This window comes from Vibrio penaeicida (assembly GCF_002933855.1).
Lineage (GTDB): Bacteria > Pseudomonadota > Gammaproteobacteria > Enterobacterales > Vibrionaceae > Vibrio > Vibrio penaeicida_A.
Genome location: NZ_BFAQ01000047.1, coordinates 1 through 115,343, shown reverse-complemented (window position 1 = coordinate 115,343; position 115,343 = coordinate 1). Strand labels below are relative to the sequence as shown.

105 protein-coding genes and 2 pseudogenes (1 of these 107 running past the window's edge) are annotated in these 115,343 nt (G+C 42.9%); 49 read left to right on the top strand and 58 right to left on the bottom strand.

The window, feature by feature from the left end; translation table 11 throughout:
* From VPNCDNU1_RS24105 to VPNCDNU1_RS24095, 3 genes are all read left to right on the top strand, one after another.
* Positions 1–473, top strand: partial view of a BPL-N domain-containing protein gene (locus tag VPNCDNU1_RS24105; protein ID WP_104402716.1) — the 3' portion only. It extends 265 nt beyond the left edge of the window; the window shows 473 of its 738 coding nt (coding positions 266–738); its start codon lies beyond the left edge, outside the window; the stop codon is at positions 471–473.
* Between the two features lie 247 nt (positions 474–720).
* A complete protein-coding gene (locus VPNCDNU1_RS24100; protein WP_104402715.1) occupies positions 721–1,857 on the top strand; it encodes an FIST signal transduction protein in 1,137 nt (378 codons plus the stop codon).
* A gap of 1 nt (position 1,858) precedes the next feature.
* Positions 1,859–3,325, top strand: a complete 1,467-nt coding sequence (locus VPNCDNU1_RS24095) for a sensor domain-containing diguanylate cyclase (RefSeq protein WP_104402714.1) — start codon at positions 1,859–1,861, stop codon at positions 3,323–3,325.
* 54 nt (positions 3,326–3,379) lie between these two features.
* Here the strand turns inward: VPNCDNU1_RS24095 and VPNCDNU1_RS24090 are convergent, their stop codons facing one another.
* Positions 3,380–3,853: a GNAT family N-acetyltransferase gene (locus tag VPNCDNU1_RS24090; protein ID WP_104402713.1), complete on the bottom strand. Its 474-nt coding sequence runs from the start codon at positions 3,851–3,853 to the stop codon at positions 3,380–3,382.
* Between the two features lie 146 nt (positions 3,854–3,999).
* Positions 4,000–6,363, bottom strand: a complete 2,364-nt coding sequence (locus VPNCDNU1_RS24085; protein ID WP_237324210.1) for a chitinase C-terminal domain-containing protein — start codon at positions 6,361–6,363, stop codon at positions 4,000–4,002.
* Between the two features lie 509 nt (positions 6,364–6,872).
* Between VPNCDNU1_RS24085 and VPNCDNU1_RS24080 the strand changes: the two genes are divergently transcribed.
* Positions 6,873–7,187 (top strand): hypothetical protein, encoded by a 315-nt coding sequence (locus tag VPNCDNU1_RS24080; protein ID WP_104402712.1) that lies wholly within the window; start codon positions 6,873–6,875, stop codon positions 7,185–7,187.
* Positions 7,188–7,249: 62 nt separating this feature from the next.
* Positions 7,250–7,936: a helix-turn-helix transcriptional regulator gene (locus tag VPNCDNU1_RS24075; protein ID WP_104402711.1), complete on the top strand. Its 687-nt coding sequence runs from the start codon at positions 7,250–7,252 to the stop codon at positions 7,934–7,936.
* 35 nt (positions 7,937–7,971) lie between these two features.
* On the opposite strand, the gene VPNCDNU1_RS24070 is transcribed toward VPNCDNU1_RS24075, so the two are convergent.
* Complete coding sequence (locus VPNCDNU1_RS24070; RefSeq protein WP_104402710.1) at positions 7,972–8,244, bottom strand: hypothetical protein; 273 nt, start codon at positions 8,242–8,244, stop codon at positions 7,972–7,974.
* Positions 8,245–8,382: 138 nt separating this feature from the next.
* Here VPNCDNU1_RS24070 and VPNCDNU1_RS24065 point away from each other — a divergent pair, with 138 nt between their 5' ends.
* A complete protein-coding gene (locus tag VPNCDNU1_RS24065; RefSeq protein WP_104402709.1) occupies positions 8,383–8,763 on the top strand; it encodes a nitrous oxide-stimulated promoter family protein in 381 nt (126 codons plus the stop codon).
* 178 nt (positions 8,764–8,941) lie between these two features.
* The gene (locus VPNCDNU1_RS24060; RefSeq protein WP_104402708.1) at positions 8,942–9,565 is read left to right on the top strand and encodes a hypothetical protein; all 624 of its coding nucleotides are present in this window, start codon (positions 8,942–8,944) and stop codon (positions 9,563–9,565) included.
* A 79-nt stretch (positions 9,566–9,644) separates the two neighbouring features.
* Here VPNCDNU1_RS24060 and VPNCDNU1_RS24055 read toward each other — a convergent pair whose 3' ends face one another.
* The 5 genes and pseudogenes from VPNCDNU1_RS24055 to cra all read right to left on the bottom strand — a co-directional run bounded on the left by VPNCDNU1_RS24055 (position 9,645) and on the right by cra (position 16,718).
* Positions 9,645–10,970 (bottom strand): FAD-dependent oxidoreductase, encoded by a 1,326-nt coding sequence (locus VPNCDNU1_RS24055; protein ID WP_371410813.1) that lies wholly within the window; start codon positions 10,968–10,970, stop codon positions 9,645–9,647.
* A gap of 263 nt (positions 10,971–11,233) precedes the next feature.
* Positions 11,234–11,858: pseudogene (locus VPNCDNU1_RS29420) on the bottom strand (methyl-accepting chemotaxis protein); the annotation flags it as partial.
* A gap of 105 nt (positions 11,859–11,963) precedes the next feature.
* Positions 11,964–13,412, bottom strand: a pseudogene (locus VPNCDNU1_RS29415) (PAS domain-containing protein); the annotation flags it as partial.
* A 1,442-nt stretch (positions 13,413–14,854) separates the two neighbouring features.
* Positions 14,855–15,622 carry a DUF7840 domain-containing protein gene (locus VPNCDNU1_RS24045; protein WP_104402705.1) on the bottom strand — a complete coding sequence of 256 codons (768 nt, stop codon included), beginning with the start codon at positions 15,620–15,622 and terminating at the stop codon, positions 14,855–14,857.
* Positions 15,623–15,737: 115 nt separating this feature from the next.
* A complete protein-coding gene (gene cra, locus VPNCDNU1_RS24040) occupies positions 15,738–16,718 on the bottom strand; it encodes a catabolite repressor/activator (protein WP_104402704.1) in 981 nt (326 codons plus the stop codon).
* 296 nt (positions 16,719–17,014) lie between these two features.
* On the opposite strand from cra, the gene fruB reads away from it, so the two are divergent.
* From fruB to VPNCDNU1_RS24020, 4 genes are all read left to right on the top strand, one after another.
* A complete protein-coding gene (gene fruB, locus VPNCDNU1_RS24035) occupies positions 17,015–18,160 on the top strand; it encodes a fused PTS fructose transporter subunit IIA/HPr protein (RefSeq protein WP_104402703.1) in 1,146 nt (381 codons plus the stop codon).
* A gap of 4 nt (positions 18,161–18,164) precedes the next feature.
* Positions 18,165–19,139, top strand: a complete 975-nt coding sequence (gene pfkB / locus VPNCDNU1_RS24030) for a 1-phosphofructokinase (protein WP_104402702.1) — start codon at positions 18,165–18,167, stop codon at positions 19,137–19,139.
* An 11-nt stretch (positions 19,140–19,150) separates the two neighbouring features.
* Positions 19,151–20,920 (top strand): PTS fructose transporter subunit IIBC, encoded by a 1,770-nt coding sequence (fruA, locus tag VPNCDNU1_RS24025; protein ID WP_104402701.1) that lies wholly within the window; start codon positions 19,151–19,153, stop codon positions 20,918–20,920.
* A gap of 408 nt (positions 20,921–21,328) precedes the next feature.
* The gene (locus VPNCDNU1_RS24020) at positions 21,329–21,853 is read left to right on the top strand and encodes a phenolic acid decarboxylase (RefSeq protein ID WP_104402700.1); all 525 of its coding nucleotides are present in this window, start codon (positions 21,329–21,331) and stop codon (positions 21,851–21,853) included.
* On the opposite strand, the gene VPNCDNU1_RS24015 is transcribed toward VPNCDNU1_RS24020, so the two are convergent.
* The 7 genes from VPNCDNU1_RS24015 to VPNCDNU1_RS23985 form a co-directional block, all read right to left on the bottom strand.
* The gene (locus VPNCDNU1_RS24015; protein ID WP_167404879.1) at positions 21,777–22,838 is read right to left on the bottom strand and encodes a S1 family peptidase; all 1,062 of its coding nucleotides are present in this window, start codon (positions 22,836–22,838) and stop codon (positions 21,777–21,779) included. The genes VPNCDNU1_RS24020 and VPNCDNU1_RS24015 overlap by 77 nt on opposite strands.
* Positions 22,839–23,147: 309 nt before the next feature.
* Positions 23,148–25,595 carry a molybdopterin guanine dinucleotide-containing S/N-oxide reductase gene (locus VPNCDNU1_RS24010; RefSeq protein WP_104402698.1) on the bottom strand — a complete coding sequence of 816 codons (2,448 nt, stop codon included), beginning with the start codon at positions 25,593–25,595 and terminating at the stop codon, positions 23,148–23,150.
* A gap of 17 nt (positions 25,596–25,612) precedes the next feature.
* Positions 25,613–26,707, bottom strand: coding sequence for a NapC/NirT family cytochrome c (locus VPNCDNU1_RS24005; RefSeq protein ID WP_104402697.1), 1,095 nt, complete (start codon positions 26,705–26,707; stop codon positions 25,613–25,615).
* Positions 26,708–27,047: 340 nt separating this feature from the next.
* On the bottom strand, positions 27,048–27,209 hold the full coding sequence (locus VPNCDNU1_RS28920; RefSeq protein WP_167404878.1) for a hypothetical protein: 162 nt from the start codon (positions 27,207–27,209) through the stop codon (positions 27,048–27,050).
* A gap of 35 nt (positions 27,210–27,244) precedes the next feature.
* Positions 27,245–28,237 (bottom strand): S1 family peptidase, encoded by a 993-nt coding sequence (locus tag VPNCDNU1_RS23995; RefSeq protein ID WP_104402695.1) that lies wholly within the window; start codon positions 28,235–28,237, stop codon positions 27,245–27,247.
* A gap of 196 nt (positions 28,238–28,433) precedes the next feature.
* The gene (gcvT, locus tag VPNCDNU1_RS23990) at positions 28,434–29,561 is read right to left on the bottom strand and encodes a glycine cleavage system aminomethyltransferase GcvT (protein ID WP_167404877.1); all 1,128 of its coding nucleotides are present in this window, start codon (positions 29,559–29,561) and stop codon (positions 28,434–28,436) included.
* A gap of 367 nt (positions 29,562–29,928) precedes the next feature.
* Positions 29,929–30,552, bottom strand: a complete 624-nt coding sequence (locus tag VPNCDNU1_RS23985; protein WP_101115159.1) for a helix-turn-helix domain-containing protein — start codon at positions 30,550–30,552, stop codon at positions 29,929–29,931.
* A 493-nt stretch (positions 30,553–31,045) separates the two neighbouring features.
* Here VPNCDNU1_RS23985 and VPNCDNU1_RS23980 point away from each other — a divergent pair, with 493 nt between their 5' ends.
* From VPNCDNU1_RS23980 to VPNCDNU1_RS23935, 10 genes are all read left to right on the top strand, one after another.
* Positions 31,046–32,344, top strand: a complete 1,299-nt coding sequence (locus tag VPNCDNU1_RS23980) for a serine hydroxymethyltransferase (RefSeq protein WP_104402693.1) — start codon at positions 31,046–31,048, stop codon at positions 32,342–32,344.
* A gap of 39 nt (positions 32,345–32,383) precedes the next feature.
* The gene (gene gcvH / locus VPNCDNU1_RS23975; RefSeq protein ID WP_104402692.1) at positions 32,384–32,764 is read left to right on the top strand and encodes a glycine cleavage system protein GcvH; all 381 of its coding nucleotides are present in this window, start codon (positions 32,384–32,386) and stop codon (positions 32,762–32,764) included.
* Between the two features lie 30 nt (positions 32,765–32,794).
* Positions 32,795–35,659: an aminomethyl-transferring glycine dehydrogenase gene (gene gcvP / locus VPNCDNU1_RS23970; RefSeq protein ID WP_104402691.1), complete on the top strand. Its 2,865-nt coding sequence runs from the start codon at positions 32,795–32,797 to the stop codon at positions 35,657–35,659.
* A 267-nt stretch (positions 35,660–35,926) separates the two neighbouring features.
* The gene (locus tag VPNCDNU1_RS29175) at positions 35,927–36,427 is read left to right on the top strand and encodes a hypothetical protein (protein ID WP_237324209.1); all 501 of its coding nucleotides are present in this window, start codon (positions 35,927–35,929) and stop codon (positions 36,425–36,427) included.
* A 187-nt stretch (positions 36,428–36,614) separates the two neighbouring features.
* Positions 36,615–37,973 (top strand): DUF4041 domain-containing protein, encoded by a 1,359-nt coding sequence (locus VPNCDNU1_RS29170; protein ID WP_237324208.1) that lies wholly within the window; start codon positions 36,615–36,617, stop codon positions 37,971–37,973.
* A 9-nt stretch (positions 37,974–37,982) separates the two neighbouring features.
* Positions 37,983–39,218 carry a GIY-YIG nuclease family protein gene (locus VPNCDNU1_RS23955; RefSeq protein WP_104402689.1) on the top strand — a complete coding sequence of 412 codons (1,236 nt, stop codon included), beginning with the start codon at positions 37,983–37,985 and terminating at the stop codon, positions 39,216–39,218.
* Between the two features lie 319 nt (positions 39,219–39,537).
* The gene (locus tag VPNCDNU1_RS23950) at positions 39,538–40,806 is read left to right on the top strand and encodes an SMODS domain-containing nucleotidyltransferase (protein WP_104402688.1); all 1,269 of its coding nucleotides are present in this window, start codon (positions 39,538–39,540) and stop codon (positions 40,804–40,806) included.
* A 65-nt stretch (positions 40,807–40,871) separates the two neighbouring features.
* Positions 40,872–41,465, top strand: a complete 594-nt coding sequence (locus VPNCDNU1_RS23945) for an SLATT domain-containing protein (RefSeq protein ID WP_009696743.1) — start codon at positions 40,872–40,874, stop codon at positions 41,463–41,465.
* Positions 41,462–42,991: an RNA-directed DNA polymerase gene (locus VPNCDNU1_RS23940; RefSeq protein WP_104402687.1), complete on the top strand. Its 1,530-nt coding sequence runs from the start codon at positions 41,462–41,464 to the stop codon at positions 42,989–42,991. The genes VPNCDNU1_RS23945 and VPNCDNU1_RS23940 overlap by 4 nt, the downstream gene beginning before the upstream one ends.
* A gap of 71 nt (positions 42,992–43,062) precedes the next feature.
* Entirely contained in the window at positions 43,063–43,746 is a 684-nt protein-coding gene (locus tag VPNCDNU1_RS23935; RefSeq protein ID WP_104402686.1) for an SLATT domain-containing protein, read from the top strand.
* A 462-nt stretch (positions 43,747–44,208) separates the two neighbouring features.
* Here the strand turns inward: VPNCDNU1_RS23935 and VPNCDNU1_RS23930 are convergent, their stop codons facing one another.
* The 5 genes from VPNCDNU1_RS23930 to VPNCDNU1_RS23910 form a co-directional block, all read right to left on the bottom strand.
* Positions 44,209–45,153 (bottom strand): hypothetical protein, encoded by a 945-nt coding sequence (locus VPNCDNU1_RS23930; RefSeq protein WP_145959486.1) that lies wholly within the window; start codon positions 45,151–45,153, stop codon positions 44,209–44,211.
* Between the two features lie 5 nt (positions 45,154–45,158).
* Positions 45,159–45,584: a hypothetical protein gene (locus VPNCDNU1_RS23925; protein ID WP_104402684.1), complete on the bottom strand. Its 426-nt coding sequence runs from the start codon at positions 45,582–45,584 to the stop codon at positions 45,159–45,161.
* A gap of 371 nt (positions 45,585–45,955) precedes the next feature.
* Positions 45,956–48,124 (bottom strand): D-arabinono-1,4-lactone oxidase, encoded by a 2,169-nt coding sequence (locus VPNCDNU1_RS23920; protein WP_145959485.1) that lies wholly within the window; start codon positions 48,122–48,124, stop codon positions 45,956–45,958.
* A 383-nt stretch (positions 48,125–48,507) separates the two neighbouring features.
* On the bottom strand, positions 48,508–48,768 hold the full coding sequence (locus tag VPNCDNU1_RS23915) for a DUF5062 family protein (protein ID WP_101115454.1): 261 nt from the start codon (positions 48,766–48,768) through the stop codon (positions 48,508–48,510).
* A 435-nt stretch (positions 48,769–49,203) separates the two neighbouring features.
* Positions 49,204–51,057 carry a 5'-nucleotidase C-terminal domain-containing protein gene (locus tag VPNCDNU1_RS23910; protein WP_104402682.1) on the bottom strand — a complete coding sequence of 618 codons (1,854 nt, stop codon included), beginning with the start codon at positions 51,055–51,057 and terminating at the stop codon, positions 49,204–49,206.
* Positions 51,058–51,608: 551 nt separating this feature from the next.
* On the opposite strand from VPNCDNU1_RS23910, the gene VPNCDNU1_RS23905 reads away from it, so the two are divergent.
* Positions 51,609–52,160, top strand: a complete 552-nt coding sequence (locus tag VPNCDNU1_RS23905; protein ID WP_104402681.1) for a hypothetical protein — start codon at positions 51,609–51,611, stop codon at positions 52,158–52,160.
* 143 nt (positions 52,161–52,303) lie between these two features.
* On the opposite strand, the gene VPNCDNU1_RS23900 is transcribed toward VPNCDNU1_RS23905, so the two are convergent.
* Both VPNCDNU1_RS23900 and VPNCDNU1_RS23895 read right to left on the bottom strand, forming a co-directional pair.
* Positions 52,304–52,672, bottom strand: coding sequence for a VOC family protein (locus VPNCDNU1_RS23900; RefSeq protein WP_104402755.1), 369 nt, complete (start codon positions 52,670–52,672; stop codon positions 52,304–52,306).
* A gap of 219 nt (positions 52,673–52,891) precedes the next feature.
* Positions 52,892–53,707: an AraC family transcriptional regulator gene (locus tag VPNCDNU1_RS23895; protein WP_104402680.1), complete on the bottom strand. Its 816-nt coding sequence runs from the start codon at positions 53,705–53,707 to the stop codon at positions 52,892–52,894.
* 259 nt (positions 53,708–53,966) lie between these two features.
* On the opposite strand from VPNCDNU1_RS23895, the gene VPNCDNU1_RS23890 reads away from it, so the two are divergent.
* Entirely contained in the window at positions 53,967–54,491 is a 525-nt protein-coding gene (locus tag VPNCDNU1_RS23890; protein ID WP_104402679.1) for a DUF6795 domain-containing protein, read from the top strand.
* Between the two features lie 284 nt (positions 54,492–54,775).
* Here VPNCDNU1_RS23890 and VPNCDNU1_RS23885 read toward each other — a convergent pair whose 3' ends face one another.
* A complete protein-coding gene (locus VPNCDNU1_RS23885) occupies positions 54,776–55,240 on the bottom strand; it encodes an anthrone oxygenase family protein (RefSeq protein WP_104402678.1) in 465 nt (154 codons plus the stop codon).
* A gap of 121 nt (positions 55,241–55,361) precedes the next feature.
* On the opposite strand from VPNCDNU1_RS23885, the gene VPNCDNU1_RS23880 reads away from it, so the two are divergent.
* From VPNCDNU1_RS23880 to VPNCDNU1_RS23855, 6 genes are all read left to right on the top strand, one after another.
* On the top strand, positions 55,362–56,327 hold the full coding sequence (locus VPNCDNU1_RS23880) for an AraC family transcriptional regulator (RefSeq protein ID WP_104402677.1): 966 nt from the start codon (positions 55,362–55,364) through the stop codon (positions 56,325–56,327).
* Between the two features lie 277 nt (positions 56,328–56,604).
* Positions 56,605–57,555 carry a hypothetical protein gene (locus VPNCDNU1_RS23875; protein WP_104402676.1) on the top strand — a complete coding sequence of 317 codons (951 nt, stop codon included), beginning with the start codon at positions 56,605–56,607 and terminating at the stop codon, positions 57,553–57,555.
* Positions 57,556–57,758: 203 nt separating this feature from the next.
* Positions 57,759–61,211 (top strand): S41 family peptidase, encoded by a 3,453-nt coding sequence (locus VPNCDNU1_RS23870; RefSeq protein ID WP_104402675.1) that lies wholly within the window; start codon positions 57,759–57,761, stop codon positions 61,209–61,211.
* A gap of 762 nt (positions 61,212–61,973) precedes the next feature.
* On the top strand, positions 61,974–63,488 hold the full coding sequence (locus VPNCDNU1_RS23865) for an NAD(P)-binding protein (RefSeq protein WP_104402754.1): 1,515 nt from the start codon (positions 61,974–61,976) through the stop codon (positions 63,486–63,488).
* Entirely contained in the window at positions 63,485–64,279 is a 795-nt protein-coding gene (locus VPNCDNU1_RS23860) for a hypothetical protein (protein ID WP_104402674.1), read from the top strand. The genes VPNCDNU1_RS23865 and VPNCDNU1_RS23860 overlap by 4 nt, the downstream gene beginning before the upstream one ends.
* A 165-nt stretch (positions 64,280–64,444) precedes the next feature.
* Positions 64,445–64,861: a GFA family protein gene (locus tag VPNCDNU1_RS23855; protein WP_237324207.1), complete on the top strand. Its 417-nt coding sequence runs from the start codon at positions 64,445–64,447 to the stop codon at positions 64,859–64,861.
* Between the two features lie 24 nt (positions 64,862–64,885).
* Here VPNCDNU1_RS23855 and VPNCDNU1_RS23850 read toward each other — a convergent pair whose 3' ends face one another.
* The 4 genes from VPNCDNU1_RS23850 to VPNCDNU1_RS23835 form a co-directional block, all read right to left on the bottom strand.
* Positions 64,886–65,452: an MAPEG family protein gene (locus VPNCDNU1_RS23850; RefSeq protein ID WP_104402673.1), complete on the bottom strand. Its 567-nt coding sequence runs from the start codon at positions 65,450–65,452 to the stop codon at positions 64,886–64,888.
* 175 nt (positions 65,453–65,627) lie between these two features.
* Entirely contained in the window at positions 65,628–67,538 is a 1,911-nt protein-coding gene (locus VPNCDNU1_RS23845) for a TonB-dependent receptor domain-containing protein (protein ID WP_104402672.1), read from the bottom strand.
* 20 nt (positions 67,539–67,558) lie between these two features.
* Positions 67,559–69,259, bottom strand: coding sequence for an alpha/beta hydrolase-fold protein (locus VPNCDNU1_RS23840; RefSeq protein WP_104402671.1), 1,701 nt, complete (start codon positions 69,257–69,259; stop codon positions 67,559–67,561).
* 248 nt (positions 69,260–69,507) lie between these two features.
* A complete protein-coding gene (locus tag VPNCDNU1_RS23835; RefSeq protein WP_104402670.1) occupies positions 69,508–70,506 on the bottom strand; it encodes an NADP-dependent oxidoreductase in 999 nt (332 codons plus the stop codon).
* 95 nt (positions 70,507–70,601) lie between these two features.
* Between VPNCDNU1_RS23835 and VPNCDNU1_RS23830 the strand changes: the two genes are divergently transcribed.
* The 3 genes from VPNCDNU1_RS23830 to VPNCDNU1_RS23820 all read left to right on the top strand — a co-directional run bounded on the left by VPNCDNU1_RS23830 (position 70,602) and on the right by VPNCDNU1_RS23820 (position 73,481).
* Entirely contained in the window at positions 70,602–71,510 is a 909-nt protein-coding gene (locus VPNCDNU1_RS23830) for a LysR family transcriptional regulator (protein ID WP_104402669.1), read from the top strand.
* Between the two features lie 301 nt (positions 71,511–71,811).
* Positions 71,812–73,059 (top strand): hypothetical protein, encoded by a 1,248-nt coding sequence (locus VPNCDNU1_RS23825; protein WP_104402668.1) that lies wholly within the window; start codon positions 71,812–71,814, stop codon positions 73,057–73,059.
* Positions 73,056–73,481: a hypothetical protein gene (locus VPNCDNU1_RS23820; protein WP_104402667.1), complete on the top strand. Its 426-nt coding sequence runs from the start codon at positions 73,056–73,058 to the stop codon at positions 73,479–73,481. The genes VPNCDNU1_RS23825 and VPNCDNU1_RS23820 overlap by 4 nt, the downstream gene beginning before the upstream one ends.
* Before the next feature lie 163 nt (positions 73,482–73,644).
* On the opposite strand, the gene VPNCDNU1_RS23815 is transcribed toward VPNCDNU1_RS23820, so the two are convergent.
* A complete protein-coding gene (locus VPNCDNU1_RS23815) occupies positions 73,645–74,679 on the bottom strand; it encodes a S66 family peptidase (RefSeq protein ID WP_104402666.1) in 1,035 nt (344 codons plus the stop codon).
* 607 nt (positions 74,680–75,286) lie between these two features.
* On the opposite strand from VPNCDNU1_RS23815, the gene VPNCDNU1_RS23810 reads away from it, so the two are divergent.
* The 3 genes from VPNCDNU1_RS23810 (at position 75,287) to VPNCDNU1_RS23800 (ending at position 78,849) form a co-directional block, all read left to right on the top strand.
* The gene (locus tag VPNCDNU1_RS23810; RefSeq protein ID WP_104402665.1) at positions 75,287–76,978 is read left to right on the top strand and encodes an L-lactate permease; all 1,692 of its coding nucleotides are present in this window, start codon (positions 75,287–75,289) and stop codon (positions 76,976–76,978) included.
* 135 nt (positions 76,979–77,113) lie between these two features.
* Positions 77,114–78,265, top strand: a complete 1,152-nt coding sequence (lldD, locus tag VPNCDNU1_RS23805; RefSeq protein ID WP_104402664.1) for an FMN-dependent L-lactate dehydrogenase LldD — start codon at positions 77,114–77,116, stop codon at positions 78,263–78,265.
* A gap of 107 nt (positions 78,266–78,372) precedes the next feature.
* The gene (locus tag VPNCDNU1_RS23800) at positions 78,373–78,849 is read left to right on the top strand and encodes an outer membrane beta-barrel protein (protein ID WP_104402663.1); all 477 of its coding nucleotides are present in this window, start codon (positions 78,373–78,375) and stop codon (positions 78,847–78,849) included.
* A 119-nt stretch (positions 78,850–78,968) separates the two neighbouring features.
* Here the strand turns inward: VPNCDNU1_RS23800 and VPNCDNU1_RS23795 are convergent, their stop codons facing one another.
* From VPNCDNU1_RS23795 to VPNCDNU1_RS23765, 7 genes are read right to left on the bottom strand one after another with little or no spacing between them, the layout of a single operon-like run.
* Positions 78,969–79,325, bottom strand: a complete 357-nt coding sequence (locus tag VPNCDNU1_RS23795) for a hypothetical protein (RefSeq protein WP_104402662.1) — start codon at positions 79,323–79,325, stop codon at positions 78,969–78,971.
* 3 nt (positions 79,326–79,328) lie between these two features.
* Positions 79,329–79,823, bottom strand: coding sequence for a DUF805 domain-containing protein (locus VPNCDNU1_RS23790; RefSeq protein WP_104402661.1), 495 nt, complete (start codon positions 79,821–79,823; stop codon positions 79,329–79,331).
* A 50-nt stretch (positions 79,824–79,873) separates the two neighbouring features.
* Complete coding sequence (locus VPNCDNU1_RS23785) at positions 79,874–80,266, bottom strand: MAPEG family protein (protein ID WP_104402660.1); 393 nt, start codon at positions 80,264–80,266, stop codon at positions 79,874–79,876.
* Positions 80,267–80,860, bottom strand: coding sequence for a DJ-1/PfpI family protein (locus VPNCDNU1_RS23780; RefSeq protein WP_104402659.1), 594 nt, complete (start codon positions 80,858–80,860; stop codon positions 80,267–80,269).
* A gap of 17 nt (positions 80,861–80,877) precedes the next feature.
* A complete protein-coding gene (locus VPNCDNU1_RS23775) occupies positions 80,878–81,186 on the bottom strand; it encodes a DUF1330 domain-containing protein (RefSeq protein WP_104402658.1) in 309 nt (102 codons plus the stop codon).
* Between the two features lie 46 nt (positions 81,187–81,232).
* Positions 81,233–81,685, bottom strand: a complete 453-nt coding sequence (locus VPNCDNU1_RS23770) for an NUDIX hydrolase (RefSeq protein ID WP_237324206.1) — start codon at positions 81,683–81,685, stop codon at positions 81,233–81,235.
* On the bottom strand, positions 81,682–82,176 hold the full coding sequence (locus VPNCDNU1_RS23765) for a GNAT family N-acetyltransferase (protein WP_104402657.1): 495 nt from the start codon (positions 82,174–82,176) through the stop codon (positions 81,682–81,684). Before VPNCDNU1_RS23765 ends, VPNCDNU1_RS23770 begins: the two co-directional genes overlap by 4 nt.
* Positions 82,177–82,401: 225 nt before the next feature.
* On the opposite strand from VPNCDNU1_RS23765, the gene VPNCDNU1_RS23760 reads away from it, so the two are divergent.
* Complete coding sequence (locus VPNCDNU1_RS23760) at positions 82,402–82,845, top strand: DoxX family protein (RefSeq protein ID WP_104402656.1); 444 nt, start codon at positions 82,402–82,404, stop codon at positions 82,843–82,845.
* A 45-nt stretch (positions 82,846–82,890) separates the two neighbouring features.
* On the opposite strand, the gene VPNCDNU1_RS23755 is transcribed toward VPNCDNU1_RS23760, so the two are convergent.
* The 3 genes from VPNCDNU1_RS23755 to VPNCDNU1_RS23745 form a co-directional block, all read right to left on the bottom strand.
* Positions 82,891–83,499, bottom strand: a complete 609-nt coding sequence (locus tag VPNCDNU1_RS23755; RefSeq protein WP_104402655.1) for a LysE family translocator — start codon at positions 83,497–83,499, stop codon at positions 82,891–82,893.
* Between the two features lie 76 nt (positions 83,500–83,575).
* Positions 83,576–84,376, bottom strand: a complete 801-nt coding sequence (locus VPNCDNU1_RS23750) for an AraC family transcriptional regulator (RefSeq protein WP_104402654.1) — start codon at positions 84,374–84,376, stop codon at positions 83,576–83,578.
* A gap of 26 nt (positions 84,377–84,402) precedes the next feature.
* The gene (locus VPNCDNU1_RS23745) at positions 84,403–84,882 is read right to left on the bottom strand and encodes an NUDIX domain-containing protein (protein WP_104402653.1); all 480 of its coding nucleotides are present in this window, start codon (positions 84,880–84,882) and stop codon (positions 84,403–84,405) included.
* A 62-nt stretch (positions 84,883–84,944) separates the two neighbouring features.
* Between VPNCDNU1_RS23745 and VPNCDNU1_RS23740 the strand changes: the two genes are divergently transcribed.
* Positions 84,945–85,430 carry a GNAT family N-acetyltransferase gene (locus tag VPNCDNU1_RS23740; protein WP_101111028.1) on the top strand — a complete coding sequence of 162 codons (486 nt, stop codon included), beginning with the start codon at positions 84,945–84,947 and terminating at the stop codon, positions 85,428–85,430.
* Here the strand turns inward: VPNCDNU1_RS23740 and VPNCDNU1_RS23735 are convergent.
* The 4 genes from VPNCDNU1_RS23735 to VPNCDNU1_RS23720 form a co-directional block, all read right to left on the bottom strand.
* Positions 85,417–86,070, bottom strand: a complete 654-nt coding sequence (locus tag VPNCDNU1_RS23735) for a glutathione S-transferase family protein (protein ID WP_104402652.1) — start codon at positions 86,068–86,070, stop codon at positions 85,417–85,419. The genes VPNCDNU1_RS23740 and VPNCDNU1_RS23735 overlap by 14 nt on opposite strands.
* Before the next feature lie 20 nt (positions 86,071–86,090).
* Positions 86,091–86,462: a chromosome partitioning protein ParB gene (locus tag VPNCDNU1_RS23730; protein WP_104402651.1), complete on the bottom strand. Its 372-nt coding sequence runs from the start codon at positions 86,460–86,462 to the stop codon at positions 86,091–86,093.
* A 141-nt stretch (positions 86,463–86,603) separates the two neighbouring features.
* Positions 86,604–87,062: a GNAT family N-acetyltransferase gene (locus VPNCDNU1_RS23725; RefSeq protein WP_104402650.1), complete on the bottom strand. Its 459-nt coding sequence runs from the start codon at positions 87,060–87,062 to the stop codon at positions 86,604–86,606.
* Between the two features lie 75 nt (positions 87,063–87,137).
* Entirely contained in the window at positions 87,138–88,025 is an 888-nt protein-coding gene (locus VPNCDNU1_RS23720) for a LysR family transcriptional regulator (RefSeq protein WP_104402649.1), read from the bottom strand.
* Positions 88,026–88,120: 95 nt separating this feature from the next.
* Between VPNCDNU1_RS23720 and VPNCDNU1_RS23715 the strand changes: the two genes are divergently transcribed.
* A complete protein-coding gene (locus VPNCDNU1_RS23715) occupies positions 88,121–88,786 on the top strand; it encodes an NAD(P)-dependent oxidoreductase (RefSeq protein ID WP_104402648.1) in 666 nt (221 codons plus the stop codon).
* Between the two features lie 60 nt (positions 88,787–88,846).
* Here the strand turns inward: VPNCDNU1_RS23715 and VPNCDNU1_RS23710 are convergent, their stop codons facing one another.
* The 5 genes from VPNCDNU1_RS23710 to VPNCDNU1_RS23690 all read right to left on the bottom strand — a co-directional run bounded on the left by VPNCDNU1_RS23710 (position 88,847) and on the right by VPNCDNU1_RS23690 (position 91,598).
* Entirely contained in the window at positions 88,847–89,239 is a 393-nt protein-coding gene (locus tag VPNCDNU1_RS23710) for a hypothetical protein (RefSeq protein ID WP_104402647.1), read from the bottom strand.
* A gap of 166 nt (positions 89,240–89,405) precedes the next feature.
* Positions 89,406–90,020, bottom strand: coding sequence for a DNA-3-methyladenine glycosylase I (locus VPNCDNU1_RS23705; protein ID WP_104402646.1), 615 nt, complete (start codon positions 90,018–90,020; stop codon positions 89,406–89,408).
* Position 90,021: 1 nt separating this feature from the next.
* Positions 90,022–90,318, bottom strand: coding sequence for a YciI family protein (locus VPNCDNU1_RS23700; RefSeq protein WP_104402645.1), 297 nt, complete (start codon positions 90,316–90,318; stop codon positions 90,022–90,024).
* 32 nt (positions 90,319–90,350) lie between these two features.
* Positions 90,351–90,923, bottom strand: a complete 573-nt coding sequence (locus VPNCDNU1_RS23695; protein ID WP_104402644.1) for a TetR/AcrR family transcriptional regulator — start codon at positions 90,921–90,923, stop codon at positions 90,351–90,353.
* Between the two features lie 114 nt (positions 90,924–91,037).
* A complete protein-coding gene (locus VPNCDNU1_RS23690) occupies positions 91,038–91,598 on the bottom strand; it encodes a hypothetical protein (protein ID WP_104402643.1) in 561 nt (186 codons plus the stop codon).
* Between the two features lie 210 nt (positions 91,599–91,808).
* On the opposite strand from VPNCDNU1_RS23690, the gene VPNCDNU1_RS23685 reads away from it, so the two are divergent.
* Both VPNCDNU1_RS23685 and VPNCDNU1_RS23680 read left to right on the top strand, forming a co-directional pair.
* A complete protein-coding gene (locus tag VPNCDNU1_RS23685; RefSeq protein WP_104402642.1) occupies positions 91,809–92,972 on the top strand; it encodes a DUF3541 domain-containing protein in 1,164 nt (387 codons plus the stop codon).
* Between the two features lie 92 nt (positions 92,973–93,064).
* Positions 93,065–93,604, top strand: coding sequence for an ATP:cob(I)alamin adenosyltransferase (locus VPNCDNU1_RS23680; RefSeq protein WP_104402641.1), 540 nt, complete (start codon positions 93,065–93,067; stop codon positions 93,602–93,604).
* Here VPNCDNU1_RS23680 and VPNCDNU1_RS23675 read toward each other — a convergent pair.
* Both VPNCDNU1_RS23675 and VPNCDNU1_RS23670 read right to left on the bottom strand, forming a co-directional pair.
* Positions 93,597–94,034, bottom strand: a complete 438-nt coding sequence (locus tag VPNCDNU1_RS23675) for a GNAT family acetyltransferase (protein ID WP_104402640.1) — start codon at positions 94,032–94,034, stop codon at positions 93,597–93,599. The genes VPNCDNU1_RS23680 and VPNCDNU1_RS23675 overlap by 8 nt on opposite strands.
* A gap of 201 nt (positions 94,035–94,235) precedes the next feature.
* A complete protein-coding gene (locus VPNCDNU1_RS23670) occupies positions 94,236–95,444 on the bottom strand; it encodes a NupC/NupG family nucleoside CNT transporter (protein ID WP_104402639.1) in 1,209 nt (402 codons plus the stop codon).
* A gap of 399 nt (positions 95,445–95,843) precedes the next feature.
* On the opposite strand from VPNCDNU1_RS23670, the gene VPNCDNU1_RS28915 reads away from it, so the two are divergent.
* The 7 genes from VPNCDNU1_RS28915 (at position 95,844) to VPNCDNU1_RS23640 (ending at position 101,711) form a co-directional block, all read left to right on the top strand.
* Complete coding sequence (locus VPNCDNU1_RS28915) at positions 95,844–95,999, top strand: hypothetical protein (RefSeq protein WP_167404876.1); 156 nt, start codon at positions 95,844–95,846, stop codon at positions 95,997–95,999.
* 12 nt (positions 96,000–96,011) lie between these two features.
* Positions 96,012–96,521, top strand: coding sequence for an SRPBCC family protein (locus tag VPNCDNU1_RS23665; RefSeq protein ID WP_104402638.1), 510 nt, complete (start codon positions 96,012–96,014; stop codon positions 96,519–96,521).
* A 46-nt stretch (positions 96,522–96,567) separates the two neighbouring features.
* Complete coding sequence (locus tag VPNCDNU1_RS23660) at positions 96,568–96,921, top strand: YciI family protein (RefSeq protein WP_104402637.1); 354 nt, start codon at positions 96,568–96,570, stop codon at positions 96,919–96,921.
* A 28-nt stretch (positions 96,922–96,949) separates the two neighbouring features.
* On the top strand, positions 96,950–98,143 hold the full coding sequence (locus VPNCDNU1_RS23655) for an RNA polymerase sigma factor (protein WP_104402636.1): 1,194 nt from the start codon (positions 96,950–96,952) through the stop codon (positions 98,141–98,143).
* Positions 98,144–98,286: 143 nt separating this feature from the next.
* A complete protein-coding gene (locus VPNCDNU1_RS23650) occupies positions 98,287–98,994 on the top strand; it encodes a response regulator transcription factor (RefSeq protein ID WP_101111015.1) in 708 nt (235 codons plus the stop codon).
* Positions 98,984–100,420: an ATP-binding protein gene (locus VPNCDNU1_RS23645; protein WP_104402635.1), complete on the top strand. Its 1,437-nt coding sequence runs from the start codon at positions 98,984–98,986 to the stop codon at positions 100,418–100,420. The genes VPNCDNU1_RS23650 and VPNCDNU1_RS23645 overlap by 11 nt, the downstream gene beginning before the upstream one ends.
* Before the next feature lie 4 nt (positions 100,421–100,424).
* The gene (locus VPNCDNU1_RS23640) at positions 100,425–101,711 is read left to right on the top strand and encodes an ABC transporter substrate-binding protein (RefSeq protein ID WP_237324205.1); all 1,287 of its coding nucleotides are present in this window, start codon (positions 100,425–100,427) and stop codon (positions 101,709–101,711) included.
* 115 nt (positions 101,712–101,826) lie between these two features.
* Here VPNCDNU1_RS23640 and VPNCDNU1_RS23635 read toward each other — a convergent pair whose 3' ends face one another.
* From VPNCDNU1_RS23635 to VPNCDNU1_RS23595, 9 genes are all read right to left on the bottom strand, one after another.
* Complete coding sequence (locus VPNCDNU1_RS23635) at positions 101,827–104,979, bottom strand: efflux RND transporter permease subunit (protein ID WP_104402634.1); 3,153 nt, start codon at positions 104,977–104,979, stop codon at positions 101,827–101,829.
* Between the two features lie 2 nt (positions 104,980–104,981).
* Complete coding sequence (locus VPNCDNU1_RS23630; RefSeq protein ID WP_104402633.1) at positions 104,982–106,115, bottom strand: efflux RND transporter periplasmic adaptor subunit; 1,134 nt, start codon at positions 106,113–106,115, stop codon at positions 104,982–104,984.
* Positions 106,116–106,543: 428 nt separating this feature from the next.
* The gene (locus VPNCDNU1_RS23625; RefSeq protein WP_104402632.1) at positions 106,544–107,326 is read right to left on the bottom strand and encodes a LytR/AlgR family response regulator transcription factor; all 783 of its coding nucleotides are present in this window, start codon (positions 107,324–107,326) and stop codon (positions 106,544–106,546) included.
* A gap of 19 nt (positions 107,327–107,345) precedes the next feature.
* Entirely contained in the window at positions 107,346–108,398 is a 1,053-nt protein-coding gene (locus VPNCDNU1_RS23620; RefSeq protein WP_104402631.1) for a sensor histidine kinase, read from the bottom strand.
* Positions 108,398–109,669 (bottom strand): hypothetical protein, encoded by a 1,272-nt coding sequence (locus VPNCDNU1_RS23615; protein WP_104402630.1) that lies wholly within the window; start codon positions 109,667–109,669, stop codon positions 108,398–108,400. The genes VPNCDNU1_RS23620 and VPNCDNU1_RS23615 overlap by 1 nt, the downstream gene beginning before the upstream one ends.
* A gap of 1 nt (position 109,670) precedes the next feature.
* A complete protein-coding gene (locus tag VPNCDNU1_RS23610) occupies positions 109,671–110,465 on the bottom strand; it encodes an outer membrane lipoprotein-sorting protein (RefSeq protein ID WP_104402629.1) in 795 nt (264 codons plus the stop codon).
* Positions 110,458–111,741: an ABC transporter permease gene (locus VPNCDNU1_RS23605; protein WP_104402628.1), complete on the bottom strand. Its 1,284-nt coding sequence runs from the start codon at positions 111,739–111,741 to the stop codon at positions 110,458–110,460. The genes VPNCDNU1_RS23610 and VPNCDNU1_RS23605 overlap by 8 nt, the downstream gene beginning before the upstream one ends.
* Positions 111,729–112,412 (bottom strand): ABC transporter ATP-binding protein, encoded by a 684-nt coding sequence (locus VPNCDNU1_RS23600; protein WP_104402750.1) that lies wholly within the window; start codon positions 112,410–112,412, stop codon positions 111,729–111,731. Before VPNCDNU1_RS23600 ends, VPNCDNU1_RS23605 begins: the two co-directional genes overlap by 13 nt.
* Before the next feature lie 9 nt (positions 112,413–112,421).
* A complete protein-coding gene (locus VPNCDNU1_RS23595) occupies positions 112,422–113,066 on the bottom strand; it encodes a hypothetical protein (protein WP_104402627.1) in 645 nt (214 codons plus the stop codon).
* A 338-nt stretch (positions 113,067–113,404) separates the two neighbouring features.
* Between VPNCDNU1_RS23595 and VPNCDNU1_RS23590 the strand changes: the two genes are divergently transcribed.
* Complete coding sequence (locus VPNCDNU1_RS23590; protein WP_371410812.1) at positions 113,405–114,076, top strand: MipA/OmpV family protein; 672 nt, start codon at positions 113,405–113,407, stop codon at positions 114,074–114,076.
* Positions 114,077–114,222: 146 nt separating this feature from the next.
* A complete protein-coding gene (locus VPNCDNU1_RS23585; RefSeq protein WP_104402625.1) occupies positions 114,223–114,987 on the top strand; it encodes a GIN domain-containing protein in 765 nt (254 codons plus the stop codon).
* Positions 114,988–115,343: the final 356 nt, after the last annotated feature.

The window sequence follows — 115,343 nt, the reverse complement described above, 5'->3', positions numbered from 1 at the left end:
ATATGGCATGTGCTCGAACTCTTTGGGCAAAAGGTTCACAATTTGAAATTGAAACCTCAAACGAACTCGCATTTTTTAAAGGCACGGCTGAAGGACCTATTGATTCTTTTGGCGCGGGGGATAATTTTAACAGCACGAAACCTAACGTTGTTTCTTTGGGTATTCTCCAAGGTTCAAGCACCCTACTCCAATCTTCTCTTTATATGGGTGGTAGCCTATTCAAAGCTGAACCAGACGAAAATGTTGAAGTCTTGGCAACATTCACCGACTTACCAAACACTCCGCCTGCCGTTATTAAAGGAAAATTTGGTAAAGGTCAGTATGTTCTAAGTTCTACACATCCCGAATACGATACAGAAGCTGTCGAACTCATGCGTTTTGATGTTGTAGGAAATGAATATATCGATTTCACCGAATTAGAAAATGCCTCATCCCTAAACCTAGCCTTATTAGCTCAACTGCTTGCAGAATAAGCCAACCCCAAAGTAGAGTTGTTTTCACTGCCGTTTCTTTCCAATTAAGCTTGAACATGACTTCAGCTAGCTATATCAATAATTGATTTCATTATTCATGTTTGAAAACAATTAGATAGCGGCTCCACTTGAATACCTAAGTTCGATTAACTAGTTGAATTTTAATCAAATCATCCACTCTAATAACTTGAAATAACAGTAAAACACACTAAATTTAAAGAGGGTTTAAAGAAACTTAGGTATTGGAATGAAAACACTTCAGTCTGTATGGGACGGAAAGCATTGGCAAAGCTCAGAAGATATAAAGCGACTCAACAGTGATAACACTTTAGCTTTATTATTCGGCTCAATTAATAATGGAAAAGATGCCATTAAGCAACTACGCAATCACTTGCCAAATGCCTCACTGACAGGCTGCTCGACTGCAGGTGAAGTTTCTGGCGTTCAAGTACATGATAGCGCACTGGTAGTTACCATTGTTTGTTTTGAAAAAACTCCTATTCGTATGCTACGTCTCAAAATACCAAGTGAAGATACTAACCAAAAAGACATCGGCATCCAAATGGCCAAACAGCTAATGGAAACGCCTAATTTACAGCATATTTTGGTGCTCAGTGATGGGCTACATGTGAACGGCTGCATGCTCACAGAGGGTTTTGATTGTGCCGTACCAGAACACGTTAAAGTGACAGGAGGGCTTGCTGGCGATAGCGAAGCCTTTGACCAGACGCATGTACTCTACCAAGATGAAGTTGCAGAAAAGCAGGTTGTTGCGGTCGGCTTTTATGGCGATTCAATTTCCGTGAGTTATGGTTCACGAGGTGGTTGGAGCCCATTTGGTTTACAAAGAAAAATCACGCATTCGGAAGAAAACACGCTTTATGAATTAGATGACGAAAACGCTTTGGAAATCTACAAAAGCTACTTAGGCGAACTGGCCTCTAACTTACCTGCAAGTGGGCTCAGATTCCCGTTAGAGATAACCGATCCAAGTAAATCAACCAAACTTGTTCGCACACTGCTCAGCATTGATGAAACTTCAGGTTCTATTACGTTTGCTGGTAACGTACCCGCTGGTGCAACCGCAATGTTAATGCGTGCAAACGTAGAAACACTTATCGAGGGTGCACAAAGCGCTGCCGAAGTGTGCCGCAAGAATATGGAAGACTCCCCTCAGTTTGCCATTTTGATCAGTTGTGTTGGGCGAAAAATACTCTTGAAACAACTAGTAGAAGACGAAGTTGAAGCTGTAAAAGATGAGCTGGGTTCTTCTACCCTACTTTGTGGGTTTTATTCCTATGGCGAAATCGCTCCGTATGACAGGCATTACCCTTCAGAGTTACACAATCAAACAATGACCATTACTGCTTTTTCGGAAACTTGATATGCACCGACTTCTCAAACGTCAACTGCGCAAAGCTTTTCCAAATGGTGTGCCAAAAGAAGGTGAAACCTTCAATGCTGACCAAATCAATACTTTTATAGAAATGGTTGATCAAGGCTATCAATCGATGGCAGAGCAGCTAACAATGACCGAACGAACGCTCGATCTTAGCTGTACAGAATTAACCAATAGGAACCAAACTCTTAGTCTTATATTAGATGCACTTCCAGACATGAGCTTTTGGATAGATAAAGAGGGACTTGTTCGGGATATTCGCTCTGGTAATTTCTCTCCACCATTTATAGATTCTGAAGAAAATTTTAAAGCCATAGAAGATTTAGATATCGTCATTAATTCACCGGAACTTAAAAACTTCCTAAGAAACTACGAATCCAAAAGTGGGAGAGCGGCTGAATTAAATCTTTATGCTCATGAAACACACTATCAAGTAAAAGCACGAATCACTCCGATTACCCAGACTCGCTGGTTACTGGTGTTACGTGATATATCATTAACCAAACAACTTGAAACGCTTCAAAAGCAGCGAATGGAGCAAATTCAAAAAGCTCAAAAGCAACTTCAAGGGCTGGTAAACGCGGCACCAACAGGTATTGTGATATGCAACCCTAAACAAGAAATCATCATGGTAAATCAGTATATAAGTACTGTGTTTCAAAAACCTAAGAAAGAGTTTCTTGGTAAAAATCCAGCAGAGCTTGTTGCGATAAAACATCGGACTTCTTTGCGTGCGCAGGTTATTGATGTTCTAAAATGCGAAGAAGAGGAATGCAGCCGAAGGTTAGATATAGCCATTACGTTACCTTCTGGTGATCTAATGCAAGCAGAAATAGCACTGAGTACACTCATGTTTGATGATCAGCTTTTGATTATTATGTCTATTTCTGACATTAGCGATCGAAAACAACTGGAAAAGAAATTGCGTGTTCTTGCATCTACCGATCCATTAACAGGCGCACTCAATCGACGCAGTTTCAATGATTATACAGAGCGAGCCATTTCTACCTGCATCCGTATCAATCGTCCTCTTTCGCTCATCATTTTGGATATCGACTTCTTCAAAAAAATCAATGATACATATGGTCATGCCGCGGGCGATGACGTTCTTGTTGCTGTTGTATCGAAAATTGGTGAAGTAACGAGAGATGTAGATATTCTTGGTCGACTTGGAGGAGAAGAGTTTGCTGTCGCTCTTCCTAGTGCTTCAATGGAGCTAGCCAAAGAAATCGCTGAACGTATCAGACAAGAAATAGAGAGAATGATTGTAAGTAATGGTGATCAAAACATTAGGCTGACTGTCAGCCTTGGCGTCATTACGCTTTCAGGCACCTTACTCGAAAAACCTTTAGAGCATGCAATAAACTCAGCAGACGAATATCTTTACTTTGCAAAAGAACATGGTAGAAACCAAGTTGTCGACTCCGAAGGCTATAAAAAGCGCACAAGCTGACGTCTTTGATTGAAATGTCTTACGTCATCTCTTCTATTTACCATTGACTGCCTTTTATTCATCTTCGTCTGACAGGTAATGTGATCTAAGGTTTTTTGCAAAACAGACGTTCCTAGCCATCTCTTTAAACCCTACCGCGTTGTGGCAAGCGATACTTGCAAGGTTATTGATATCTGAATCGCTTGCTAACCAATCAAAACCTTGTCGTCGAGCCCAGCTTTCCGCTTGCCTCAACAACTTTTTGCCAAAACCTTGACCACGATAATCCCGCTCAATAAACCACCCCTCTATATAAGGGACGCCTCTGACGTCAACTCCTTCAGCATGGCTTCGGATGTTTAATTCAATAAATCCGACGATCTTATCTTCTTCATTATCTAAAACGAACACCTCAACAATTTGAACACTAGTAAGATCAAAAAAGGACTCTATATCCAATTTGTGCACTGATAATTCATCGGGCCACAATTCATTTCTTAATATCGCCCATTCTTCTTTGTCTTTGCGCTCTGCTCTTCTAACAATCACGATGTTTCCTTGAAGTGAATTTTTGGGTTGCCAACCTCTACTGAGTATTTTTTAATCATAGTCTCTATTTTGGTCATTGGAATGCATGTAAAAAAAATGCGAGTGTAAAAACACTCGCATTTATATAATTGTGGATCAGTATCAAATTACTTTACTGCACACACTTTAGTCCAGCTGCCATCACTTCCTGGTACAGATGATGTGTACCAGTTTGCTTTGTAAACAACGTTGTTGTGAACCATTTGGTCACCACCTGTTGCATGGCTTGGGTTACCCGCCCAGTCAGTTTGAGGCCAGTTAGGGTAAACGTTGATACCTGTAGTGCTACAAGTACCGTCACCAGGGCCACCAGGACCACCGCCACCATTTAGGTCACCAATTGGTAGGTTAGGCTGCTCAAACTTGAACGCGTACTCTTTACCATTTACTTTCACACTGTAGTTAGCAGGCCCAGAGATTGGTAGGTAGTAAACCATATCAAGCTCATAAGTACCGCCAGCTGGTAGTGCTTTCCAGTTAGGTAGAGAGAAAGAAACGCGGTGCATTGGTCCGTCTAGACCACCAATGTTGTTCGCACGAGTGTGGCCAGAAGCGATAACTTTCAGACCACCACCAGATTGATCTTTCGCGTTATCAGGAGCAGATACTGGGATATCGAACTGGAATTCAGTTCCGCCCGGTAGTTCAGTTCCAGTGTTGTTCGTAAATGTTACTTTCGGGTTAATTGGGTAGTTTTGGTCACCCACTTTAAAGCCACCAACACTTACTGCAATATCGACCGCTTCTGTAGGAGTTGGTAGAACCGCTACTTTGTTACCGTAAGGCGTTGTCGCTTGGAACTTGTCGTACATCGCTTTCGTCATGGTGTTACCCATGTGGTACTCACCGTTACCGGTAGCACAAGCTTGCTCTGTTGCGTCAACCGTTGTGCGGTTTCCTTGACCATCTAGTACGTAGCAGTTGTAGTCACCCGCCAGTTCCCAGAACATGATGCCGCCGATTTCTTTATCGATGACATAGTCCGCTTTCACATTGATAGAGTCTTTATCTTCGATAGAAAGGAATACACTCTTCTGCGCGTTCCATAGCCATGGTGCTACTGCCACGCTGTCGTAATGGCGAACGTAGTTACCTACCAATTTGTGGTCTGGGTTGTTAACTGGGTCTAGCTTGTAAGCGTCTGCGTATGAACCGTAGATACCTTTCTCAAGGTTTTTCGCATGCCAGATTGGGTTAGAACCCGCACCCATTTCTTTTTTGGTCTTCGGATCGGTATCGTGCCACATGTTGTCTACACCAGTCGCACCGTAACCACAGTTGTTTTTCTCACCTTCACCAGTACCTGGAAGACACTCGTTTTGGTTAGGAAGCGGAGCACGTCCCCAAAGACCGTTTTCTCCACCAGTAACACCCTGCCAACCACGTGAGTAGTATGGAACACCGATGTTAATACGACCAGCAGGCATAGAACCACGGAAGTAATGGTAAGCCCAGTCAGTGTTTAGGTAGCCGATACCACCGTATGCAGCTGTGCCATATACATTCCACTGAGCTAGCTCAGAATCTTTACCTGTGTCGTACAACGCTGCGTTATGACCAACGTGGTCGTTCCAAGCACCGTGTAAATCGTAAGACATGATGTTTACGTAATCGAGGTACTTAGTAACGTCAAACGTTTCCATACCACGAAGCAAGTAACCTGAAGAAGGCGCTGCAATTGTCAGCATGTAGTGGTTGCCGTCTTGTGCAGAAGCTGCATCCACTTTCTGACGAAGTACTTTCATCAACTCTTGATAAGATGCCCATAGGTATTGACGACGAGGTTCCATGAACGCTTTATCGTCTGGGTTACCAGCACCTGCCATTGATGTTGGGTATTCGTAATCGATATCCAGGCCATCAAACTTGTATTTACGCATCATTTCCACAGCAGACGCTGCGAACTTTTCAATGCCTGCATGGTTGATAGAACCATCGGCATTGGTTGTCATTGTGTAGAAACCACCGTCCGCTACACGCGTACCATCAGCACCAAAGTGACCACCCGTTTCGGCCCAACCGCCGATGGAGATCAACGTTTTTACGCCGTGTTTCTGTTTTGCAGTAGCAAGTGCACCGAAGTGACCTTTGAAGCCCAATGCAGGATCAACTTCAACACCTGGCCATGTTTTACCTACTGCTGCGTTGTTTGGATCGTTAACATCACCAACATTGACTTTACCGTCGGATCCGATGCTCACAAATGCATAGTTAATATGGGTCAACTGCTCCCATGGAATATCTTTAACTAGGTATTGTGCTTGAGGGTCATCACCAGCACGCCAGCTAGTGAAGTAACCGATAAGTCGTCTTGGGTGATCCATACCCATTTTTTCACGACCTTCTTGGTCGTAAATCGTACAATAAGGGACGGTTACGCCAGGAGTTTGATAAAGGCCGTCTGGTCGACAAGCTTCATGATCAACTGGTGTTGCAGCCGCCGCTGGGGCAGAAAATGCGCTTAGTGCCAACATGCACGAAGCAGCGATAGTGCTTAACGAGAAAAGACCCTTTTTCTCATTAATTTGGTGCGAATGATTCATCTCTTTATCCTTAAAATCTATTAGAAAGATCAAACTGCTCAACGCATCAAAACTTAGAATGCGTTGCAAAATAACCATAGATTGGACAATCGAATTCGGCACCTACAAAAGATCTAAATTGAACAATGACTCGCAAACACATGTTAGTTTTATGCAACAAGGTGAATCATATTTTGTAGCAGCAACTAAATTTTTCCACAGAAGAAAGTCGCTATTGATTTATATCAATATCCGCATTATCTCGGGAAACTGACTTTATTGCAGACTAATTCCCTAAATACTCCAACCTAAACAAAGGTTTAGTTTGCACAACTCTGACATAGAATTAACGATAAAATCGCAACATTCTATTTTCATTTGTTTTTTTGTTGTACTGACAGATTCTGTCAACCCACTTTTTTAAGATGATCCTGAATTCAACAACAAGGAATAAAATCATGGAACAAGTTCTCGAAATAGTGAATTACAAAGTATTGGATGGCGTTACCGAATCGCAACTACTTGAAGCATCAGATCAAATCACTGGCTTTTTAAAGCGCTCGGAAGGTTTTTTGTATCGCTCGTTGAGCTACAATCAGCAAAAAGAAACATGGACAGACACGGTATATTGGCAAGACATGGAAAAAGCGAAAGCTGCATCAAAAGAATTTATGACCGCACCTGAAACGCAGGATTACGCCTCCAAAATCGAAATGGAGTCCGTGGATATGCAGCATCAAATCATCAAGTCAGACACTGGCTGTACGATGTAATGTAATAAAACTGATAGTAATCACACTTAATATTTTCCTACTTGTAAGGATACGATAGACACATGAGTAAATCTGAAAGGCTGTTCGAGTTACTGACTTTGTTACGCTCAAAGCGTTACGCCGTCACAGCGAAATATCTCGCTGAGACAATGGAGGTCAGTGAACGGACCATCTATCGAGATATTCAATCACTCATTTTGTCTGGCGTCCCAATTGAAGGAGAGGCGGGAGTCGGGTATCTGCTTAAGTCCGGCTCTCACCTTCCACCGCTTATGTTTAGTGAACAAGAAATGATGGCACTTGAACTAGGAATGAGAATGGTAAGAGCATGGTCCGACAAAGAGCTTGCTGATGCTAGCCGATCTGCATCTCGTAAAATCATGTCGGTCCTTCCAGATAGCCTTAAACGACAAGTTGAAGAGTTTTCCCTTATCGTGCCTGACTACCATATCCAGTCTGATACCGCTGCGAGAAGCCAAATGCTGCGTAATGCGACGAAAAACCAACAGGTAGTAAAAATGAAGTATCAAGCGGAAAGCGGCGATGTTTCAGAGAGGCTAATCCAACCATTAGGGCAGATATTTTGGGGTAAAGTGTGGACACTGATTGCTTGGTGTGAATTGCGAAGTGCTTATCGTAATTTCCGTGTAGACAGAGTAATTGCACTGGAGGTTCTAGAGACTCAATTTGCTACAAGTGATACAAAATCACTCAAACATTACATTGCCCAATACGCGCCACCGGACTAGTCACGCGTATCGGGTTTACCGAGATTAAACGATCTTTAATCTTCGTCTAGCCAACTCATTTCTGGCAGTTCATCTAAGTGTTCTTTGTATCTTTTCAAATTAAAAGGTTCTTCATTTTTGACAACGCCAAATACTTCTAACATTAACGCACACGCAATCATATCGATGGCGTCTTCACGGGAATTGCCTGTCATCATAAGACGCATTAACGTCTCTTTTACTTTGATCGGGTCACCATCGGCTATTTGATTTTCTACTACTTCGCGAAGGTGTTCGTCCGTCATTATTGCTTCTTGTTCGTTGCTCATTCTTGATCCAGCCAATTAAAAACAGGCAGAGTATACCGCCTGAACCAACAATAATCACTGGGACAATTGAAGAATATCAAGGGCGTCTTTGTTTTAAAGTAATATTCTATAGGCGTTAAAGTCTATGTGAGAAAAAAGATGAAACGTAGCAGCGACATTTTGCGTGGAAAACTGAACACCGAATTCAAAACGGTATCTGCAATGATCGAGATTTATTGTAAGGCATACCACTCTCCTTCCTGCACAGACTGTCAGTCGCTAGGAAATTACGCCGAAACACGATTGGATCGCTGCCCTTATGGTGAAAACAAACCAACATGTAATCGCTGCCTAATCCATTGCTACAAACCTGAACCCAAGGAAAAGATGAGAGTCATTATGCGATATTCTGGTCCCAGAATGCTGCTCCATCACCCTATATTAGCTATTCGGCATCTAATCCATGAAAAGCGTGAAGTACCCGATTTACCGAAATCCAATTTGTCTAATCGTCATTTGAGATTGAAATCAAATAAATAACAGCTCTATCACCTTAAGCCTCATAATTACGTGCTCTAACCCATTAATTTTTGGTAATAATTCGTCGCACTTAGCATTTTTAGCCCATAACACCTTTGTTTCATATGACACAATAAATTCATCTACAGCGCTCGTAGTTAAATGGCTGTTTTTGGCATTGAATTTAAATGAGAAAAAGATGGGTAAGATAAATAAAATCAGGTTAAACAAAGTAAAAGTCAGGCTCGCAGATACCAATGATCCTATTGCCTCTAAAATTAGTTGGGATCCTTTAGTCCCTGGAGGCACTCGATACAAGTCTCAGGCTCTTTTCGACAAGCCTGATAAAATCATCATATCTCGTTCACTCACGGCAACACTCCGTGCTCTAGTTTTTGCGATTCCCGGTGTGTTTGCTACTGTTTGCGGTTTAGCCTTAATGGGCTCAAGTGACACTATGGTAAGTACATTCTTTCTCGGTTGGGGGGTAATGTTTAGCGCATTTGGTATCAGAACACTTACAAGGAATCGAAAGGTTATTTTCGACAGAAGCTGTGGTTTGTATTATTTCGGGTTCAAGCAGGACGTTTACGACCAAGTCGCATTGACAGAGCAAGGTAACCTTAAAGATATCCATGCGATTCAACTCATTAGAGAAGTATTGGGCGGAGAAAGTCGGTATACCAGCTTTGAGCTCAACCTAGTTTTTCGCAACGGCGAACGAGTTAATGTTATGGACCACGCAAACAACAAAGTCATTGACGAATCAGCAATGCGTTTGGGTGAGTTCTTAGATGTGCCAATTTGGAAGGCAGATTATTAGGAGAGCCTCTTAGAACATGCTGATTTTTTACTGTTTTTACGGCGTCAGATGACGCCGATTTTAAATTAGAGTTGAACCGTCATTTGCGCTTAAAAGCGGAATGCTCCTGACAAGAAGTGCCACCATACTGCTGCCAAAGCGTACCCTCGGATATTCGATCGGCAAGTAAACACGCGGAACCTGCTGCAAGCGTCCATCCATACATTCCGTGCCCCGTATTCGCGAACAGATTACTTGCTCCAACTCTATCAATAATAGGCATACTCGATGGTGTGCACGGTCGGCTTCCTTCCCATTTTTCCAATATCGTGTCGTAATTGGCAGCATCGGGGAATCTTGTTCTGCAAACCTCTAACAGCTCTTCTACTCGATCAATGGTATTTTTTGGTGAGCTCTGAACAAAATCGGCAAACCCCGCCACTCGCACTTTATTACCAATTCGACCCAGTACAAACTTGTTACTGATGTCGGTAATACTGACATCTGGCGACGTCTCGATCGCCGGAAAGGTTAAGCTGTAACCTTTTACCGGATATATAGATAATGAAACGCCTAAAGGCTTTAACAGCGCATCCGATGCATGACCTGCCGCCATCACCACTTTGTCGACACTCATGTCACCTAAAGTTGTGTTTACTGTAGTGATAGTGTTCTGTTCAACATCTAATCCTGTGACTTCACAGCCAAGGTTAATCGAAAAATTTTCATGTTCGTTTAAGTAATTAAGCATTGAGTAACAGAAACGTTCTGCGTCTCCAATATCATCAATATCGGAGTAAAGCCCCCCAGCTAAGTTAGCGCTGATGGCTTTTAAAGCTGGTTCTTTGGTCACACACTCTGAAGCGCTTAAAATGTGTTGTTGGTAACCCCAATTTGCTTTTCTTTCGACGCTTTCATTAGCGCTATCTAATGCCGCTTGGCTTTCATACACAACCAATTTCCCACAAGGTCTGAAATCAAACTCAACGCCTGTCTCACTCTGAATACGATCCATCGCTTTTTTTGAATATAAGGATAAACGAAATAGGTTTTCGCTATTCTTTTCCTCATTAAATGGCAAGCCGTTGTAGAGGAATCTCGCTCCCCACACGTTGAGTTTAATCGACAACTGCCATTGAAATTTAAGTGCGGGATCTTGTCCTGCAAGTACGGAAGGGATTTTCTTAATCAGGTTAAGAGAAGCCATCGCATCCACAAAGGTGTAGCTTAGTTGAGCGCCGTTTGCATGGCTTGTTCCCATTGCAACAGTGCTCTCTTTTTCCAACACCGTGACTTTATACCCACGCTTCAGAAGCTCATACGCAGATGTAAGACCAATCACGCCTGCACCAATGATAACGATGTGCTCTGTACCTTTCTCTGGCATCGAATTCCTTCCCTGAGATACTGTCTTCTTATGTCTTATTGAGTAAATCTACACTTAAATTCAGGGAGCCTCAATGAGCAAAATTTCAGCATTTTTCCAGACGACTCACCTTAATAAAAAAACCTCCAACATAGTTGGAGGTTTTAGTTTCATATTTTCTTGAATGAACAATTACAATTCGATTTATCCGAGCTTTAGAATTTTCGCCTGACTGTCTCTACCTTGAGTAAGTTGAGAGTTTTGACTACTGCTAAGCCTAAAGAAATCCATCGTTTTATTCATATTACTCGCTTGTTGCGCCATCGATTCCCCAGCGGCAGAAGCCTCTTCTACCAGTGCTGCATTTTGCTGAGTCATCTGATCCATCTGAACAATCGCTGTATTCACCTGCCCAATCCCTTCACTTTGCTCTCGCGCAGAGTCGGTGATTTCTTGCATCATCGCGCTCACTTTAGACACAGAATCCACGATTTCTTGTAGCGTTTCACCTGATTGATTCACGAGTTCGGTGCCTTCTTCCACCTTGGTTTGGCTATCGCGTATCAGATCTTTGATTTCTTTCGCGGCTTGCGAAGAACGTTGCGCAAGATTTCTAACCTCACCCGCCACCACAGCAAAGCCTCTTCCTTGTTCGCCGGCCCTTGCGGCTTCGACTGCTGCATTCAAAGCTAATAGATTGGTTTGGAAGGCAATTTCATCGATGACGCCTATGATCTCTGAAATCTCTTTACTGGAGCTATTGATCTCTTTCATCGCTGCGACGGCTTGGTCGACAACCTTGCCACCTTTCTCAGCTTGCAGCTCCGCTTCTTTCGAGAGCTCATTAGCATTTTCCGCACGTTCCGAGCTTTGTTTCACAGTGCCCGTCATTTGCTCCATACTGGCTGATGTTTCTTCAAGATTAGATGCTTGAGCCTCTGTGCGCTGGCTTAAATCGGTATTGCCTTGAGCGATTTCGTTCGCGCCTTGAGAAACCGAATTTGCCGATGTACGAATGCTGCTGATCACTTCTGTTAGCTTTTCTGCAGTCGCATTCGTGTCTTCTTTCAATTTACCAAAGCTGCCTTGATAGTCGTTGGTAATACGCGACGTCAGATCCCCTTTCGCCATAGCACCTAAGGTATTCATTACATCGTTCATTGCGACTTCGACTGTACTCACCAAGTCGTTAAGCCCCATGCTCAAGTTACCGAAGAACCCTTCTTTGCCATCTATGTTAATTTTTTTGCTCAAATCGCCATTGGATGCCGCCATCACAATTTCATCGATTTCTTTTTCAATGTTAACTTCTGCAGTCCTATCAACCCACTCCACAACCGTTCCAATCCGTTTGCCGTCTACTTCAATCGGATTCGAAGTAAGGGCAAACACGCGGTTACCGATATCTTCCACGGATCGATCGGTGTTTTTAAGTTGGCTCAACGTGCCACGTTGTTGAATTGGATTTTTGAAGAATTTCGCTACATCAATACCATGCAAACCATCCAGTTTAAACTCGGGTATTTGTTGTCTTATGTCCGGCTCCGCCATACGCATCATTTCTTCGAGCGCTTTGTTGGCATAGATAACTTTGAGTTCAGGATCCGCAATCATCACGTTGCCAGATACACTATCAAGAGCATATTTAACACGAGCATTTTCTGATGCAACTCGCGCTTTTTCACGCTCTTCCGCCAACCAATCTGTACGATCATCCCACTCTACAACGGTACCTACCCGTGTTCCATTCACCGAAACAGGGTTAGCCACAATTGCAAACGTATGACCGCCAACAATGATTTCGTGTTCAAATGTATTAGTGAGCTTATCTAAACGTGGCAGATGCTCAGTGAAAGCACGGAAGTACCTATCGATTTTATGGCCGCTTATGCCCTTCACATCGAAATCTCTTACATCGTTACGGATATCTCTCGAAGCCCTCTCCATCATCGACTTAACCGCATCATTGAGATAAATGACATCGTAATTTGTGTCTACGATCATCACTTTGCCTGACGAACCATCTAGGGCGTATTTCACGCGAGCATTTTCTGAAGCGACGCGTGCTTTCTCGTGCTCCTGCGCGAGATATTCTGTTCGGTCATCCCACTCAACAACCGTTCCGACTCTTTGATTATCGACAATGACCGGGCTTGCAACCAATGCAAACGTTCGCCCTCCGATTTCCAATTCATCTTTGAAGGTTTGAGTTAAATGATCGAAGGTTGTTTTTTTCTCAGCAAAATATTTGAGGTGTTTATCGATGGGATTCCCCATCAGCGATTGATGATCAAACCCTGAAACATCTTTCTGGATATCCGATTCCGCCTCTTTCATCATGCTCAAGATAGAGTCATTCATGTAGATAACGTTATAATTACGATCAGCAATCATTACGTTGGAACTGGCGTTGTCTAAAGCGTTTTTAATGCGCGCATTCGTGCCCGCTATTCTGCGTTCTTCTTTCTCTTTTTCTCTACCTATGCGCAAGTTATCACGCATTTTTAGCATGGATAAAAAGACACCTTCAGGTTCGCGCTCATCGTATTTCTCGTCCAATTCGCCGCGAGAAATGGCGTTTGCTATTTGGGCGAGTTCACTCGGGTCTTTACCCAATTGACGCATAACGACTTTCGTTAGAAGGAAGACAATACCAACACTAACCAGAAGCGCGACAACAAACACAATCACAATAGTGTTGACTGCATTTTCATTTTTAGCTTTGAGCTCCGGTCCAAGCTGATCCTGATCGTTCTTAACCGACAGTTTTAAGTCTTCAACCAATGCAGCAAACTGCGGGCCAATCACATCCAGCGTATTACTCACTTTGCTATTTCGATCAACAATAATACCGACAACGCTTTCAAAAGCGTCCATGTATTCTTTTTCCATTGCCGACGTTTCAGACACCAAAGTGAGATCGGAAGACGAATCAATAAGGGTACGGAGTTCTTGAATTTCTTTGTCAAAGTTGTTGAATTCAAATCTTACCCTTTCAGCAGCCGACGTTTCGTTACTTTCGAGATACTTGATCACATACAAACGTGCGAGCAATAAGTTACGCATCGCTAAGCCAGTGCGATACGCAAGTTCCGAGTTGGCATTCTCTGATGCACTCAGCATCAGTGCAGTAAGATTTTTCTCCATTTTTGGTCCACGAACATTCAATACCTCATTGACTAGCTCATTGCGCTCAACACGATAACGCTTTATGACGTCAAACGTTTCGTTGTAGCTGTGGATTTCTTTGTTTAGCTCTTTGACCATTGTTGCCCTTTCAGGCTTGTTGATCTCCTTGTCGGCAACGTTTAAAAGGCTTTCAACCTCTTGAAAGTAATCGTTGTATTGGTCTATATCCTTCTGGCTGCCGGTGAGTAAGAAGTCTTTTACGTTCATTCTTACCATCAACATGTTCGATTGAAGAATGCCGGCAAGGTTACTGTCTCTTGCCAACTCGCGGTAATTCTTAAAGCCATCTGACGCTGTTGTTAAAGCCAAGTACGAAGTAAGCCCAATGATAGCCAGAGTCAGCAAAACTGCGGTAAATGCCGCAATAAGCTTGGCTTTGAGCGTCTTCAACAACTGCAAAGATCTCGTTGTATTTTCCATTATTATTCTTCCCTAGTTTGTTTGGGGATAAGAAACCTTGCGATAAGAAAAAAGTATAGAACTCAAAGTTCGGCGAAAATCACACTTTTAATTTGTATGTTTTATTGAGGTTTTATTTGGAAATAGCTGAATAAGAAGGAAAAAAATAGGAAGGGAATAATCACACACCTAAAATGCAATCGATTTAATATGGAATACCAAACAAAATTTTTATTTTATAAACAGCTCATAAGTGAGAAGCAGATCACTTTACATGAAAATGATTCTCACTTTTGGTCATGAGATTTCTGTTTTGGTTCAAATCACTGCCATCAATCAAACACATCAAATAAGCATCAGAAATACCAGTTGCTCGATACCATTACTTCAGTTTGATTATCGTGATCGATTTTTACTCGTATGTCCCAATTTGCGTTGTCACCAAACCTGTTTTCCCAACTAAGCTTAAAGGCTGTTGGTGGGCGACGATTAACACTCACATAAGGAGTGAGTTTCAAATGCGACTTCCAGATACTGTTTGCCGTATAGAGGAGCCCCAAGTCTATGCCGATGTAAGAATCGCTAGCTTGGGTCGCATCAGCTCTTACTGTCGGCATAGCATATATTGCCGCTTCCCCAAAAATCCGTGTTGCAAAACCGAAGCCCGAATACAGTCTAAATCTCTCATCATTTTGAGTATTCAGATCCGCTTGTTCAATCGTAACGCGCGTACTCCATGCCCAGCGTGACTCTTCAAACAAATCGACGTCCAAAATATTCAACGCCGCGATGTTCAAAAAATCAAACGAGTGCAGCCAAGCCTTTTGGCCATCTGTCCGAATTCTTGTATCTAAAAACGTGGCGTTGGAATCCTTAAACCGAGAAGCTTCTATGGATAGAAAGTCGTAATAGCCAATTATTGTTCTTAACTCCATAGAATCGCCATTTTGAAAATTATGAACCCAAGCGATACTACCTAAGATTGGATTTTGGGCTTGATGTGGTGGTAAGCCCTCTTGCCTGATTTTGGTAAGCTCGGCTGGTGCTAATTCCAAATTTGCCAACATGAGGTTTCTCTTTTTCGCTTTGTAAGCTTCGATTTCGACCTCGCTTGCTCGCGACATTTCCAACTCGACGTAATCATAGAGAGTGCTTAAAATTTTGGATTTTGACGTGCTATTCCGTTAATAAATAGAGTTATTTAAGACGTTTTAGAATCGACGCTAAAAAAAGCATAGGCTACTTCCTAATTACCAATCGTCGATTAATAAACTCCAACCCAGATTGATAACGCTTTGCAGATGCATTTAAGGCAAGTTCCATTGCACTATCTGCAATTAATTCAAATTGTTGTGGTAAGGAATTAACTTTGATGGGTAAAAAATCCAGCAGCCTATTATCACCAAAAGTGCCGAGTTTTATCGTGTTCAGCAATACAGGTTTATCGAGCAAAGCATCAAGAATGCCTTCCAACAGAGTATAAGAAGTCACTACAATGGCATCTGGAACGGTACCCATTTTTATCCAGTCTGAAAAAAGGGCGCGCCCGTTCTCGCGATTAAAATGGTCACCATAGGCTTTGTACACCTTACAATTATGATTGCCCACCGCTTTTAAAAAGCCCATTTCACGTTCTTTGGAAACATTCAGTTCTGACATTGCGCCCAGCAACCCTACCGATTTTACAGAGCGACTCATAATTGATTCTGTTAGTGACTTAGCTCCTTCAAAGTCCTCACTGATTACGCAGGCGAAATGCTCATCGTCTAATGCTCGGTCAATGGCAATAACTGGGGTTCCACTTTTCTGAACCTGACAATAAAAATCTGAACCCTCTGCAATAGCACTGGCGACAAAGAGTGCATCTATTCTCCGGCTAATGAGCGCATTTACGACTTTTTTTTCAGTCTCTGGGTCATCATCAGAACACCCTATTAAAATCTGAAAACCGGCATTTCTCGATTGCGCTTCTAGCAATTTCGCTAACCTAGCGTAACTGGTGTTTTCTAGATCAGGAATCACTAACCCAAAAGAACGGCTACTGCCTGCTCGCAATGCTGATGCCGCATGATCGGGACGAAACTGGTGCTCTTCTACTACTGCCATCACTTTTATCTGGGTTTTTTCACTGATACGGTATTTCTGAGCTTTCCCGTTTATCACGTAACTTGCTGTTGTTTTTGAAACGCCAGCCAGTTTTGCTATTTCATCGAGTGTCATATTGAACCCTGTTGTTGTGTGCGATGGATCATAATTCGCGATCCTGATGATATTTTAGGTTTGAATTATAAGCTGAATCGTTTCAGTATAAAAGCTGAAAGGATTCAGCAAAACAGCAAAATGTGAACGAGAGCCGCTCCTGTAAGCACCCACTTGATGCGCATAAACATGTTCGGTTACACAAGGACAGCGTTTGCTGAATTTTTTTGACCAAAAAGCTGAACCGATTCAGCTAACTTACAACACAGTGAGTCGTGATCAGCCATCGATTCATGAAACTACTTTACGAGGTCTCCATGCTGACATTGAAAGAAAGCGACATTACTTTAGATTGCCAAGCCAATTCTAAACCGCAAGCCGTTCAATTGGTTGCGACCGCTTTGAACGTAAAAGGGTTGGTGTCACCAAGCTATGTAGAAGGGATGTTGGAGCGCGAATCTCAGTCTTCCACCTACCTTGGAAACGGCATTGCCATCCCCCATGGAACTACCCAAACACGCGACTTAGTCAAGAAAACGGGCGTCAGCATCCACCATTTTCCTAAAGGTATCGATTGGGGAAATGGCAACATCGCTTATCTTGTCATTGGCATTGCCGCTCAGTCTGACGAACATTTGGGCATCCTAAAGCAACTTACCAATGTGCTTTCAGAAGATGAAGTACAAGAAAAGTTAAAAGGCGCTACAAAGGCGATTGAAATTCTTGATATTTTGAATGGAAAAAACTCGGCTAAACCTGTACTGGAAAAAACATCTATTCTTATGGATTTTCCCGCATCCGATATGGTGCAACTTACTGCAGTTGCCGCTGGAATCTTAAAGAATCAAGAAAAATGCGACCACAACACCATTGGTGATCTTCTATCATCAGAACCTAATCATTTAGGGCAAGGTTTGTGGATAGCGAGCTCTAACAAAAGCGTGCTAAATACGGGGATCTCGCTTGTATCAGTAACCGATTCCTTCACCTTCCAAGGTAAAGAGGTAAAGGCACTCATCGCTGTCGTAGCCATCGATGAATCCCACATTCCTTGCCTATCAGCTCTGCAAGGCATCATTGAACGAGGTGAGCAATCTACTCTTTTCTCTTCCTCGCCTTCACAGGTGCTTGCGATGCTTTCTTCTAAAGAAAACGATAGTGAAACTTCAATAATAGCCAGCGCAAATGAACTAGAAGCCGTTTTCAAGATAAGAAACGAACATGGGCTGCACGCACGACCAGGTGCCATGTTGGTTGCAGAAGCCAAGAAATTTGAATCGACAATAAAAGTTGAAAACCTTAATAGTGAAGGAAAACCCGCTAATGCCAAAAGCCTAATGAAAGTGATTGCCTTAGGTGTAAAACGGGGCAACGAATTGAAATTTACGGCTTCGGGATCCGACGCCCAGCAAGCACTTGATGCCATTGGTGTCGCGATTGAATCCGGCTTAGGTGAAGGATAATCGGATGAAAAATATAGTCACCATCACCCTAAATCCGGCTCTCGATTTAACTGGAACGCTGGATACACTCAATCAAGGCAGTGTCAGCTTGGTCAATGAAAGTGCATTTCATGCCGCTGGCAAAGGGGTTAATGTCGCGCGAGTCCTCAGAGAACTTGGTGCAAAAGTAACAGTGACAGGCTTTTTGGGCAAAGATAACCAAGAAATGTTTTGTCAGCTTTTCGATCATATTAATGTGAATGACCAGTTCATCAGAGTAGAAGGCGCAACTCGCATAAACGTAAAGTTAGTAGAGCATGACAAATCCGTTAGTGACATCAACTTCCCGGGTGTCAATGTTTCAGAAGAAGATAAGCACCGGTTCGAAAACACGCTTTTAGAACTCGCGAAAAGCCACGATTTATTTGTACTCGCTGGCAGTTTGCCACGTGGCGTCGATCCGCTTGAATGCGCAAACTGGATAGGAATGCTCACCAAGCTTGGTAAGAAAGTCGTGTTCGATAGTAGCCGAGAAGCACTGGCACATGGCATTCAGTCCAGCCCCTGGCTCATCAAGCCCAATGAGGAAGAGTTGGGATACTTAGTTAACCAATCCCTTTCAAGCATAGAGGCATGCATAAATGCCTCAGCCGCTCTCGATAACTTAATTGCAGAATCACAGTCTGCTAAAAACTCTTTACCTATAGAAAACCTTGTTATTTCTTTAGGTGCTGAAGGTGTTCTTTGGCGCAGAGCTGATTATTGGCTGCACTCTACTCCGCCCAAAGTCGACATCGTTAGCACCGTCGGTGCGGGCGATACTCTCGTTGCAGGAATGTGTTGGGGGCATCTTAACCAATGGAACGACGAACAAACCTTGTCATTCGCTACCGCCTTATCGGCTTTAGCCGTATCGCAGGTGGGTGTTGGGGTATCCGATCTCAACACTGTCAGCTCGTTACAACACAAAATAACAATTAAAAAAATATCTAAACTTTAAAGGTCGAAACTATGAACATCTCTATTGTTACTGCTTGCCCAAGTGGTGTGGCTAACACCATTATTGCTTCCGGATTGTTAAAGAATGCCGCAAAAACGTTGGGGCTTAACGCCAACGTAGAGTGCCATTCAACCATTCGCCAAGTTGATTTATTGTCTCAAGATATCATTAACGGGTCCGATGTCATTATCATAGCTGGCTATGATGGCTTCGATAACCAACGATTTATTGGGAAAAAAGTGTATCAACAGCCCATCAATTCCGTAATGGAGAACCCACAAGCGTGGCTTAAAAATGCGGTAGAAAAAGCGGAAGTACTCACCGAAGAAAAAGCCACAAAGCCCGATGTTGTTGCAAATAAATCATCCCATAACGGCACAGGCTCCCACAGTTCAGAAAAACGAGCTAAAAACATTGTTGCCATCACTGCTTGCCCTACTGGCGTTGCCCACACATTTATGGCAGCAGAAGCGTTAGAGGAAGAAGGCAAGCGCTTAGGGCACAACATTAAAGTGGAAACTCGTGGTTCAGTTGGCGCAAAGAATCAATTAACAGACGAAGACATCGCAAACGCGGATCTCGTGATCATCGCTGCTGATATAGAAGTACCACTGGAACGCTTTAACGGTAAACTTCTGTATCGCACGAGTACAGGGTTAGCTCTGAAAAAGACCAAGCAAGAAGTGGCGTTGGCTTTTAAAGAAGCTTCGATCTATACCCACTCTGGCAATGCATCTTCAGCAAACTTTAAAAAAGAAAAAACAGGCGCTTACAAACACCTAATGACTGGTGTATCGCATATGCTGCCTTTAGTCGTCGCAGGCGGTTTAGCCATTGCCCTTTCATTTGTATTTGGCATAGAAGCGTTCAAAGAAGAAGGGACTCTCGCTGCAGCACTAATGACGATTGGAGGAGGCTCAGCCTTCGCATTAATGGTGCCAATCTTAGCTGGATTCATCGCCTTCTCCATTGCAGACAGACCTGGACTGGCGCCCGGTTTGATAGGGGGCATGCTCGCAAGTTCAACTGGCGCGGGGTTCTTGGGTGGTATCGCTGCAGGTTTCATTGCCGGTTATTCGGCAAAATGGTTAGCTGACAAAGTGTCGCTGCCACAGTCGATGGAAGCATTAAAACTCATTTTGATCATCCCGCTAGTTGCAAGCTTGTTTACCGGTTTGATTATGATATACGTTGTCGGCACCCCTGTTTCCAGTGCAATGAACGCGTTAACAGAGTTCCTTAACACCATGGGTTCAACCAACGCTGTTTTACTCGGAATTATATTGGGCGCAATGATGTGCTTCGACTTGGGCGGCCCTGTTAATAAAGCGGCGTATACCTTTGGCGTGGGTTTACTTGCAACAGAAACATACGCACCAATGGCGGCAGTTATGGCGGCAGGCATGGTTCCGGCACTAGGTATGGGGCTGGCGACGTTCCTCGCTAAAGATAAGTTCGACGCGAGTGAAAGAGAAGCCGGAAAAGCATCCTTTGTGCTCGGGCTGTGCTTTATTTCTGAAGGTGCCATTCCGTTTGCGGCTAAAGACCCAATGCGCGTAATTCCTGCTTGCATGGCGGGTGGGGCTTTAACCGGAGCACTATCTATGCTGTTTGGTGCCGAACTGCTTGCGCCGCACGGTGGGCTTTTCGTCTTGTTAATTCCAAACGCCATCAGCCAAGTTTTTATGTATTTAGCCGCTATCGCTGCAGGAACAGCATTAACTGGGTTTGGATATGTTGCGCTAAAAAAACACGCCGAACTTAAAGCAGTAACAGCGTAGTCGTTTAGTTCGATACCCCATTTTTAGGGTAATAGCCTCAAATACTTTCGAAGTATTTGAGGCTTTTTAAAAGCTTATTTTAAAGCCTTGCTACAAACCCAGCTCTGCGCATTCAGTTTATTCTTAAATCAATGAACGGATTACTCTCTCGCTCTTCCTCTTCTTTTTCGCCCTTTCGACCTCTCTTTTACCCCTAATATCCCGCCTTCACGAGAAAGATAATGAGCACTCTAAAAAATCGGGCAGAACATCATAAATTGATGCTTATCCCATTTACTTTCTTATTTTATAAAATCTATGATGCAGAATTCAGAACCCCATAAGCTGTCTCGGTTCAAGGAGAAGAAAGCAGTCTAACAATTCATTCATTCCAAATTACTGAGACCAACAAAACAACAAGGAAAATCCATGAGTTTCAACAAAAAAGACCTTAGCGGTATCGTTGGGAAAAGTGTTATCTACGATTACGACCAAGGCTGGCGATACGAATGCTACGTAAAGAATGACCACACCATCGACTATCGTGTCCACAGTGGCATTGTTGGTGGACGTTGGGTAAAAGATCAAGAAGTTGTCATGGTACAGATTGCAAAAGATGTATTTCGAATTTCTTGGGTAGAACCCACAGGAACAGACGTTTCACTGTCTTTTAATCTAGTAGACTACATAGTGCATGGAACCATTTACTTTCCACGCTGGATCGTTGACGATCCGAAGAAAATTGCTTGCTATCAAAATGAGCATCTTGAAGAAATGGAAGCGCTACGCGATGCTGGTCCAACCTACCCCACTGAATTAATCAGCAGCTTTGCAACGCTCATCTACTTAAGAGAATGTGGTGAGAACAATGAACAAGTCATTGCTTGCCCGCCACATGAATTACCAAGCAATTACCCTGAATGCTTACCCGATAAAAACCTTTTGGTAACGTAAGTTGCTGCTTAAAAAAGGCAGCAATCAATAACAACATCATGGATAACAAACCAACGCTTCCAGCTTTAGAACTTGTGTCGGTTGTTGCTTCTGGTTCGGATTTGGGTACGACGCCTCCTGTGGTTGAACCGTCAACAGAGTATTTCGGTGCTTCGTTCCCAGCTAATACGCTGTTTATCCAAGGAACGTAATCTAATACCTCAGTAAATACCCCATGAACGGAGACCGAAGGGTTACCACATACGCTAGGTCCGAAACTCGCAATGCCTATTTGTCTGTATTTAGAGCCATCGAACCAGAGTAGCGGTCCACCTGAGTCTCCCTGACAAATGGCACCATGAAGACCTGATGTGGCATTGTAATCTCCCCTGGTACAAATGTGCCCTTCTTTCACCGATGCGAAAGCGGTACAAGTTACTTGGTCAACGTAATCCAAAGTGACTTGTAGTAAGTGATCGGAACTGTCGTAGTTGGATTTGGTGTTCCCATGCCCTACCGCCTGGAATTTTGCACCGTTTACTCGATAGTTTGCGGCATCACCACTAACAGGTAGTGGTACAAATTGAGAAGAAGGGACGCCTTGCATCGCGTATTCCAACTCAATGATCGCGATGTCGTTCTCCCATAGGTAATAAGAACCATCTCGGTAGTCATCTCGATAATAAAAGGATTTCGCTGGTATTTTCTGAGCGCTGTTAAAATCTCCCTCGCGCTCCAACTGCAATACGACGGTGGTATATTTGTTGTAATAATTATCTTGGACACAATGTGCCGCTGTCATTACGTGTTTCGCGTCTAGTATGGTTGCCCCACAGTAATTGCCGTAGTAACCGTAATCTTCACGTCTATCGTAGTAAAGGCTTGCCATGTACGGGTAAGATGAAATGTAAGCGTTGTTTCCGTTAACAATTGTTGGTGAAACTTGTTCAGCACTCACTGCGTACTGAGCTGAAAAAACAAGCATAAATAGCATCACATTGCGCATAGAACTCTCCCCAATAAACATCCAAAAGATATTTAAGCTCTATAAAAAGAGTAGGAGAGATTTAGATCACACGGCGTAAATTAATTGAACATCACACTTCAATAGTGAGCTGATTTATAAAAAACCATTATTTATACTTCATTTACTTTATCAATTTCAGCAAGTTATCTGTTGGCTGAAGAAATAAAAAAAGAGCCTCATGCTAAAAAGAGGCTCATGTATTTCTATATCTAAAGTTCTAACCTAATACATCGCTAACGTTTACGAACTATTCCATTGGAAACAGAGCAAACGGTTTAGGCTATAATCTTAGGCATTTTTGGGTGGTGTGAATGCCGTTAACTCAAGCGCAGGACCTTCGTATTTTTCAATTCTAACTAAAGATGAATTCGCAGCGCAGCCATTGGCTAAACGAGAGGTGGGAATGTCTAACGTAAGCACATTCGCACAACCGTTTTTGCACAAGCCCGATTTGTGATCGAGATCTAGCCACCCTCCTTCGTGGATGCATACGGAACCTTGTTTAATTCCATCTGTAACCATCGCACCGACCAACACCTGACCGCGGTCATTGAAAGCACGCACCAAATCGCCCTGTTTTATCCCTCTAGCTTTCGCATCCTTAACATGGATAGAAATAGGCTCACGATTGGCAATGGCGTAGTCTCCACGAATGGCTGCGTAATTAAACTGGCTGTGCAAGCGATGGGCGGCATGAGCGGTAACAAGTTGCAGCTCACCTTCTTTCGCGTTCCCACTGTATTCTGATGGTTCTAACCAAGTTGGGTGCGCTGGGCAATCCGCCAAGCCATAGCTTTCAATGGTTTTGGAGAAAATCTCTATTCTTCCACTAGGCGTGCCCAATGGGTTCAGCACTGGATCCTGACGAAAATCTGCATGACGCACAAACTTCGCGGCTTTCTTGTTGAATTTCATTTCAATCAGCTCATTCTTACTCCAGAACTGACCAAACTTTGGCATGCGGATGCGCGCTTTGCGCCCGGCTTTTTGGGCTGTCTCGTAGAAAGATTTAAGCCAACCCATTTCGTCTTTGCCTTCAGTAAACACCGCTTTTCCGCCCGATTTTAGCTTTTCAGCCAAATCTGCAAATACATCAAAATCGCTTCGGGCTTCACCCTGAGGTTCCACCACCTGCTTCATCGGCACAAGATGTTGATTACTGTAATCTCCAGTCATCGTCATATCGTTGCGTTCGAATGAAGTCGTAATGGGCAGCACAATATCGGCATGCTTTGCTGCGGCGGTCCAATAAGGCTCGGATATGATGATCAACTCAGGTTTTTGCCATGCCTTGATCAGCCGATTGCTGTCTTGATGATGCGTGAAGTTTGCGCCACCCGCCCACCAAATCATTTTGATATCTGGGAACGTGAGATCGTGCCCGTTGTGTTGAAAGGACTTACCCGGATTTTCCAGAGCTTCAACAATTCGTGCTACTGGAAACGCATTAACCGCGCCAGACACTGCCCAGTCATTCCCCGCTGATGAGCCACCGCCAACAGAAGCGGATATGGCAGGTAGCACCGCGGCATCTCTCGTTGGGTTTCCTCCGTTGGAATAGTGATAAGATAGCCCGAACCCACCACCTGGCAGACCTATCTGACCGAGCATCGAAGCTAAGGTTGCCAGCATCCAGTGACGCTGTTCCCCATATTGCTGACGTTGAATACCCCATCCAGACATTAACAATGTACGATGATTACTGAAGATGTCTGCCAACAATTCTAACTGCTTCACGGGTACGCCGCAGATGCTGGAAGCCCATGTCGCTGATTTTTCAACACCGTCGTCTTTACCGAGAAGATAGCTTTCAAAACGGTCATACCCAGTGGTGTACTTCTTAAGAAATGCTTTGTCGTGTTTGTTATTTTTAACCAGAGTATGGGCAATCCCCATCATCATTGCGACGTCTGTCATTGGGTGAGGCGCAATCCATTGGACGCTTTCACCTAAAAAGTCGATGGTCTCAGAACGCATTGGATCGATCGCGATCAGAGTTTTGCCCGATTTCTTCAATTGGTGGAAGAATTCTAGCCCCTGACAGTCTGTTGAAGTCCAAGCTATCTTGAGCGTATTTAATGGGTTCATTCCCCAAAGCACCACCACATCACTGTGTTCGAGTACAACAGGGTAAGTGGTTTGTTGTTCGTAAACTTCGATGGAACCCATTACATGCGGCATAATAACTTGTGCCGCACCTGTAGAATAATCCCCAAGATGCCCTGAATACCCACCAGCCATGCTCATATAGCGCTGTAAAAGTGTCTGGGCTTTGTGCAATACGCCGCTAGAGCGCCAGCCGTAAGAACCCGCAAAAACGGATTCAGCACCGTAAGTTTTTCGAATGCGCATATGCTGATCATGAATCAATGCGTAGGCTTCATCCCAAGAGACGCGGACAAATTCGTCTTTTCCTCGTTCTCCAGTTGGTGCCGATGGGTTGGCAAGATACCCCCTGCGAACCATCGGGAACTTAACGCGAGCTTTAGTGTGTACTTGATCTGGTCCCGTAGCTTGTAAGCTATTCGCTACGGTTTGAGCAAGCGCATTCTTAGTTGAGACCAGTTTGCCATCTTTCACTTCACACAGGATGGGACCCATGCGACCAGCCGTCAGTACTCCCGAGCCTCGCTTTGTTTTCGCCAATGCTGACAAAGGCGTAAACGAAGTGAACGCCAAAGCTCCTGCCGTCATACTGGTTCCTTTGAGAAAACCTCGACGAGTTAATTCAGTCATAATGCTATCCCTTCTATTTAGTGCCCAGCCACGTCTTTGGCGTGATGCTGGAAGAACTTAGTAAGTATTTCCAAATCAGGTTCTGAAATGTCAGTTCGTTCGCCCATGCTCTTGGCCACTGGTCCCCATGCGTTGACCGTAAAGTGATTAGCAGGGATCTTGGAATGACATGTCGCGCAATACACGTTGTCGAGCTCTGTGGCGTAAGCCCAAATGGCTTCTAGAGAATCCAACACTGGTGCACTGGTGGTCGCGGTGAGAGAGGCCGTTCGCCACTCGTTTCCGTATTCATCGGGTTCGTAGTCGCCATATTTAACTGCTGCTTGCCCTTGCTCGGAGAGCATGGCGACTATCGCTCGCTGCCCTCTTCCGAGGTAAAGCACCTGTTCGGCCCCTTTCATCTGATACGCCTCCAGACGAACCTCTCGATAGGTTGGAGTTTGAGCGATTACTTCGAGTTTGGTGGTGGGTCGAATTAAGCCGTACTCTCCAATTTCGGCATCAGAAACGGGGTACACAAATTTTGCGGTATCTGGCGTCTGGTCGGTCAATGCCATTAACCGTTCAAACGCCTCACTGTCCATTTCGGGCTCTGGAGCAAAATGAGCAACACCTTTGTGGCAATCAATACAGGTTTGTGAGTTATCTATTCCATATTGATGCATTTTGGCAGCGTCTTCGGTCTGCTCGTACAGATCCATTGCACCGAACTCATGACACGAACGACAGGTAGCTGAGTTATTGGCTCGCATTTGTTCCCAAACGGTTTCGGCCATGCCGACTCGATGGGTTTCATACAACTCTTCATTGGCTATTTTCCCGGTTACAAACTCGTGGTAAATGTCTTTCGTTGCCCGAATTTTGGTAATGATGTAATCGATAGGTTGATTCGGGATATGGCAATCGGAACATTCAGCACGAATGCCCTTTCCATTGGTGAAATGCACCGATCCTTGATATTCCTCATAGGGAATTTGCATCGAGTGGCAAGACAGACAAAACGAAGTGCTGGACGTGTAGTGCATAACGGCTGCAGAGCCACCGAGAAGAGCCCACCCAATCAGAACGCCCATTGCGATTAGTACCGTGATAAAACGCTTTTTGTTTTTCATAATTTGAAACACTTATTCACACAATCACACGATTCACTTTAGGTGTACTCCTAAAGTGGTAGTTTCATTTTGATCCACATCATATCCATTTACTTATTGTGGTTTTTATTAATAGAACTGATAGATTCGTCAATATGAAGAGCCAAGGCTGAGTGAATCGGCTTGGGCTTGGGCTTGGGCTTGGGCTTGGGCTTGGGCAAGAGTGTGAATCGCCTTAGGGAAGAAGTGTGCTTAGTTCAGGGGGAATAAATTGGCTTTCGGGCAAAATGCCAAATTGAAGATCTGATGGTTCTAAAAAATATTCACCTTATTAGAAGTCGGTTTTGCTATATATCGTCAACTATGGTCTCGCTTCCGAGCATGCAGCATCACAATAGTCGCCGCTAGAGTAACGCCCATCGTATTCAAGCGTATCGATGAAAAGTGTGGCAATTGAAGGGTAATTCGCAATGCTCGCCACACTCTCGTTGACTATTGGAGGGTTGACTGCATTGTCAGCCAATGCGCTTCCAGAATCCAACCCTTGGTTTTGGGGTACTATTTGACTCCCTGTATTCTACGGCGAAAGCAACCCAGCATGAAAATTGCGACTAACGAAAACACCCCAAATGAAGACCCTGAAGACGACGCTGAATTGTTGGTGGAGCCACCAAAGTAGGCAAGACGCTTAGCATGTGTAGATGTATATTTGGGACTTACTGAGCCAGATAATACGCTGTCTATCCAACCTGCATGTTCGTACAAATCGGTATATACAGTTGTAACTTGTGAATTAGAACCACACGTTGTTGTTCCGAAACTTGTTACCCCAACCTGAATATTGTTGTTACCGTCTTTAATGTACACAGGACCACCAGAGTCCCCACTACAAGCACTATTATGTAGCCCAGTATTAGGGTTTCGTACGCCCGTCATACAAAGAAATGAACTATCAATATCGTCCCTAAATACGTTGTCACAAGTAGCAGTATCTACAAAACTTAGGTCTGTTTTCTGAAGAGAGTTGCTGGTTGATTTGCTCGAACTGTCTGTAAGACCGTGACCAACCGTTACAAATAAGTTAGATGATGTCACTGCATAATTTTTATTCGTTGGGCGCTTTATTCCCACGTTGCTTACGTCAATATTTCGCGGCGACTCTAGCTTTAGAATCGCGATATCGTGCTTAAAAGTCGTGCTATCCCAACTAGGGTGAACATAAATTTGACTAACCTGATACCGAGAGACGTTAGAGGGGTAATCTGTTCGGTACTGAAGCTGAGGAACAACTTTAGTAAACAGCTGAATATCTGTACGATCATCAATACAGTGTGCTGCTGTTAATACATAGTTTGCGTTCAGTGTTGTTCCGCCACAATACAAACTTCCATACTGTTGATTGTACTCAAACGCATCAAGGTACAAGTTAACAATTGAGGGGAAATTCTGAGTAGACGCATGTGTACCGTTAATGATTAAAGGATTAACAGCATTTGACGCTAAACTCGCGACAGGTAACATAGTTAGCAGTGTAATCAATGGCTTGATCATATTGTTCCTCTCGTTTCTTCTTTTCCGAACGCGTTTTCAGCGTCACTCGACAATAATATTAACGGTCAGTATATCAACTATTCCTCCATATTCGATGTCTCAAACGTAATCACGCGTAAGTACCACTTTACGTCAGATCAAAAAAAAGCGGCTATTCCAAAAAGAATAGCCGCTCAGAATTTCGAAAAACTTGAATTTAGCCGCGATAGTAGCGCTGAGGTACAAACGGCATTTTCTCAACAGTCATTGCCAGTTTTTTACCACGTACTTCAGCAAATACCTCGGTACCAATGGCAGCAAATTCTGTTTTTACATAACCCATAGAAACTGGCTTACCCGCTGTCGGGCCCGCAGTACCACTGGTTACGATGCCGATTTCATTGTCATCTGCATCAAACAACTTTGCGCCTTCACGCACTGGGGCTTTCGTTTGACCAATCAAGCCAATACGCTTGCGAGACACATTCTTCGTCGCGATTTGCTCAAGAATGACGTCTGCACCAGGGAAACCACCTGCACGCTCGCCATCGGTGCGGCGAACTTTCTGAATGCCCCACAATAGGCTTGCTTCAACAGGTGTCGTTGTTGTGTCTAGGTCGTGACCGTAAAGGCAAAGACCACACTCCAAACGCAATGAATCACGCGCTCCAAGACCAATCCACTCCACTTCCGCGAATTCAGTTAGTGCGCGTGCTAACTCTTGAGCTTTACCAGCCGAAACAGAGATCTCGTAACCATCTTCACCGGTGTAGCCAGAACGGCTTACCAAGCAAGGCTCACCAAGAATCTCAATTGAACGAGCATCCATAAACACCATCTCAGATACTTCAGGTGCAATGCGCGCGAGTACTTCTGCGGCTTTTGGACCTTGCAATGCAAGCAAAGCGCGATCTTCGATTAACTCTAGTTCTACCGACTCAGGCAGGTTAGCGCGAAGATGGGCAATGTCTTGCTCTTTACACGCTGCGTTAACGACAACGAATAGATGATCGCCAAAATTTGCCACCATCAAGTCATCCATAATACCGCCTTCTTCATTTGTGAAGAACGCGTAACGCTGGCTCCCTACTGGAAGATCAACAATATCAACCGGAACAAGCGCTTCTAACGCTTTCGCTGCATCAGGACCATGAAGCTTAAGCTGCCCCATGTGCGATACATCGAACAAGCCAGCCGCATCACGTGTATGCAAATGCTCTTTCTTCACACCCAATGGGTACTGAACAGGCATATCGTATCCTGCAAACGGTACCATTTTCGCTCCAACTTCTACGTGAAGCGCGTGCAGTGGGGTTTTCAGTAATTCAGTCATTGTATTCTCCATATCGCCAAGCCCTGGCTGACTTCGTCGACGTTTAAAACTGGCTTAAAAGGTAACGGTTCGTTTCCCTTTTATAAAAAACAAAGACAGTCGATGGTGTTTTATCATCAAATACTGTCTTTTCCCTTTGCAAATACACATGGATGTTTCTACAAAGTTAAGATTTGTTTCCAATAGTAGATAAAGTTGACTCTCTTTTAAACCGATCGGACGTATAAGATCAGTAAAATTGTGATATTTCACAACTTTGTTACATCATACATTGGGGTGTTTTTTTGAGTGTTTACTGTGAAATATCTTATTAAATGAAGCAGTTATGAAAGTAAAGCAAACGTTTGCCTTCACTATAAGAAACTTAAGGAATTTAACGTTATTTAGCCGTCACCCACAAAATTTGGGCATCTTCATCACTGGTCGAGACCAACATATGCCCCATATTGGCGTCATAATAAACGCTATCGCCAACGGTCATCGGAACGGGCTCATAAAATTCTGAAAAGAACAAAACATCCCCTTCCAAGATCAGAAGAAACTCCTCTCCGTCGTGGCGAACCCAATCGTTGTAATCTTCAAAATTCCTTGCCCGTATACGGCTTTTAAACGGCATCATTTTTTTATTAGAAAGTTGAGTGGCCAGTAGCTCGTGTTCATAGGTGGGGGTTGGGTGGGGTTTACCTTCTCCAGAGCGCGTAAGATCTCTCCTACCCGTTGCCACCTTTTTTCTTGGTGGTTCAAAGAGTTGAGGCATATCTATTCGCAAACCGTTCGCCAATTTTTGCATGGCTTGGAACGTAGGCGAAATTTGTTCATTTTCTATCTTAGAAAGCGTGGATCGAGCAAGCCCAGTACGCTTGCTTGCATCTTCCAAAGTTAAGCCAAGCTTCATTCGGATTTCTTTTAAGCGCTTCCCAAGCTTTAACGGTTCGATATTCTCGTCTTGAGGCTCTTTTGCAAGCGTTACTGATGGGTACTCATCGTAGATGTCTTCAGACATGCATCCCTCTTATTTTCGTACTTCCTAATGCTGTTCTTTTATTGTGCACAGAGACGCGTGAACATGAAAGTAGTCGGATGAAATTAAACAGTGCGCCATGTAGCAAAATAGGAAAACATGTTTCCAATAGGAAATTTTTGATTGATTGTCTACTCAACTAACGTTATGTTACGACCTTGTTAGATGGGGAACTTTCTCGCACATTTCTAACGTATTACGTAATAGGTCATTTACATACAAAAAACACTGCCATTCGAGTGCAACTTACCCTACAATCCGCACCGAAAAAGCAAACGTTTGGCTAAAACATCGTTTTAGATTGAATTTGCTAAACCCTTTACGTAGTAAACGGCAGAAATGAGAAGTTCACAGACTCGCGCTGGAATGGCTTCAAAACGTAAGTCATTTCAGAGAAACAAAGGAAGCCTGGCTTAATTAAAGAACACGGCCAATTTAGAGCCATACTAGCCAGACAAATGGAAGGTTATCTGCCATGAACAACAAATCTTACCAAAATCACAGCCTTGAGAACTTCTTCTCTACTAACCTCGCTGCCACAGACGACGCCGTTTTCGCTGGAATCCAAGCAGAAAGCGCACGTCAGAACGAACAAATTGAGCTTATCGCTTCTGAAAACATCGTATCGAAAGCGGTAATGCAAGCCCAAGGCACATGCCTAACAAACAAATACGCAGAAGGTTACCCAGGTCGCCGTTACTACGGTGGTTGTGAACACGTAGACACCGTTGAAGCCATTGCCATTGAACGTGCAAAGAAATTATTCGACTGTGAATACGTGAATGTTCAACCTCACTCTGGTGCGCAAGCAAATGGCGCGGTTAAGCTGGCATTACTTCAGCCTGGAGACACCATTATGGGGATGTCTCTTGATGCCGGTGGTCACCTAACACATGGTGCTCGCCCTGCGCTTTCAGGTAAATGGTTTAACGCAGTTCAATATGGCGTAGACAAAGAAACCCTAGAAATTAACTACGATGATGTTCGCGCTCTAGCAAAAGAGCACCAACCTAAAATGATCATCGCGGGTGGCAGTGCTATCCCACGTGTTATCGATTTCGCTAAATTTCGCGAGATTGCAGACGAAGTTGGCGCTATCCTGATGGTCGATATGGCGCACATTGCCGGCCTTATCGCAACAGGCGCTCATCCTAGCCCGCTACCTCACGCACACGTTGTAACGACAACAACGCACAAAACACTTCGTGGACCACGTGGTGGCATGATTCTTACCAATCACGAAGACATCATCAAAAAAATTAACTCCGCAGTATTTCCTGGATTACAAGGCGGTCCTTTAATGCATGTGATCGCCGCCAAAGCCGTCGCGTTCGGCGAAGCATTGGGTCCAGAATTCAAGACTTACATTGATACTGTGGTAAGTAACGCAAAAGTTTTAGCCGAAGTATTGCAAAATCGTGGCTGTGACATCGTGACCAACGGTACCGACACGCACCTGATGTTGGTTGACCTTCGCCCGAAAGGATTGAAAGGAAACCAAACAGAAGAAGCGCTGGAACGTGCCGGCATCACATGTAACAAAAACGGCATACCATTTGATTCAGAGAAGCCTATGATTACATCAGGCATTCGCTTAGGTACGCCTGCCGGAACAAGCCGCGGTTTCGGAAATGAAGAATTTAAACTGATTGGAGAGTGGATTGGCGATGTGCTGGATGGCTTAGTAGAAAGCCCAGAAGGCAACGCAGAAGTCGAGCAACGCGTTAAAAAGCAAGTGAAAGACCTCTGCAGTCGCTTCCCACTTTACCTATAAAAAACTAAACATCACCTGGGAATTTTTGGAGACAAATCAATGGACAATACACTGAAGTTTGCTGATAGCCACGAATGGGTTAAAGACAATGGTGACGGCACCGTTACTATCGGTATCTCAGAGCACGCTCAGCAGATGCTTGGCGATGTCGTATTCGTAGACCTGCCAGACGCGGGCGACAGCATTGAAGCGGGCGAAAGCTTCTCATTAGTTGAATCAGTAAAAGCAGCGTCAGACATTTACGCGCCTATTACTGGTGAAATTGTTGAAATCAATGAAGAGCTAGAAGACAGCCCAGAACTGATTAACGAAGAATCGTACGAAGGTGGTTGGATCGTTAAAGTGAAGCTAGAAGATGCTTCAGAACTGGACAACCTGAAAGATTCGGAAGAGTACCATAACGGTCTTGAAGACGAATAAATAATCGACGAGTCGCGGTAGATAGAGATTATGACAGAGTTACTTCACAACCTAAGCACGGACAACGAGTTTATTGCGCGCCACAACGGCCCAAATAAATCAGAACAAAAACACATGCTAGGTGCGGTTAACGCATCTAGCTTGGATGCTCTGATTCAAGAAACCGTACCTGCACAAATTCGCCTAGAGTCACCAATGAGTGATGAAGCTCCTTTGAGCGAAGCAGACATGCTTCTGGCGATGAAAAAATTTGCTAACCAAAACCAAATCAAGCGTACTTTCATTGGCCAAGGTTATTACAACACCTTCACGCCAAACGTGATTTTACGTAACGTGCTGGAAAACCCTGGTTGGTACACAGCTTATACACCATACCAACCTGAGATTTCTCAGGGTCGTCTTGAAGCATTGCTGAATTACCAGCAAATGGTGATGGATTTGACGGGTTTGGAAATTGCCAACGCATCCCTACTGGACGAAGCAACAGCAGCCGCTGAAGCCATGACCTTGTGTAAGCGTGCAGGTAAAAGCAAAAGCAACGTGTTCTTCGTCGCGGACGACGTGCACCCTCAAACTCTTGCGGTAGTGAAAACTCGCGCCGAGTTTATTGGTTTTGAAGTGATCACTGGCACAGCAGAATCTCTGCCAGAGCACGATGTATTTGGTGCTCTGATTCAATATCCGGGTACAACGGGTGAAGTTCGTGACCTAAGCGATATCATCGCTAAAGCACAAGCAAACAAAACGCTTGTTACGGTTGCAACGGATCTACTCGCTTGTGCCCTATTGAAACCAGCTGGAGAAATGGGCGCTGATGTGGCTATCGGTAGTGCACAACGCTTTGGTGTTCCAATGGGATACGGCGGTCCTCACGCGGCATTTATGGCCACTCGTGACAAGCACAAACGTACCATGCCTGGCCGTGTTATCGGTGTTTCCATCGATACAAAAGGCAACCAAGCGCTTCGTATGGCGATGCAAACTCGTGAGCAGCACATCCGCCGCGAGAAAGCGACATCGAACATCTGTACCGCTCAAGCACTGCTTGCGAACATGGCGTCTTTCTTTGCTGTGTATCACGGTGCAGAAGGCTTACGCACCATCGCTCGCCGAACGCATCACCTAACGGCTATTTTGGCGGCGGGTTTAACGAAAGCAGGTTACGAGCTAGCTCATAACAGCTTCTTCGATACCATCACGCTAAACACAGGCGACAAAACGGCAGCATTGCTTGAAAAAGCACAGCAAGCCGACATTAACCTGCGTCAACTTGATGGCCAAATCGGTATCAGCCTTGATGAAACCACCACAACTCAAGACCTAGAAGCGCTATTTGGCGTATTCGGTGCAGAGCAAAACGTGGAAACGCTGTCTGCTGAAATTGAAGGCAATGAATTTGCTGCAATTCCAGAAGCGTGCCGTCGCGAATCTGAGTACCTGACTCACCCTGTATTCAATACGCACCACAGCGAAACGCAAATGATGCGTTACCTGAAGCAGCTTGAGAACAAAGATTTCTCGCTGACTCACGGTATGATCCCACTAGGCAGCTGCACAATGAAATTGAACGCAGCCGCAGAAATGATCCCTGTTACTTGGCCAGAATTTGGCGCGATTCACCCATTCGCACCACTAGACCAAGCGGCTGGTTACACAGCACTTGCTCAAGACCTAAAACAGAAGCTATGTGAAATCACTGGCTACGATGACTTCTCTCTGCAACCGAACTCGGGTGCATCAGGTGAATACGCGGGTCTTATCGCGATTCAGCGCTACCACGCAAGCCGTGGTGAAGGTCACCGTAACATCTGTTTGATCCCAAGCTCAGCACACGGTACTAACCCAGCCACTGCTTCAATGATGTCGATGAAAGTCGTGATCGTTAAGTGTGATGACGATGGCAACATCGCAATGGACGACCTAGCTGCTAAGATCGAGAAACACAGAGACAACCTTTCAAGCATTATGATCACCTACCCTTCTACGCACGGCGTATACGAAGAGCAAGTGAAAGAAGTGTGCGAAATGGTTCACGAGGCTGGCGGCCAAGTTTACCTAGATGGCGCAAACATGAATGCGCAGGTAGGCTTAACCTCTCCTGGCTTTATTGGTTCAGACGTTTCTCACTTGAACCTACACAAAACGTTCTGTATTCCACACGGTGGTGGCGGTCCGGGTATGGGTCCTATCGGTGTGAAATCGCACCTAGCGCCTTTCTTGCCGGGTCACATCGAAAACGGTGTACAAGGCGAAGATTACGCAGTAGCCGCAGCCGATTTAGGCAGTGCTTCGATTCTTCCAATTTCTTGGGCTTACATCGCGATGATGGGCACACAAGGTTTAACGGAAGCAACGAAACTGGCGATTCTAAACGCAAACTACATCATGGAACGCCTGCGTTCTCACTACCCTGTTCTTTACCGTGGCACCAACGGCCGCGTAGCGCACGAATGTATTATTGATATTCGTCCGCTGAAAGAAGAAACCGGCATCAGTGAAGAAGACATCGCAAAACGTTTGATGGATTACGGCTTCCACGCGCCAACCATGTCGTTCCCAGTTGCGGGTACGCTGATGGTTGAACCAACTGAATCTGAAGATTTGGCTGAGCTAGACCGTTTCTGTAACGCGATGATCGCCATCCGTGAAGAAATGGCAAAAGTGAAAGACGGCGAATGGCCACTGGACAACAACCCATTGGTTAATGCCCCTCACACTCAAGCTGACTTGTCTGAAGACGAGTGGAACCGCCCTTACTCACGTGAGCTGGCGTGCTTCCCATCTGCGCAAGCAAAAGCATCGAAATACTGGCCAACGGTTAACCGCGTAGACAACGTTTACGGCGACCGTAACCTAATTTGCTCTTGCCCAAGCATTGAGAATTACGAAGACTAGTTTTTAGCTTCAGTAAGAACTTTAAAGGCGAACCGGATGGTTCGCCTTACTTTTAGCGGGTATTTAGTTAAAAAGCGCATACTCAGGTCGTCTCTAAACCAAATTTTTGCTCTGCCTTTCCTACAACTTAGCTGCCTTAGTGAAGTATCTACCTACCGGGCTGAAAGACTCGATTTAGGGCTAAGCTGTTTAGATTGCAAGACTAATATCCTCCACAGATACATCATCTACATCTATCAACTTTTCTTGAAGAAGCTTAAATGTTTGATGGATACACCCATTTCATGGCCCGCAACTAAGCGATCACGAGCTATTGTCTCGCTTCTCAACGACCTAGAACTAATTTCTCATGAGGAGTTACCCAAAGAGCAGCACGACGCCCTTTGTATCAATGTGAACGGCTGGAGGTACTACCCGTCCTTTCAGTTCGATGAGCATTTTAACCTTATAGATAACCTCAGAAACAATCTTAGTCTCATGCGAGAAGGCCGAGACGACACTGATATTCTACTTTGGATGGTCTCCGAGAAATCGGTATTGGTGGAGCGAGCAGTTGCTCCACCAGCATTAGTTTCCAAGTACCTAGATAACGGCGACTTAGAGGGCTACGAGAGATTGGTCTCAGCAGAAGCGGGAAGTCATAAATACGTAACCGCCAAACCCTGTGACTTGATTGATGACCCTTTGTTTGAGGTGTTCCTTGGGGACTGGTTGAACTCAGATGAAAGAATGATCAAAGCCAAGCTAGTGCAACTTCCTAGAGAATAAACAACTTTTACGCTTTGCTAGGCTTCCAAATGCAAACGTAAGCACAATTCCCTTCCGACCTAAACCTGTACAATGAGCCACATACAGGTTCCTTAGATCCTTCTCATAATATAAAGTATGATTAACCATAATCATGCAATGGGTATCATTGCATCTGCACGCTTTAACATTTACAAAAGGAATATCAATGCCTGAAACTGCTGAATCCTACCAGTTAGTATGGATCGTACTAGCATTGCTGACGCTTACCTTCTTGTTATCCACTCGCTCTACAAAGAAAAAGCATAAAAGTCTTCTGGAAGATATTGATAAAAAGCAGAAAGCTCTAACTGAAAAGTCCGTCGAGGAATTGGTTCAAGATTTGAATAATCAAATTAGCGACGTTGAAACAAAAATTGAGTATGGAAGGCCTATCTACTCAAGGCTTAAAGACGAAGCAACTAAAAACAAAGAGCAAATGAAATACATTAACGTCGGCCTCTTTCCACCCGCTTACAAGTTTGATGACAGCCAGTCACTAAAAGATAAAATTGCCACTTGCATTGAACATCAGTATCAGGTCATTGAATCGGGTCGAGCTACAAGTGCCTATTCAGACTGGGATTGGTTTGGTAGTAAAGCAAAAGGAGCGCAGATGGTCACTTCATACCGACGCCTTCTTCTCAAAGCATTTAATGCTGAGTTCGATATGATTCGAAAGAAAATGCGCCATTCGAGCTTCAACACCGCCTTAAATAAACTAGACAGATTAGAACAACAATTGGAGAAGCTCGGTGAAACAGCAAACGTCGCCATTTCAGAAGAATACTTCAATTTAAAGGTAGAAGAACTCTCCATCTGGCATAAGGAGATGCTTCACAAAGAGAAAATTAAACAAGAAAAGAAGAAACAACAAGCACTCCTGCGAGAGCAAGCTAAACAGGCTAAGCAATCTGGAGGTGATACGGACGAGCTGGAAGACGAGATTTACTATAAAAAATCAGATCTTGTGAAAGCACAAAAACTCGCGAAAGAACTTCACGGTACCGATGCTCTAGGTATGGAAGAAAAGATCGCCAAAATGCAAAAAGAGATCGAAAAGCTAGAAAGTAAGTTTGAACGCGCAACCTCTCAAGCTCAAATTACGAAAGCTGGTTATATATATGTAATCTCTAACATCGGTAGCTTTGGGGAAGGTGTCTTGAAAATCGGAATGACGCGCCGATTAGAGCCTATGGATCGAGTCAACGAGCTAGGTGATGCCAGTGTACCATTCAAATTTGATGTGCATGCCTTAACCTTTGTAGAGAATGCGCCGAAAATAGAGAAAGAGCTTCACCGCAAGTTTAATAAGGCACGGGTGAACATTGAAAATCATCGCAAAGAGTTCTTCAGAGTGACTCCTCAAGAAGTTGCAACAGCAATGGAAGAACTTGGTGTTGAATGCGATTGGTACTTCGACGTAGAAGCCAAAGAATATCGTGAGAGCCACCTAATCAGAGAAGCTCGCAAACGAGAAACAGTGGAAACAGCTTCCGCTTCTAACCAGTTACCACAGTCAATTTAAGGAGTGTCTATGTTCGTTACTATCGCCTTAGCTGCGTTTACTGTGCTCTCACTGATTTTATTAATAAGGTCTCGTTCTTCACTGAAAGAACTGCAACTGCAAGATGAAGATATTGAGAAAGTTTATGCCCCAGTAACTGAGAAAGAACAACTACTCTCAGATATTGCAAAGAACTACCAAGCTCTACAAGAGAGTTATAAAAAAGAGCTGTTCCTACTGAGAGAAGGTGAAAAACAACTCTCTCATTACTACCTTGGTGTCGGCACGACTGACTCAATATCTTACACCAACCTATCCCAGTCACGTGACCTAGTAAGTCTTGAGAGCAGATACTCTGAGACTAAGTTGGCAATAAAACAACTCGTTAGCGATAAACGGGCATGTATCTGCTCTATGGGCAAAAACGTCGCTGTTAATGGTAAAAAGTCAGAGGCTAAAAAGCTGTTTAACAGAGAAATCAAATTAAGATTACGATGCCTAGATAACGAGTTTAAAGCGGCTTCAGCCTTGGTCGATTGGAACAATATCAACCGACTTATAGAGCGCACTCAAAAAACCTTTGAGGAGATTAATTCTTCAGCAGACTTAGTTAAAACACACCTAAAAAATGAATATTTGCAGCTGAAAATTAAGGAACTAAGGTTGGGTTACGAGATCGCCCAGCTCAAGCAAGAACTCAAGGATGAAGAACGCCAAGAGCTTCAGATTCAAAGAGAAGCTGAACGTGAGGAAAAACGAATAAAAGCTGCTGCGGAGAAAGCAGAGAAAGAACGACAAGTTATGGAGCGCTTGGTTGCTGAAGAACTTAGTAAACTTGAGTCGAGCAGTTCAGAGCAAAAGGCTTTGTATGAATTGCATAAGCAAGAACTGGAAAAGCTTCGTGAAAAAGAGAAAAGAGCAGTTTCTCTAGCTCAGCAAACAAGAGCTGGGTATGTGTATGTGATATCAAATAAATTGTCGTTTGGCGATAGCATCGTCAAGATAGGAATGACACGACGTGCAGACCCAAATGACCGCGTAAAAGAGCTAGGTGATGCTTCAGTACCTGAACTATTTGATGTCCACGCATTCGCATTTACTGAAGATGCACCAACATTTGAGCGATTCTTGCACACAAGGTTTGCCGAACAAAGAGTAAACCTTGTTAATGGTAGGAAAGAGTTCTTCTTTGTTTCCGCAGATGAAGTCCTGGAAGAAATGAAAAACTACGAAGGTAACTACGAGCTAAATGAGATAGCAGCATAACTTAGTGACACAATGTACTTACTGGCAAAGGCGAACCAATTGGTTCGCTTTTTTAGTGGAAACTCTTTTGTAGTTTAGTTGGCGCTGACAGTTAACAAACACAACTTAGAGGCTCTCTGGAGGTCAACTATAAACAAGTTCTAAAGACATGAGCATATTAAAAAATGAAAAAAGAGGTTTAGTGTGGTTATGTTCCCAGTCTTGTTATATTGATGCTCACAACATATCTATACATCCCTCTTTGACTTGAACCAACCTATTTCATTAATATGAATCAATTCACCTATTCAATAGGTAGCTATCAAACAGTAAGGGATATATGACCGTTTCATCAAACTTTGAAGCTTTACTAAGTAACCTTCAGATAAAAAACAAAGGGCAAATTGGAAAGCGATATAGGAGCATTACTCGCGCTCTAAACCGTGAGTTTCGAGATAATGAGTCTAAAACCGCCAACTCGAAGCAAGTCGGGTCATATGGTCGAAAGAGTGGCATCAACGGCATATCAGACTTGGATATGTTATACGTACTTCCTGACAGTGAGCGACAACGTTTCAAAAACAATCCCTCTTATCTTCTACAAGTTGTTCGAAACACGATTCGTGAAGTATATAAAAACACGGATATCCGTGGTGATGGCCAAGTTGTAGTCGTAAAGTTTAAAGATTATGCCGAGTTTGAAGTCTGCCCTGTATTTCTAGAAAGTGATGGTCGTTATAAATACCCTGACTCTAACGACGGCGGCACTTGGCGAAAGTGTAACCCTAACGCTGAATTGAATGCATTTAAAGAGCTAAACGAAACTAGAAAGGGACACCTCCGATATCTATCTAAGATGGTACGAGCGTGGAAAAACAGGAACGATGTTTCAATGAGTGGCTTCCTGATTGACACACTATGCTATCGTTTTCTTCAAAACAATTCTGATTATGATATGTGCAGTTTTGGTAGTTTTGACCAACTGTCTTTAGATTTCTTTACCTATCTTGAAAATGAAGGGGAGCCTAATTCCTATCGTGCATTTGGTAGCCTCTCTAAAATCCCCGTAAAACAGTCCTTTCATAGAGCGGCTAAACTTGCACGTGAGACCTGCGAAGCTGCCATTAGTGCGACTACGGAATCAGAAGAAAGGAAGGAATGGAAGAAGCTTTATGGTCGTCCATTTCCTAGGCAGTCAACTGTCCAGAAAGCTACATCGCACCCAAGTGGAGAACAGTTTATTGAGGATATGTACAATAACAACCCGTTGTACGAGATAACTATCGAGTGTGACGTTAAAAAAGAAACTATCACACACAAATTATCACAACTGCTTGGTTCTACTTCTTCACTAAACAAAGGTTATGATTTGAGTTTTCGCGTTGAATACCATGATATTCCAGTGGATTTCGATTTAAAATGGAAGGTGAAAAATGAGGGAGCTCAGGCGATAAAGAAGAATTGTTTAAGAGGGCAAATCTTAGATGATGATGGAACTCTAAGCCGTAAGGAATCTACTACGTTTGAGGGAGAACACTATGTTGAATGTTACGCAATTGTAAACAACACCGTCATAGCTCGAGATCGGATCACAGTTCCAATTAGTTAAAGACATAGACTTTCAAATCGCTTAAAGAACCATCCTTACATCAAAGGTATATCGAGAAGATAATTGTGACAGAACATAGCAATCAACCAAATATTGTACTACTTGACCAAATTCGCGAGTGTTACGGTCGCGTTGTTTGGACACATAAGACGCATGAAAAGTGTGCGGATATTCTGGACAATAAACATAACCAAATCAAGCTATTACAGATTATTCTATCTGCTGTAACAACAACAGGTGTCTTTGTCGCTGTTTTCGGAAATAGCCCCCCTATTGGTTATATTTCAGCTTTGGTATCACTACTACTAACAATCATAAATGCGTATGTTAAAAAGTATGATCTTGGCGGTCTTTCGCAAAAACACTCTGATGCTGCAAGCACGCTCTGGAATATTCGAGAATCTTATCTTTCACTGATAACAGATATACACTCTAACGCTATCAAAGATGATGAGATAAGGAAGAAACGAGACGTCTTACAAGCAAGCTTACACGACCTCTATAAAGGTTCCCCAAGTACTAATGTAGGGAAAGCTTATGAAAAGGCATCCAAGGCACTGAAGAAGAACGAAGAGCTCACTTTTAGTGATGAAGAAATAGATATGTTTTTGCCAACATCATTAAGAAAAACAATCAGTAAGAAGAAACATACGTTATGACATACCTTGATAACGAATCATTAGAATTCGCTCGTACGCATATTCAGTCATATTATGACTCAGATTTTTTCCCAAAAGCTGACGAGTTTGTCGCCATATGGCATTCCTGGGACAGCATTAAGACAGCCCTTATTGAAACTCCACTGTCAAGTTACCAGTCAACGGCTCCAAGAACAGCTGTATCTTATAAGCCCAAAGGAGGTTTTAGAGTTGTACAACAACTAGATCCTTTAGATACTCTTGTCTATGTAGCCCTAACTCATTTGATTGCAGAAAAGATTGAATCCGTAAGAGTTCCGATTGAAGAAAATATAGCTTGCGCCTACCGCATATCGCTAAGTGAAGGAAGTTTTTTCTTCAAAGGCGGCGGCTACAAGACTTTTATTGAGCAAACTGAAAAGTTAGCAGAAGAGCATGATTATCTGCTTTCAACAGATGTTACTGATTGCTATAACCAGCTCTATCTTCAAAAGCTCATCCATGCGATCACGTTTGCTGATCCTAGCCTAGATTCAATAGCCAACAACATACATCGCTTTCTTTCTGGATTGAACAATAACACATCTCAAGGCGTACCCGTTGGGCCAGCACCTAGCATTATAATGGCTGAAGCTGTTTTGTCTGACATTGATTTGTTTCTGCAAAACAAAGGCATTGAACACACTAGATATGTCGATGACTTTAGAATTTTCTCTGACTCAAAAGAGGAACTCTTAAATGTACTAGAATCTTTGACTCTGTACTTATACGAAACCCATCGACTCACATTATCGTCTGAAAAAACAACGATAGGAAAATCCTCAGATTTTGTTGTAGAGAAATTAAATAGTTACTACGAGTTACAACGAAACCAAGTACTCGATTCTCTAGACGAACTAGAACCCTATTCGGGGCAAGTTGGTGAGGTCGCAATCCATGTAGAAGATCAAGCTGAGATTGCGGTCTCCGATGAAGAACAATTGCTAGAGCTCGCCCAAACAATCATAGAGAGGAAAACTCTTGATCTTGGTATGGCGAGAGCATTATTACGAAAAGCACGAACATTCAAAACTAAGGTTCTAGCTCCAATCCTATTCGAAAAATTTGAATTCTTTGCACCAGCAATCAATGATGTTTGCCTATACCTAAGCTCTATAACAGACGACGACTTTGTTGCTGAATCCAAAAATGCTCTAACTGCTCTATTGAAATCAGAAGTCATTCGTACAGGTGTCGTTAAGTACTGGTTTGAATGGTATATAGCAAACAATATCGCAACTTTAAAAGTAAAACCCTTAAAAAGGTTTTTGATGGAAAAAGGTAGTATTAATGCACAGTCCACTGCTGCAATAACCTCCAAAGATGTATCTTGGGTTAGAGGGATGAAAGCAAAATACAGTACAGTTGGTGGATGGGATAAAAGAGCTATATTGAGAGCCGTAGAAATCCTCCCAAAGTCAGAAGTCGAACTTTGGCAATCACTTGTGGGTGAGGAGTCTTCTATGCTAGAAAAGGCAACGATGGATTGGGTCAGAGCTTACAATTAACAAAGTGAGTTAGCCTTTACCAAAACATAACCAAATAATTTTATTAGCTTTAAAGGAAGAACCTAATCCTGATGACTGAGCAAAGCATAAAAAAGCAGATAGCTAGAGAATATTACAATGTGATCTATGGAGCAAAGCTTAACTTTTCTTCCTTTGATTTCTGCGAAAAAATACCAAGCCTTATAAGCTTTTTCTCGCTCTCCCTTGGTATACTTGGGTTAGCATTTGCCGAGTTCAACTCTAAAACGCTAGCAGCGTCACTCCTTATTGTTGGGCTTGTTGGCTTATTGCTAAAGCCAAGGGAAGCTATAAAGGAACAATATTACACCGCTGGGGTAGAACTCACACAATTGAGTAAAAAGTTAGAAATCATCCACTCAGAGGTTGATGAAAACGATCTTACTTCCGTCGAAAGCGCCAGAAAGTCCCTAATTCAAACACAAGAATTGCATAAAGAAGTAAAACAACCATCACCAGTCTTACTCGCAACTTGGTTTGCCCATTACAAATTGTTTTCTGAACACAATAGCAAATGGCTTTGTAATGAACTTGACCTAACATGGAGGGACAAATTTCCACTTAGCTTAAGAGTAGCTATCGTTATCGCTATATCCTCAATGCTAATCTACTTAGCAACACCCAGCCATCTCAGTAAAGTAACTACATATATGGAAAACTATTGTTCATCAGGTCAAGCAGAAGGCTCCCAGAGTGATGGTGACATAGATGAAAGTAAGCAAAACAACGCACTATGACAAATTTATGCATTGTTCGTTAAGTTTGCTTTTACTAGTACGAGACAAAACAACATTATCATTCACTCGACAATCTCCAGTTCGCAAAGTACGGTTCGGGTTTTACGAACTGAGCAATCACTCTAAATGAGAGAGTTCTATCGAGGAGAGAGTTTTCAACTTAGTTAACCAAACCTGATGGCTTCATTTGCCATTGAGCGGTGGAGTTTGCAACTTGGTTATTTTTGAGGAGTATTCCAGATGGCTGATTTAGAAAGCTAGCGAGTTTCCATCTTAATTATCTGTGATCATGGCTTCAGTAAGAACTTTAAAGGCGAACCGGATGGTTCGCCTTTTTGTTTTGTGGTGATGAAAGCTTACTAGCTTGTTGTTGGAAGCGGCAAGAAGACACTTCAAGATTTTTCTAAAAGTGTCTGTCCCAATTATTTCAGCATAGAATTCTAGACACTCTCCACAACAATCTTAAGCAGCTTCATCATCACTTTTAATAGAGACTACGTTTTTTGGTTCATTTTCAATATCAGTTGGTTTGCTCCCTAAATCTCTTTCCATATGTTTGCGAAGCATAGCTAGTTTGAGCTTGGTTCGGAGTTTAACAAGATCTTCTTTACTAACCTCAGTTTCGTGTGTTGATGTGTCAACTATTTCCCTAGCTAAAATTGATAGTCTTAAAAAGGTCAATCTTTGGTCATGTATTTGAACGATTTGGTTAATACACCTTCTCATTCCTTCAGCTATAAGTGTTAAGATTCCTAACACAGTTAAGGTAAAAGGTATTCGACTTATAAGTACATCCCAAACATTTTTTATACTTCCTTTATCGAAGGACACAATCAAATCACCGGCTCTAACAAATACGTGCTGTGTTATAAAAAATAGCAAGCTAAACAGAAGTACGAAAAACACCCCATAAAACCATTGCTGTTTCCTTGTTTCGCTGGTAAATGACTTTAGGTCTTCACTAAATACGTCAACATCATTTTGTAACTGCTGAAGCTTGCTGTTCTCAATTCGTACTAGTGCACGTTTATCTTCTAGCTCTTCTTTATATGCTTCATTCGCAGAAGCTAAGCTTTCAGTTTCTGTTCTAGTGAAATCAAGCGTTGCTTCTGCTTTAGCTAGTTTTGATTGTCGATCGCTTAAACTTTCGGCTGTAATCGAGAGCTCTTGAGTAGCATCATCTAGCTCTTGCTGTATTTCTTCAAGCTCTTCTCGAATGCTGATCTGGTGCTTGTCAAAAGCTTTTTCTTGGCGAGTGAGTTCATTGAGCTTCTGTTCAACCTTATCATTTCCTTCGTAAAGTTCTTCATAAAGTGAACATGCTATTTTTTGAATATTGTGTAAACGCTCTATGTGATTACTTAATGCTACTGCGCTAGATTGTGGCGTTGTTGTCTCGTTGAACAAAAAGCCTACCATTTTTTTAATGATACTTCACCAGTTACAGTGGAGATGGCGACTTCCTTTATAGGAGCACTGATGTTGAAGACCATGGCATAAATGCCTTCAGCTTCTGTTGTGTAAAATTTTCTAGATACTTTCTCATGTTTTTTTCCAAAAGTATCGATATAGCTTAGCTTAATTGGCTTCCTATCAAATAAAGTAATTTCTAATTTAGCAACAAATCTCTGTTCCTTTAACTGAATAGTGACGGGCTTTGATCTAAGCAAGTATGAATGTGTATCTTCTCGGGATAGATCGTCATAAAACAAATCGTTAATCTTCGATTTTGAAGAAATATGAGTAGGTCGAAGCTTAGTTGCATAAGATAGTAACGTATTAGCTTTTGTGATGCTTTTATTGAGCTTACTTAGCTCAGATGACAGATCATTCAGCACAATTCATACTCCTTTAATGACTATTTTCGAATGAATTTATGAGTTCGATGGTGGAAATATTATCACACATTTATATGCAACAATATTGTATGAATGCATAAGATTAAAGTTCAAAGGAAACAAGAGAACTAAGAGAACTAGAAGGGACAGGCGTGCTTCCCATCTGCGTGAATCTAAAGGGACAGACAATAATACCCTCCTGCCTGTCCCTGTTATATCTCTTACCTCTGAATCGAAATCTGGCGTTGGAAGTCATGGTTTCTTGTTCATGTCTCCAGATTGCTGCTTCAGAAAGATCAATCAGCTCTAATACGGGCTCAAGTTAACCTTATCTAATAAGTTTTCAGCCAGATTTCGACCGTGAAGACCGGCTACCAGTCTTTCGGGTAGGTGAAGTTCGGGTACTTTATACCAATGGACTTCGCGAATTTATTGGCAAACATACCGTTAGGATCAACTTGACCAATTTTTTCACTGTATCGGTTTAGGTAATCACCATAAGACTTGTTGTCACGCTGAAGTTCAAATATCCACGAATTATTCGAATGAGTATTTTTACCCCAATGCGCTCTTGCACCATACTTCGTAACCAGCATATTCATGGCTTCTTCATACGGTGACATATACTGGTTGAAATCTTCTGGTGGTAATCCTGCTGGGACAAAAATGGGGAATTCAATGTGCATCGCAGTTGTACCGTTAGTAAACCCATTACCGGCACCGGTGTAAGCCATAAGCGCAGCGTCTTCAATTTTAGAGAAACGAAGGAAGATACCAATCAAAGGAACAGGCATACTGCGATTGGCACTGTTAAGGCCGTTCGCCCACTTACGAATATCCTCGATCGCGGCTTGAGCATTCTCTTCTGGGACGGCCACTTCCCAATCCATTTGGCGCATTTCACGACCAACATTATCAATCAATTTGCTGGATGTAATACGGTGTGTTGGACCCACTGCATTGGTGGTGTATCGGAGTTCGCCATTAACCGTTTTTACTAGTGGTGGGGTGATGTGCCAACCCGTTTTACGCAAGTATGCCATGCTTTGGTGGGTATCAATGGAAGGCTCTGCTCCACCAATTTGGAACGCCTGCATGGTTTCCTCAATACTAAGGGCCGATGTGTCAACATAAGGGAAAATAAGGCGGTTGTTCGCGTTTTTTTCTGCTTCTAATGCCGTTGTTTTACCACAAGTTCTCAAGTACTGCTTTAGGCTTGGGAACCAATTATATTGCCCATAATCGCACTCTTTTATGTCTGCAATCACACTGCCTTTTTTATTCTCTTCAAACAGCTCTTTTTCATCGTGGAATGTGATTTTCACATGAGTATTGGTCGCTGGTTGAACTTCTAATTTTAAGCGAGTGATGATGCCGAAATACCCCATATGGGTTAACAGAGATTTCCAAAGGTCAGGATCGGTTTCTCCTGTTGTTCCTCGGCTATATGTTTTGAGCTTGCCATCTGCGCCTACAATGTCCATTGATACAACAGAATGACTAAGAATATTTCGATTAATTGGAGAGCTACCATGCGCTGAGGTTCCAATCGCACCAGCGACTGAAGCATGACGCCAGCCTAGGTGTACGTACCCCAGCCCCTTACCTCGTTCGTATAACCACTCACCTAGCTCATGCAGATTGGTTCCAGAAGCAACATTAACCACCTCTATCCCTTCGAACATTTCCAGTGCCATACCAAGTTCAGCTTGGGAGTGATCAAATTTATTCATGATCATTGTTATGCCATCAGTGCAAATAATTCCCGATGCAGAACCCGCAGTATTATTTTTGGTTTGCCCACTGGAGACTTTGATTCTAATGCCATTACGTTTCGCGAGAGCCACAATGGATTGAATTTCTTCTACGCTGGTTGGGTGATAGACAGATTGTAATGATGATTCGTCACATAACACCATAAAGTTAAACGAAGCCTGAGCATACTCGCCGCAGTCTGAAGGGCAGCTTTCTGCGGTTTCGTTTCCATTACAAATCAAATCTGAGCAGGTTGCCATCAAAGAAACACCAGGAAGGTGCTGATTCTTTTTCACTGTTTTTTTTACGTGACTAAGTTTTGAGGCAATGCTAAGTAAAGGGTCGGTAATTTTTTCAAAATTGTTTTCTTTGCCACAAAATTCACCAAATTGATTCGCGGTACACACTAAAATATAAATGGCTCCTACTTCCATTTTAAAGTCTGAAGGGAACTCATGAACCAATACAGCGCCATCTTTCTTAGCCTCTATTTTTGCTAAAGTTGGGGCAAGTGCTAAACCTAATTTATTTTTCAGAACATCTCCCCAATATACATTGTAATGGGTGACATTCGATTCATCAGGTGCTGGCCAAATTTCTATTCCTTCTAATAACCGTACAGGCATGATAGAAGAAGGGTTTTTATCTGCTGTGAATGTTACTCGCACCTTTTGAGCCGATTCTGTTGGTGTTTTAGGTGGGCTCGTAAAAGCATAAGAACTGGGTATGAAATAAACTGCTGCTAGCAGGAAAATGATCATTTTAAATTTGTCTAAAAACTTCATAGAAACACTCGCTATATAGATGTAATAACCCACAAGACACACCTTAAAAAGGTATAAATCGCATACAGTTTTTATCAAGCTATACACTGATACAATCTTTTAGATATTGAATTCAATTATCTAATGTCAGATTTAGAATCAATGTCTAATAGTATTCATGTCAATATATCCATTAATCGATAAAGAAAGTCATAGACAGGATCTTAATATCCTAAAGTCCAGATTATAAATGTAAAACTGAACGTGTAATCACCTCCTAGATAATCCAATATAAAAAAGGAAATAGACTATAAGAAACCAGAAACAGAACACTTCTAAACAACACATGCCAAGATCAAAAAGGCGAACCACTTGGTTCGCCTTGTTACTTCTTCATCATGATTTTATTTTAGAGGGTCGTTGTCTGGCAATGCGCTGTGAATCCAAAGTGCCAGCCTGTGTTTGATGTTTGCGCCGTCGAGCTTGCTTTCTGGTAGTGGCGTGATTTGCTTGGCATCGACCAAGAATAGGTAAATCGCTTTAACTCTTATGGGCTGTGGTGACTGAGGAAGATCAAAGCCTTGCATTTTTGCCATCTTCCCAGCAATCTCAAGTGCCTTTTTAACCAGTTTATCTTCATTATGAAGCTTGGAGCTTTTTGCCATTGATAAAATCCTCTTCTTCGCTTGGGCTTAGGATACATTAAGTGTCACATGCGGCGTGTTAGTAAGTTCTCATATTGATAAAATTACGCCACATTCCCAAGTAACTGCGTGAAAAACGACCATAGCTGGTCACCTTCCTATCTTGAATCGTCAGTCTCGCACATTTCACACGAAGAGTTAAAGGGGCTCTATCCCTGAAGTAATACAAAGTTCACCAATTACAGTAAGTTGCACGTAAAGACACAAAGACTATGTCTGCCTTGTTCGAGCAGTGTCTATTTCGGGTTTTAAGGCTTTCGTATAACGCGGGGGATCATTGTATTTGGGTAGGCTTCAAAACAAAAAGAATGAAGGGAAAATCACTGAGGCTGGATTGAAAAGAGGTGGCTAATTAAAGCCGACCAAGCTATTTAACTTGGCCGGCTTTGCTAGCAATTATTTTGCTTTTGGAGTGAATGTCTGAGTACTGCGATCTTCGTCAGCAACAGGTTTGATTTTCTCTCCGTTCGCCGTTAGACCACGAACATAATCGATGAAGGTTTCAGTGTAGAGCTTCAACGTATCTTCGTACTTAGACTTATCTGCCGAGATTTCACCAAAGGCTAGGTATCCATCTTTACCACCAGCGATGTAGTTGTTCGTTACGACTACAAGCTCTCTGTCATCACTTAGCGTAGACCAAGTGCCATCACCCTTCGCTTTCACCTCGAAGTTGTGAACACGCTGACCAGCAGGTCGGTTGAAGTCCACGTCGTATCGAATACCAGCAGAGTATGGGTATGCACCGTCAGAACCGTCTGCGCTGTTGTCTACAAACTCTAGGTACGCTTTGTCTACCGCTTGGTTAAGGACTTTCTTAACCTGAGCACCCGTCATCGTTAGGTTAACCATGGTGTTGTTGAAAGGAAGTACTTTCGTTGCACCAGCAACGGTGAACTTACCTTGAGTGATGTTTGCACGAGCACCACCACCGTTCTGGATAGCGACATCTGCACGCTTCGTTTCTGCAAGGAACGCTTGTGCGACTAAGTCAGCCACTTGAGAACCGTGTTTAATAGTGTGAGTGTCACAGCCGTCTGCTCCGTTGTGCTTTTGTTGGCCAGGAACGCGCTCGTAACATAGAAGCTCTGTTGACTGAGCGATTTCTTTGTCTTTCAACTCATCCAATTTTTTGGAGTAAGAAGACAGCGTTTTTTGTGTTGCCGCATCTGGCGTAACCTGAACTAGGTTTGGTTGAGCGTTGATGTCTGCAACGATTGCTTCAAGCTCTGCACCCGTCACTGGCTGACGTTTACCGTTTGAGTCTTTACGCTTAAAGTCTTTACCCATTAGTAGGTGAGGTGTACCAGAACAAGACGCGACTTTGTTGCCATCAAACGAAACAGTTAGTTCACCCAAAATTTGGCTGTATTGCCAAGCTTGAGCGACACAAACTTGATCGCCGTCTTTGTTGGTTCTCAGTGTCGGGTAAGGACCGTCACTCTTAAGACCTACTGCGTCAAAGTCACCAAGCAACGTGTGTGAGTCACCACCGATGATAACGTCGACGTCTGTCAACGCTTCTGCAAGTTGTAGATCGTTTGAGTATTGGTAGTGCGTTAGAAGAACGATCTTAGAGACATCTTTTGAAACCAACTCATCAATGTATTTCTGGGCGGTTTCCACTTCGTTCAAGAACTGTGTTGTTTCATCAGGGTTTGATGAGTTCATTGTTTTGTTAGCGATATCAATGCCAACAATACCGATTTTGTGGTCGCCGTATTGCTTGATCGTGTATGGCTTGAAGTAATCATTAGCCGAATTTTGAGCAAGTGGAGATACGCCTTGCTTAGGAATAACGTTTGCAGCAAGTACTTCAGGAGGACAGTTGCCCGCATTTAACCAGTCGAGGAAGCGCGCAAGACCTGCATCACCGTCATCAAATTCGTGGTTACCAAGAGCGAAAGCATCGAAACACGCGTGGTTCATTAGAGCTGCATCAGCTTCACCTTTGAACAGCGCGTAATAAAGCGTTCCAGAAATAGCATCACCTGCGTGAAGTTTTAGCACGTTCTCGTTTGCTTCAGCACGTTCGTTCAGCGCTGTAACCAGTGCCGGGAAACCACCAACTTGAGCATACGTCGATTGACCTGCTAACTTGAGCTTTTGACGTGAAGGCTCTAAATGCGAGTGGTGATCGTTAACGTGTAAGATGGTCAGATCGAATGGAGAAGGATCTGGCTTGGTTGTTGCACACCCTGAAGCTACCACTGCCGACAGGATGGCTAATGCCAATGGTTTAGTTTTCATTTGTCGTCCCTACAATTTGATTATTAAAAGACTGGCTTTTTCACAGCCCCTAATTATAGGTTTGCAACGAATGTTTTTTTGAACTTATGCGAAAATATTGAGAATAGCGTCAAAGAATATTATTTTATTACAATATTATTGTGAGATTTATCAACAATAACGGGTTAAAATGTTAACCAGAGGTTAATCAAACCACTTAGAAATGAGAGTTGCCTCTAAGAAATAGGATTTCTAAGTCTCGCCATAAAAAGTATACACTCAGAAAGAATTACCGCTCGTGATCACTTAGTCAACTGGAGGGCGATACTCTCAAAATTACCTCTCTTCATTATTCTTCAATTAAAAAGATCGTCAATTCAAACACACTTCACTCAAGTATTTATTGACTCGTCAATAAGTTACGAAGCTTTGCGAGTCATTTATAAAATACAGATCATCGATATTGTTGCGTTAATGTTAGGTTGATAGGTTGCAGATAGAACAATCAATTAAGAATATTGCTTTGTTTTTTAATGAAATTTTTTAGTTTTAACTTAAAAGGAATTTTTGAGATGAGTAAACTTGTAACGCCAATCTCTATTGCCGCTTTGTCTCTGTTTGCGATTTCAGCCCAAGCGAACTTTGAGGTTCCAGGCTCTGCTTTTTTCCCAACAGAAGTGAATTGCCAGTTCACAAAAGATATTACCATTGGCCAAGATGCGTACCAAAAAGCTATCGATACTTCGATATTTTACGTCGGTGGAACCTGGGAAGTATTAGCGCCTTTATATAGACGAAACGATGGTTTGTACAAAGGCGACACGGTATGCAACGCGAATGAAACAACTGGCGTGTTGCTCGATACCTTCAAGATAGACTTCGTAGCAGACCAAAACATGTCTGCGTTTGCTGAGCAATACAACCTAAGTTATGTAAGCGCTCAGAGCAAAACCGAAGCGGTCTTTAAATTCAACCCTGAGCCGATTCCAGAGCAACCTTCTTGGCTTCCAGACGATCATGGCTTAGCACAAGCGCATGCCGAGGATTTGGCGGTAAAAGCCAATACTATTTTAAGTAACAATAACGTTGAAAAAGTCGCCATTGACATCAAGTGGAACTTTTAATTTTTCGGTCCTGTTAGGTCTAACTCCAAGTATCGTCCAGATATTTGGTTCAATGGGAATCAGTAAGGCTATTTCAGCTTAAGTAAAACGTTAAAAGCGAACCGATTGGTTCGCCTTTTGCTGTTTTAACCATTCTTCAAAACTCAATTTGGGGAGTGCAGCCCTAACCTATTTCCTTCTGAATCATGGAAGATTGCAAAGTATCCACTGTCGTCGGCATGAGGTGATTTAGGAATAACGACTTTTCCACCACTCACCTTTACTCTATCAAGAATACCTTGAAGGTCGTCTCCACCATTCAGGTAGATAGTGACACCACTTGCCGAAGGTACGGAACCTTCCCCTTTTACGATAACACCAATAACTGCCTGCTCCTCATAAGGAAGTACGCCCATTTCCATGCCTGGCATTTCTACTTTTTCAATTTTAACGTCCAGAATAGCTTCATAAAATTCGATGGCGCGTGAAATATCGGTCGCTGGAATTTCAAATATTGAAACGTAACTGTTCATACTTTCTCCCTTTTGATTCGTTACAGGTTCGCTTTTGTGTTTATTCAATTCGACTCTATCTTCGCTATAACAAACAGTGTTACCAAAAATGAGCACTGCAATGGTAAGAATAAATCGAAAAGTAGCTTTCTTCATACTGCCCACATCTAAGAGTAGAAACGATGAGGCAACATTAAACGGATGACGGGAGGCAAAATTGTAAAAATACGACAAAGTGATTCATTTGTAGAGTTTGGAAGATAGCACCATGTTTTCATGACCTAAAAACTCTTTTGGAGTAACACCAGTAAACTCTTTGAAATCTTTGATAAAGTGCGCTTGGTCGTAGTAGTCGTTTTTATAGGCGATATTTGTAAAGCTTTCGCCTTCTTCAGTGAGCAACATTTTTAAAGCGCTCTGCAATCGAATTAATTTGCTTAGCTGCTTTGGACTAACACCGATTTGCTTAACAAACGCTCTCTCTAGTTGCCTTCTTTTTGATGGCTCTTCTTTCATAATCTCACTAATCGATGTACTTCCGTTTGTTGATAAAAGCGTATCTATTGTTGACGTAACAATGTTGTCGACCACCAGCTGATCACTGAGTTTATTCAGAAGAAAGGATTCGACTATCTCTATTCTATGTTTTGTATCCGTTGCTAGGATGATCTGCTCTTCCAACTTTTTTGCAGATTCTTTGTCAAACAGCGTATCTAAAGGCGTTTCTTTGTTTGCCAATGTGCTGATCGATGTACTCACAAAATTAGCGAAACCATAAGGATAAAAGCTAATTGCAAATGAGTTTACATATCCTGTAGGTTCGACAAAAAAAGGCGTTGTGATCTGCCCTAGCACCATAGAGCGAGGTTGTATAATAAAATCCTCTTCAGACGTATATCGCTTGATATCGTCTCCAAGTATGAACACCATTTCTATTGCGCCATCAGGAACGATTCGCTGTCTTTGCTGCTCCGCGGTTGCAGGAACTTCCAAAGTCCAATAACGACTAATGAGCGATTCCAAATCTTGATGGGGCTGAAAAGTTTGATAGTCCATGTTGAGTTATTCCTTTTATCAGCTTCGGAGGTGTTTGTTGGGGTTGCATTAAGAATATAGGCATTCATTTGATCACTAACCGATACAATGCCACAAAGCTACGATTCAAATTGAGCTTTTTCCATTTACATACGTGAAAATCACATACTTATCAATTACGTATTTTCCGAGTAGGTTCTAGCTAATTATAAGTGGAGTTTAATAAAGAGTACCCGTTACTGTAAATTACAGACCCTCACTATTCAAAGGTAAGGACAAAATGGCAAAGTTTTTGTTGAAAGGCTTGTTGCTTGTTTTAACCACATTACCCATTTTAGCTATTGCGGAGTCTGTTGATTTGTTTAAGAAAAGAGTCGTGCACTTATGCCCAGAAATCAATGGTCGATTGATGGATGGAGATAAACCTCTTAGCGGTATCACTATCGAAAGAGGAGTTGCCTATGGTGAGCTTTATGAAGATGAAGTCATCACAGATGAAGATGGGTATTTTTCATTTCCTTTGCATGAATACGAGACAAGAAAGCCGCTCATTCCAATTGCAGAAACCAGAGTGGTCAGGTACTTATCAGCCAGAATCAATGACAAAGACGTAAAGATACTTTATTCGCCAATAAGTACTTTGAATCCAGTTGAAAGTATCACCCGTTCGCTATCAAACATGGTATGCAACATAAAAACCGAGCTGGGCGTTTTTTCATTTAGTTATGATAATGGTGGGAAGATACCTCAGGATTTATACAGTATTTGTCATCTTGAATACCTTGAATATAAGGGGAAACATTAATGACGCCTCTATCACCTAAGTGCAGATTAGACTTCGCAAGTAATGTATATGATATTGAAAGTGGTGAAAGAAGTAACCGTTGCTAGGTTGTATCGAGCAGTAAGACAAGCAATAGCCTAGGCTAAAGCGGCTTGAGGCCTATAGTTAAACAATTGAAAACTTACTCTAGAATATAAAACTCCAAACAGTACGCACCAAAAAGAGCCTGCAGTTAAACCGCAGGCTCTTTGCGTTGGCCTGTAATATTCTGAATAGGATTTGCACACTGATTTCATAAATACGGTTTATTGAATGACAAAATGGCAAGCCATAAGCGTTATCGAAACAAGACTTAAATACCCTCTTATCGCGTTCCAGCGCCCCCATTTTTGAAGATAATGTTGCCATGTTTGATTCAGTTGGGTGCCTGAATCTTTTAACCGATTATTGAGTGGAACATTAAAGAATAACGTTATAAGAAAACCGGATATGGCGAGCCCTGAGCCTAGTAGAAAGAATGGCATTGTTGGTGCTTGTGCTTGGTACAAGAAGATCAAAATGCAAAGAAAGCTACTAACTGGCGAGCAGAAAAATACCGTCAAAAATGCCTTATTCAAAATGACCTCATTAATTCTCACCATAACTTCTGGTGTTTTTAGCTCTTTCAATACTGGCATTACTGTGTTGTTGAAAATGAAATAAAGCCCAGCAAGTAGCGATGTTGTAACAAAGGCGACAATTTCCAGCACCATCAAAAATGAATCAAACACACTATTCTCCTTTCACTTGGTTAGATAACCAAGCTGTTGAATCGGTAATTGTGTATTTAATAGAAATGGGCAATCATTTGATTTGCATAAAGTTCGTAATTCTTTGCAGGAAGTACAAAAAATGCCTAACAGCAACCTAAGCGCTCAAGATCGTCTACGGGACAAAATCACCCATCAAACAGAAAATATTTCCCCACTGGCGTATTTAACAATGAGAAGCGTCTTTTACACGCACTCTCTGTTAGAAGAACCTTGGGGAATATTGATGCCTAGTATCCCCTCATGCTGTATGTTTCATCTTATTACGAGCGGAAGCGCTACCTTAAATATTGGGGAGAAAAGCATAGAGCTCCAAGAAGGTGATTTTATCCTCCTACCCAAAGGAATGGGGCACAGTTTTGTGGATAGCAAAGGGTCTGAGGCGGTCAATCTTTTAGATTTGGAAATAGAGAAAATTGGGGATCATCACGAGCAGCTTGTTATTCAAGGTTCTGGTCCCAAAACTCAAGCATTATGCGGTACGGTTGTGTTCGACAGCGAGCTTGCTCATTCCATTACCAATTCGATGCCTGATTTCGTTTTCATTGGTTCTGATTCGCACCTCTACTCCACCCTTTCCCAAACCGTATCTTTGATTCAGAAAGAGCTCGCCCACGAAGAGTTTGCATCCAGTATCGTCATCACCAAATTAGCTGACATCTTGATTCTCCAGAGTATCCGATCTTGGATTTCAGAACTTCCTGCAAATGACCAATCTTGGATTAACGCTCACACAGATAAACGCTTAGCAAAGGTAATGGCGACCATTCACCACTCCCCTGATTCAAATCTTGATGTCAATACACTTGCCAAGATTGCCGGAATGTCTCGGACGGCGTTTATTGATCATTTCAAACAAGTAGTAGGTTCAACACCCAAAAAGTACGTCACCGATTGGAGATTGAATCTCGCCAAAGATAAGCTCACCAAAGGGAACGAATCCATTATAAGTATTGCGATGAGCGTTGGTTATCAATCTGAAGCCGCTTTTAGTCGGGCGTATAAAGCAGCCTTTGGTTTTCCCCCTTCCCAAACCAAGAAAGCTTGATCTTGTGAGGCGCTTTGTCGCTTCTTACATCAAGAACCGAACAGGCTAATTTTAAAATCCACAAATATCCATTTATTTAGATTATTAATCTGAATAAATATCACAAACATAGTAATTAACTCTAAAATAATGCACCAAGCTGCTTACTTTACAAATATTGCCTGATAAGTTCGCATTGCTCTCAGAAATGATACAGAGAGCCCTATCTTCATACACATCTGTTCAATAACCGAGTGTATGGAGAAGGTAATAAATCAATAAAAACAGGTAATTAAATATGATTTTAAAAAGAAGCTTCGCTGCCCTCGCCATTTTAACGGCTTTTAACGTCTCCGCTTACGAACACTACTCCGTATTTGAAGATTATGTGGACTCCAATAGCGTACAAGCAACCACAGCTCGCTTGACTCAAGTCGCGAAAGAAGCCAGTGGCGAAACGACAGTAGCGGGGGCGTATTCTTACGACCATCTAGGTAGAGTGACTCAACGAAATTACGCAGACAGCACTTTTGATTATGCATACAACGAACAAGGCTTATTGCAGTCTGCTCGCGCATTGATGAAGCACGGATCAATCAATAGCTACGTACGACACACAAAAGAGAATTTCGTTTCCGACTACAGCTACAACGCTCTAGGGCAAGTTACGTTCGAAAACAAAAAAGTGTTTCATGACGAAGCAACGAATTTAGACGGCACACCTATCGCGTCATATCGAATTCAATACACGTACGGGGCAGATGGTAAGTTGCTTCAACGTAGACAAGCCCCAATTACTGGGGAAGATACCGCCGTTAGAGAGTTTCACTATTACTACCATGAAGACGGAAAGCTAAGAAAAATTCGAGAAACTCGATTCTCTACACCAAAAGAAAAGAACACGTTGCTCCTTCAGTACCACCCGAATGGAGAGATTAAAAAAGCGACTCAAAAGCTATTTGGTAAGCCAACAAAAACCGTTGAAATGGAATACGTCGATGATGGCTCTCTCGTTTATGGTGTGTATTACGCCGATCCAGTCAAAGAATGGAAAGTGGACGTAGACTTCTTTGGGTTGGCATTTCACCCAATTCGCAATCTTAAACAAACTGTAGAAGGGAGCGTGACGAACTACAGTTACCAATACCATAACCATGATGGCGACGTTCTGCCAGACAGTTTGGAGCTATTGCTCACTTTCCCTACAGGAGCGAGCACAACGTTGAACTATAATATGAGCAACAAGTAAAGAGTATCCAGAAACTAAGGCGAGCAACGTAGCTCGCCTTTTTCTTTACAAAAAGCGAACCTTATTAATAAACTGACTTCTAATCTTGACCAAACAAATGATATAGATAATAACAATCAGATGCTTAAATAATTAGTGAACATTTTCGCTTGAGTTTTGTTCAAATTATCTGCAGTTCATAATAAAAAATAAGGAAAATGGACATGAGCCATACCATGCGCTTTTCGCTACTTGCTGCTTTAATTTCAGGTGTACTTTCCCCAGCCCATGCAACGCAAATCACCAAACCTAACGATACAGCAGTACAAAAAGCCGTACTAGATTCGGCGGATGAAACGGTTCCAGAAACAGGTGCTTCAAATGCACCACTCTGGCTGCGAAATACCGCTTTGTCTCCAGATGGCAAAACCTTAGCTTTTACCTATCAAAGTAAGATATTTCTGGTTTCAAGTAAGGGGGGCGATGCTAGGGCTATCACCAATGGAGACTTTTACCCGCATAATTTGATGTGGTCACCCGACAGTCAAACACTCGCATTCGCAGCAAACCCTTATGGTAACGATGATGTATTCACTATAAACCTTGAAACTGGCCAGATGGCTAGGCATACGTATCATTCTGGCTCAGATATTCCCACTGGGTTCAGCGAAAATGGTGATGCTTTGTTGTTTAGTACTTCAAGGCTAACCAATAAAACGCAAGATTTTTACAGCTTGCCAGAAGGATCCTTGTACCCTCTCGGGAATCAGCTCTATCGAGTCGCACTTCATTCTAATCAATCCTCCGCGGTTCTGAGCGTACCGGCGAAACATGCGGTTTGGAATTCCGATGAAACGAAGTTGTTGTACAACTCTCCACACAAAGACCAAGAATATCGCAAGCATCAACGTTCTTTTGCGGTTCCAAACATCTGGCTTTATGACGCCGTCACAGGTAAACACAACCAGCTCACTGAAGATCGTATTTCGGCACAACAACCTATTTGGAACAAAGATGAATCCGGTTTTTATTACCTCAGTGAACGCGATGGGAATTTCAATGTGTGGTTTTACGAATTAGCAACCGCAGAAAAAACTCAAATTACGCGTTTGTCTAGCCACCCTGTTCGACACCTGTCTCTTGATGAAAATGACAACCTCGCGTTCTCATATAATGGTGAGTTATACACTAAGAAGCAAAACGATAAAGCGGCAAAAAAAGTAAATATTACTATTCAAAATTTCACTCCAAAACCTAGCCAATACCACTTCACCAATAATGCCACCAGCTTTGTCCCATCAGAACTCGACGTAGGTGAAATGTTACTGAGTTCGTACGGTGATGTTTATGCTTTCAATGCAGAAAAAACAACGGTAAAAAATATAACCAATACGATTGGTGCGGAAAAACACGTCGACTTCACCACAGACGGCTATGGTGCCATTTATAGTGCACTGCGGGATGGAAAATGGGGGTTATACGCGGCATATTCCGTTAAAGAAGAAGAACTCCTGTCGAAAGCAATCATTACTGAAGAAACCCCCTTCCTTGTTTCTGAAGAACATAATGTCACTCAACCAAAATACTCTCCGGATGGGAGCAAGCTCGCGTTCGTTGTGGATGGAAGAGCACTTCACGTACTTGATCTCAGTGACAGCAATGAAAGCTCTGTATTAGACAAAATCGAAGACGCACTTACTTCCAAAAATGAAGAAGCCACAAATTTGGGCGTGGAGCTTATTTCTGCGGAAACAGTCAGTGAATCAAACCAATTGGAATTTTCTTGGTCTCCCGATTCTTCACAACTTGCTGTGCACTTATCGCCTAGCCCTTATGTAGAGCAGGTTCATGTTGTTCAAGCCGATGGAAGCCAGTCTTCAATTAATGTATCTCAAAGTGGCTTTTACAATGGCATGCCACAGTGGAGCGCAAACGGCAGAATTCTATTTTGGAAAACCTCAAAGTACGGTACAAAATCGGCGGATGGTGAAGACACCGGATATACCCTTAACGGCGTATTTGTGAATAATCGCGCTAAGAAAGATTTTAGAGACGACGTCGAACTGCCCGAGGAAAATGAAAGCGCACCGAGTTATGCTTTCAACGCTAACAATATTGAATATCGCGAGGCATTCCATCTCCCCTTCTCTACCACAGTAATTGGTGCGCACTTAATGGGTGATCACTTGCTTGTCATCGATATGTATTCAGACCCATCGGGCGATTACAGTACTCGCGGGTTTAGTTACAACATCAGAACCAATGAGTCTTCATTACTGTTTTCTGGTCTGCCAGAAGCCAAGAGCGTTTACATATCATCGACCCAAGAATTCGCTTACTTGCTCACCGAGTATGATGTGATTGAAGTAGAGACGAATTCAGGTGAACCGATATATCACGCCATTGATCTTCCAGTCGATTTTGATGTGGCACCGAGAAGAAAAGCCGCATTTGACCAAATCGTTACCCAAACAAAAGAACAATACTACCGCCGTGATATGGACAATGTGGATTGGGACTTCTATAGCAACAACTACCGAAAGTTTCTACCACACATTAACAATGACCTCGACTTTGCCACCATTTTAAGTGAGCTCAGTGGCGAACTGAATTCTTCTCACACTGGGGGATATGGCTATCCGAAAGCGCCTATGCGTTACGACGAGACGGCATCGCTTGGGTTAGTATTTGCCGAAAACATTGCCCCCTCGTTTGCGCGCACAGAATCTTCGAATACGGATGCAAAATCCGATGCCGAAGAAACTGCCGGCGAAAATGCAGACGAAACTGCCGAAAAAACGACTGAAGAAAAGACATTGTCCAACCTCATCATTGAAGAAGTGTTGCCCGGCGGCCCTGCCGACATTGAAGACGTCGTGCTTAAAACAGGCGATCGCGTTACTGCTATAAATGGAAAACCCGTTTCTAACCTCGCTGAACTTTCTCAGGCATTAAACAACAAAGTAGACACGCCTGTCTCCGTTACTTTAATGAGAGGAGAAAAGAACACTTGGCAGCAAGAAATCACCCCAATGAGCGATGGAGAGCAATATGGGCTGGTTAGCAAACGTTGGGAACTGGCAAGGCGTGACCACGTTCTTAAAACAAGTGAAGGCAAAGTCGGTTATGTTTACTTGCCAGACATGTCAGCTAACAGTTTTGAGCACCTTCGAGCAGAAGCGCTTGGCCGCTTAAGAAACACAGAATCACTGATCATTGATGTACGCTTTAACCGCGGTGGCTTCTTAGCTGATACCTTGATTGAGTTCCTAACAGCCCAAAAAGCGGCGGTTATCGTTCCGCAAAAAGGCAAACCCGCATCGGATGCTAGCCGACGTAGCTGGTTGAAACCTTCGGTGGTGATAGCGAACTCCGCGTCCTATTCAGAAGGCTCTGCGTTTAGCCAATATTATCAAGATCTAAACGTCGGACCTATTGTTGGTGAGCCTGTTCCAGGGACAGGAACGGCGGTAATGGGCGCGTTCTCTTCAGTTTATCCTGATATTTTCTTTAGCTTCCCTTACCTTCCATTAAAAACATCCGATGGTCGTTACTACGAGAACCTTGAACTCATCCCTGATATTCAAGCCTTTAACCGACCTTCTGAAATTGTTGTTGGTAAAGACACGCAACTGGATACCGCCATTGAAGCGGCATTGAGCCAGATTCAACCGTAAAGGCGAGTTGGAAGCGTTTTTTAACCAAAGCCTTTATTGAACCAAGGCTAATATTGATTAATTTTAAGGCGAGTATTGCGGCTCGCCTTTTTATTTGAAGCAGTAGAATAGTAATCACGATGGCGGATATTTGACGTTATTGCCCAAAATTGACGATACCAATCCAATAAGTATCAAAGCTCTTATTACTTTGTAAGATATCAACCATTTTAGCTGGCTTTAGTAGTGGTATACCTCCTTTTCGAATTTGATTGTTCTCGCTGTCTATAAAATCGCCCAAATACCCTTAATTCATTGATATTAATTACTTAAATATACATAAGTTAATTCACCCTTTCCGTAAAACAAATTTTTCTATTTTGTTAATCTGGAATTAAGTGCATGTTTTCACATAAAAACAACATGAATAGCAACTTTAGTCATATTAAAATTCTTTATACTCAACCTGTTGATTAAAAAGAGTTTTAGTCACCCATCTGTATAGCCCACTGGCTCTAGCTAGCTGATTTCTCACAAAATTGTAGGAATTCAGCGGATTGAGGCAATCAGGCCCAATGAGTTAAATTCTTTTGGGAACATTCCCGTTCTTGAAGCGATTGAGATTCCAATATTTTTGCTGCCTAAACGAAAAAATCATGCGTTAACCGCACGTGTCTTATGCGGTAGTTGTTATTGATTTAACAGTTAATGGAAGCCCAATCAAAGCACACCGACAACGCTCATACCCTATTTGAACGTACCTACATAAGAAGAAAACAACAAATGACAAGCTCTCACAAAAATAGCTTAAATCGCCCTCATGTCGCCATATTAGGTGCAGGGATTTCAGGCTTAGCCATGGCCCATGAATGCCGTAAGCGTGGATACAATGTGTCCATTTACGATAAGGAACAGCAAACTGGGGGGAAGTGCCTTGGTACGGTTGTTCATGGGTGTGTACACGAACTCACTCACAGACAACTGTTTGCAAAAAACCATAATTTACTTAATTTTTTAAAGGAAATACCAACGGAGACAGGAAGCTGCTTTGATTCTCTATACCCCCAAGAGCAAGTGCAGTTTGTGTGGGGCAAAAAAGGCAAAACCATGCAATTTCAACGTCGCTACTTTCGTCATGTCGAAAAGCTCATGGATGATGCCAAATCTGCCTACGCGATGCTCTACTCAAAGGTCCCTGTTCAAGACGTGCTTTGGTTTAAAAAACGGTTAGAGCAAACCTTATCTGCGGAAAAATTGCTGAAAACACCCGTCAGCGAATATTTTGAATATCAGCAAAGACCTAGGCTATCTCAATTCCTAAAACCCGTACTACTAGGTTGGATTGGTGCAACAGACAGTACACCAGCGCTATCCGTGTTAGATCTGCTTAACAATAAAACGGGCACGTTTCACCCTGACTCTCCAAACGCTTACAGCCTAGGAATTCGAGAACCTATAGGCGATGCCTTTATTACTCCTCTTACCGAGCATCTTATACAAAGTGGTGTTCATTTTTATCTCGGATGCGAAGTCACGTCGTTGAAACAGAATGAATCTGCCACATCGATTTCTAGTGCTCTCACAAAAGAGGGGGAAACTATCGAAGCCGATTTCTTTGTGCTGGCTTTGCCTGCTCATGTTACTGAAGCACTGCTCGGTAATCACAGTAAAGCACTGGACTACAATTATGTATTTAGTCACGGCTTCCAATTTCATTTTTCTCAAATGCCCGCCAGTTTAAAGAGGAAAACCGTGGGTATAGCGGTCGACTCGCCGTGGGGGCTGAGTTACCACATTACCAGTAGAAAAGTGGGCCAAGTTGAACGAATTTGCCTGTCCGTTACTGCGACGGATTTAAACCATGCCTTGGGGGATGTATACCAGCGCCCTATGCTGGAATGTAACGAGCACGAAGTGCGAACTGAATTGCTAACGCAACTCTTCGGAAATACCTCTTTAGCCGAAGAAGAGGCTTTTATGAGTTTTCATGTTGGGCTAGGAGCGAAACTGGTTCCAGAGGAAGAGTTAGAAACAAGCTACAAAACATGGTTTAAGGGCGGCACTGTAAGAGACGAGCAGGGAAACAAGCAACGCTGGGTTATTCAACACGCTCTGACCCACCCGACAGCAAAAAGCATGCAATCCTTATCGGTTGATGCCTTTCACAATTTATTTTTGGTTGGAGAGTACCTTTCAGACTCTAAGCAAACTTGGCATGTCCCCGTAACTCTAGAGCGCTGTATTGAAACGGTGCGTTTAAGTGCTGAACAGCTGAGTGCAAAAGAGGACGTCGCATGAACAACCGCGTTTATGCACCACTTTCCTCAGTACTATTCTTAGCGATTTGTTTTATTTATGGCAGTGGTTTCTATCAGCTTGTACAAAGCTCGGTATTCATAACATTATTGTTAACCTTGATATTTCCTATCGTTTTTTGGCCGCTAATAAAAAAAGTCGGTAACGACGAAGAAATCAAACGTATCCTGTTTCTAGAAACAGGGTTTAACTTGCTGTGTTTTTTAGCGATAAGCCATTGGATCCAAGTTGGTTTCATCGATAAAGGGTTAGTTGTATTTTTTCTTTTTCAAGCTGGCGGTTTTATATTCGTTCAGTTAAAGAAACAGGCAACCATGTCGGCATTAATTTCATTATGTTTAGCCGCTGCTATTGCTTATTGGACCGTTGAAAGTGCTCAAACTCAGCTAAAAGGTGACGGCGCAATGCTTCTGTTTGGTCATGCTGTACCATGGCAAGTTAAAGTGATATATGGCGCATGGTTAGTTCAGTTGTTGTTTGTGGAGTATAAGCACGTACTTCCTAAACTCACGCTTATGTCTTGCCACATTGCTTCCTACATTATTGCCATTCATGCAGATGATTTTTTTCACGCTCGCATAATTACGGCTAGCCACTTACTGTTCTTAGCGCTTTGCTTTGATTTTAAGTCAATGGATTGGGGAGGTCGCCAGTTTGCGACTTCAACGGTGGTGCAACAATTCGTCTCTAAGTCCTCGGTGCAGCATGGATTGTCGGCGAGTTTATTAGCCATCGCTTTATCCAGTTTGGGGACATTGCTACTGTTTCATTAATAACGATGTGAATAGATGAATATAGGGGGGATGTCTGTCTCCCTCTATATTCCGGTGGTATTCACAAAAACAGTCTCACTGGCTGTTTAAATGACCCGTGTCCTGACACGTTTTGTCAGCAAAACGGAGTATTTTAATGGTTCGGTCAACTTTATGGATCCCATTATGTCCTCCTCAACCCAATGCCTGTGTGGCAAAGTATCGCTCACCGTGACCTCTCCTAGCCCCAAATTTAATGTGTGCCATTGCCATTCATGTCAAACATGGAATGGTGGACCTTCGCTCATGGTACCGTGTGGGGAAGACGTCGATATTACTGGGAGAGAATACGTTAAGGAGTACGACTCTTCAGAGTGGGCGGTACGCGCATTTTGCTTGAATTGTGGTACGCATTTGTACAGCCGATTCAAACAAACAAATCAATTCAATGTTCCTGCTGGGCTGTTTTCCCAATTGGAAACGTTGGATATGGCAATGCAGTATTTCATCGACCTTAAGCCAAGCTACTATTGCTTTTCAAACAGTACGCCCACAATGACGGCATCAGAGGTTTTGAGTCATTTTTCATCTATACCCAAGTAACCCCGAAATGCTTGGTTACAAAGGCTAAAGCAGCACAGACATGAAAAAGTAACTCGCGATTCCAAACGAAGACAAAAGCCCTAGCGTCATAAACAAGCCACGTAAGTTATCTTGCCCACTCAAATAACTGTATGTATACCCTAACCGAGCTAACGCATAAGCAACAATCCAAAGATAAGCGGTAACCGAAGGTGGGTCCAAAAGCGCAAAGGGCAATGCTAAAGCAAGGAAATAAATGGTATTCTCATTGGTATTACGATGAGCATTTTGAACGCGCTCAAGCTCTTGCCAACCAACGTCCGAAACATCTTCGATATTTGAATCGCTCGCTTTCCACTCTTCCGGAGTGGCGTAGATTCTATACTTCACTCTCACCAGCTCTGTCGCTGTCATCAGCCAAACGTGATTAATCAACATAATCACACCAGAGACAGCCATTGAACCGATGATGGATTTATCAGGGATGCTCGCGTTAAAAGCGTTAACATCTAGGACTAGCCAATTAATTAGCAGCGAAGCGATGAATACACCAAGCGGATAGAAGATGACTATTTTGCTGAATTTACGCTGCTTTTCGTCTAATTTGTCCATTTCGAGCTCCTTTTAACCCCAAAGTGGCAATAAATCGGGTGGGTATACCACCCTATTAATCCTGCCATATCGTGACAAATTATTATCTTAGTTAGGAATGAAATGGGGTATTAAAGTAAAAAGCCCCGAATATTGAACATTCAGGGCTTAACAGAACTAAAACAAAGTTTAAGGATTAAAACTCAAAATCGACAGCAGCGTAGAAAGTACGACCTGTATCTACGTAGCCGTAATCAACATCTTGCTCGTCGAAACGGTAATCCGTTAGATTGGTAATACCTGCTTTAACAGCGAAATTACCACTCACTTGGTAACGACCACCCAAATCAACGGTAGTAAAACCGGCCAAATCTTCGCGATCCCAGTTAAGCTGTTTACCCGTGTATTTCACGTCTGTAAACAATGATAATTCATCAGACGTTGCCCAATTCAAGCCCGCATTCGCTGCCCACTTTGGTGTAAATGGTAGCTCTTTATCAGCTTTGGTATCTTTGCTGTCTGTGTACGTTGCGTTGGTTGTTAGGTATACCGTATCGGAAAGATCGATCTCCCCTTCAATTTCAAAGCCTTTGGTTTCCACTTCATTACGGTTGATGTTGGTAATGATCTTCTTACCGTCTGGCGAGGTTCCTTTGTTTGAATCCATGTCACGATCAATCATGTCTTTCAGCTTGGTTTGATACACCGTACCTTGCACAAACCATGTTGGCTGAGTGTATACCGCTGTCAATTCTAGAGACTTAGAGGTTTCTGGCTTGAGATCTGGATTACCTGTTAGGTAACAACCACCACGACAGCTGATCATGAAGAACTTATCTGAAGAACGCCAGATGGCAGGCGCTTTAAAGCCCTCACCGTAACCACCTTTGATCGTCAGGTTTTCTGTCGCTGAATACACAAGGTACGCTCGTGGGCTAAAGTGACTACCAAACTCGTTATGCTTGGTGTAACGACCACTCGCCGTTAACGTTAGTTCGTCGTTTATTGCAAATTCATCTTGCAAATATACCGCCGCCTGATGGTTTTTCTCGCTGTCGGTGTAAAACTTGGTGTGGGTAATTTCAGTGTGGCTGAAATCAAACCCAGCGGTTAGTGTGTGGCTACCCAAAGCTAAAACGGTTTTGCCATCAACGTTATGGTTGGTTTGCGTGCCCGTCATAACATCTGGAAGCGCTGGGTGAGCGTTATCTTCAATGATTTCTGCTTTTTCGAAATAGTAGTTCAGGTTGGAAACACCCCAATCCGATACGCGCTCGTAACCTGCCCCCAGATCTGACCGCTGACTTTCGTAGTAACTGGTCCCAGAGCCTGGCCATGGAGCAACACGGTCGTCTTTCACGTAACCGAGATCAAACAAAACGGTATCTTTTTCAGTCGCGAGCCACGTTAGCGTGGTATCAAAACTTGTTCTTTCTTGCCCTTCTTGAACCGCTGAAGTTGCAGTGCGTTCGTCACTGGCTTGCCATACCTTGCGATCACTCACGTCTATCGATGTATTGAAAAGTAACTTATCAGGAATCACAGAACCGCTAGCAAACAAGTTATAGCTCGCTAATTCGCCACCATCTTTTTGAGGTTTTGAAAACGCTAAGCTACCAGCAACAAACGTTTCGTCCGTTGGCTGTTTCAGAATAATGTTTACTACCCCACCAATGGCTTCACTTCCGTATAGCGTAGACATAGGGCCACGAACCACTTCAACACGATCAATCGCGCTCATTGGAATACTCGACATGTCAAACGCGCCACGCACAATGGCATCTTTTGAGTTTACTTTCCTTCCATTCACTAAGATCAACGTATAGTCCGAATCTAAACCGCGGATTTTAATAGAAGGCTCATCTCCGCCAAGCGAATCGAGCTGCAGACCGGCGATTTTACCTAGCGCTTTAGTAATGTCCGTTGCAGGAATTTTGCTGATTTCTTCTGAAGTGATCACACTGACTGACGCAGGTGCTTGCTCAATGGATACCTGATTTGTCGTTGCTGTAACAACCATAACCTCATCTTGAGCATTTTCTTGAGCGATGGCAGGTACAACTGATAGCGCTGCCGCGACCGCGCAGCTTAACTTCAACAGTTTCATTATTCGTCCTTTATGATTTACTACTTTACTGGCATTGGAAACAAGCGTTTAAGCCCATCCACCAACGTAATACGCCAACTGAAATAATCGTGTCCGCTGGCAAATTCTTTGAACATCACCTGATAGCCTTTATCTATAAGCACTTGATGCATGTTTCGATTGGTCCCCAAAATATTGGCGAAGTCTGGTTTGACTTCGAAAAGACCAGCGTTCAGATAAACTTGAATAGGTTTTTGAGGGCTTTCCGAGATTTGCTTTGTTAACCATTCAGCGTCTTCGTGAGACCACCAGAACGATCCTGATTGGCTAAGTACCTTACCGAAAACATGCGGATACTGATGCGCAATATAAAGCGATGCTAACCCGCCATAACTCGCGCCAGAAAGGACGGTCTGATCTGAGTTTGGTGATATTTCGTGATGTTTCGCCAACCAAGGCATAAGCTCGGTTGCCATCATTTTTGCAAACACAGGGTTAGGTGGCAGCTCGATCCCTCGAAGCTTTCGTGAAGGGTTGTTAACAAACACGGCTCTCATTGGCGCAAGCTCGCCCGCTTCTATCAGGGCGTCTAATACGGATGGGGTTAGCCCTTTATCTAAAAAGGCATCACCATCAAAAAGGATGAGAAGTGGCGTATCCGCATTCAATTCTTGATCGTTAAAAGGACGGTAAATCGATATCTTTCTAGAGTTACCTAACAGCTCGCTAGAAAAGGTATGATGAGTCAATTTGCCTTTTTGGGAGATGGCACCCTCTAACCAATGTGCACTCGGCGGATTTCCACTTTCAATTGTAGAGTACACTCGCCCTTCTTCAGGAATAGACCAAGGGTTAAGGTTACTTGGGTCGGGCTGTAGAGTTGCCAAGATTGCCCTACGTTGCTCCCACCCTTGTGGGCTTTCTAACCGAGGCATGTTTGGCGCAACTTGGTAAGATAATCGAAAATCTTTAGGCACTCGGTAAGATTTGTACCAAGTGTTGCTGTTTTCCATACGTGACAAATGCGCGTGCCCATCGTACGGCGCACCCAATAAACGGACATTGTTTACGTCACCTTCCCATAGAAAAGTAAGAAGATCTTCATGGTCGGATATGGGTTCTATAAGTGGTGTGCCCTGCGCTTTTAACTCTGTCCAGAATCTTTCTTCTGCCGAGATTTCATTGTCATTAATTGCACTTTGCAACCTCTTTAACCTTGGGCTTAGAATTGGTTCTGATGGGTTAACAACTCTATCTTCTTTTAGTGGAACATCACGAAGCGTAAACTGAACGTTGGCTGCATTATTCCCTGCCTGAACCTCAATCGAATACGTATCTGCGTGTTGAAGGTAAAGATAGATTTCTTCTTCGAATCTCTGCTGATAAGAATGGGTCGTTAAATCTTGTGTATCTCCTACTTGCGGCTCACTAGTTTGTATATCTCTTGTCTGTGTATCTCTAGCTTGTGCACGATTAAACAACGACTTAGATAATGACTGGTCGCTGCGATAAACTTTGATACTGGCGAGATCACCATCGTAGGAAAATGTTCCTCGTATATACTGAGGACGGTTTGAAGTAAGAGAAATACGAGTTGTCTTACGTGCTTCAATACTCAATTCAATGTGCTTAGAGACACCAAGTTTGAGAACTAAGTCTTCTGGTTTTTCTTCTGCGAGTAGATTTCCCGAGGTCATCAAACCTAACGAGAATAAAGACGCAGAAGCGGTAAACATTTTCATGAGCGCCGCCAATAGTAATAATTATCATTATCGTTAATTCGGCGCGATTATACTTGGGGGGATGAGCAGGTAAAGAAATGTTACATTCATGAGACAATGATTACTATGTTAATCTAACTATCTAATAAATATTAACTTTTGAAATGATATACCTTAAAGAAAGATATACCTTTAAGAGTGAGTTTCATGTCGAGCTCAGTATTCGCCTATTTCAACCGGTCGACATGAAAAGTGAATCTCTTAATAAATTAAAGCTTGATCAGAAGCTTGCCTTTATTCTCGCCCGTAAAGAAAAGATTCATTGCAGACATGGCACTTTCAAGCCCGTTCAATACATGTGTTCTGTACTGAACTTGTCCATTCATGACATAAGGTGTGAGCTTTTCTAACAACTGAGGAATCTGATTAAGGTGATCCGGCATAGCAAAACCTTGTACCGTGATTCGCTTTTTGATTAATGGTATCCAGTTAGGTCCTGCTGAAGGTTCCGAGGCTGTATAGTCGGCGATCATACCGCACACAACAATTCTTCCGTGAGCATTCATTCGGTCAAATATATGGTGCTGAATAGGACCGCCTGTGTTTTCAAAAAACAGATCCACACCATCTGGAGTTAGTGATTCTAGTTGAGATTTCAAGTCATCTTTTTTGTAATTGATTGCCCCATCAAAGCCTAGTTCATTGACTATCCAATCTGCTTTTTCGTCGCTTCCAACCACACCAATAACACGTAAACCTTCTGCTTTTGCAAGCTGGCCAACGATGGAACCTACCGAACCCGCAGCACCCGTTACCACAAGCGTTTCGCCCAACTTGGGTTTACCTATATTAAGTAGCCCTTGAGTGGCGGTTAAACCTGGCAAGGCGAAAACGGAAAGTGCCGTTTCTGCATCAACATTATTCGACACCTTGTTGATACCCTGACCATTTGTTATTGCGTATTCAGTCCAGCCCATCATCCCCATCACTTTGTCGCCGACGGCAAACTCAGAGTTTTCAGACGCTACAACTTCACCAAAACCGCTAGATCGCATACGAGAATTCAATGCCACTGGCGGAATGTAGCTTTCCTCATCGGCCATCATCCAACCAATCATGGCAGGGTCCATCGACATATGAGTTTGTTTAATAAGAAACTGACCTTCGGAAAGTACTGGGATTTCATTCTCAACAACCTTAAACATGTGAGGTCCGATAGGGTTGCCATCTGGACGTGCGGTAAGCAAAATTTCTTTATTTAGCGTCATTGTTTTCTCCTTAGATCGTGTAAGCAGTATTGCACAATGATTCATTTACAAATAGGCTGCATAAAGCGAATCACCTTTGCTTTAAAGGCAATAATATGGACAAACTAAAAGCACTATCCTACTTCGTAGAAACAGTAGAAAAAGGGAGTTTCTCAGCGGCAGCAAGCCATTGCCACGTTCCTGCCTCTTCCATTTCAAGGCGAATTGCCGATCTCGAAGCCGAGCTTGGTGCACAGTTACTTGTCCGAAGCACTCGATCTATCTCGCTGACGGAGGTGGGCAAGCAATATTACCAACAGGCTCAGCACATTATCGAGCAAGTAAACTTTTCTGATCAGCTTGTTAAGCATTATCAAAGTGAACCGACAGGTGTATTGAAAATCAGTGCTATGGTTGGTTTCGGTGAAAGCATTCTTTTGCCTATTCTCGACGACTTTTCTAAGCATTACCCCGAAGTTATTCTTGATGTCGTGTTAAGTGATGAGCTTTCAAAGCTGGAAAAGGATGACGTGGATATCGCCATACGAGGTGGCTACGCGCCAGACGAACGCGTCGTCGCCAAAAAGTTAATGAATAATGATTTCGTTGCCGCTGCTGCTCCAACCTATATCCAGCAAAATGGTAAGCCTACTTGCACTTCCGATCTCGTTCATCATCAAGGTTTATTTTTTAAAACGCCTGTCGGTCCAACACCTTGGTTAAGTGAAATTGACGGGCAATGGCAAGACGTATCTGGAAAGGTGAAACTGGTAAGTAATAACGGACACTGGTTACTAAACAAAGCCATACAAGGTGAAGGCATATTAATGCTGCCTAAATGGGTACTTCAGCCCAGTTTTGAATCCGGCGTATTGCAAGAGTTAACCTTCGATCAACCCTTGCAAATAAGCCACGGTAGAGATTTTGCCATTTTCCTACTTTATCAAAAACTCGAATACTCAATTCCTAAAATCAAAGCTGCTGTCGATTTCATTTGTGAGCAAGTTAAGTCGCAATATCCATAACAATACGTTTAGCTAGACACTCTAGATGTATCTGGTTTCCACTTAATCTAATAAGAGCTGAAAAATAAAAAACACTTCATTTTATCAAATTTAAGAATTCTTTATATTACAATAGGCTAACAACAATCTTATATGAATTTGAATGAACGCTGTTACATGCATACTGTTAAACACACACTACAATTACTACAATATAAAGCCTTAAAGTTTAGATGTTAAAAATCAATTTAAGGTAAGTCGTAATAGCTAAAGGAATAGGACGCATAAGTTGAGAATGCATTGCTTATAGGGAGATAAGTTCATGAAGTATTTGAAACATATTTTTTGGTTGGTCATTGCCTTAAACTCTCCATTTTTATACGCGACTGATACTTATGAATTCAAGGTAAAAGTAACTGGATATACGAATAAAGTATTTTTAAATGCTATTATTCATACACAAACCGATAAACTTCCTCATGCTTCCAGTAGAATTATTCCACACTCAGATAGAAACAAATATGGGCACTTTTTAGACGAAGTAGAAACGGAATATACAAAAGAACAAGCAAATACTATTTTTATTTTTGGTCAACTAGAGCGAACGGGCAACCTTGACGAAAGTGAAGAAGATGGTGAGCCATTTGCTTATATACCCCTTCGGGTAATTGATACGTCTAAAGACATTAAAAGACTTCGAATTGGTCACACACAAGAGGTAAGAGCCTACTCTGACCCCCAGAAAGCATTTAATAACAGCTATCCTTTTAGTGAAGGTTTTTCAAAAGGATACATAAACTCTAAAAATATAGAGAAGGTTTTTGCCGCAACTCGTATTTTAATAGAGAATGGCTACGTTACTGAAAGCAAATGGCAAGAATTGTTCACGGCATTTCAGCAGAATATTCATTTCCTTAAAAAAGATAAGAACCATATTCGACGAATTTTAGAGTTTATGAGCACATATGCAAAATTAAAGAATTCCCATAAACTATATGAGTACTACGTTGAACTATTAAGAAAATTGGAAAAGCTTAATATTGATCATACCGAAATATACCCTAACCAAACGTTAAGCCAGCATATTTTTGAACAACTGAACACTTTATTAACAACACAAACATCTAGCGTCATTCCATATATGGGCTCTATTCTTCGCACTCTAAGAGATGAAAAAAGATATCATGACTGTATTTTACTCGGAAATAGTATGTCAAAGAATATCGTATCTAATGAGAAATTTACGAAGATAATACTAGACGACAAAAAGACAAGAAACGATGTATTGTCAGCAATGCAGGCTTTTACAGAATGTATACAAAAAGACTTTAGGGAAAAGTCTGACAATGGCTCAAATGGTAAGATTGACGCGGCCAAGTTTCAGGAAAACACGGAGTTGGGAAAACTTGCAATTTCTGCGTATATATCTCTCTACGAAAGTATCGAATCAGTACTACCAAGAAGAGCAACCCGAATATACGGTCCCGACCAGGCGTCACGGGTGACAGAGTTGAACGGGTATTACGATGCTTTTTCCACTGTTAGATACAGTCGGGATATTGTTAAATGACTCTGAATAAACAAAATTTTTCAATGTGGCTTGGATTATTTATAGTTTTAGGTCATATATTGGTAACAATAGGGCTATGGTTCGCATTCGACTATGACATCTCTGATGGCGTTGTAATTAAGGAGGTGTCTTTGCCTATTACACTTGCTTATGCCACAGGTGTTGTTAAGTGGTTTACATCGCATGACGGATTGATAAAAAGCCAAGAAATGATTGGACTGCCTTTCGCATTACTCATTGTTTTGATTTTTGTTTCCTTTATTGGAGGATTGGTTATCTCCCCTATACTCTACGCTGAAAGTAAACAGATTTCGTCTAACGAGCTGAATACAATTTATCTGACCATCGAGTCTGCATTTGGCGCTTTATTCGCTTTGATTTCGGCACACTTATATCCACAAACCAGCGCGGACAAAAGCTAAATCATCGCAATTGGAAACGAGTAAGTGCGCAATATCTCAAGTAGGGAGCAGGTCCTTATCAATATATGCTCCTGCACCCACACTAGTCTCCACTGTGGCGATTCATTCTTATAGCTTACACCGCACCATGGGATGTCTGTTGGTAGATCAACATTGACTCGAACTAGATTAACGTCTGGTCGATAGCGCCAGCCCCATGCTCATCTAAAGTGACTTTGGTTACCGCACCATTGATTAGGGTTAAATTAGGAGGAACATGCCCAATATCCATATCGTAAATTACGGGAATACCTAGGTTACCCAAATGCCTTTCTAATACTTCTAGATAACTGAGCTCATTTTGATCGGCTGCATCTTTGGCACAATTTCGCCCAATGAGGATACCGTTAACAGAACTAAATACCTGCCTAAACTTCATATTTAAAATCACACGAGCAAGTTCAACCGGCGGCATCTCAGCATTTTCTAGATACAACAAAATACCCTTTGGTGCTTCCTTTGTAAAAGCATTGAGATCGAGATATTCAGTATTAAACAAATGATGAAGAGTGTCCCAGCATCCACCGAGTAATCGGCCTTCTATGCTGTATCCTGATTCGGGCTTTACGAGCCATTTCCACTTGGTATTGATGTTACATTCCAATATAGCTTGTGGGTTCTCAGTAATTGGTGGCCAAGTCTTTGTATGCTTTTCGGAAGCGAACTGGGTAAAGCTCTCCCCCTCATTTTGTGAAAGGTGCGATAAAGTAGTTGATACCAAAGGATCTGTCGCATTTTGAGTTAGATCCATCAAGTTTGAGCAGTGCACAGTAGCCCAGCCCAATCTAGAAGCGAGCACCGATGTGATTGTACTAATATCGGAAAAACCCAGTATCCATTTGGGTTTCGCGTTAGCGAGTTTTTCGAAATCAAGATATGGAAGCAGCTCCATCGCTAACTCGCCACCCCAAGGTGGCGCAATAGCATCTATCTCATCGTCCATTAAAAACTGCATCAGTTCAGAAGCTCTCTCTTCAACAGAAGCACTAACGTGTTTACTCTGCCCTCTTAAGCAATTCCCTTCTATCACTCTAAATTGTAACGAGTTTAAATATTCGAGAACAAATTGATACCGCGCTTCATGCGCTTCTCCAATTCCAGAAGAAAACGCCGTGACACCAATCGTGCTACCTGCGATTAAAGGGGCTGGGTATTTCATTTCGAGTTATCCATATTAGAAACGTCCAAACAGAAAAGCACAGTAATCCATTACTTTCAATTAGATACGCTTAAATCTTACATAAATAGCCTAGGCTTGAGAAAAGAGATAGATAAAGGTATTTCAATATTTCAATTACACGTTCCTCTGTATTGGTTCAGTAAATGAATTGCCAAGTTAGAAAAGTGAGAATTAGATGGGTAAGACGAGGCGACCAACTTCACACTATGAAAGATAGGTAACGGGTTGTTATCAGCTTGCTACACCTAGAATTTCAGCATACAAAGCAACAATCAAATCGATAAGTTCTTGTTCATTTTACGCATCAGTCATCATTTTATATCGTTGTTATATATGAAATTATTACAATAAAACAATACGCCATTCCTATTTTTCTGTCACATATGACTACTACTTCCTCACGTGTAAAACGGGAAGATTATGTCACTTTTGGAATTAATCATTTTCATTTATTCCCTATATCAATAAAAACGAAAGCGCTACATTCACGCCGATTTAACATAAATAACACAAGTATAAAAATTACTTAGCTTTAGCTTTTTCCGCTAAACATCGGATGGCTTAAAGCCTTTTAGAGGTCCTACATATGAGTGAAACACTATTAGCCTTAATCGCATTCTCGCCCATTGTGGTGGCTGCGATTTTGCTGGTTGGTCTAAATTGGCCAGCAAAGAAAGCCATGCCCGTTGCCTTTGGGTTAACCGTCGTTATTGCCCTTTTGTTCTGGGACATGTCTACCAACCGAGTGCTTGCTTCGATTTTCCAAGGATTGGGGATTACCGTTTCTGTTTTGTGGATAGTGTTTGGTGCCATCTTCTTGCTTAACACCTTAAAACATACCGGCGCTATTTCGGTTATCCGCAATGGGTTTACCAACATCTCTCCCGACAGACGAGTACAAGCGATCATCATTGCTTGGTGTTTTGGATCGTTTATTGAAGGCGCATCTGGGTTTGGTACACCTGCTGCCATTGCCGCCCCTCTTATGGTTGCCATTGGCTTTCCAGCGTTAGCCGCAGTCTTGATGGGGATGATGATCCAATCAACTCCGGTTTCATTCGGCGCTGTCGGTACACCTATTATCGTTGGCGTAAACAAAGGATTGGATACACACAATATCAGCGAAGCGCTGGTTGCGAATGGTTCAACGTGGGATGCGTATCTACAACAGATCACCTCCAGTGTTTCCCTAATTCACGCGGTTGTCGGTACATTAATGCCTGTATTAATGGCAATGATGTTAACTCGATTCTTTGGAAAAAATCGTAGCTGGACTGAAGGGTTGGATATTCTTCCATTTGCGGTATTTGCTGGTCTCTCTTTTACCATTCCTTACGCATTAACTGGTGTCTTCCTAGGCGCTGAATTCCCATCACTTATCGGTGGTTTGGTCGGCTTGTCTATCGTTGTACTCGCAGCAAAAAATGGCTTCCTCATTCCAAAGTCCAAGTGGGATTTTGAAAAAGAAGATAAATGGCAAGCAGAATGGCTTGGTACGTTAAAAATCGATCTAGAAGATAGCAAGAGTAAGCCAATGAGCCTTGCGATTGCGTGGCTTCCGTATGTGTTGCTTGCCGTTATTCTTGTTGCAAGCCGCGTAAGCGTTGATTTGAAAGATATGCTCAAGAGTGTCAGCCTATCATTCGGCAATATTCTTGGCGAAACAGGCATAAGCGCTGCTATTCAGCCCCTCTACCTGCCTGGTGGGATCTTAGTGTTTGTTGCGCTACTTGCCACGCTCATTCAGGCTCGCAGCGCAACGCCTCTTGTAAAAGCGTTTGGTGAATCCAGTAAAACGTTGATTGGCGCAGGTTTTGTCTTGGTGTTTACCATTCCAATGGTACGGATTTTTATCAACTCGGGTATTAATGGTGCCGACCTTGCGAGTATGCCAGTTACTACCGCAAACTTTGCTGCTGGGCTGGTTGGTGATGCTTTCCCAGCGTTAAGCGCTACTGTCGGTGCTTTGGGTGCGTTCATTGCAGGGTCCAACACCGTTTCGAACATGATGTTCAGCCAATTCCAATATGAAGTGGCGCAAACTCTTTCTATTTCTAGTGCGGTTGTAGTCGCGCTTCAAGCGGTTGGTGCCGCTGCCGGTAATATGATCGCCATCCACAACGTGGTCGCTGCTTCTGCTACGGTAGGCTTACTTGGCCGTGAAGGTGCGACACTTCGCAAAACAGTTATCCCAACTTTCTACTACCTTGTTGCTACCGGTGTGATAGGCATGGTGGTGATTTACGGCTTCCAAGTCACGGATGCCTTAATGAAATAAGAAATTGTTCTAAAAGTAGATTAATGGGCGCAAAGACGCCCAATATTCGGCGCTAATGCCATTTATTTTTTTAACTCTTAACTTGCTCAACGCCCACGAACCTAAGAGTTAGATATAGAAATCAGGATAGAAATTATGATTATCTCCGCATCGACTGATTATCGCGCTGCAGCAAAAGCAAAACTGCCACCCTTTTTGTTCCATTACATTGATGGCGGCTCTTACAACGAGCATACCTTAAGACATAATACCGACGACCTTTCCGACGTCGCATTACGTCAACGCGTTCTACGGGATATGTCTGATCTCAATCTAGACACTGAATTGTTTGGCGAGAAAATGTCACTTCCTATCGGGCTTGCTCCTGTCGGTTTAACAGGCATGTATGCTCGCCGTGGTGAGGTTCAAGCCGCCAAAGCCGCTGATAAGAAAGGCATCCCTTTCACCATGTCTACCGTGTCGGTTTGCCCGATTGAAGAAGTCGCTCCAGCCATAGAACGACCAATGTGGTTCCAGTTATATGTATTAAAAGATCGCGGCTTTATGCAAAATGTACTTGAACGAGCCAAAGCGGCAGGCGTAACGACATTGGTCTTTACCGTGGACATGCCCGTTCCTGGTGCTCGTTACCGCGACATGCATTCTGGAATGAGTGGTCCTAATGCTGCGATGCGCAGAGTAATCCAATCGATGCTTCACCCGAGTTGGGCGCTTGACGTGGGTGTTCTAGGAAAACCACACGATTTGGGTAACATTTCGACCTATCGTGGTGAACCAACCAAACTTGAAGATTACATTGGCTGGTTAGGTGCAAACTTCGACCCATCAATCAGCTGGAAGGACTTAGAGTGGATCCGAGATTTTTGGGATGGTCCGATGGTTATTAAAGGCATTCTGGATGAAGAAGACGCCAAAGATGCGGTTCGATTTGGCGCGGATGGCATTGTAGTCTCTAACCACGGCGGTCGACAGTTAGATGGTGTTCTATCAACGGTTCGCGCCCTTCCTAATATTGCAGATGCAGTAAAAGGGGATTTAAAGATCATGGTCGATTCTGGCATTCGAACGGGCTTAGACGTTGTTCGCATGCTGGCACTCGGCGCTGATTTTACATTACTTGGTCGTTCTTTTGTGTATGCGTTGGCAGCACAAGGCGGTGCGGGCGTAGAAAACTTGCTTGATTTGTATGAAAAAGAAATGCGCGTCGCTATGACATTAACAGGCGCTAAAAGCATCTCCGATATTTCCTCTGACTTATTGGTTGATCTGAACAAGCAAGCACTATAGGAAGCAACTTAAAATAAAAAGTGCGAGGGATTTAACAAAATCGCTCGCCTTTTTGTTCATTCATCGCCAAAATACGCCCCTCCTGACCATCTAGATTATCAATACTCATGAAAAAATCCCTATTACCATTGGCTCTGCTGGCTATTTCTTGTAACTCTCAAGCAGAAGAAGGTTACTACTTCGGGCTGGGCTACAACATTTCAACTTCAGATCAAAACGACAGTAAAACAGGGTTAAGTGCAAGCTTCGGTCATACATTTCCGCTTGGAAGCACCTTCATGATGTCTTCAGAATGGCTCTATACCGATTTAGGCAAACACAATGACTACGAACTTTCCAGTATTGCATGGAACTTAAAACCTTCATTGCCGCTTAGCGAAACAATGCACATCGCAGGCGTATTTGGCACTAACTACTATTTCCAGGAAAGCAGTACTGATAAAGACAACAAATTTGGTATTTCGTACGGTGCCGAAATAGGATTACGGCTAACGCAAAATATTGCCGTGAATACCGGTTACAAGATCTATGATGCGAAGTCTGAACTTTCATCAATGTACGCTGAATTCCAGCTAAGATTCTAAATACCTATAATTCTTGCTATGAACTGGGTATAGATTGCATTAAAAATGCCGACTTAGTGTCGGCATTTTTTCCTTCAACATCAATTTAACTGACGTTTATTGCTCTTGAGTATGAGCCCCTAATACTTACCTTCTACAATAACGGTACGCTCTAAAAAGCTTTCCGCATAGCGACTTTTCATTAAACGAACATCTTTTAAAAATGGTGCGTAAAAGATTGGAAATAGGCAAGCCATCACTATCACGTAACTGATTTTTAATCGCCATGACATCTCTTGCTTCACACCGTCGTCAAATACTGTGACGCCTGTACCAATAAAAAAGCCCAACACATAAAGTGTAACTAGAGAACCCAACATTGCGTAAAACTGCATAATTTGGCGAGTGATTTCACTGACTGCTTGTTGAACGCAAGGTTTCATGTCGTTCATAAATTCGCAATACCGCATGTATTCTTCACCAATGATCCATTCCATTTGTTACTCCTTCTTTGCACTTGGGTCGGTGAGCTTGTTTTCTGCCTTTGCTTCATACTGCTGATACGTTTCTGCGTATTCTGGTAACACAGAAATAAAAGAAACAAACATGAGTGAGCCATAAACAATAGGCAGCAACACAGACAGTACTTTAATTATCGAGCTTGATGAAAATGGAACTTCGCCAAAGCGATTATCTACTGCATCACCGGGAACAAGACAGAGGGGGAAATTGAGCACTGGTATCCACGCAATCAATACCAACCAAGGGGAAAAGCCGATATCCCTAAGCCTTTTTACAATGAAAAGAACGTAGAAAAAGAAGGTAATGGGCACAACAAGGAATCCAAACTGACCCAACAAATTGGGCAATAGCAAACAGGCAGTAGCCCAACAGGCAAACTCTGTTCGATTTAACCTGCCTTTTAACTGGTAGAACTGAGGTTTGGTTTCTTTTAAAGGTATTTCTGGGGAACGAAGTAATTCTGATTCCGTCATTTTTTATCCTGATTTTATTTTTTTATCTAGCCAACTTTTCTTGGATGGGCTCAGGATACTGAATTTGTAATTGAAAGAAACAAAAGGTAAAGCGCGCTCAAGCCAATACAGGTTAATGTGCTTACCATACCGAAAACTCGGTAATTAAAGTTTTCCCTAACTTGAGAAATGCCATACGCGTGAACCATTCGTCCTATCACTAAAATTGTGCCTGCAAAGTGCAAGTACATATCCAGCCCGCCAAGATATTCTATAGTGAGCAGCAATATAACGGTAATGGGGACGTATTCGGCAAAATTTGCATGCGCACGCGAGACTCTTAACAGTTTTTTACTGTCACCAGCCCCAACAGCCACTTTTTCTTTACGCCGTGTAACAATTGTTTGAGCTGAAAGGATAATAAATATTATGCTCAAGATGCTTAGATAAATTCCAATGATCATTTATTTGATTCCTGTTATTGATAACGCATTCTTGATACGGGCGCTCTTTTCACCAACGGGGACAACGCTTTCTAGCATTTGCCTGGCAGCACCAACATTCAGTAACTTTCCTGCTAACCACGTTGCTAAATACTCCGACGCTAAACACCCGCCTGCAGTAGCAACATTTCCATAGGAGTGGAAAGAAGTATTGGAAATAATAATGTTACTTTCTTTAAGCTTATTCGCCGTAATATCATCTGTCGCAGCAATGTTATCTTGAGGCAAACTTTTTAACGCATCCAACAACAATACCCCCGAACATTGACTTGCAATCAATTGCTCAGGGGCGAGCGCCATTTGAGCGAGAAAATCGTCATTTTTTGAATACATTTGAGTGTGAATACCACTACCCAAAACGACACCATCGTATAAGTTAAGGTTTTTGACATGATCATGAGATTCGATCTTCAATCCATTCATTGATGTGACTGATTTCGACATCGATACGATGTGTGCGGAAAGCCCTATACCTTTCAAACGATTCAACATCGAAAATACGGTTAGAGAGTCAATTTCATTGAACCCTTCTAAAGTGACTATTCCTACTTTCATCACAACTCCTCACACATCTAGTTAATCTGTTTAACGTACTCGGATATGCGCGTAACAGACGAGACTGAAGGTTTGAAATAGCGCTCTTTTACTTTGGCGTATTCAACATCAGCAAAAAAAGCCTCTTTTGTCTTCTCATCAGAAAAAATCAGAGTAAACACTCGGTTTACTGGCTCAGGCGTTGGCGACATTAAAACTTCAGATACAACAAAGTCATAGCCAAATTTTCCCCCGTAACTTTTTAAGATGGGCATCATCGCTTCCCTGTATTGGCGGTAACCTTGTTCGTCAGAGACCTCTATCCCTATTAACATTTCAAAAGCCATAGTGCGTTCCTTCAATTAAAATTAAGATATCCTATCAAGGGTTTATTTATGCGATGTTAATCGGCAACAGACGTTTGATTTTTTCCATCGCTCTTAAAAAAACCGGATGACAATCCTGTAACTTTTTTCCTTCCAAATCATGCCAGAAAAATTGAAAATCGTGCCCGCCGTCATCTAACGTATGAAATGTCCATCGGTCTGGTTGCGGGTTAACCTCGCAGTGTACCAAGTGCCAAATATGACCTCTATAACCTGATTCCCATCGACCCAAATATTGAGTATTCAAAACATGGTGTAAACCAGATTCTTCGGACAGTTCTCGCATAGCCGCTTGTTCATAAGAGGTATCTTGGAGTTCAACGGTACCTTTAACAATCTGTATCCCAGCAAGTGGATGCTTGAACAGTAACAGCTCCCACTTCCCTGTTTTTTGCCTAACCACCACTGGGCAAACTTTCAGAATGCGACTTTCCAGTTCGGCTTGTTCATCTAAAATCAATCTCTTAACTCCAGTTGCCAATAGCTCACATCGATCAGCTCCCCAAATTTCAATCCAACCTTCTTAAATTCCCCTACTTTTTGAAATCCTAGAGATTGATGTAACGCGATGCTCGCGTCATTCGGTAAACTCACCACACCTAACACGTTACGGATACGACGCTTTGCGAGAATAGAAATTAAGTTAGAATAGAGCGCTTTCCCGATGCCTTTTCCTAAAGCATTAGGAGAAACATAAACCGAAGACTCAGTTGTGTGTCGGTAAGCACTTCGGTTGTTCCATAACCCTGCATAGGCATACCCGAGAACCTTTTCATCCTCTACCATCACAATCCAAGGCAAAGAATAACTGTGGATCTTACCCACTCTTTGGTTCATTTCTTCAGTTGAAACTGGCTTTTCTTCAAACGTTGCAGTGCTGTTTACAACAAAGTCATTGTAGATGTTTGTTATCGCCTCAATATCCTGTGAATTTACATATCTGATTTCCATATCCACTCCTTCTTCCCTTTATACCCAAGTCACCTCAAGATACCTGAGTATATAATCACCAATCCTTTATGCGGTAATGTTGGCTTTACATATATTCAAATTTTTCGAACAAAATAGTCAATAAAGACGTATTTTTCATCCATCTCTTTCCCAATATGATCACTTTCAACAGCTAATAAAAGAAGTTAGCCACTTAATAACTTATTCAATTATATTGAGGTAGCCATGAAAAATATCCTAAAGAAGATCACCGCTAGCAATGCAGGTTTCGCAACTTTGGCTTTACGAATCCCTATTGGAATCATCCTTATCGCTCATGGTGCGCAAAAACTGTTTGGGTGGTTTGGCGGTTATGGATTAGAAGGTACTGGACAATGGATGGCTTCAATAGGCTTAGCACCCGGCGTTTTAATGGCATTTCTTGCCGGTAGTGCGGAGTTCTTCGGAGGGTTATTTTTAGTATTGGGTTTGCTTACACGCCCCGCCGCATTGGTTACCGCGTTTACAATGGTGATCGCGATATTCTCGGTGCATTTTGAAAACGGCTTGTTCTTATCAAACAATGGTTATGAGTTTGGTTTGGCGTTACTTGCTGCCTCTGTTTCTTTGGTCATATCTGGTTCAGGAAAACTAGCACTAGACCAATCACTCAACAAAAAGATTGCTTAACGATGGCTCACAAGATGAAAGCGCAGACTAATCTGCGCTTTTCTATCACCAAATCGGGTTATCTATAATCAACCATAAAGAGACGAACAGTAAGCAAAGTGCATAGAACCAATTTAATCCTTTTGCATACCCACTGCTGCTGGATACCTTTGAAAGCCAATAGCCCACTTTCACCCATACCAAATGCATTGAAACATTCAGAATCGCCAACCAAATGACCAATACCCATATACCTTGGTCACCAAAAGCAGTCTGAGCTTGCTCACCAAACAGAGAAAACATGAGGAACACCATCAACCAGCCTTTACTGTTCAATAGCTGAACCAATAACCCATCAACGAAACCCAAAACTTTTTGCCCTTCTGTACTGGTGCTTCCGCTGTTCTGAATAAATGAGACCGCCAGGTAGATGAGGTAACACGCGCCCATCAATTGCACGACATTCATCACTGTGGGGTAGCTTTGAACTGCCTGCCCGAGCCCGAATCCAATCAATATGGATTTAACAAAAAAGACCAAGTCCACCCCAATAAGAAGTGGCACCGATCGTTTGACTCCGACTTGAGCACCAGACGCAGCAAATATAATATTCGCGGGACCGGGGCTAAACACCAATGGGAACATCACGCCTAACCAAATAATAAATAAACTCATTAAGATACCTCTGCTTTTCTTATCTTAATAAGGAGCATAATCAAGCCGCGAAGGCTTCTCTTGTACAAAATTGCAGTTAGCGGAAAAGGTAGTTTTTAGGCGAGATGCCAAAGGCACGTTTGAAATTGCGATTGAAATGGCTTTGATCGTAAAACCCGCAAGCGAGCGATGTTTCTACGCAACTGTTCCCTTCAAAAAGCAGCTTTTTCGCTTTGTGTGCTTTAACCAACAATAAAAATTGATGAGGGGTAATACCGTAGGCTGCTTTAAAAGCACGAATAAGTTGAAACTTCGACTTGCCCGTCGCATCTTCTAACTCCTCTAAAGCGACATTCTGGAACCAATTATCCAGCAGGTACTCTCTAACCTTAATGGCAACGGTACTATCATGGCACTTCCCTTCTGATGCAGTGAAAGAGCCATAGCGCTTGAACAGTTTTTCTAAGGCTGTCACCAATAGCGATTCGCGTGTGAGTGCGAAACTGGCATGTTCAAGAGCAAGGTGTAACTGCCTAAGCTCTTGGAAAAGATTAGGATCATCAATCACGGGAAAATCGACGACTGGGTCGATAGGGAGACCAGACTGTTCAAATTGTTGCTGAATGAGTGGGATATCGAAGTAAAACATTCGATATTGCCAACCTTGAGCACAACTCGCGTAGCCTGTATGAATTTCAGATGGGTTGATCGCAACAATATGGCTTTTGGGCACAACGATATTCTGACCCCGATAGAGCAAACCCTCTGCCCCTTCTTCAATGAGTCCGATAGCCAATTCATCATGCCAATGTTTCGCAAACTCAAATGTACTGTAGTTAGCGGATAACAATTCAATTCCTGAAATGTCATCACTCTTCCAGATTTTAGCCGTTTCCAATCAAAGTCCTTTTAACCAGTTTACAATCAATATTCAGAAGCTGATTCAATATAAGGTTCATCTAGTTCATCAAACAAACAATCTTTAGGGTAAGGTAACGCCAAGTCGGGCATTTTATCTTTGCTAAAATATTGCAGTGCTTTTGTTTCTTCGTCCAACTCTTCGCACGGTAACCCAGTAACATGACATCGATACAGTATAACGGTGTAATCGACTCGGTCTCCATTTGGGTAAGTAAAAGAGAACCCTTCGCCACCGAATGCACCTAAGATTTTCATTGCCGAGACCGTATACCCTGTCTCTTCCAATACTTCACGCTTTATCGCTGCGCTTGGCGACTCACCTGGCTCTATCATCCCTGCGGGTAAGCTCCAAGACCCGTCTTGTTTTTGTTGAAGCAGTAGGCGTTTGCGCTCATCTAAAATGACAGCTGCGACACTAGGAATCAACAGCGGCTTATTACCTATAAGAGATCGAATTTCTTTAATATAATGACTCGCACTCATTGCTTTCCCTTAAAACTTACCCAATATAAGTAACTGAAATTTTATAGAATAACGGAACATTCATGCCCAACATCAGACCAGCAAAATCAGAAGACATAAAGAAAATCGCTGAAATCGAATCCCTTTGCTTTCCGGAAAGTGAAGCCGCTTCTCTCAAGAGCTTTACCGAACGATTCCAGGTTTTTCCTGAATGCTTTTTTGTATTAGAAGTTAATGGCGAAATCGCTGGGCACATCAATGGATGTCGATACCACAAAGCCGAATTGCCCGACGAACTTTTTGAAAACGCCAATCTTCACAATCCAAATGGCATGTACCAAACCGTTTTTGGCTTGGCAGTCGCTCCTTCCCACCAGCGTAAGGGTTACGCGTCCAAACTCACAAAGCATTTAATAGAGGTATGTAAACAGCGCAACCTCACTGGCATGGTTCTGACTTGTAAAGAGCACCTCATTCCTTTTTACCAAAGCCATGGATTTACTTCTCAAGGTCAGTCTGATTCCTCGCATGGTGGTGCACTGTGGTACGACATGACTATTGAGTTTTAACTAGGCGGAAAGGCGTTAGGTCTATCTTTTCTATCTCACACACCGCTTTAATCGTAGGGTGGTGGCTTAATGCTTGAAGATACGCTGCGAGATGAGGAAATGTCATGGGATTTTTCTCAACTGGCAGCGACCATTCAGCCAACATAAACAAGAAGTAATCACAAACCGATATACTCTCGCCGATCAGGTATTCGTGCTTCGATAATTGATCATTAATCACTGACAATGCATTGGTTATTTGAGCCTCTTGCGCAGCACGTACATGTTTGATTGTACTTTCATCATTAGTGTGACGATGCGGGTAATAGTAAACCATAAGCTCTGCTTGCAACGTGTTGTTCAAGTAAGCAAGCCATTGAAGAAAGACTGGGCGGGCTTTATCTCCGACAGGCGGAATTAGCTGATGTTCTGGGTGACTTTCGGCGATGTGCATGCAAATAGCTGGGCTTTCAAAAATAGGTTGTCCATCGTCAATTAGAGTTGGAATTCGCCCAGCAGGGTTTAACTTTAAATAGTCCGCTGACTTTTGATAATTGGATTTTTTATCAACCAAAACCAGCTCATAAGGCAATTGCATGTGATGCAGCAAAAAGTGCGGCGCTAAACTGGCATTGTTCGGGTAATAGTAAAGTCTGTACATCGTCATTCCTTTTGAAGGTATTAAACAGCCGTCTTAACACCATTAACTTCGTCTGGTTCAGGGTTACTCAGAAAACGTCTGACCTTTATAGTTTCTTTCCCTTCCATAATACACTTCGCTATGCGATGCATACCATCAAATACGCGAAAATCCTCGGTTAAAATAACAGGGTAAGACATATCTGCATTCAGGATTCGTTTGCAGTGTTCCGCCACATTTCGGCAAGTTGGCAATGGTCCTTCTAAGCTAAACCATGTGACCTCATCGGGACCACGTATGTCGCTGATAGCGATGTCTTCAACCGGAAGCGATTCAGCCAACGCCCAAATTCGTTCAACATACCAAACCGAACTCACCCCATCATTAATTTCACCATAGCGCTGTGTGCTCACTCTGAATCCTTTATTTGATTTGCAAAGCTTGAAGGTAATGAGCACGGAACTAATCGTCAAACAATCAATAAGAATGTGCTCGTATATTCAAAGAATTAAATGAAATATCTGGCGAGTTTACAGGGTGCAATAACGAAAAAATCAGCTGCAGTTTAGCTCCATGTAAACCGAAGTGGGGTCATGTTCGTAGTCGCCATATACGTCTCGGTGTTTAAAGCCAAAAGTTTCATACAACTTTATCGCCGCGACTTGTTTATTGCCCGTCTCAAGGCGAATCGTTCTTACACTTCGCGCATTGGTCTCAGTGATCAAATGGTCCAATATACTTTTAGATAAGTTTTGTCCACGGAATTTCGGCTTAACATAAATACGTTTGAACTCGCCGTAGATTTTGTCTGCTTTCTTAAATACAACCGCACCACAGGCAGCCAGTTCCTCGCGTATGTAAACACCAGAAAAGTACACATTTTCTGAGTTCAGTGCGTCGAGTGGAAGCAAATCATTGGAATCTTCTGAATAAAGTGAGTTCATTAAATGATCGATTTCTTCAATGATCTCCGGCACACCATCATGATGTGGGTACAGCTGAATTATACGCATTTAGCTCCTTGCAAAGATTTGCTCATTCTCTGTGATATAAACTATCAAATTATTGTTAAAATTCAATGTATTAAATTAGATTTTATTTATCTTTTTTAGTTCATCTAGAAGTAAACGCGTGCGATAAGCCATATGTCGCCTCGAAGGGTACAAGATGGATATTGGCAGCTCGCCAAAGTCCCAACTGGGTAAAAGGTCGACTAGTTTCCCTTTTTTAACCCATTCCTGAGCTGAAAGCTCCGTCATTAAACCAACACCAAGATTATTCTCAATCATCGCCACATAGCTAGATATTGAGTTTGCAGAATGTTTGTATTGAGGAGAAAACGAATGGCTGTCCCCACTTTTATTGGACGTAACCAAATCTAAATTTGGCTTTTCATTATTGAGCGAAATCCAACTCAGCCCCTCGACACTATCCAGCGAGTCTGAAACGTAATCGACAAACTTTTCTCCACCATAAAGTTTGAGTTTGGTTTTAGAAAGAGGCATAGAAACTAAAGAAGAGTCAGCCAACTCGCCTGAACGAATTGCCAAATCAATAGAATCATCGATAACCGATAATGTACTGTCATCGGTAACAATGTCGAACGTTACCTCGGGGTATTTTTCACAAAAAGGTTGAAGCAACGGTAAAAGCAGGGCTTCATTAAAGTCATCCGTAACAGTAATGCGAATATTACCCTTCACTTTTTCAGACAAACTCTTTACTTCGTCGACACCCGATACGCCATTTCTAAGAAGAAACTGCGCATGTTGATACAATGCAACGCCTTCCGCGGTAATCGAAACTTTGCGAGTGCTTCGGTTAAAAAGTTTAACCCCTAGATATGTTTCTAATCGGCTAACTTGTTCACTCACTTTTCCCCGAGGCATATCTAGCTTCTCTCCAGCTTTTGTAAAGCTTTGAGATTCCACGACCGTTGCAAAAATCGCCATGGGTTTTAAATAATTTAACAACATAATTGATACCGTTTTAGGAACAGTTTGAGATGATAATTGCTATTTTTGGATCAGTATATAACTGACATACTCTTCTCGTCACTAAGGAGAAGAATATGAATACAAAAACTATCGCTCTTATTGGAGCAACTGGTCGCTCAGGAAAAAAGGTTGTAAGAGAAGCGCTAAAACGCGGATATAAGTTAAGAGTGTTAGCGCGTAACCCGAAAGCCGTTATGGAGGACGACCGAATCACTGTGATCCAAGGTAACGCGTTAGATAAAAACAGCTTAGATTTGTTGCTAGAAAACGCTGATGCTGTTGTCTCCACACTAGGGCCAGCGGGAATCAATCGGAGCCTGCGATCTGCAAAGCAATCGGCAAAGGACTTGTTGTGCTACCAAAGCACTAAGCTGCTCATTCCACTGATGAAAAAGCACGAGATCACACGTTTCGCTTTAACTGGTGGAGCAAGTCTTTCTTTGCCAGAAGATAAAAACACTCTATTCATAAATTTTGCGCTAACAAAGCTGTCGCCTCTATTCCTTGGTGTACTCGCTGTCGACAGAAAAAAAGAACATGAGTTACTCGCTCAATCCGATATCGACTGGACAATTGCGCGGTGTGGTGGCTTCCAAGACGAAGAACCCACCACTACGTTAAAAACCAGCAGCACTACTTTTCAAGGAGTAAAGATCAGTACAACCCACATTGCTCAATTCCTTTTGGATCAAGTTGAAGATACAAAATTTGTTAGGCAAGCGGTCTATATCGCAAGCTAGTCTACTCGGCAGTAGGGTTAGGGTTCATGTATCCAGTAAAGCTATAAATTGCTTTTTACATTAGGGCACTGATACACAAGCAAATGAATTTGGCTTGATTTCACCGGTTATAGAAGTGTCGTATTTTAGAAATGTCTGATCACATTCGCTGCTTTCCCATGGTAAGCAGCTAGATAGTGAAATAGTACAAGTTTGTTCAAAGCAGCCTGCATCTAAGCGGTTTATATGATTTTGCATGTTGTTACCGATTAAACTGGCGATAACGTCTCCAACCGTGTTGCTATCCAAATAACAACTGCGTTGATCTTGTCTTAAAGGCACTTGAGCGAATTGGAGTACTTTCGATAATTGAGGGGTTGTGTTGGCGACATTTCTCACTGCGAGTTGGGAATACACATCGTTGCCATACCACCCTATTACTAACGTTAAAACCAATGCCACCAGTACTTTCATTCCATTGAATCCCTCTGCAATTTGAGGGACTCACTATACCTATAATGGTAACCCGTTATAGGCTCATAATTGAGAAACGCGTCGCGGCTCCACTTAATTATGCACTGGTTTGATTAAGGCATATCAATGCTGGCAAAACCATCACCGCCAACAAGTCTTCTTTCTTTTATTTGCTTTGTGGAACTTGAAAGCTCGCTCGCGCTTTGTCGACTTCTAGACGCTTCGAACATTCTGAAGCGTGATCATTAATTAGCCCCATTGCCTGCATAAAAGCATAGGCGGTTGTTGGCCCTACAAACTTCCACCCTCGCTTTTTTAGTTCTTTCGATAAAGCGATCGACTCCGAAGAAGTGGATGCCGTTTGCGGTTTAAAATCAGCGGATGGTTTTGCTTCATATCGCCACAAAAATGCTGCAAGTGATCCCTCTTCTACAACCAACTTTTTTGCTCGTTTCGCGTTATTGATCACCGCTTCTATTTTTCCACGATGCCTTATAATGCCTGCATCTTGTAATAAGCGCTCAACATCTTCTTCATCAAATTCAGCCACTTTGTAAAAATCGAAATGCGCAAAGGCTGCTCTCAAATTCTCTCTTTTAGACAAAATGGTGCGCCAGCTTAAACCCGATTGAAAACTCTCTAAGCAAAGCTTTTCAAATAATCTTTTATCGTCAGAAACCGGAAAGCCCCATTCTTTATCGTGATACTCAAAGAAATCAGGAGCTGCACTGCACCAACCACAGCGAGGTAATCCATCTGGTCCCGTTACCGTATCTGCCATACTATTTCCCTTCTAAAAATTGCAATTTTTTATCTGCTGTATGAATCACCGTTTCAGTAACTTCAACAGCAACAACTCCCTCACAAACAAAAGGATCGGTTGCAATTCTTGCGTCCAGAGCTTCTCTATCAACGTCTACAGCGAAGAGGCACCCACCAGGTCCTGGCTTTAAATTACCAACTAAAACAAATACACCATCGTCAACGCCTTGCTTCACCCACGCATTGTGCTCTGCCATATGCGCCTTAGCTTTATCCATTTGCCCAGTCATTGTCATTGTCATTGAAACAACAAACATGCCATTCTCCTTACTGTGTTCGTTTTATCTGATTACTGTATTTTTTCTATTTGATCTTCAAGCCAATCCTGCATTTGACTTATCTCATTCTGCAGAAAGTCATCGTCTTTAAACGCATTTAATAGCGTCGCTACGCCTTGACTGCGACCCAAAATGTGCATTGCCATTGGCTCGGACTGTTCTTCAAAACCTAGCGCTACAAACTGCTGCATCAACCAAGTTTTAAACAAAGAGAATAGACGAGTCGCGTCCTCTAAAGCAGGGTGTCGTAACTTACTTAACTCTGTAGTGAGCGTTCCTACAGGGCATCCATAGCGCTCAATTTTAGACTTGTTGCTTATGAGGATGTGAATAAAACTCATGATCCTCTCTTTAGGATTTTGGCTTTTGATATCCCAACCATTAAGCATGTCTTCCGTCATATCTAAACGTCGGTTTATCACAGCAGTTAGAATGTCGTCCTTCGTTTTAAAGTGATAATAAAAATTACCTCTCGAAATACTTACAGAAGAAGCGATATCTGCAAAAGAGGTGAGTTCGTACCCCTTTTGATAAAACAGTAAATCCGCGGCTTCTACTATTTTGTCTCGTTTACTGCGGTTCATATTTCACCTTAACCCGCTCTATTTTTTCTAAAATAGGACAGTTGACCTAATTGCAAAGAAATAAAATAGGACAAGTGTCCTATCTTTTCTTAGACCGTTGTCACAGAGTTCAGATCAAGTGCTCTGATTAAATCTCGTGTAATGGTTCACACCAAAGCTATACACCACTTTTAACATAAATAAGGCACTGACAATCGCCATCCAATTTGGAAGTTGAAGAAGTGGTAGCAACAATAACCCCACACACATGACGGTGGCACCAATAAATGTTTGATACGAGCTTCCAGCAAAGCGATTCACAACTGTGGCGAAACCGATAGTAAATGCCCAGACGATGCCCGCTTCTATAAGGGGGCCTTCCAACAACCAAGCAATAAGTAGGATGTGAACGTGGCTAATAATGAAAACTATCCGCGCTTTAGGTTTGCTCGCATAGTAATTGTTTGTTCCTCGGCTAAAATTAGCAATACAGCCAGCTAGAACATCAGCCACGATGATGAAGCCAACGATAGTCGCAATGAGTCCCCTACCCTCGGCAATATTCGGAAAATAGTACGACGTGTAAATTAGCCAAGTCCCCAATGTGGCAAACAAGGCGATACAAGCCACTTCAAAGTAGGTTTGCTCTTCTCCCAATACTTCATGTAAAGACGGATGAACCTGAAAACTTGTCATAGAAAACTCCTTCCTAATCTCTCTGCTTTCAGGCTAACAAACCTTGTAATAGCACCAAGTTAATACCGCGATATCTTTTATACCCAAAAGAGCAATTTCCGAGGTGCATAGAAATGAAAACTAATAGATAAAACTAACATTCACCGGACTTATACCAATCACAGCAGCGGTATATTCGCTCCAATATAAATAACACTATAAAAATGCGACATGAAATTACTTGCTCCCACCCTCTTGATAACATCGTTCATTTTCGCAACTCAGTCGCACTCAGCAGATGCTTTCGATTTGTCTAATCACACTGAAGCTCAAAGTGATATCACAAAGCAAAGCGCACTCGACGACTTAAGCTATTCCGCCTCTGCTGGATTGATTAAGACGACCTATCAGAAGCAACTCTATACCTTGTCGCCGTTCAAAGAAGGGCATTTTGGGTTACGAATGTACCGCCAAACATTGGACCCACAATACAAATATGCCATTTGGAGCGACCTCGCGCGCGTAGCCAGTAAACTCAATCGCTTTAGTGAAGAGGTACATACGCCAGAGCAAATTCACGAGTACTCTATTCAGAGGCTTTCTCGTTACCTCGATGATAGCGATGAACGCAGTTTACGCAGGTTTAACGCTACCAAAATGATGCCAGAATATATGTACCTTGGCGTCGGTCTTCTTGGTTCTATGGCACGGGCAAATGAATATGGGCTGCAACATAAAGCAGACGCCAAGCTTAGATCTATTATTCGCCGTTTTGATTTTAAGAAATACGCGACCAATTCGACCATGATTGAGGCGTGGGCAGCACAACTTGCGAATCAGGTGTATTGGCTTCGTCAGCTTGGTGAACAAGATGTGGTTGCAGAATTCATTAAGAGCTTCCGTGAAACTTATCCAGATGAAAAGGATTCAGAGCTCACTCGGCAGCAATTTGGCAACAAGCTTTATGGAATGACTCATATTATCCTTGCAGACTCAGGCTATTACCAATATCCAGTTTCGGAAAAAGAACATCAGTGGATCTACGATTACTTTAGAAGCAATATCTCGCTTATTCTTGAAAGAGCAAAAGAGGATGTGATAGCCGAAGTGGGGATTTCATTCTTGCTCGCGGGTTTGGACAATGATCCCGTTGTTGAAAAGACAAGGAAAGCCATCAAAGCTTCCATCAATTTGGAAGCCGGGTTGGTTCCATCGGTTTCAGGTAGCGTCTCACTTTCTGGTGGTGAACATCGAAATGTACTAGCCATTATGTTGCTAGACTGGAAAGGCACTAACGCTGCCCCCAAATATCAGCAACACAGCTCGGTTTTCTCTTCACTTCCCTATGGGCTTGAACCGAAAGATCTTAACGAAGTAACTTCTACCTCCCAATAACCTGACGTTAAACAAATTTGATGATACTTTAGAGCGCTTGTTACAGGGTCTTCCGATCCTAAGATTTGTAGACTTTAAGCACTGGAAACACCATGAAGCCGATCAGCAAAGACTGGGATGAATTCTGTTACCCCTTTATTTACGAAGACAATCCCACTTGCGACTTTGAGATAGCTGCCGACGATCTGTGTTGTCGGGTTGGGTTGCTTTTAACGATGGATATTGAGCCCGTTACAAGGGAGATTCTTGAACGAATGCAGCCCAATATCTACCATTTAAATGGATCGGTTAGAGGCAAAATAGCCATACACGAATCCCAAATTGATGAACTGAAAACCGACTATCATCACTTAAGAGATCAATTAGACGGCGGTTTCAAAGGGTTCGTTTTACCTGGGGGTTCAAACACGTCCGCTGAACTTCATTTGGCAAGGTGCCAAGCGAAGAAAACGGTACGTGCTTTAGTCGCAATTGAGCATCACGGGAAACGCTCTCCTGCTCCGATTTTATTTCGCTACGCCAACTTGCTTGCCAATACGCTTTACGCGTTGGCTGCGTATGAAAACAAAGAAAAAGCCGTTGAAGAACGTGAATTTGTTAGCGCCAGTTACGGTAAACCAAAAGCTAACTAGGCGATTTGTTTACCACAACGCCATCCAGCCTTTTACCCATACTCACTGACTCATCCACCGCATAACCCAAGTGTTTGTAAAAGGCGATCACCTTCTCATTGGTGCTTCTGATTTGGAGGTTAATTTTAGGGCAACCTTTCGCTAAAAGCTTTTCTTCCAGCGCATCCATTAGCGCTTTTCCTGCCCCACTGCCCTGAAAAATTGGGTCCACCGCTAAGTAATTAGCCCAACCTCGATGCCCTTCATACCCGCCCATCACACTTGCGGTAATTTGACCATCTTGCTCTAACACCAAAAATAACTCGCGGTCATGAGCAACTTTTATGTCTATGTCTTTACTGGGATCATTCCACGGTACAACCAATCCACAGGCATTCCATAATTCAATGACTCTCTGTTTATCAGAATCCTTAAATGTCCGTATTTTCATTTTTGTCCTTTATTCTGCTAATAATGCTATTCATATACCCAAGTGACCTCAAGATGCAGGATTCAGAGCCGCTGAACCGAGCATCTTGAGGTTACTTGGGTATAGTATCTCAAGGTACAAAAATAAAAGGGCTGAGAAAACCCCAGCCCTTTAAAAATCAACAAATTGCGTACTTAAGTACCCTTTGTCCCTCTGGCTCTACTAAAGCAATATAAAGAAACCCGCTAAACACGCACTCATTAGGTTTGCCAACGTACCAGCCAATACCGCTTTAAAGCCCAAATTCGCCACTTCGGAACGTCTCTCTGGCGCAATAACACCAATAGAACCCAGCTGAATGGCAATTGAACCAATATTCGCAAAACCACACAAAGCAAAAGTGACAATCACTTGTGTATGTTCTGAAAGCGCATCTTTGTTTGCTACAAAGTCGATAAAGGCGACAAATTCATTCATGACCACCTTTTGACCAATATATGAACCAGCGGCAAGCACTTCACTGCCCGGAACACCGATTACCCATGCTAACGGCGCAAAGATATAGCCAAAGATAGCTTGGAGGGTAATGCCTCCAAAGCCAACTAAATCTCCTAACGATTCCAATCCTGTGTTCACCATAGCAATCACACTGACAAAAGCGATGAGCATGGTTCCTACCGCAACGGCGACTTTCATTCCGTTCATAGCGCCACTCGCCAATGCATCAATCACATTACTTTGCTCAGCTTTGTCCATTTCTACATCAAGGTTCTGCGCAGGTGTTCCTTGCTCTGGCACCAAAACCTTTGCCATCAGTAAGCTGCCCGGTGCCGCCATGAAACTCGCCGCGATCAGGTATTTCAATTCCACGCCTAACCCTGCATAGCCGCCTAAAACGCTGCCCGCAACAGAAGCCATACCGCCCGCCATTACCGCGAACAATTCTGATCGTGTCATCTTGGAAAGAAACGGACGGACTAGGAGTGGAGATTCTCCTTGAGACAAGAAGATATTGCCCGTCGCAACGAGCGATTCTGCTTTGCTTGTTCCAAGAAACTTTTGGATCCCACCACCTATAAATTCGATGACTTTTTGCATAATGCCAAGGTAATACAGCGCCGAGATTAACGCACTGAAGAAAATGATGATCGGCAGAACTCGAACCGCAAATATAAAACCCGTACTGGCAAGGTCACCGAACAGAAAGGCAATCCCCTCATCGGCAAAACCGAGCAAACTCGACACTCCACTGCTCAAAGTTGTTAAGGCCGCTTGTCCCCATGGGAAATAAAGCACTAATGCAGCAAACCCAACCTGAAGCATCAAAGCTCGCGACACGGTTTTCCAGTTTATGGCTTTACGGTTTTCAGAAAAAAGAAACGCACAAAGTAACAGGGTAAAAACACCCAAAAGGCTAAATAGAATCGTCATCAGATTTCCTGTTATCGGCAGTAAAAAGTGGAAGCATTAAATTGCAGAGCGGAATACAGAAAACAAGTTTGACTGGGCATGGTATGAAACCAACCCAAGGGAGAATAGGACATAAAAGTCATTGAATGTTCACCTTTACAAGCAGTTAAAAATAGCTGGTCCGGTCCTTGGGGTCATTCACCTGCCCTATCGAGCACTCCTTGTGACGGCTTGTATTGGTTATTTATAATTCATCGCTTTGAACGAAAAAACGATGAATTTATCAGCCTCGGCTTATAACCGATCGAAAAGTATAGAGATCAAATTGAGATATTCATCACATTTTTATACGCAAACGTTCGCGCGACTAATACTTAAGCAATTTTAAGATTCACTGTTAAATACAAACGTTTGCTTCAAATGATCCACGCCTTAACGCGTGAAGGTTTCCACCATCGAGAAAAAATAAACGGCATGTTGAATATTTTTATTTTGAAAATGTCCATTGAAGAAAAACTGGTTCGTCATATGAGTGAAAGCAATATTGCTTTACCTAACGCACAGTTTGTTAATTAAAGGAGAAACAACATGACGTTTACTACTATTTTTATGTCGATTATAGGCATTTTAATTTTGTTGTCTGTCGGCGCGCTTTTACTGCCAAGGCATATTAAAGTTGAAAGAAACACGCTTCTTCCTTCTGGTGCCAAAAAAGTACTGGAACTAGCGTCTTCCAATCGTGGCTATCAGCAATTCAACCCTTATAAGTCAGAAGATCCCAATTTGAAAATCACTCATTTTGGACCTGAAACAGGTGTTGGCTCTGGTTTCCACTTTAACGGAAAAGACGGCAAGGGAAGTCAAACCGTGGCGTCGATATCGGATACCTCTGTTCAGTACAACATTAACTTAGGAGCCATGGGACAACCTACACAAATGATTAAAGCAGAACCAAACAAAAATGGCGTTTTGGTTACATGGCAAATGAAAATGGATTTAGGGATGAACCCAATTTCACGAGTGTTCGGGTTATTTATGGACGAAATGGTAGGCAAAACCTTTGAAAAAGGGCTGACCAATTTAGCTCGGGTCGTTTAACTCAAAACCAGATTATATTCATTACAAAACATCTAAGGAGAACATTATGCGCTATACATTTTTACTCTACACCGATCCCGCTGATATTGCTCACATGACACCTGAAGACTGGGCGGCCGAAAAAGAGGTTTACGGTGCATACATAGAATCGCTTCAGAAAGCGGGCGTATTTGTTGATACAGATTGGCTCCAACCTGTAGAGACAGCCACAACGTTGAGCGTGAAAGGTGGGAAGAAACATGTACAAGATGGCCCATTTGCAGAAACAAAAGAGACATTAGGTGGATTCTTCGTTGTTGACGTGGCGGACCTAGATGCTGCGTTAGCTTGGGCAGAAAAATGCCCAGCCGCCAAAGTGGGTAAAGTCGAAATCCGTGCTTCTGCTATGGGCACCTATTAACGCTGTATTTTTAGAACAATGAGGTGTTATGAATAACGAATACCGTGCCGTCGAAATGGCGGCACGTGAATCATACGGTAAGCTTTTGGCTTTTCTTTCCGCCAGAACACACGATATTGCCTTGGCAGAAGATGCTTTGGCAGGTGCGCTTGAAAAAGCGCTCACTCATTGGGTGGAGAACGGTATCCCTAAAAGCCCTGAAGCGTGGCTAATGACCGTGGCAAAAAATCGCATTACCGATAGGCAACGTCAACTTGCTAAATTCCCTGAGGAATCGGAAATACAAGAGGGATGCGAAATGGATCAACATGAAAATATGTTACCCGACAAACGATTAGAGCTAATGATGGTGTGTGCGCACCCCGCCATATCACCAGAACTGCATACACTTCTCATGCTGCAAACGGTACTGGGGATTGAGGCAAAAGTCATAGCCCGACTCTTTATGTATTCACCGGCTGCGTTAACCAAAAAGCTGGTACGCGCAAAAGCCAAAATCCGACATTCAGGCATACCCTTTGCGATCCCAGATCCCTCCCATTTGGGGGAACGTCAAAATGCGATATTTGAAGCCATTTATGCACTACACACATACGATTGGCTAGACCCAAACGACAACTTTGGAGAGGAGGCTCTTTATCTAGCCGATATGTTAACAGGATTAATGCCAGAGAACCCTGAAGCGAAAGGGTTGGCAGCCCTCATTGCATTGAGTCAATCGCGTTGTAAAGCCAGAATTGTAAACGACGTTCTTGTCCCTGTTGATCAGCAAGATATGACGTTATGGGATGATACACTCTCTCAATACGCTCATCGAAAGCTGAAAGATGCCTATCATTTGGATGAAGTTGGGCGCTTCCAGATTGAAGCCGCTATTCAGTCCATTCATCAGGCAAGAAAACAGACCAATAAGACCGATTGGAGAGCGTTAAGCCAACTCTACCCTGCTTTACTGAAATACGCACCGTCTGCAGGTGCCATTGTTGCAAACATTGTGGTGCTAGCTCATGTATTAGGATTTAATGAAGCACTCGAACAACTGGACAAAGTCGAAGTGCACATTGGGTCTGGCTTTCAACCTTTATGGGCAGCCCGTGCCGAGTTCTATGCTCAAACAGGTAACAAAGAAAAAGCCCTCACTAGCTACGAGAAAGCCATCTCTCTTGCTACCGATACACCCACTATTCGATTCTTAGAATCCAAACGGAATGCGCTGACTTAACGGTGAGTTTGCACTCTGGTTAAATGGTACTGGCGCATTGTAAGAGAACACTTACAAATACATGATATAAATGTGATTTCTACGAATTGTTTTGGCTCCGTAATCCATGCATCATACCAAGCACGGAATGAAAGGAGCACAGTATGGACAGCAAACAAATTCTAGTCGTTGATGATAATTTGGAGCTCCGAGAGGCTTTAACTGACTATTTAGGACGCTCTGGATTTACTGTCGTCAGTGCTGAGAACGGTACCCAAATGTGGCAATTTTTAGCTGATCACACACCAGACTTAATCATCCTAGATATCATGATGCCAGGCGAAGATGGGTTCACACTGTGTCAAAAGCTAAGAAAAACCTCAGATATCCCCATCATTATGCTCACTGCGGTCACGGAAGAAGCCGATAGAGTCGCAGGCTTGGAAATGGGCGCGGACGATTACATTACAAAATCATTTAGCCCACGAGAGTTGCTTGCAAGGATAAAAACCATTCTCCGTAGAAGCCAAATCTCCTCCGATAATGCGATTCCCAAGTGTATTCGTTTTGCTCAATGGGAACTCAATACGGTGACTAGGCAATTGATCCATTTATCTACTCAAGCCACCAAACAGATGTCTGGTGCGGATCTTTCTCTTCTCTCTCTATTCATCAGAAACCCCGAATCGATATTAACCCGAGACGACATTGCTAGGGAGATTTGGGGGCGAGATGCCGACCCACTAGAAAGAGGCATTGATGTTCAAATCAGCCGACTTCGCCACCATTTGGATGATAAAGATCGTTCACTCATTCTGACCGTCCGCAGCAAAGGTTATATGCTCACGTCAGGCGTAAGCTATGAACATTAACCTCATTCCACGATCCCTTGCTTCGCGGACTTCTCTGTTTCTTCTTGTCGTGATCGTGCTCGCCCAATTGCTGTCTGGTGCGATTTGGTATCAACATTCTGCCAACAAAGACAAACAAGGATTACTCAATACAATAAGAAGTTTAACGCTCAGTGCATCATCGACGGTGTCTTTCTTTCAAACGCTTCCCTCGGAATATCGCCACCTCGTGCTCAACCAACTGCGCAATATGGGCGGTACACGCTTTTTTGTTTCACTCAATAATCATCAAATCCCACTCACGCCGATTGCAGAAAGCGAGAGAAAATCACTGGTTATTGATGAAGTAAAAGCGGTACTCGGAAGCGAGCTGGATAATATCCGCAGCATGAGCATCGATTTCACGTTACGAGAACACCTTAAAGTCTTTAACAACGAACTGCCTATCGATGAGCTCCCCTTATTGTGGGCACATTACACTCTGTCTTACGGCGACATTAATCCGCCTATATTAGTGATGCAAATTGAAGTTGCGCCGGGTGAATGGTTTTACCTCGCTGCTGTCTTGCCTGCTCCTTATGTCAATTTGGAAACGAGTTTTTTCGACATCAGAGAGTGGCTTACCATGTTTTTATCAGCATTTTTATTGCTCGGTTGTACTTGGCTGGTCGTTCGCAAAGAATTACGCCCAATCCGAGCACTGGCAAAGGCAGCAACTTTGATGTCTAGCAAGCTAAAGGTCCCAGATGTCAGCGAAGAAGGCAGCTCTGAGTTTCGCGCCGCCATCCATGCATTCAATAAGATGAATCGTAGAATTGATAGCCACATAAACGATCGTGAAATGCTATTCAGCGCTATTTCTCATGATTTAAAAACCCCTATTGCGTGTTTAAAGTTACGCTCTGAAATGCTCGATAACGCTGAAGACAGAGAGCGTTTTTCCAGAATCGCCAATGATCTGGACTTGATGGTAAAAGGCGCGCTGCAATGTATAAAAGCCACAGACATTCATGAAGAGATCGAACTCATCAATATCCCTGCTCTGCTAGAACACATCATTAGCGCCACACAAAATGGTAGTTCGACAATCTTAGTTCACTCACACAATGCGCAACCCTATGCGGGCAAACCTTTAGCCATGAAGCGTTGCCTGCAAAACCTAATTGATAACGGCATTAAATACGGTCAGAAAGTCGAAATCGATGTCAACGACTCAGAAGAATCATTGGTTATCAGCATTTGGGACCACGGAAATGGGGTGGAGCCCGCGCTCATAGACAAGATCTGTGAGCCTTACTTTCGTATCGAAAATACCTCCGATAAAGAAGGAAATGGTCTTGGCCTCACTATCACACAAAGCATCGTTAAAGCGCACGGCGGTCATCTTTCTTTTCAACCCGCAACAACCGGTGGCTTATGCGCAACACTGACATTCCCAAGAGGTTAACAAGATGATTCGTATGGTTTTAGCGGCAACGCTATTCGCATGTTCAGTCTCAGCCACATTTTCAGTCGCCGCTACATTTTCAGCCTCAACCACAAGCACAAGCACAAGCACAACGGAAATAGAGTTCCTACATTGGTGGACATCGCAAGGCGAAACAAAAGCACTCAATGTACTCAATAAACAGCTGGATTCACACAACATCAAGCTGCGTAGCGCCTCCGTTGTTGGCGGCGGTGGAGACAGCGCGATGACGGTTCTGCAAGCAAGAGCATTGGCAGGAAACACTCCTCACTTTGCCCAAATAGAAGGGCTTGCTATCCGTTCATGGGATGCCATTGGGATTTTGCATAACTTAAATACCACCGCCAAAGCTCAAGAGTGGGATCAGCACTTGTACCCGCTCGCACAGTCCATCAATCACACCGATAACGGGTACGTCGCACTTCCTATTACATTGCACAGAATGAACTGGCTTTGGGTTAACCATAAAAATCTTCGCGCATTAAACCTTGAAGTGCCGTCTAATTGGGATGAATTATTCAATGCCATGGACAAAGCAAACCAGCAGGGCATTACCCCGCTCGCTATTGGCATGCAGCCTTGGCAAGTAGTTCAGCTTTTTGAAAACTTGCTTTTAGCAAAAGGAGGCGTCGATTTTTACTACCAAACGCTTGTGCAGCTTGATTCCACCAGTTTAAAGTCCGACACGATGAAAGCGATTTTGCGTGATTTTCGTAAACTCAGTCAGTTTGTTCACAAAACACAGCCGGATTCAAAGTGGGACACCGCAACGCAATCTCTTGCCGAGAATCGAGCGCTCTTTCAATTAGGGGGAGACTGGATACTGGGCGATCTCATGGCACGCGGTGTACAGGTTCCAGAAGACATCGGGTGTTATGCCGCGCCGCAGACCCAGTCGGTGTTTTTGTACAATATGGATAGCTTCATTTTTATGTCGCGAAAATCTTTTGATCAGCAACAAGCCAATAAACTCGCTAATGTAATGGCAGATAAAGACTTTCAGTCTTCCTTCAATCAGCTAAAAGGCTCCATTCCCGTTCGAAAAGACATTTCACTCAGCAACTTTAACCCTTGCCAGCAGCAATCTCAGCGCGATTTCATTAGAGCGAGCATCAATAACCTCGCGGTACCGAGTATGACGGATTCCATGGCGGTCAATCCAATAGAACAACACGCCATCAATAGTGAGTTGTTCCGCTTCTTCAAAGACACCAGTATCTCAGTTGATACCGTCATCACGCGTATCGTTTCCATCGCCAGCAGTAATTAACCTATAACCAGCATCTTGAGATTCTCTTGGGGATAGAGCTGGCAAAAACAATACCTAAAAAAATACCCCAGAACACGTCTGGGGTATTGGGTTTTATGATTTGTAACTTTTCGTGCTATTCATCTTTTAGCTCTACCAGCTTAGTGCTGCCGCCGTGGAACTTCTCGCGTTTTCTCTGCACCATGGCGTAGAAGCTTGGGATCAAGAACGTACCAGCAAGAAGCACACAAAGTAGACCGCCCACCAAAGAAACACCCAGTGAATTTTGGCTGATGTAGCCCGCTCCGGATGCAAAAATCAGAGGGGTGATACCCAGTATGAACGACCAAGACGTCATGTTGACGGCGCGGAAACGCAGCTCACCGCCTTTAACCGCCGCTTTTTCAATGGCAACTTCTTTATTTTCTCGCTCTAATTTCGCAAACTCCACAATCAAAATGGCGTTCTTGGCGGCGAGCGCAATAAGCAGAACCAAACCTATCTGTGCGTATAAGTTAAGCGGTATACCCGTTAGATTCAGTGCAATGAAAGAACCTAAGGTTGCAACCGGAACCACTAAAATAATCGCCAGTGGGATCGTCCAGCTTTCGTACTGAGCAACCATAAACAGGTAGATAAAAATCAGCGCAAGGGCGAAAGCATAAATCGCTTGATTACCCGCTAACTTTTCTTGATACGCCAAACCTGTCCATTCGTATTGATAACCATGAGGCAACACCTCTGCCGCAACACGCTCCATTGCCGCAATCGCATCACCACTTGAATACCCTGGTGCCGCTTCCCCTTGAATAACCGCAGAACGGTACATGTTATAACGCCACGCTACATCTGGCTCAAACACTTGCTCATAGGTGACTAAAGTGCTCAGTGGAATCATTTCGCCTTTTTGGCTACGAACATGAAAACGCCCGAGATCTTCCATGTCAGTACGATGCTCCGCATCGGCTTGCATGGTGACGCGGAAGTTTTTACCAAACATGGTGAAATCATTGACGTAGATCGAACCCAAGTTACCTTGCAGTGTTTGGAAAATCTCTCCCAATGGAATACCAAGTTGCTTCGCTTTTTGACGATCGATATCAAGATAGTAGTGCGGGACGTTTGCACGGAATGTACTGTAGGTATAAAGAATTTCAGGCTGCGCGTTGGCTTTTGCCATCACCTCGCCCATAACCTGAGCCAAATCGCCTCGGTCACGGCCCAATGCATCTTCCAACACAAATTCGAAACCCGATCCTGCTCCCATACCTGGTACGGCAGGCGCACCCATAGCAAATACGACTGCTTCAGGGATTTCTTGCGCGGCACGAGCATTAATCCGTGCAGTCACAGCAAAGGAAGAATGATCACCTTCCATACTGTTTCTGTGGTTCCAGTCTTTTAACTTTACGAACAACGATGCGCCGTTCGAAGCTGCAGCGCCAGTAAGGAAAGCGTAACCATTTGCTACCGTTACACCTTCTATACTCGGTTCTTCATTGATTAGGTTCATCAGTTTTTCTGTTGCCGCTTCGGTTCGAGACAATGAAGCCGAATCAGGCAACTGAACGTTAACCAGCATGATGCCTTTGTCTTCTTGAGGAACAAACGCAGTCGACGTTGTTTTCGCTAAGTAAGAAACGGCACCCACCGCGACACCGAAGAACACCAACGCTAAAATCGCTTTTTTAACTAAAAAGCCCGCTGCTTTTCCGTACTGCTGAGTGATTTTATCTAAGCCGCGATTAAACCTTTCAAACCATTTGGCGGTATTGCCGCCTCCCTGTTTCAATACCAACGAACACACTGCCGGCGAAAGAGTCAGCGCATTAATGGACGAAATCACCACTGAAATACAAATGGTCAGGGCAAATTGGCGATACATGATACCCGTGATACCAGGAAGCATCGCTACGGGGATAAATACAGCCAAAAGAACCAATGTTGATGTAACGATTGGACCTGTTACTTCTTTCATTGCTCTTAACGTCGCTTGTTTCGGCGATAAGCTTGGATCGCGCTTCATTATTGTATCGACGTTTTCGATAACCAAAATGGCGTCATCCACCACGATACCGATAGCCAAAATCAAACCGAATAACGTAACGGTGTTAATCGTAAAGCCCGTCGCCAACATAATGGCAAACGTACCGATAAGTGATACCGGAATGGCAATAACCGGAATGAGCGTGGCGCGCGCACTACCAAGGAACAGGTAAGTAACAGCGATGACCAAGAGAATGGCTTCGATGAGTGTTTTCACTACCCCTTTTATCGACTCTTCAACAAACAGTGTTGTGTCGTAGCTGGTTTCATAAGCCATACCTTCGGGGAAGGTTCCTGACAATTCCCCTAAGCGATCCATCACTAAACCGCCGCTTTCTAATGCGTTAGCACCCGATTGCAGAGTCAAGACAACGATTGATGCATCATGCCCACGGAATAAACCCGTTCCGTTGTAGAAGTTTTTGCCAAGTTCAACTCTTGCAACGTCTTTCAAGTACACAGCGGAACCATCAGGATTCGCGCGAAGCATGACACTTTCAAACTCTTCTACCGTTTCTAAGCGCCCTTTTGTAACCAAATTAAACTGAACATCTTGAGGGTTCGCGTAAGGCGCGGCACCAATATTACCCGCAGCAACCTGCACATTCTGTTCAGCTAAAGCGGCATGCACATCCGAAGTCGTCATGCCTAAGCTTGCGAGTTTTTCAGGGTCGAGCCATACGCGCATAGCGTATTCGCCACCACCGATAACGCTGACATTACTGATTCCTTTTACGCGAGCAAGCTGGTCTTTGACGTTAAGGTTAATGTAGTTAATCAAAAACTGATCGTCGTACTTATCTTCAGGTGAGAAGAAATTCAGTACCATGAGAAGATCCGGTGAGTTTTTCTTCACCGTTACTCCAACCATTCGAACTTCTGGAGGGAGTTTTGACTCGATTTGCGTCACTCGGTTTTGCACATTCACCTGTGCCATATCCGGATCGGTGCCAATATCGAAGGTCACATTTAAAGAATACGAACCGTCATTCGCACTTTTGGAAGACATGTAGATCATATCTTCCACACCATTGACTGACGTTTCTATCGGATCGGCGATGGCTTGCTCTACAACTTCTGCACTAGCGCCTGTGTAGTAAGCCGTAACATTCACGGATGGCGGGCTTATCTCAGGGTATTCCGAAACGGGGAGCACCATTAAGGACATCGCCCCTGCGAGTGTCAGAATAATAGAAATGACCAGTGCAAACTTAGGGCGCTGGATAAAAAAGCGACTCAGCATAGTTAGGCTCCAGTATTGGCAGTATCAGAGTTTGTTACATTGACAGGCATTCCATTTCTGACACGTTGTAAGCCTTGCGTTATCACACGCTCATCTTTCGATAAGCCTTCGGTAACGATAACGCCTTCAGCCGTTTGGCGACCCATTTCAATATTTCGTCGTTCAGCGATATTTCCTTCCGTAACAACCATAACGAAGTTACCTTCAAGATCCGTTTGCACAGATTTTCTCGGGATCACGATAACTTCTTCAGCACTTCGTTCCTGAATCGCAACTCGAACGTGTTGGCCAGGTAACAAGGCATGTTCCGGGTTATCGACACTTGCTCGAAGAGAGATTGTTCCGGTATTCAAATTAATACGGTTGCCAATAAAATCGAGCTTTCCTTTGTGTTCGTAAACATCTCCGTTCTCTAGCTCAATCACAACATCTAATGCGTTGGCTGCACCCGCACCATCGCCGCTCACTTTATCCATACCAAAATCTAAACGTTCTCGTTCGCTAACGTTAAAGCTGGTTTGGATAGGATCAAGGCTAACAATCGTGGTAAGGGGGCCAGAAGATGGGGAAACGAGATCACCGATACTAACGTTGCTGCTGCTAATTCTTCCCGAGAATGGCGCGACAATTTGGGAGTGAGATAAGTTCACATTGGCTAATTTTAGCTGTGCTTCTGCCGCTTCAACTTGCGCCTGAGCGCCAAGCTTTGTGGAGGTTAATGAATCGAATTCTGACTGTGAAATATTCCCTTTAGGGAGAAGGTTCTTGCCTCGTTTGAAGTCCAGCTCTGCTTTTTTAAGCGCAGCGTGTGCCTGAGATAAAGAGGCTTTTGCGGTCGCAACCTGAGCTTCAAAAGACAAAGGATCAATTTGGTACAACACGTCCCCTTTTTCGACAAATTGCCCTTCAATAAACAAACGTTCTTTTAGATAACCGGAAACTTGTGCACTAATGCTTGCATCTTCTGCTGCTTCAACTCTCCCTACATACGTCTTACTTTGCTGGTGCATTATTGTGGTTGATTCCACTGCGACGACATTTGGCGCAACGGCTTGTTGATTTCCATTTTCTACTTCACCACATCCAACCAAGATTAATGAGCTGACAATTGCCAAGCTAAGTAATTTCTTTTTCATGTATTTACCATTTTTTGAAATGCAGATTATTGGAGTCTATTGATCTTTTATCACTAAACTGTTTGGTTCTGTGATTCTCACTGTTCAATTTTAGGCAGAACAAAAACTTGTTCTCACTCTATGATGACAACTTATTTTGTTAGATTGCTTCAAATATTTCACGTAATAGTGTGTCAAATTATTGCAAAATAAAACCATCGCAAACCAATGATTACTAATGCCAACCAAACAATGGTATTATGTAAAACAATTTAAAATATTAATGTGTAAAGATAGAAGATTTACGTAGGGAATAACACGCAGGTTAAAGTGTTACTCCACTAATGCATCTGGAAAGAGATCGGATAGAGGGAACATTGCAGTGTTGACGCAATTTCTGTTTGCCTTAAAGTCTGCCACTACAGGCTCGGCTGTATATAGAGAAAAGTTTACATTCCCTTAAACAAGTGCTGAGATGCTCGACTTATAGGAAGTTCACAACGACCAATTCTGGCAAACATTCTCCCAGCCATATCTTTCTTCACTTTATCTATCGCTGAAACTGAAATGATTGTGGAACGGTGTATTTGCCAAAACCGATTAGGATCCAATTGCTCGAGCAGCTCCTTGAGCGACATCCGAATGACATATTCATCAAACGCATCACCTTCCTTCTTACAATATACAGAAACGTATTTGTCTTCCGACTTAAAGTAAGCAACATCATCAATAGATACGAGGTGGATCTCATCTCCTAGTGATGCTTTTATCCAATGAAGATAACTCTGTGTGGTACTGGATTGTCCTTTGAGTTGTTCAAACAAGGATTGTAAATCGGGTTGTGAAGGCTGGCTTTCCTCAAGTTTTGCTTGCACTTTTTGGCAGGCTTTGAGTAATCGCTCTTCATTTAAGGGTTTTAATAAATAATCTGAAGCACTTAAATCAAACGCCTTAACGGCATATTCATCGTAAGCGGTGGTAAATACTATAAGAGGAGGTCGTTGCAGTTTATTCAATTTGGTTGCCAGCGATATCCCATCAAGCTCGGGCATTCTGATATCCAAGAAAACCACATCTGGATCGTGTTCCAGTATGGCCTCAAGGGCACTCTTTCCATCTTGGACTTTCGCGACGACATCGAGCTCTAACCACACTTCGGACAACATTTTTTGCATATGATGAAGTAACAGAGGCTCATCATCTGCAATTAAAGCTTTCACTTGTTTTACCATTCTATGTCCTAACACCAAACTACGATTTAAGGAGCACTTGGAGTGCCAGCTTATTGATAGTGATTCGAGAGGTTACACCGCGACTATCGTTCTGTATAACGGCGAGTTTCGCATCATCGCTAAACAAGGTTTTCAAACGAGCACGAATGTTTTGCAATCCAATCCCATGCCCACCCGATGCGTTATTACTCACTAACCCTACTCCGTTATCACTGACTTCAAAAATAATATCAAACTGGCTTTGTGTAACACTCACATTAATATGCCCGCGGTTCATGCTGGGTTCCAACCCGTGCACAACGGCGTTCTCAACCAATGGCTGTAATAAAAATGGGGGCACCATCAACGCTTCAGCATACTCGTCTTTTGTGACATTGTAACTCATAAGTTCACCCAGCCTAATCTGCTGAATGCCTAGATAAGCAGAAAGCAAATCCAGTTCATGCTCTAGCGGTACGAACTGCGTTCGATTCTTTCGCAATGTAGCACGAAGCAAATCGGTTAAACGAGAAAGCATTTCTCTTGCACGCTCAGGATCGCTCTCAATCAATACGTTGATGTTTGCTAGCGTGTTGAATAGGAAGTGTGGCTCAATTTGGCTTTGAAGCTGCTTGAGCTCTCCTAACACAAGTGCTTTCTCTTGATCAGCCTGAATTCTTCGAGCTTTTTCAAGCTCATGTTTAGCTTGAATATTTTGCTCGTAGGAGTAGAAATAATAGAAACAAAATGCGCTGAAAATAAAACCCAATATGACAATGGGTTTCATGTCTTCATAAGTGGAAAAATTTGAATATTCACTGACCCAATAGTGTGCATTGACGCTTCCACCAAGCACGGACAGTATTAACGACAAAACATTCACGATCCTAGGTGAAAGTTCTGGCGCGAGTAAAGTGATTATTCTTTCACCAAGTATTGCGCTGTAACCATATCCAAAACTTATCAGTAAATGTTTGTAATAAGGTGCTTCCCAAACATAGGATGTTACCATCGCGATCATCACACAAAATAGCGACGTAAAAGTGATGCTCTTAACCCACTCATTTCGGAGCACACCAAATTCTGTAACCATTAAAATTTTCCCTTAAAATTTAACAAAATCATACGGCTAGTTTGTAGATTTTTATAGACTGAGCCTGATTTTCCACCATAAAAATGTGCGGCAAGCTCCGTCTCAAAACGAGCATTACCATCGTCATACCACTCCATTCCAATTCTAGGTGTGGCTATTACTCCTCCGTCTTCCGGTGCAACAATGACATCGACGGTAGGTGTGACCTTTTCAAACCATGAGGGAGCACTTTCCCAATTTGAGCCCTGCCAGTTCTGAGTATCCAATGTCCAGTGAAGCATCATGTTATGTCGGACTAAGTTTGCACCCGAAAGCCCAAAAGCATAGGAATTGGCTAACCCATCTTGGAGATAGTCGTTTCGCAAAGAGGTGGCGCTTTCGAAGGCATTTCTCCATTCACCATCACTCCATGCTCGGTTGTCAAACCAATACTCTGCAATCACGCTATGACCTGAATAACTACTCCAGGTCACGCCTGTTATCGCTTGATAAGCACTGCCTTCCTTTCCAATTTCTACCGGTGAAAAGTGTGTCTCTGGTTGTACGTACGTTATGTGTTTACGTTGAATAACTGCTGAAGAATGCCACTCCCATTCATGCCCAAAAACTGTCACCCAACTGGCACCAACCAGACCTTGGCGCACATTGTCATAATAAGCGAGTAACTGATATTCGCTATCGCCTTCCAAACCGTAATATCGAAGCCCTAGACCATTTTGCTCTGACGCTTCTTGTAACTCGCTGCCTTCTTGCTGAGTCATCGAGGAAGTGGTTGCAAGAAGTGTCCATTCTCCTTTCGCACCATAATGAGAAAGACTCAATAGTCCAACACCTTCCTCTACTTGAATACCAATAGGATTCCGTCGATAAGGTTGAAATACATCTAATGGACGGTAGCCATAGGCCACACCGTAATCTTGGCGAATTTTTCCTATTGTAAAATCCCAATATTCACTGCCTAGCTCTAACTCTCCTTGCCAAAAAAGCTCACGCACAATGATTTGATTTTCATTGTTTACATCGTTTTGTGATTGATAGAGGTCGTTAGCTAGTAAAGCAAATGTCCCTGATACTGAAAATCCACTTAATTCCAATTCCAGTAAGGCATCTACGCTTTGTTCTTTAACCGCACCGCTTGAAAAAAGTGGAGAGTTTGATCTTGGCGAAATGGAGCCCGCACTCACAGTCCAATCCCAATTTGCACCAAGCTCGGACGCGTTCAAAGAACTGGATAGCAAAAAAGCGATCGAGACGAGATTTAAACGAGTCACGTTACAACTCCGACACACTATTTCGCACTAAATACGATGGATTATAATATTTTTCTTCCAGCTCAAACGGTGAGATTTCTTTGTATTCTATCCGTGTTTTTTTGTTTGGCTGAATCTTATCCAGTAAGGTCATGGCTACAACCGCTCCCAAACCATTGCGTTCGCCCTTAGTAAACCAAGCCTCTTTCGCAACCTTTCCAGATTTCAAAATCAAGTTGGCTTTAATTGGAAAGTCTGTTTCAGGTGCAAGCCAAAGCTCGATAGTATGGTAACTCGCCCCTTTGGTTTTTGCGGTCAAAAACAACTTATTACTCTCTACTGCAGTGCCATCTGGTTTGATCAAGCTTTCAACTTTTTCAAATACTCCTTGATAGTCATCACTCCATGTCAGGGTTGAAATATCACCAACAGATGCTTCTCCAAGTAGCTTTTGCATAGGCGTAATTCGAATAGGGCGGCGACTCTTTGGCATCACTAACCAGTAGTTATCTTCCAGCATTAGCATTTTTTGTCCCGCTTCTACCTTGGATTTAAAAATCACAAGAGACTGTCTTTGAGGACGCGTGTATACGTGGTATTGATGCGTTTTTTCCCTTTCATTATTTTTGAAAAGATGAACAACAGACACGACTTTGGACGACGCTTCCTCCATTCGATATTCATCCGCTTTTTTGAGCATTGCATTTACGTCAAGCGTTGCCACGTCGGAAGTTGCATGTACTTGACCAGTCGTTAGCACCAACCCAGCCCCACTCATCATGCCAAGCAATACAATTCTGGAAATAAACTTAAACATATGCCAAAGCCTCTGTAATAGGTTTGTTTGCGCCCTTACGAGCAGAAAGATAAGCGGCAATGATGCAAATGATCATGACACCGAGTGTCGAATACGCCGCAAGTTCTGGGGAGAAATTGATTTGAAGCGGATAACCTTCACTATGACCGGGAGGTGGCGGCATATCGATGTCGACAACAAGCAACAATAGCCAAATACCAATACTGCCAATCACCCCTAAAATGCTTCCAAAGAGTGCCAACAGCCCAGCTTCTTTTATGAAGCCAGAGATAATTTCGCTAGAATACGTCCCAAGAGCGGATAACGTGCCGATTTCACGTGTTCTTTCAGTCACCGACATCGTCATGGTGTTGAACAGAGACACGAAGACAACTAAACCCATCACCAATCCCATGATGCCAAATATACGATCGTACAGGTCTTTGACTTTCTTGTAGAAAAAAGCGCGTTCTTGCCAAGGAGTCAATTGGTAGGCTTGCTCGGAAGACGTGTTATCTATCAAGGATTGCACCTGTACTTGCACCGATGAGGTTTGCTCTGTTTCAAACAGAAAAACCGATAAAGTGCTTATCTTTTCAGACACCAAAAGCTCTTGAGCAGAATTGATATGAAGATACAGCTGACGCTTGTCTAATTCTGGTATACCTGTTGAGTAAATACCGCGAACCATAAAATCCAGAGCATTAAGCGCACCATCACTTGTGGTAGCAAGAAGAGTTACCCAGTCGCCAACTTCTACTTTTAGGTTTCGTGCCAATTCATAAGCCAGCATTATTTGAGGTTCTTCAGGGTTATAGCGACTAGATTGGGGGCTAGACAGCGTTCTCCCCTGTCGAACATTGAGAAAAGGTCCTTTTAGGTCGAACTCTTTCTCATTGACACCATTGCCAACAAAGATGGTTGATTTGTTTCCATTGGAAATCAAACCAGTAAAGTAAATTCGCGGTTGCACCGAACGCACGTCATCCAAAGACATTATCTTTCCGACAAGCGCCTGAGTATTTGATAGCCCATTGGAGAGCGGCATCTCTTCATCTTCTTCAAAATAGCCTGGCAGACTTAGTGTTAAATGCCCAGTGTCCCTTGCAGTTGACTCTTTAAGCGATTGATAAGTAAAGAGACCGAAACCACCTGCACTTACCATGGCAAAAACAGCAATAGCAACAATAAAAACAGAGAGCGCGCTACGACGACCATTACGACGAAGGTTTAAAATCGCATGACGGAGCCCTTCAAATACACTCCATGCTGAAAGGGATGTGATTAACTTACCCATTTAAGTGCCTCCTCCTCGATGTTTCCATCAAACAGTGCAATAACCCTGTCGCAGCGATCCGCCATTCTTTGATCGTGCGTCGCAATAACAAAGGTGGTGCCGAATTCCTGACCTAAAGACTTCATGATGTCGATCACTAACGTGGCACTTTCGCTGTCTAAACTGGCGGTTGGTTCATCCGCGATAACGAGTTTGGGTTTGTTCACAAGTGCACGGGCAATCGCTACACGCTGTTGTTGCCCTCCAGACAAATGATCGGGTCTATGATGAATGAACTCAGCCAACCCTACTTTTTCTAACATACTCGCTGCCAATTCATTTTGTTCGTGCTTGGAGTAGCCCACCAGCCTTAATGGGTACATGACGTTTTCCAATGCGGTCATAACGGGTACCAAGTTAAAACGCTGGAAAATGAACCCCATTTCAAAACGTCGAATACGTGCGGCTTCTTGCATCGCTTTTGGCAACGGTTCACCACCAAATTCGATCTCGCCGGAGTAATCGGTATCGAGCAATCCTAAAATATTAAGCAGTGTGCTTTTCCCTGAACCAGAAGGGCCACAAAGCGCGAGCATTTCACCTTTGTTAATGTTGCCCGTTGCACCTTTCAACGCCGGAACATCAATCATTCCAAGTTGGTAGTTCTTCTTTATATGATTGAATCGAATCATATTCCCCCCTTACACTTTCTCTAACAGAGATTCGGCTTTTTGGGTTTCTGGGTGAGAAGCATTTTTCTCTTTCATCAGCGCCAACCATGCATTGGCGCGGTCGATATCTTGGGCGCGAATGGCGGTTTCAATGGCGAACATATATACCCAAGAAGTGGCTTCAAACGGTGCTTGCTGAAATTGAGGTTCATCCAGTAAATCAATAAACAAGTCGTAGCCACGATCGAAGTGATTAAACATATCGGGAAGTTGGCTATAGGTTGCCGCAGACAGTGCACGAGCCAAATAGGTATCCGGCAAGCCTTGTACTACTTGCTGGGATGCTAACGGGATAGATTGCGAAGCGATTAAATTCAATCCTTTATCTATCGTTACCAATCCTTGCTCGACATATTTCATTTTGTTCCAAGGCATCCACGCATCACGCCCCTGCAAGGTTTGTGTACTGCCTAAGTAAACAAGGCTTAAAGGTTTTGCACCTTCACTTTGGATCAATTGATTTAACCGCTTATAAACAAGTTCTACTTTGTCTGTATCACCTTGCGCGGCTTGATTGTATTCGTTAATTAACTCATTGGATGGATTAGCGATAACTTGTGACATTCCAGCAATAAGAAGTGACGACATAACGAGTGCATTTTTTAAGACTTTCATAACCGATATCCATTCTGTAGTTGACGAGGTTACTGTAATGCTCTCGGGCAATCGTTTCTGTTGAATGCGACAAACGGTCGATATGAGGAGTGAATGGTTTTTCTGCCTATACTCAAACTGCCCCTAGATTTTTAAGGTCTGTTGATCTTTCTCGGTTAAACTTTAGAAATCTAGGCATTTTTTTTGCTTAACATTACTTGGACACACTATTTATTTGCCGCTTGTGAAAGAAAATGGGCAAAGAACGGTTCTATATGCCTATTAAAAGGTCATGGATGTAAATTATGAAAAATATTGTCGCACTCTCATTAGCATTGGTATCTGGTTCAGCACTTTCAATGGAACCAGTTGAGGAATATGGAATTATTGGCGCAAGCGGGACGTTTGGGCAGTCGATCTATTCAACAGAAGATTCAGCGCAGTTTGGTGTCACACCCAATCTGTTTTATTACGGCAATCGCGGGTTTATTGATGGTAGCCTGGCAAACTTCAACCTCTTGCCGTATGTAGGCGTTTCTGGAAATTGGCGTTTTGCCCAAGTTTCTAACACATTCGACACGATTCCAGACGGTATTGATGAGCGAGATGGAAACCTGGAGCTTGGTATAACACTGGGTACACCAGGCGCTAGGATCACCTACTTGCAAGACGTGATGTCTGTGCACGGAGGAAAAGAGATTCAGGTTCATCTTGGTAAAACGTTCGATACCCCCATGCGTCGCTTCACGTTAACACCTTATGTAGAACTGGACTGGAGAGACGGAAAACTGTCTCAGCATCTTTATGGTGTAAGCGCGTCAGAATCAAGCGCTTCAGGCTTGATGAAGTACGACGCTTCAAGCAGCTATGTGTATCAAGCAGGTGTAATTGGCTTGTACGATTTTTCTAAGAAGCTGGTAATCATCAGTAAAGCTCGAATGGAAAGCCACGATGATGATAGTCCCATTGTTCAACGTAGCTTTGGTTGGTCTTTTGAACTGGGTCTAACATACAAATTTGCTGGGAAATAATGGCGAAATTAGCTAATTAAGTTAGTTTATTTCACCTACCTAATCATTTCAGTCTATAAAAATCAATAAGTTAAAATTGGCACACATATTGAAATAGATATATTCAATTATGTGTGCTTTTTAATTTGATTTGAATGGATTTGATTATGTCTTCAGTGTCTAAAAGGTTCTCTCTACGCAAATTACTTTCTTCTATCAACGAGCTTTCTTCTACCAAAGGGCTTTCTTCTACAAAAATGTTCTCTCCATATAAAGGAGTAAATGCATTACTGTTCACCATTGTTATCATTTCATTGATTGTCGCCGACTCTGCACTGGCAGACGAAGAGCGCGCTTTTCCAGTCGACGATTTTCATTCCCTCTCCGTCGCTAAAGATGTCAGCGTGTCTGTGATTTGCGGCTCTGCTCCAATGGTTATCGCTAAAGGTCATAAAGATGTACTCGATGATCTGGATGTTGACCAATCTAACGGAACACTTTCCATTTCTAATGATGGTGAAGACCCCGGTATATTTTCAAGTAAACATCTTGATATTAGTGTTATTACCAACAAGCCAATTAGTGATATCCAAGCGATCATGGGTAGCCAGCTTCACGCTCAACCCTGCGCGATCACAGATAAAAACCTTCATGTTGTCGCCGGTATGGGTGCAGATGTGAAAATAGAAGGTACAGTCCAATATCTAGATGCCGAATTTTCAATGGGGGCAAATTTCAATGAAAAGGAATCCGATCTCAAAATAGAGCGAGCGAACGTGGATGCCGCAATGGGCGTAAACGCATTTCTCTGTGGCGCTAAATATGTATCCGGAGAACAAGCAGCAGGCACCTTGCTCAACATAGGGCAAGATACGGAACAAAATATATCAACAACAATGGGGGCTGCCGTTTCAAAATCAGGTTGCAGCTAATTTTCATAAATAAAATAAGCTTGAATCATTTTAAATATATATGCACTTCAGGTTCCACGCTAAGCCTGTTGTGCATTGGAATCGAAGTGTAAAAAAGGAAAGTTCCGTTTCTACGAACAAAGCAACGCGATGCACATCATGTTTTTTATATCAAATACCTCAAAGCAAATAAATTTCTAAAAAAGTCACAGCAAACCTCGCCAAAACCCAGGCCACTCCTAAACAGCACTCCGCATATTCCCGCTCAAACATTGGTCATTTTTTTATTTTTACATTTCTTCTTAAAAAACCATATCTCATTGTTATTTAAGTATTTATATTTGTTTCAAAACCTAAATTTTGACGCTCTTTAAAAT

Excerpts from the sequence above, each read along its gene's own strand:
- VPNCDNU1_RS24100 (WP_104402715.1), top strand. The coding sequence starts at position 721 with ATGAAAACACTTCAGTCTGTATGGGACGGAAAGCATTGGCAAAGCTCA.
- VPNCDNU1_RS24095 (WP_104402714.1), top strand. The coding sequence starts at position 1,859 with ATGCACCGACTTCTCAAACGTCAACTGCGCAAAGCTTTTCCAAATGGT.
- VPNCDNU1_RS24080 (WP_104402712.1), top strand. The coding sequence starts at position 6,873 with ATGGAACAAGTTCTCGAAATAGTGAATTACAAAGTATTGGATGGCGTT.
- VPNCDNU1_RS24075 (WP_104402711.1), top strand. The coding sequence starts at position 7,250 with ATGAGTAAATCTGAAAGGCTGTTCGAGTTACTGACTTTGTTACGCTCA.
- VPNCDNU1_RS24070 (WP_104402710.1), bottom strand. The coding sequence starts at position 8,244 with ATGAGCAACGAACAAGAAGCAATAATGACGGACGAACACCTTCGCGAA.
- VPNCDNU1_RS24065 (WP_104402709.1), top strand. The coding sequence starts at position 8,383 with ATGAAACGTAGCAGCGACATTTTGCGTGGAAAACTGAACACCGAATTC.
- VPNCDNU1_RS24060 (WP_104402708.1), top strand. The coding sequence starts at position 8,942 with ATGGGTAAGATAAATAAAATCAGGTTAAACAAAGTAAAAGTCAGGCTC.
- VPNCDNU1_RS24045 (WP_104402705.1), bottom strand. The coding sequence starts at position 15,622 with ATGTCGCGAGCAAGCGAGGTCGAAATCGAAGCTTACAAAGCGAAAAAG.
- cra (WP_104402704.1), bottom strand. The coding sequence starts at position 16,718 with ATGACACTCGATGAAATAGCAAAACTGGCTGGCGTTTCAAAAACAACA.
- fruB (WP_104402703.1), top strand. The coding sequence starts at position 17,015 with ATGCTGACATTGAAAGAAAGCGACATTACTTTAGATTGCCAAGCCAAT.
- pfkB (WP_104402702.1), top strand. The coding sequence starts at position 18,165 with ATGAAAAATATAGTCACCATCACCCTAAATCCGGCTCTCGATTTAACT.
- fruA (WP_104402701.1), top strand. The coding sequence starts at position 19,151 with ATGAACATCTCTATTGTTACTGCTTGCCCAAGTGGTGTGGCTAACACC.
- VPNCDNU1_RS24020 (WP_104402700.1), top strand. The coding sequence starts at position 21,329 with ATGAGTTTCAACAAAAAAGACCTTAGCGGTATCGTTGGGAAAAGTGTT.
- VPNCDNU1_RS24015 (WP_167404879.1), bottom strand. The coding sequence starts at position 22,838 with ATGCGCAATGTGATGCTATTTATGCTTGTTTTTTCAGCTCAGTACGCA.
- VPNCDNU1_RS24010 (WP_104402698.1), bottom strand. The coding sequence starts at position 25,595 with ATGACTGAATTAACTCGTCGAGGTTTTCTCAAAGGAACCAGTATGACG.
- VPNCDNU1_RS24005 (WP_104402697.1), bottom strand. The coding sequence starts at position 26,707 with ATGAAAAACAAAAAGCGTTTTATCACGGTACTAATCGCAATGGGCGTT.
- VPNCDNU1_RS23995 (WP_104402695.1), bottom strand. The coding sequence starts at position 28,237 with ATGATCAAGCCATTGATTACACTGCTAACTATGTTACCTGTCGCGAGT.
- gcvT (WP_167404877.1), bottom strand. The coding sequence starts at position 29,561 with ATGGAGAATACAATGACTGAATTACTGAAAACCCCACTGCACGCGCTT.
- VPNCDNU1_RS23985 (WP_101115159.1), bottom strand. The coding sequence starts at position 30,552 with ATGTCTGAAGACATCTACGATGAGTACCCATCAGTAACGCTTGCAAAA.
- VPNCDNU1_RS23980 (WP_104402693.1), top strand. The coding sequence starts at position 31,046 with ATGAACAACAAATCTTACCAAAATCACAGCCTTGAGAACTTCTTCTCT.
- gcvH (WP_104402692.1), top strand. The coding sequence starts at position 32,384 with ATGGACAATACACTGAAGTTTGCTGATAGCCACGAATGGGTTAAAGAC.
- gcvP (WP_104402691.1), top strand. The coding sequence starts at position 32,795 with ATGACAGAGTTACTTCACAACCTAAGCACGGACAACGAGTTTATTGCG.
- VPNCDNU1_RS29175 (WP_237324209.1), top strand. The coding sequence starts at position 35,927 with ATGGATACACCCATTTCATGGCCCGCAACTAAGCGATCACGAGCTATT.
- VPNCDNU1_RS29170 (WP_237324208.1), top strand. The coding sequence starts at position 36,615 with ATGCCTGAAACTGCTGAATCCTACCAGTTAGTATGGATCGTACTAGCA.
- VPNCDNU1_RS23955 (WP_104402689.1), top strand. The coding sequence starts at position 37,983 with ATGTTCGTTACTATCGCCTTAGCTGCGTTTACTGTGCTCTCACTGATT.
- VPNCDNU1_RS23950 (WP_104402688.1), top strand. The coding sequence starts at position 39,538 with ATGACCGTTTCATCAAACTTTGAAGCTTTACTAAGTAACCTTCAGATA.
- VPNCDNU1_RS23940 (WP_104402687.1), top strand. The coding sequence starts at position 41,462 with ATGACATACCTTGATAACGAATCATTAGAATTCGCTCGTACGCATATT.
- VPNCDNU1_RS23935 (WP_104402686.1), top strand. The coding sequence starts at position 43,063 with ATGACTGAGCAAAGCATAAAAAAGCAGATAGCTAGAGAATATTACAAT.
- VPNCDNU1_RS23920 (WP_145959485.1), bottom strand. The coding sequence starts at position 48,124 with ATGAAGTTTTTAGACAAATTTAAAATGATCATTTTCCTGCTAGCAGCA.
- VPNCDNU1_RS23915 (WP_101115454.1), bottom strand. The coding sequence starts at position 48,768 with ATGGCAAAAAGCTCCAAGCTTCATAATGAAGATAAACTGGTTAAAAAG.
- VPNCDNU1_RS23910 (WP_104402682.1), bottom strand. The coding sequence starts at position 51,057 with ATGAAAACTAAACCATTGGCATTAGCCATCCTGTCGGCAGTGGTAGCT.
- VPNCDNU1_RS23905 (WP_104402681.1), top strand. The coding sequence starts at position 51,609 with ATGAGTAAACTTGTAACGCCAATCTCTATTGCCGCTTTGTCTCTGTTT.
- VPNCDNU1_RS23900 (WP_104402755.1), bottom strand. The coding sequence starts at position 52,672 with ATGAACAGTTACGTTTCAATATTTGAAATTCCAGCGACCGATATTTCA.
- VPNCDNU1_RS23895 (WP_104402680.1), bottom strand. The coding sequence starts at position 53,707 with ATGGACTATCAAACTTTTCAGCCCCATCAAGATTTGGAATCGCTCATT.
- VPNCDNU1_RS23890 (WP_104402679.1), top strand. The coding sequence starts at position 53,967 with ATGGCAAAGTTTTTGTTGAAAGGCTTGTTGCTTGTTTTAACCACATTA.
- VPNCDNU1_RS23880 (WP_104402677.1), top strand. The coding sequence starts at position 55,362 with ATGCCTAACAGCAACCTAAGCGCTCAAGATCGTCTACGGGACAAAATC.
- VPNCDNU1_RS23875 (WP_104402676.1), top strand. The coding sequence starts at position 56,605 with ATGATTTTAAAAAGAAGCTTCGCTGCCCTCGCCATTTTAACGGCTTTT.
- VPNCDNU1_RS23870 (WP_104402675.1), top strand. The coding sequence starts at position 57,759 with ATGAGCCATACCATGCGCTTTTCGCTACTTGCTGCTTTAATTTCAGGT.
- VPNCDNU1_RS23865 (WP_104402754.1), top strand. The coding sequence starts at position 61,974 with ATGACAAGCTCTCACAAAAATAGCTTAAATCGCCCTCATGTCGCCATA.
- VPNCDNU1_RS23860 (WP_104402674.1), top strand. The coding sequence starts at position 63,485 with ATGAACAACCGCGTTTATGCACCACTTTCCTCAGTACTATTCTTAGCG.
- VPNCDNU1_RS23855 (WP_237324207.1), top strand. The coding sequence starts at position 64,445 with ATGTCCTCCTCAACCCAATGCCTGTGTGGCAAAGTATCGCTCACCGTG.
- VPNCDNU1_RS23850 (WP_104402673.1), bottom strand. The coding sequence starts at position 65,452 with ATGGACAAATTAGACGAAAAGCAGCGTAAATTCAGCAAAATAGTCATC.
- VPNCDNU1_RS23845 (WP_104402672.1), bottom strand. The coding sequence starts at position 67,538 with ATGAAACTGTTGAAGTTAAGCTGCGCGGTCGCGGCAGCGCTATCAGTT.
- VPNCDNU1_RS23840 (WP_104402671.1), bottom strand. The coding sequence starts at position 69,259 with ATGAAAATGTTTACCGCTTCTGCGTCTTTATTCTCGTTAGGTTTGATG.
- VPNCDNU1_RS23835 (WP_104402670.1), bottom strand. The coding sequence starts at position 70,506 with ATGACGCTAAATAAAGAAATTTTGCTTACCGCACGTCCAGATGGCAAC.
- VPNCDNU1_RS23830 (WP_104402669.1), top strand. The coding sequence starts at position 70,602 with ATGGACAAACTAAAAGCACTATCCTACTTCGTAGAAACAGTAGAAAAA.
- VPNCDNU1_RS23825 (WP_104402668.1), top strand. The coding sequence starts at position 71,812 with ATGAAGTATTTGAAACATATTTTTTGGTTGGTCATTGCCTTAAACTCT.
- VPNCDNU1_RS23820 (WP_104402667.1), top strand. The coding sequence starts at position 73,056 with ATGACTCTGAATAAACAAAATTTTTCAATGTGGCTTGGATTATTTATA.
- VPNCDNU1_RS23815 (WP_104402666.1), bottom strand. The coding sequence starts at position 74,679 with ATGAAATACCCAGCCCCTTTAATCGCAGGTAGCACGATTGGTGTCACG.
- VPNCDNU1_RS23810 (WP_104402665.1), top strand. The coding sequence starts at position 75,287 with ATGAGTGAAACACTATTAGCCTTAATCGCATTCTCGCCCATTGTGGTG.
- lldD (WP_104402664.1), top strand. The coding sequence starts at position 77,114 with ATGATTATCTCCGCATCGACTGATTATCGCGCTGCAGCAAAAGCAAAA.
- VPNCDNU1_RS23800 (WP_104402663.1), top strand. The coding sequence starts at position 78,373 with ATGAAAAAATCCCTATTACCATTGGCTCTGCTGGCTATTTCTTGTAAC.
- VPNCDNU1_RS23795 (WP_104402662.1), bottom strand. The coding sequence starts at position 79,325 with ATGGAATGGATCATTGGTGAAGAATACATGCGGTATTGCGAATTTATG.
- VPNCDNU1_RS23790 (WP_104402661.1), bottom strand. The coding sequence starts at position 79,823 with ATGACGGAATCAGAATTACTTCGTTCCCCAGAAATACCTTTAAAAGAA.
- VPNCDNU1_RS23785 (WP_104402660.1), bottom strand. The coding sequence starts at position 80,266 with ATGATCATTGGAATTTATCTAAGCATCTTGAGCATAATATTTATTATC.
- VPNCDNU1_RS23780 (WP_104402659.1), bottom strand. The coding sequence starts at position 80,860 with ATGAAAGTAGGAATAGTCACTTTAGAAGGGTTCAATGAAATTGACTCT.
- VPNCDNU1_RS23775 (WP_104402658.1), bottom strand. The coding sequence starts at position 81,186 with ATGGCTTTTGAAATGTTAATAGGGATAGAGGTCTCTGACGAACAAGGT.
- VPNCDNU1_RS23765 (WP_104402657.1), bottom strand. The coding sequence starts at position 82,176 with ATGGAAATCAGATATGTAAATTCACAGGATATTGAGGCGATAACAAAC.
- VPNCDNU1_RS23760 (WP_104402656.1), top strand. The coding sequence starts at position 82,402 with ATGAAAAATATCCTAAAGAAGATCACCGCTAGCAATGCAGGTTTCGCA.
- VPNCDNU1_RS23755 (WP_104402655.1), bottom strand. The coding sequence starts at position 83,499 with ATGAGTTTATTTATTATTTGGTTAGGCGTGATGTTCCCATTGGTGTTT.
- VPNCDNU1_RS23745 (WP_104402653.1), bottom strand. The coding sequence starts at position 84,882 with ATGAGTGCGAGTCATTATATTAAAGAAATTCGATCTCTTATAGGTAAT.
- VPNCDNU1_RS23740 (WP_101111028.1), top strand. The coding sequence starts at position 84,945 with ATGCCCAACATCAGACCAGCAAAATCAGAAGACATAAAGAAAATCGCT.
- VPNCDNU1_RS23735 (WP_104402652.1), bottom strand. The coding sequence starts at position 86,070 with ATGTACAGACTTTACTATTACCCGAACAATGCCAGTTTAGCGCCGCAC.
- VPNCDNU1_RS23725 (WP_104402650.1), bottom strand. The coding sequence starts at position 87,062 with ATGCGTATAATTCAGCTGTACCCACATCATGATGGTGTGCCGGAGATC.
- VPNCDNU1_RS23720 (WP_104402649.1), bottom strand. The coding sequence starts at position 88,025 with ATGTTGTTAAATTATTTAAAACCCATGGCGATTTTTGCAACGGTCGTG.
- VPNCDNU1_RS23715 (WP_104402648.1), top strand. The coding sequence starts at position 88,121 with ATGAATACAAAAACTATCGCTCTTATTGGAGCAACTGGTCGCTCAGGA.
- VPNCDNU1_RS23710 (WP_104402647.1), bottom strand. The coding sequence starts at position 89,239 with ATGAAAGTACTGGTGGCATTGGTTTTAACGTTAGTAATAGGGTGGTAT.
- VPNCDNU1_RS23705 (WP_104402646.1), bottom strand. The coding sequence starts at position 90,020 with ATGGCAGATACGGTAACGGGACCAGATGGATTACCTCGCTGTGGTTGG.
- VPNCDNU1_RS23700 (WP_104402645.1), bottom strand. The coding sequence starts at position 90,318 with ATGTTTGTTGTTTCAATGACAATGACAATGACTGGGCAAATGGATAAA.
- VPNCDNU1_RS23695 (WP_104402644.1), bottom strand. The coding sequence starts at position 90,923 with ATGAACCGCAGTAAACGAGACAAAATAGTAGAAGCCGCGGATTTACTG.
- VPNCDNU1_RS23690 (WP_104402643.1), bottom strand. The coding sequence starts at position 91,598 with ATGACAAGTTTTCAGGTTCATCCGTCTTTACATGAAGTATTGGGAGAA.
- VPNCDNU1_RS23685 (WP_104402642.1), top strand. The coding sequence starts at position 91,809 with ATGAAATTACTTGCTCCCACCCTCTTGATAACATCGTTCATTTTCGCA.
- VPNCDNU1_RS23680 (WP_104402641.1), top strand. The coding sequence starts at position 93,065 with ATGAAGCCGATCAGCAAAGACTGGGATGAATTCTGTTACCCCTTTATT.
- VPNCDNU1_RS23675 (WP_104402640.1), bottom strand. The coding sequence starts at position 94,034 with ATGAAAATACGGACATTTAAGGATTCTGATAAACAGAGAGTCATTGAA.
- VPNCDNU1_RS23670 (WP_104402639.1), bottom strand. The coding sequence starts at position 95,444 with ATGACGATTCTATTTAGCCTTTTGGGTGTTTTTACCCTGTTACTTTGT.
- VPNCDNU1_RS28915 (WP_167404876.1), top strand. The coding sequence starts at position 95,844 with ATGATCCACGCCTTAACGCGTGAAGGTTTCCACCATCGAGAAAAAATA.
- VPNCDNU1_RS23665 (WP_104402638.1), top strand. The coding sequence starts at position 96,012 with ATGACGTTTACTACTATTTTTATGTCGATTATAGGCATTTTAATTTTG.
- VPNCDNU1_RS23660 (WP_104402637.1), top strand. The coding sequence starts at position 96,568 with ATGCGCTATACATTTTTACTCTACACCGATCCCGCTGATATTGCTCAC.
- VPNCDNU1_RS23655 (WP_104402636.1), top strand. The coding sequence starts at position 96,950 with ATGAATAACGAATACCGTGCCGTCGAAATGGCGGCACGTGAATCATAC.
- VPNCDNU1_RS23650 (WP_101111015.1), top strand. The coding sequence starts at position 98,287 with ATGGACAGCAAACAAATTCTAGTCGTTGATGATAATTTGGAGCTCCGA.
- VPNCDNU1_RS23645 (WP_104402635.1), top strand. The coding sequence starts at position 98,984 with ATGAACATTAACCTCATTCCACGATCCCTTGCTTCGCGGACTTCTCTG.
- VPNCDNU1_RS23640 (WP_237324205.1), top strand. The coding sequence starts at position 100,425 with ATGATTCGTATGGTTTTAGCGGCAACGCTATTCGCATGTTCAGTCTCA.
- VPNCDNU1_RS23635 (WP_104402634.1), bottom strand. The coding sequence starts at position 104,979 with ATGCTGAGTCGCTTTTTTATCCAGCGCCCTAAGTTTGCACTGGTCATT.
- VPNCDNU1_RS23630 (WP_104402633.1), bottom strand. The coding sequence starts at position 106,115 with ATGAAAAAGAAATTACTTAGCTTGGCAATTGTCAGCTCATTAATCTTG.
- VPNCDNU1_RS23625 (WP_104402632.1), bottom strand. The coding sequence starts at position 107,326 with ATGGTAAAACAAGTGAAAGCTTTAATTGCAGATGATGAGCCTCTGTTA.
- VPNCDNU1_RS23620 (WP_104402631.1), bottom strand. The coding sequence starts at position 108,398 with ATGGTTACAGAATTTGGTGTGCTCCGAAATGAGTGGGTTAAGAGCATC.
- VPNCDNU1_RS23610 (WP_104402629.1), bottom strand. The coding sequence starts at position 110,465 with ATGTTTAAGTTTATTTCCAGAATTGTATTGCTTGGCATGATGAGTGGG.
- VPNCDNU1_RS23605 (WP_104402628.1), bottom strand. The coding sequence starts at position 111,741 with ATGGGTAAGTTAATCACATCCCTTTCAGCATGGAGTGTATTTGAAGGG.
- VPNCDNU1_RS23600 (WP_104402750.1), bottom strand. The coding sequence starts at position 112,412 with ATGATTCGATTCAATCATATAAAGAAGAACTACCAACTTGGAATGATT.
- VPNCDNU1_RS23595 (WP_104402627.1), bottom strand. The coding sequence starts at position 113,066 with ATGAAAGTCTTAAAAAATGCACTCGTTATGTCGTCACTTCTTATTGCT.
- VPNCDNU1_RS23590 (WP_371410812.1), top strand. The coding sequence starts at position 113,405 with ATGGAACCAGTTGAGGAATATGGAATTATTGGCGCAAGCGGGACGTTT.
- VPNCDNU1_RS23585 (WP_104402625.1), top strand. The coding sequence starts at position 114,223 with ATGTCTTCAGTGTCTAAAAGGTTCTCTCTACGCAAATTACTTTCTTCT.